At 64.9% G+C, this 88,128-nt stretch carries 58 protein-coding genes and 1 other RNA gene (1 of these 59 cut by a window edge); 29 read left to right on the forward strand and 30 right to left on the reverse strand.

Features of this window, described 5'->3' with window-relative positions; translation table 11 throughout:
- A protein-coding gene (locus VGV60_06565; protein ID HEV8700918.1) for a fused MFS/spermidine synthase crosses the window boundary here: on the forward strand, positions 1 to 2,280 show its 3' portion. 1,329 nt of this gene lie to the left of the window's left edge; 2,280 of the gene's 3,609 nt are visible here — the last part of the coding sequence; its start codon lies beyond the left edge, outside the window; its stop codon occupies positions 2,278 to 2,280.
- A gap of 208 nt (positions 2,281 to 2,488) precedes the next feature.
- On the opposite strand, the gene VGV60_06570 is transcribed toward VGV60_06565, so the two are convergent.
- The 5 genes from VGV60_06570 to VGV60_06590 form a co-directional block, all read right to left on the reverse strand.
- Positions 2,489 to 2,950, reverse strand: coding sequence for a hypothetical protein (locus tag VGV60_06570; protein ID HEV8700919.1), 462 nt, complete (start codon positions 2,948 to 2,950; stop codon positions 2,489 to 2,491).
- A 93-nt stretch (positions 2,951 to 3,043) separates the two neighbouring features.
- Complete coding sequence (locus VGV60_06575; GenBank protein HEV8700920.1) at positions 3,044 to 3,868, reverse strand: tetratricopeptide repeat protein; 825 nt, start codon at positions 3,866 to 3,868, stop codon at positions 3,044 to 3,046.
- An 18-nt stretch (positions 3,869 to 3,886) separates the two neighbouring features.
- Positions 3,887 to 4,756, reverse strand: a complete 870-nt coding sequence (locus VGV60_06580) for a Ku protein (protein ID HEV8700921.1) — start codon at positions 4,754 to 4,756, stop codon at positions 3,887 to 3,889.
- Between the two features lie 13 nt (positions 4,757 to 4,769).
- Complete coding sequence (gene ligD, locus VGV60_06585) at positions 4,770 to 7,544, reverse strand: non-homologous end-joining DNA ligase (protein ID HEV8700922.1); 2,775 nt, start codon at positions 7,542 to 7,544, stop codon at positions 4,770 to 4,772.
- An 82-nt stretch (positions 7,545 to 7,626) separates the two neighbouring features.
- Positions 7,627 to 10,791 (reverse strand): thrombospondin type 3 repeat-containing protein, encoded by a 3,165-nt coding sequence (locus VGV60_06590; protein ID HEV8700923.1) that lies wholly within the window; start codon positions 10,789 to 10,791, stop codon positions 7,627 to 7,629.
- A 113-nt stretch (positions 10,792 to 10,904) separates the two neighbouring features.
- Here VGV60_06590 and VGV60_06595 point away from each other — a divergent pair, with 113 nt between their 5' ends.
- From VGV60_06595 to VGV60_06615, 5 genes are all read left to right on the forward strand, one after another.
- Positions 10,905 to 11,609, forward strand: coding sequence for a DUF72 domain-containing protein (locus VGV60_06595; GenBank protein ID HEV8700924.1), 705 nt, complete (start codon positions 10,905 to 10,907; stop codon positions 11,607 to 11,609).
- Positions 11,606 to 15,064: a TM0106 family RecB-like putative nuclease gene (locus VGV60_06600; GenBank protein ID HEV8700925.1), complete on the forward strand. Its 3,459-nt coding sequence runs from the start codon at positions 11,606 to 11,608 to the stop codon at positions 15,062 to 15,064. The genes VGV60_06595 and VGV60_06600 overlap by 4 nt, the downstream gene beginning before the upstream one ends.
- Positions 15,064 to 15,621: a PARP-type zinc finger-containing protein gene (locus tag VGV60_06605; protein ID HEV8700926.1), complete on the forward strand. Its 558-nt coding sequence runs from the start codon at positions 15,064 to 15,066 to the stop codon at positions 15,619 to 15,621. The genes VGV60_06600 and VGV60_06605 overlap by 1 nt, the downstream gene beginning before the upstream one ends.
- A 20-nt stretch (positions 15,622 to 15,641) precedes the next feature.
- A complete protein-coding gene (locus VGV60_06610; GenBank protein HEV8700927.1) occupies positions 15,642 to 15,770 on the forward strand; it encodes a hypothetical protein in 129 nt (42 codons plus the stop codon).
- 73 nt (positions 15,771 to 15,843) lie between these two features.
- Positions 15,844 to 16,284 carry a dihydrofolate reductase family protein gene (locus VGV60_06615; protein HEV8700928.1) on the forward strand — a complete coding sequence of 147 codons (441 nt, stop codon included), beginning with the start codon at positions 15,844 to 15,846 and terminating at the stop codon, positions 16,282 to 16,284.
- 76 nt (positions 16,285 to 16,360) lie between these two features.
- Here VGV60_06615 and VGV60_06620 read toward each other — a convergent pair whose 3' ends face one another.
- Both VGV60_06620 and VGV60_06625 read right to left on the reverse strand, forming a co-directional pair.
- The gene (locus VGV60_06620) at positions 16,361 to 16,516 is read right to left on the reverse strand and encodes a hypothetical protein (GenBank protein HEV8700929.1); all 156 of its coding nucleotides are present in this window, start codon (positions 16,514 to 16,516) and stop codon (positions 16,361 to 16,363) included.
- A gap of 412 nt (positions 16,517 to 16,928) precedes the next feature.
- The gene (locus tag VGV60_06625) at positions 16,929 to 20,930 is read right to left on the reverse strand and encodes a S8 family serine peptidase (GenBank protein HEV8700930.1); all 4,002 of its coding nucleotides are present in this window, start codon (positions 20,928 to 20,930) and stop codon (positions 16,929 to 16,931) included.
- Between the two features lie 185 nt (positions 20,931 to 21,115).
- Between VGV60_06625 and VGV60_06630 the strand changes: the two genes are divergently transcribed.
- On the forward strand, positions 21,116 to 24,262 hold the full coding sequence (locus tag VGV60_06630; protein HEV8700931.1) for a CHAT domain-containing tetratricopeptide repeat protein: 3,147 nt from the start codon (positions 21,116 to 21,118) through the stop codon (positions 24,260 to 24,262).
- A gap of 13 nt (positions 24,263 to 24,275) precedes the next feature.
- Here the strand turns inward: VGV60_06630 and VGV60_06635 are convergent, their stop codons facing one another.
- A complete protein-coding gene (locus VGV60_06635; GenBank protein ID HEV8700932.1) occupies positions 24,276 to 25,106 on the reverse strand; it encodes a zf-HC2 domain-containing protein in 831 nt (276 codons plus the stop codon).
- Positions 25,107 to 25,173: 67 nt separating this feature from the next.
- The gene (locus VGV60_06640) at positions 25,174 to 25,731 is read right to left on the reverse strand and encodes a sigma-70 family RNA polymerase sigma factor (GenBank protein HEV8700933.1); all 558 of its coding nucleotides are present in this window, start codon (positions 25,729 to 25,731) and stop codon (positions 25,174 to 25,176) included.
- A gap of 132 nt (positions 25,732 to 25,863) precedes the next feature.
- Between VGV60_06640 and VGV60_06645 the strand changes: the two genes are divergently transcribed.
- Positions 25,864 to 26,742: a hypothetical protein gene (locus tag VGV60_06645; protein ID HEV8700934.1), complete on the forward strand. Its 879-nt coding sequence runs from the start codon at positions 25,864 to 25,866 to the stop codon at positions 26,740 to 26,742.
- Between the two features lie 12 nt (positions 26,743 to 26,754).
- Here VGV60_06645 and VGV60_06650 read toward each other — a convergent pair whose 3' ends face one another.
- On the reverse strand, positions 26,755 to 27,642 hold the full coding sequence (locus VGV60_06650) for a VOC family protein (GenBank protein HEV8700935.1): 888 nt from the start codon (positions 27,640 to 27,642) through the stop codon (positions 26,755 to 26,757).
- A 401-nt stretch (positions 27,643 to 28,043) separates the two neighbouring features.
- Here VGV60_06650 and VGV60_06655 point away from each other — a divergent pair, with 401 nt between their 5' ends.
- From VGV60_06655 to VGV60_06675, 5 genes are all read left to right on the forward strand, one after another.
- On the forward strand, positions 28,044 to 28,556 hold the full coding sequence (locus tag VGV60_06655; GenBank protein HEV8700936.1) for a (2Fe-2S)-binding protein: 513 nt from the start codon (positions 28,044 to 28,046) through the stop codon (positions 28,554 to 28,556).
- Positions 28,557 to 28,561: 5 nt separating this feature from the next.
- Positions 28,562 to 30,775: a molybdopterin cofactor-binding domain-containing protein gene (locus VGV60_06660; protein HEV8700937.1), complete on the forward strand. Its 2,214-nt coding sequence runs from the start codon at positions 28,562 to 28,564 to the stop codon at positions 30,773 to 30,775.
- A 517-nt stretch (positions 30,776 to 31,292) separates the two neighbouring features.
- Entirely contained in the window at positions 31,293 to 31,460 is a 168-nt protein-coding gene (locus VGV60_06665) for a hypothetical protein (protein ID HEV8700938.1), read from the forward strand.
- 115 nt (positions 31,461 to 31,575) lie between these two features.
- Entirely contained in the window at positions 31,576 to 33,081 is a 1,506-nt protein-coding gene (locus tag VGV60_06670) for a VCBS repeat-containing protein (GenBank protein HEV8700939.1), read from the forward strand.
- 344 nt (positions 33,082 to 33,425) lie between these two features.
- On the forward strand, positions 33,426 to 36,113 hold the full coding sequence (locus tag VGV60_06675; protein HEV8700940.1) for a protein kinase: 2,688 nt from the start codon (positions 33,426 to 33,428) through the stop codon (positions 36,111 to 36,113).
- A gap of 189 nt (positions 36,114 to 36,302) precedes the next feature.
- Here VGV60_06675 and VGV60_06680 read toward each other — a convergent pair whose 3' ends face one another.
- The gene (locus VGV60_06680; GenBank protein HEV8700941.1) at positions 36,303 to 37,991 is read right to left on the reverse strand and encodes a tetratricopeptide repeat protein; all 1,689 of its coding nucleotides are present in this window, start codon (positions 37,989 to 37,991) and stop codon (positions 36,303 to 36,305) included.
- 1,273 nt (positions 37,992 to 39,264) lie between these two features.
- Here VGV60_06680 and VGV60_06685 point away from each other — a divergent pair.
- Positions 39,265 to 43,692 (forward strand): ELWxxDGT repeat protein, encoded by a 4,428-nt coding sequence (locus tag VGV60_06685; protein ID HEV8700942.1) that lies wholly within the window; start codon positions 39,265 to 39,267, stop codon positions 43,690 to 43,692.
- Positions 43,693 to 44,275: 583 nt separating this feature from the next.
- Here the strand turns inward: VGV60_06685 and VGV60_06690 are convergent.
- Both VGV60_06690 and VGV60_06695 read right to left on the reverse strand, forming a co-directional pair.
- Positions 44,276 to 44,956, reverse strand: a complete 681-nt coding sequence (locus tag VGV60_06690) for a site-specific integrase (protein ID HEV8700943.1) — start codon at positions 44,954 to 44,956, stop codon at positions 44,276 to 44,278.
- Between the two features lie 1,984 nt (positions 44,957 to 46,940).
- Positions 46,941 to 47,120 carry a hypothetical protein gene (locus VGV60_06695; GenBank protein HEV8700944.1) on the reverse strand — a complete coding sequence of 60 codons (180 nt, stop codon included), beginning with the start codon at positions 47,118 to 47,120 and terminating at the stop codon, positions 46,941 to 46,943.
- A 492-nt stretch (positions 47,121 to 47,612) separates the two neighbouring features.
- On the opposite strand from VGV60_06695, the gene VGV60_06700 reads away from it, so the two are divergent.
- The 7 genes from VGV60_06700 to VGV60_06730 all read left to right on the forward strand — a co-directional run bounded on the left by VGV60_06700 (position 47,613) and on the right by VGV60_06730 (position 54,067).
- Entirely contained in the window at positions 47,613 to 48,434 is an 822-nt protein-coding gene (locus tag VGV60_06700; GenBank protein ID HEV8700945.1) for a hypothetical protein, read from the forward strand.
- Between the two features lie 732 nt (positions 48,435 to 49,166).
- The gene (locus tag VGV60_06705) at positions 49,167 to 50,282 is read left to right on the forward strand and encodes a hypothetical protein (protein ID HEV8700946.1); all 1,116 of its coding nucleotides are present in this window, start codon (positions 49,167 to 49,169) and stop codon (positions 50,280 to 50,282) included.
- Positions 50,257 to 52,263: a hypothetical protein gene (locus VGV60_06710; GenBank protein ID HEV8700947.1), complete on the forward strand. Its 2,007-nt coding sequence runs from the start codon at positions 50,257 to 50,259 to the stop codon at positions 52,261 to 52,263. The genes VGV60_06705 and VGV60_06710 overlap by 26 nt, the downstream gene beginning before the upstream one ends.
- A 40-nt stretch (positions 52,264 to 52,303) precedes the next feature.
- Positions 52,304 to 52,486, forward strand: coding sequence for a hypothetical protein (locus VGV60_06715; protein HEV8700948.1), 183 nt, complete (start codon positions 52,304 to 52,306; stop codon positions 52,484 to 52,486).
- Positions 52,487 to 52,680: 194 nt separating this feature from the next.
- Positions 52,681 to 52,833, forward strand: a complete 153-nt coding sequence (locus tag VGV60_06720; protein HEV8700949.1) for a hypothetical protein — start codon at positions 52,681 to 52,683, stop codon at positions 52,831 to 52,833.
- A 79-nt stretch (positions 52,834 to 52,912) separates the two neighbouring features.
- Entirely contained in the window at positions 52,913 to 53,629 is a 717-nt protein-coding gene (gene radC / locus VGV60_06725; GenBank protein HEV8700950.1) for a DNA repair protein RadC, read from the forward strand.
- Between the two features lie 168 nt (positions 53,630 to 53,797).
- Positions 53,798 to 54,067 (forward strand): hypothetical protein, encoded by a 270-nt coding sequence (locus VGV60_06730; protein ID HEV8700951.1) that lies wholly within the window; start codon positions 53,798 to 53,800, stop codon positions 54,065 to 54,067.
- Between the two features lie 110 nt (positions 54,068 to 54,177).
- On the opposite strand, the gene VGV60_06735 is transcribed toward VGV60_06730, so the two are convergent.
- From VGV60_06735 to VGV60_06745, 3 genes are all read right to left on the reverse strand, one after another.
- Positions 54,178 to 57,234, reverse strand: coding sequence for an SIR2 family protein (locus tag VGV60_06735; GenBank protein HEV8700952.1), 3,057 nt, complete (start codon positions 57,232 to 57,234; stop codon positions 54,178 to 54,180).
- Positions 57,235 to 57,396: 162 nt separating this feature from the next.
- Positions 57,397 to 58,005 (reverse strand): recombinase family protein, encoded by a 609-nt coding sequence (locus tag VGV60_06740; protein ID HEV8700953.1) that lies wholly within the window; start codon positions 58,003 to 58,005, stop codon positions 57,397 to 57,399.
- A gap of 223 nt (positions 58,006 to 58,228) precedes the next feature.
- Complete coding sequence (locus VGV60_06745) at positions 58,229 to 61,477, reverse strand: exo-alpha-sialidase (GenBank protein HEV8700954.1); 3,249 nt, start codon at positions 61,475 to 61,477, stop codon at positions 58,229 to 58,231.
- A gap of 146 nt (positions 61,478 to 61,623) precedes the next feature.
- Here VGV60_06745 and VGV60_06750 point away from each other — a divergent pair, with 146 nt between their 5' ends.
- Positions 61,624 to 61,932 carry a tyrosine-type recombinase/integrase gene (locus VGV60_06750; protein HEV8700955.1) on the forward strand — a complete coding sequence of 103 codons (309 nt, stop codon included), beginning with the start codon at positions 61,624 to 61,626 and terminating at the stop codon, positions 61,930 to 61,932.
- 332 nt (positions 61,933 to 62,264) lie between these two features.
- Here VGV60_06750 and VGV60_06755 read toward each other — a convergent pair whose 3' ends face one another.
- The 4 genes from VGV60_06755 to VGV60_06770 form a co-directional block, all read right to left on the reverse strand.
- Positions 62,265 to 63,377, reverse strand: a complete 1,113-nt coding sequence (locus VGV60_06755; protein HEV8700956.1) for a phospholipase D family protein — start codon at positions 63,375 to 63,377, stop codon at positions 62,265 to 62,267.
- A 48-nt stretch (positions 63,378 to 63,425) separates the two neighbouring features.
- Positions 63,426 to 64,316 carry a site-specific DNA-methyltransferase gene (locus VGV60_06760; protein ID HEV8700957.1) on the reverse strand — a complete coding sequence of 297 codons (891 nt, stop codon included), beginning with the start codon at positions 64,314 to 64,316 and terminating at the stop codon, positions 63,426 to 63,428.
- A complete protein-coding gene (locus tag VGV60_06765; protein ID HEV8700958.1) occupies positions 64,313 to 66,424 on the reverse strand; it encodes an N-6 DNA methylase in 2,112 nt (703 codons plus the stop codon). The genes VGV60_06760 and VGV60_06765 overlap by 4 nt, the downstream gene beginning before the upstream one ends.
- Positions 66,425 to 66,499: 75 nt before the next feature.
- Entirely contained in the window at positions 66,500 to 66,667 is a 168-nt protein-coding gene (locus VGV60_06770) for a CopG family transcriptional regulator (GenBank protein HEV8700959.1), read from the reverse strand.
- 522 nt (positions 66,668 to 67,189) lie between these two features.
- On the opposite strand from VGV60_06770, the gene VGV60_06775 reads away from it, so the two are divergent.
- Positions 67,190 to 67,378: a hypothetical protein gene (locus VGV60_06775; protein HEV8700960.1), complete on the forward strand. Its 189-nt coding sequence runs from the start codon at positions 67,190 to 67,192 to the stop codon at positions 67,376 to 67,378.
- A gap of 672 nt (positions 67,379 to 68,050) precedes the next feature.
- Here the strand turns inward: VGV60_06775 and VGV60_06780 are convergent.
- The 6 genes from VGV60_06780 to VGV60_06805 all read right to left on the reverse strand — a co-directional run bounded on the left by VGV60_06780 (position 68,051) and on the right by VGV60_06805 (position 71,245).
- Positions 68,051 to 68,284, reverse strand: a complete 234-nt coding sequence (locus tag VGV60_06780) for a DUF2188 domain-containing protein (GenBank protein HEV8700961.1) — start codon at positions 68,282 to 68,284, stop codon at positions 68,051 to 68,053.
- A gap of 145 nt (positions 68,285 to 68,429) precedes the next feature.
- Entirely contained in the window at positions 68,430 to 69,128 is a 699-nt protein-coding gene (locus VGV60_06785; protein ID HEV8700962.1) for a hypothetical protein, read from the reverse strand.
- Positions 69,125 to 69,484: a helix-turn-helix transcriptional regulator gene (locus tag VGV60_06790; GenBank protein ID HEV8700963.1), complete on the reverse strand. Its 360-nt coding sequence runs from the start codon at positions 69,482 to 69,484 to the stop codon at positions 69,125 to 69,127. Before VGV60_06790 ends, VGV60_06785 begins: the two co-directional genes overlap by 4 nt.
- An 88-nt stretch (positions 69,485 to 69,572) precedes the next feature.
- Positions 69,573 to 69,764, reverse strand: a complete 192-nt coding sequence (locus VGV60_06795) for a hypothetical protein (GenBank protein HEV8700964.1) — start codon at positions 69,762 to 69,764, stop codon at positions 69,573 to 69,575.
- Between the two features lie 16 nt (positions 69,765 to 69,780).
- Entirely contained in the window at positions 69,781 to 70,206 is a 426-nt protein-coding gene (ssb, locus tag VGV60_06800; GenBank protein ID HEV8700965.1) for a single-stranded DNA-binding protein, read from the reverse strand.
- A 34-nt stretch (positions 70,207 to 70,240) separates the two neighbouring features.
- Entirely contained in the window at positions 70,241 to 71,245 is a 1,005-nt protein-coding gene (locus VGV60_06805) for a toprim domain-containing protein (GenBank protein ID HEV8700966.1), read from the reverse strand.
- Between the two features lie 847 nt (positions 71,246 to 72,092).
- Here VGV60_06805 and VGV60_06810 point away from each other — a divergent pair.
- Positions 72,093 to 73,670 carry a replication initiator protein A gene (locus tag VGV60_06810; GenBank protein HEV8700967.1) on the forward strand — a complete coding sequence of 526 codons (1,578 nt, stop codon included), beginning with the start codon at positions 72,093 to 72,095 and terminating at the stop codon, positions 73,668 to 73,670.
- Positions 73,671 to 73,992: 322 nt separating this feature from the next.
- Here VGV60_06810 and ssrA read toward each other — a convergent pair.
- The 3 genes from ssrA to VGV60_06825 all read right to left on the reverse strand — a co-directional run bounded on the left by ssrA (position 73,993) and on the right by VGV60_06825 (position 75,970).
- Positions 73,993 to 74,339, reverse strand: a transfer-messenger RNA (tmRNA) gene (gene ssrA / locus VGV60_06815).
- Between the two features lie 125 nt (positions 74,340 to 74,464).
- A complete protein-coding gene (locus VGV60_06820; protein HEV8700968.1) occupies positions 74,465 to 74,884 on the reverse strand; it encodes a hypothetical protein in 420 nt (139 codons plus the stop codon).
- 144 nt (positions 74,885 to 75,028) lie between these two features.
- Positions 75,029 to 75,970: a Kazal-type serine protease inhibitor domain-containing protein gene (locus VGV60_06825; GenBank protein ID HEV8700969.1), complete on the reverse strand. Its 942-nt coding sequence runs from the start codon at positions 75,968 to 75,970 to the stop codon at positions 75,029 to 75,031.
- A gap of 325 nt (positions 75,971 to 76,295) precedes the next feature.
- Between VGV60_06825 and VGV60_06830 the strand changes: the two genes are divergently transcribed.
- Entirely contained in the window at positions 76,296 to 77,720 is a 1,425-nt protein-coding gene (locus VGV60_06830) for an MASE1 domain-containing protein (protein HEV8700970.1), read from the forward strand.
- Positions 77,721 to 77,762: 42 nt separating this feature from the next.
- Here VGV60_06830 and tssI read toward each other — a convergent pair whose 3' ends face one another.
- Complete coding sequence (gene tssI, locus VGV60_06835; GenBank protein HEV8700971.1) at positions 77,763 to 79,307, reverse strand: type VI secretion system tip protein TssI/VgrG; 1,545 nt, start codon at positions 79,305 to 79,307, stop codon at positions 77,763 to 77,765.
- A gap of 509 nt (positions 79,308 to 79,816) precedes the next feature.
- Here tssI and VGV60_06840 point away from each other — a divergent pair.
- The 4 genes from VGV60_06840 (at position 79,817) to VGV60_06855 (ending at position 87,089) form a co-directional block, all read left to right on the forward strand.
- On the forward strand, positions 79,817 to 80,074 hold the full coding sequence (locus tag VGV60_06840) for a hypothetical protein (GenBank protein ID HEV8700972.1): 258 nt from the start codon (positions 79,817 to 79,819) through the stop codon (positions 80,072 to 80,074).
- A gap of 97 nt (positions 80,075 to 80,171) precedes the next feature.
- Positions 80,172 to 82,400: an MASE1 domain-containing protein gene (locus VGV60_06845; protein HEV8700973.1), complete on the forward strand. Its 2,229-nt coding sequence runs from the start codon at positions 80,172 to 80,174 to the stop codon at positions 82,398 to 82,400.
- Entirely contained in the window at positions 82,397 to 83,041 is a 645-nt protein-coding gene (locus VGV60_06850) for a response regulator transcription factor (GenBank protein ID HEV8700974.1), read from the forward strand. Before VGV60_06845 ends, VGV60_06850 begins: the two co-directional genes overlap by 4 nt.
- 460 nt (positions 83,042 to 83,501) lie before the next feature.
- Positions 83,502 to 87,089, forward strand: a complete 3,588-nt coding sequence (locus VGV60_06855; GenBank protein HEV8700975.1) for a chemotaxis protein CheB — start codon at positions 83,502 to 83,504, stop codon at positions 87,087 to 87,089.
- Positions 87,090 to 88,128 lie beyond the last annotated feature (1,039 nt).

An 88,128-nucleotide genomic window follows, 5' to 3' on the forward strand; every position in this document is an offset into this window, starting at 1 on the left:
GCGATCGTGGCGATGATCGTGTTCGTCGCGGCGCGGAGCGAGGCGGGGCCCGCGCTGCGTTTCGCCACGACACTGGCCCTGCTTGTCTTTGCCGCGAACGTGATGATCCTTGCGCCGCGCTGGCGTCCCGACATCCTGTCGAGCGGCGTGTTTCGTTACGCCAAGGAGTACCTTGGCCTGGATCGCGCCGCTTTTCGCCAGAAGGCTCGCACGCACGCCGGCGATATCCTGATGTTCGAAGAGGGCCTCACGTGCACCGTCCAGGTCATCCGCACGACGCCGCTGCTCGCGCTGCAGATCAACGGCAAGCCCGACGCATCGGTGCCGTCCGGCCTGACCGATCCGTATGCGCGGACGATTCCCGCGGTTCTCGGGGATCTGCCGACGCAAGTGCTTATGGCTCACCTTCCTCTTATGCTCGCGAAAACATCCGACCGCGTGTTGGTAGTCGGCCTGGGAAGCGGAGTGACGCTCGGTTCGGTGCTGAAGCACCCCGTACGGCACGTCGAGTGCATCGAGATCGAGGACGCGGTCGTGCGGGCGAGCCGTTTCTTCGATGCCCAAAGCGGATCGCCCCTTCTCGATCCACGGGTGCATCTCGTGCTGAACGATGCGAGGACCAGACTGGCGCTTCCGGGACCGGCTTTCGACGTCATCATTTCGGAACCCTCGAATCCGTGGACCGCCGGATCCGCATCGCTTTTTACCACCGATTTCTTCTCCATCGCTCGACGGCGGCTGAGCCCCGGAGGTGTGTTCGGCCAGTGGGTGCAGCTCTACGAGCTGGACGCCAAGGACCTCCTGACCCTGCTCCGCAGCTTCATCGCCGTTTTCCCGCACGCGCAGTTGTTTCGCGTAGGCGGCGACGCCATCATTCTCGGTAGCGACCGATCCTTTTCACTCGACATGCGCCGGATACTCGTACGCGCCGGATCCGCGGTGCGCGCCGATCTCGCACGCGTCGGCGTCGACGGCCCCGAAGACATCGTGGCCCGTTGGTGGAACGGCGGCGAAGCGCTTCGCCGCGCAATACCGTCGGGCGATCTCAACACGGACGACAACATGCTGATTGAGTTCGTGGCGCCTCTGCGGGTGCTGGCGCGCGGGGTATCGGGCGCGAGCCTCGCCGACCCGGGGGCGCTGTTCCCGGACGGCGCGCACGCACTGGCCGAACACCTCCTCCTGGGCGATGCGGACAACAGGGAGCGTGCCGCCGTCTGGGCACGCATCGCCGCGGCACGTCTGGCGCTGCGCGACACCGACACGGCCCTCGCGTTCGCCGAGCGCTCGTTGGACGTCGAGGACACGGCCGCGGGGTGGCGCGTTTACGGCGACGCTTTGCGTGCCGCCGGACGGCCGGACGAGGCCCTGAACCGCTGGGAGGTCGCGGCGCGTCTGTATCCCACCGATGCGGGCCTGCAACGCGCTCTGGCGAACCTTTTCGAAGAGCGCGCGGACTGGCCGGCTCTGCGGCATCGCGCCGTTGAGCTGGCGAGGCTCGATCCATCGGACCGTCACGCCCAATATCTTTTTGGGAAGGCCCTGCACCATCTCGGCGATAATCGTGGAGCATTGGAGGCGTTGAAGCCGCTTTGCGGATCCGCCGAGTCTTCGGGGACGAATCCGCCGGTCGATCCCTGCTCCGGCGATGATCCTGCCAATCCGGATCTCGGTCTGCTGTTCGGCTCGGTGTCGATCGGAAACGCCCTGTACGACCAGGCGGTCGACTCGCTTCGATCCTACTTGCGCAACAAACCGTCAGACAAAGAGGCACGCGCTCTGCTCGTGGACGCTCTTCGCAGGCTGGGCCGCCTCGACGAGGCCGAGGTCGAGTCCCGGCGACTCGTGCCCGACGCCTCGGAGAGGGCCACGGCCGCGCTTCTGGCCGGGAAGGAAGCCTGGCGGGCCGGCGATCTCGCTCAGACCCGCGACCGCGTCGAGGAGGCGTGGCAATTCAACCCCGAGGACGACTCGGTCGCCTTCACACTGGCCCGGATTCGGGCACGGTCCGGGGACGTCGATGGCGCGATCGCCGCCGTCGAGCAGTTCCTCACGATGCAGGCGGACCATCCATGGGCCGTCGGCTATCTCGGCCAGTTGCTCGAGGAGACCGGCCACGTCGACGCGGCGCGGCTGATGGCGACACGCTATCGGAGTCTGATGGGTGACGATTGGCAGCCCGTCGACCGCGACGCCGCTCCGTTGCCGCAGCGTGTGCCAAGTCTCGGCGTTTCTCGACCGCAATCCGATCCCCCGCCCGCTTCCCTCTCCCAGCGTTGACCCCAGCCCGTTCAATTTCGTTATCAAGATTCGGGCGAGCTCGAGGAGGCATTCGAATCCTTCGAGACCACTCTGGCCCACGAGCGAACGGGTCCGACTCATGGTCCTCCCAGGTGATCCGGCATGGAGGGCGCAATCCTCGAGCGCTCCCGCCGGGCAGCAGCCCCTGGTGCCGGAGTTCACCGCGCGCTGCGGGCGCGGCCGCGAATCAGCGGGAGAGGGGAAGGTTGACTCGGAAGGGGTAGCGATATTCCCGGACCCCGCCGCCCGACGCGAACTCTCTGAGGACGAGCCGGTGGTCGCCGGGTTCCGTGAAGCGGGAGGCCGGAATGCCGACCCTCCCGCCTCCCAGGTCGTCCAGAAGAAGCGGCCCGCGCTCGACCCTCATCAGCACATCGTCGGCGGGCCCCCGGACCTCGACCTCGTAGATGGCGCCCGGACTGGGCGGCACCAGGAAGGAGAGCCTCACTTCCTGCAGCCCGGCGGATGGAGAAGGCGCGGGGATGATGACGACTCCCCGAGCGGAGCCCGACCCGAGATCCAGATCGAGGACCCCCGATCCTGACGGGAGGCTGCCGGGCCTCGGGTGATCGGCACCCGTCCGAAAACACAAGTAACCCACGGTGCCGGCCGCAATGAGGACGGCGGTCGCCAGAGACACGACCATCACGGGAGGACGGGGCTTCCCGTGCGGGGAGGATGGGGCAGGTTCCGCCGGACCCGGCGCTCCGGGATCCGGGTCGAGGCAGGTCGTGGTCGTCAGCTACTCCGACTTGGACGTCGCGGTCAGCCTGAGATACGTCGCCATGTGCTGGATGGCGTCCTTCGGTCTGCCAAGTCGCTCACACAGCAGGGCAAGGTTGAAATGACAGTCCGCAAAGCGCGGATTCTCCCGCAGCGCCGCCCGATACGCCTCCATCGCTTCGTTCTTCCGCCCCAAGTCGCCGAGAAGGACGCCCAGGTCGTAGAGCAGCACCGGGTCGCTGCCGTTCAGCTGAATGGCGTCGCGATAGACGCCCTCGGCCCTGTCGAAACGCCCCATCTCGTGGAGCAGACATCCCAGATTGATGCAGGCCTTGAGGAGCCCGGGGTCCAGCACCATGGCGCGCTCGTACGCCTGGACGGCGGCCTCCGGGTCCTGCGTCTCCAGGGCGACTCCCCGGTCGAACCAGTCTTGTGCGCCCGTCGGCGCCTCCGCGCCCTGCCGCTCGAGGACGCTCAGGGAGCCTCCGGCAGCGTCGCCCTCGAAGCCGAGCAGGTACTGCCCCGACTCGGCCCGCCAGCGGCGGGCCCCTTCCCTGACCACGACGCCATCGGCCTCCGCTGAGATGTTCAATCCGGAAAGAGGCATGGAATCGGGAAGGCGGCGCCGCAGCTCCTTCACCGAACGCGTGATGCGTTTGAGCGGGACTTTGGCCGCGGCGAGCGCCTGGGCCGTGCGAAGGACGATCAGATCCTGGAACGAGAACCGCCAGGCGTTGCGCGGCCCGCGCGCGGGTGACACGAACCCGGCCTCGACGAGCGATCGGATCCTGCTGCGCGGGAGGTGAACGAGCCTCTCGACGTCGCGCGCGCTGTACGGGTGCATGACGGGCCGGGCCCTCCCCTACTTCTTGGCGGTCTTCTTCGCGGGAGCCTCGCTCTCCTGGGCGCGCTTGGGCGGCTTGCGTTCCTCGGCCTGGGGCTGCCGCGCCTTCGCGGAGGCCTTCTTCTCCAGGCTGGCGCGCAGCGCCTCCATGAGGTCGATGACCTGCGCGCCGCCCTCGGGCGCCTCGGCCATGGTGATCTCCTGCCCCTCTACCTTCTTCTGGATCGCCGCCTCGATGCGCGTGCGCACCTCGTCGACGTACGGGGCGGGGTCGAAGGCCTCGGACGACTGCTGCTCGATCAGCTGCTGCGCCAGCTTGAGCTCGGCGTCCTTCACCTCGCCCTTGGGAATCTCGATCTCCTGGAGCGACCTCACCTCGCCGGCGTAAAGCAGCTGCTGCATGACCAGGCCGTCCGCCACCGGGCGGATCATCACGATGTACTGCTTGCCGCGCGCCCCCCAGCGTCCGATGGCGCAGCGCTTCGACTCGCGCAGCGCCCTGGCGAAGAGCGCGTACGGCTTCGCCCCGCCCTTGTCGGGCGCGAGGTAATAGGCCTTGTCGAAGTGCACCGGGTCGATCGAGGCGATCGGGACGAACTCGGCGATCTCGGCGCTGTGCGTCCCCGCCTCCTCCACGGCCTTCAGCTCCTCGGGAGAGAACATCACGTACTGGTCCTTGGCGAACTCGTACCCCTTCACCATGTCCTCGCGCGGGACCACCACCTCTTCCTTGGCGCAGAGGTACTGCTGCTTCAGCCGCGACCCGCATCCCTTGTGCAGGAGATTGAAAGAGATCGCGTGGCTCGCCTCCGTGGCGGAGAAGAGCTTCACCGGAATCGAAACGAGTCCAAAGGAGACGGTCAGCGACGCGATGGCCCGTGGTGCCATTCTTCCCTCCGGCTCAAGTCGTGCGGTTCAGCAGACGCTCCAGATCCTGCTTGCTCTTCAGCGCGTCCCGCCAGCGATCGCCGGTTTCCGCCAGGCGCTCGGCGGCGTTGGCGATCCGGAAGTCGAGCGGGTGCGCGCCCGCGAGCTCGTCCCACGTCAGCGGCATCGACACCGGGGCGCCGGCGGCGCCGCGTGGCGAATAGGCCACGTTCAGCGTCTTGCCGCGGACGTTCATATTGTAGTCCAGGAAGATCTTCCCGGTGCGCTTCGGCACGCTCCACTCCATCGTGATGTCCTTCGGGTGCTTGCGCATCAGGTGCCGCCCGACCAGCTCGCAGACCTCGCGGGCCTTGTCGAACCCGAGCGTGCGCCGGATCGGCACGAAGACGTGCAGCCCCGTCTTCCCCGAGGTCTTGACGATCGCCTCGAGCGACATGCTCTGAAGCAGCTCGCGCAGCCTGAACGCCACTTCCTTCCCCTTCTCGAACGCCGCCGTGTTCAGCTCCGGCTCGTCGCCGGGCGCTTCCTTGCCTGAATATATGTAGGGGTCGAGGTCGAAAACAAGGTAGTCGGGACAGTCCAGCACCGAGGCCTCCAGGGCCTCGAGCGACGAGGCGTATTCGGTGCCCCGGCCCTGGGCGTCCGGCCCCGGCCTGGCGCGCGAATGCCAGACGTGGAATTCGAGCGTCCCCAGCTGGGCCAGCCACAGGAGCGTCGGCAGGTTGTTGCACAGGAGATAGTCGTGCTTCTCGTCCTTGTGCTCGGAGAAGACGGTGATCGTCTCGACGAACTCCGGCCGCTCCTGGTCCCAGTGCTTCTGGAAGAAGCGGTGCCCCTGGATCCCCTCCGGCATGCGGATCATGGTCAGCGGGCGGTCTGCGAGGTGCCTCAGGATGTGCGGCGACACCTGCGCCAGATAGCGCAGCAGGTCGCGCTTGGTCATCGCCGGCTGCTGCAGCGCCTGATCGGCGGGCCAGTAGACCTTGTCGAGATGCGTGAGGCGGATGCGGTGCGGCCCGACGACGAGCGGGAAGTCCTTCCTGCTGCTCGCGAGCTGCGCCACGATCCGGTCGATCTCGTCCGTCGCCCCCTCGCCCGCTGCCTTGGACCCTGCGGGACCCGCCTGCGCCCCGGAGGCCGCAGCCCCCGACACCCGGGCCCCTCGCACGTCCCGCGCTTTCACGTCCTTCGCCTTCAGGTCGTCGCGCAGGCGCAGGAAGACCGGCGCGCGCAGGTGGCCGTCCTTGGTCCATGAGTGGAACTTGACCTCGGCCACCACCTTCGGCTCCACCCAGGTGGTCGGCTTCGGCAGGTCGGGCTTTTCGTCGAACGGGCAGGTCTTCCGCTCGAGCGGCTCGAGCCTGGCCTTCACCTGTGCCACGGAGCGCTCGTCGAAGCCCGATCCGACGTGCGACGCGAAGCGGAGTTTCTTCTTGTCCCAGTACCCGACGAGGATCGCCCCGAGCGACGCGCGCGATCCCTTCCCGCGCGTGTAGCCTCCGATGACGAAGTCCGCGCTGCGCGTCGGCTTCACCTTCAGCCACGACCCCGAGCGCCTGCCCGCCTCGTAGCGGCTCTCCTTGCGCTTGCCGATGACCCCTTCGAAGCCGCTCTGAAGCGCCGCTTCGTGCAGGGCGATGCCGTCGTCGGAGGCGTGCACCAGCTGCACGCGCGGCGTGGGCAGGAGACACTGCGAGAGATAGCGCCGCCGATCGCGGTACGGCGCCTTGCGCAGGTCGACGCCGGCGAAATAGAGCAGATCGAAGCAAAACAGCACGACCGGCACGCTCTGCTCCGCCGCCTTCAGCTCGGCCGCGGTCTTCAGCTGGGCGCGGTTCTGCAGCGCGTTGAAGGAGGGCCTGCCGGCGGCATCGAACGCCACGATCTCGCCGTCCAGGATCATGCGCCCCGCCGCCTGCTTCACCAGCTCTTCGACCAGTCCCGGAAATGTCGGCGCCAGCTCCAGCCCGCGGCGCGAGCGCAGCCTCACCTCCTTGCCGTCGAGGAAGGCGAGCACCCGGTAGCCGTCGAGCTTCGGCTCCCACATCCAGTCGGGATGGCTGAACGCCGCCTCGCCGATCTCGGCGTGCATCGGCTCGAGCTTCTCAGGCATCGGCTCGATGTCGCCCATGGGAACGAGCCGGGTCGCCGGAATGCGGTGCGCCGGCACGACCTTCATCTCTTCGACCGCGGCGCCCGAGAGCACCGAGCGGTTCCGTTCCGTGACGTCGCCGGCAGCCGAGCCGGCCGTCGTGGCGAACCTGTCCCTGTGCTTGATCAGCAGCCAGTTCTTCGGGTCCTTGGTGCGCACCAGCGCGAACGAGCCCTTCACCTTCTCACCGCGCAGGGTGACGCTCAGCTTCCCCTTCCCGATCCCTTCCCTCGTGCGCTTCTCCGCCTGCTCACGGGCGTCGAACCAGGTCCCCCCCTCGTCCGGCGAGTAGACGCCGCAGTCCCAGACGATCACCTCTCCCGCCCCGTACTGGCCGGGGGGTATGATCCCCTCGAACGACGCATAATCGTAGGGATGATCCTCGACCTGGACCGCGAGGCGCTTCTCACCCGGGTCGAGCGACGGCCCCTTGGGGCAGGCCCAGGATTTCAGGACGCCGTCGCACTCGAGCCGCACGTCATAATGAAGCTGCCGGGCCGCATGCTTCTGGATCACGAAGAGGAGCGGCCCGCTCCGCTGGGCCACCGCAGGCGGCGGCTCGGGCGTGGCGTCGAAAGCCCGCTTGGAGGCGTACTCGTCGAGCGGCGAGGTCCCGGGAGTGGAGGGCGGCTTCACGCATGCGAATGCTAGCAGGAACGAGCGGCCATTCCTACAAGGAGTGGGGGGGGCCTTCTCCGCACACGCGGCTTCGCGAGCGTCAGGGTGTGCAGTCCTTCTCCGCCGGCCCGAAGGCCTCTATCCTCCCGTCCAGGTGGAGCATCTCGATGAACACATCGCGGCCGCTCTTGTGTTTCGGCACGAACGACAGGTAGAGATGCCCGTTCCCCGTGATGCATTCCTCGCACGGGATCACGCCGGTGTTCAACTGGATGCGATCCCCCTGGTTGTCGATGGTCACGACGTTGAAGCCTTCGAGATCTGTCTCGAAATTGGTCCTCCAGGTCACCGTTCCCGACCCTCTGCCGTAAGGGCTCGTGAAAGTGATGCACGCCGCGACGACCTTTTCGGTGCACTCGGTCACGCCCGGAAGAGTGGGGCAGGGGTCGCATGCGTCCCCCGCGCCATCCTGATCCGTATCGAGCTGATCGGGGTTCGCCACCAAGGGGCAGTTGTCGTGGAGATCGTCGACTCCGTCTCCGTCTGCGTCGACGACGCAGGAGGCCTCCACGCAGGTGCAGTAGAGACCGCCGGTCTTCAGCGCGGCGAGACCGGACCCGCCCCAGATCAGCACGCCGGAGCCGGTGAACACCGCCGAGTGGCTGGAGCGGGCTTCCGGCGCAAGCGCCGTGGTCGTCGGTTGCCAGGAGTCGGTGTCGGGGTCGTAGCGCCCCCCGGTGTTCGTCTTGAGAGGATTCTGCAGGACCCCGCCCCAGACGACCATCCCCGCGTTCGTCCATGAGGCCGTGTGACTGTATCGGGGAATCGGTGCTCCGACGGTCGAGGTCGGCTGCCATGTATCGGTGAGTGAATCGTACTGCCCACCCGTGCTCAGGGGAGGGAACCCAAGCGCGCCGTCTCCGGTGCCGCCCCAGACGATCATCCTGTCCCCCGTCCAGACGGCGGAGTGGAGGATCCGACTGGCCGGTGCGTTGACCGTGGAGGTCGCACTCCAGGTGTTCAGTACTGGGTCGTAGAGTCCCCCCGTATCCGTATACCCGGTAGAATTTGGATTGCCTCCCCAGACAATCATCTCCGTGCCGGTCCAGACCGCCGTGTGAAGGTATCGAGCGCTCGGAGCACCGGCGGTCGACATCGGCAACCAGACGTCGGTGTTAGGATCGTACTGGGCACCCGTGCTGACGGGGAACAGGCTGGCATCCTGGCCGCCCCAGATCATCATCCGCGATCCCGTCCAGACGGCCGAATGGTAGCCGCGGCCGATCGGAGCGCCCGTGGTGGACGTCGGGGCCCAGCTATCGGAGACCGGATCGTAACGACCGCCCAGATTGGATGCGAAGGTGGTACCCGAGATCCCGCCCCAGACGATCATTCGGCTTCCCGTCCAGACGCTCGTCGTCCCGCCGTAGGTCGGAGGGGCATTGGTGGTCGAAGTCGGCGTCCAGGCGTCGACGACCGGGTCGTATCGTCCGCCGGTTGTATCTCCCGACTGAACGCCGCCGTAGACGATCAGCAGACTGCCGGTCCAGACTGCCACGTGGCCGCTTCTCGCAGCCGGAACGAATCGCGCGGACGTCGGCGTCCACGAGTCGGCCGCCGGGTCGTACCTTCCTCCATCAACCGAATCCCCTCCCCACACGATCATCTGCTGTCCGGTCCAGACGGCGGCGTGATAGTTGCGCGGCGTGGGGGCGCTGGTGTTCGATGTGTCGGACCAGCTGTCGGCGATCGGATCGTATCGACCGCCGGTGCCCAGCCTGTTCGTCCCGTCCCAGCCGCCCCAGACCACCATCTGGCCACCGGTCCACACGGCGGTGTGCTGCGCCCGGCCCGCGGGCGCGCCGGAGATACTCATGAGAGTCCAAGTGTCACTCTGCGGATCGTAGCGTCCGCCCGTATCGGCGTACTGAAACGTGCTGGAATCGAATCCGCCCCAGACGATCATCTCGCTGCCGGTCCAGACGGCGCTGTGGAAGGACCGGCGCGGCGTCGGGGCGTTGAGGGTCGATGTCGGGGTCCAGGCATCGCTGACGGGGTCGTAGCGGCCACCGGTGTTGGTGCCGGCGCCGCCCCAAACGATCATGGAGGAGCCGGTCCAGACCGCGGTGTGCTCGCTCCGGATCGTCGGGGCGCCGATCATCGATGTGGGGGTCCACGTGTCGGTGCTCGGGTTGTAGCGCGCCCCGTTGTTGTAATACGTCGTGGTAATGTTCTGGCAGCTGAATCCGCTGAGGATCACCGAGTATCCGCCCCAGATGATCATCTCGCTGCCGGTCCAGACAGCCGTGTGGTCGTGCCGGCGGGACGGTGCGCCGAGGCCGGAGATCGGCGCCCAGGTGTCCGCGACCGGGTCGTACCGCGCGCCATCCCCCAGCTCGCAGGTAGGACAACCGCAGGTGCCTGTCGTCGCTCCTCCCCAGACGATCATCGCGCCGCCGGTCCAGACCGCCGTGTGCCCGGTGCGGGCGTGAGGCGCCCCCTGGGTCGTCGTCGGAAGCCAGATATCGGTCGTCGGGTCGTAGCGGGATCCTGTGGCCACACCCGACCCCCCGCCGCCGCCCCAGACGATCATCTGGCTGCCTGTCCAGACCGCCGCGGGGCGCGTCCGCGGGTCCGGCGTCGAGTTCGCCAGCGAGCCGTTGGCCCAGGAATCGTCCGAAAGACATGTCGTCCCGACGGAGTCGGGCTGCGGCATCGCGAGCGCGCACGATTCCGCCGTGGTGCCCACGGATCGATCATCGAGCTGATCGGCGACACCGCTCCACCACTCGTCCCAGCCTGGCTTCCTGTCGGCGCGCGCATCGCGGAAGCGTCGATCCTGCTCGTAGAGGCCCCGCGACAAACGCTCCACGAGCGTCGCGCGGGCCACCGTCTCCTGGAACAGCACAGGATTGGAGCCGAGCGCGGCGTAGATCTCGCCGAGGCGGCCGGGCAGCCGGCTGTCACGGGCGATGCGCTCCGCTTCGTCGTGCAGCATCTCCGCCGTCACGGGCGTGTTCCAGAACCTCTCGAGGGCGAGCGACAGCTTGAGAGTTCGTCTCACTTTGGACTCGAGCAGGACGTCGGGCACTGCCTCGGCGAAGGGGCGGCTCGCGCCGATCTGGTGCGAGTAGTAGACGCTCTCCACGATGCGTTGCGCGGCGAGGCGCTCGGCGAAGGTCAAATCGGCCCTGCGGGGGACGGCCGATACCGTTGACAGCGCGACGAGGATGGTCAGGCAGACCACGAGGCGGCGAGTCTTCATTCAAGGCCTCCCTTCGGATGGAGCGCGGTCTCGCCTTATCCTTTATATGTCCCGCCTCCGGGGACCTGTCAACCTGAAATGCAAGGCGAAAGGAGCGGCGGTATGCTATCCACGTGGAAATCCTCACAGGAACGAGCGGGTACTCCTACAAGGAGTGGGTCGGTCCCTTCTATCCGGAGAAGACGCCGGCGTCCGCCATGCTGCGCTTCTACGCCGAGCGCCTCCCCACCGTCGAGATCAACAACACCTTCTACCGGATGCCGGACCCGACTCTCCTCGAACGCTGGGCCCAGGAGGTGCCCAAGACGTTCGCCTTCACGCTCAAGGCGCCGCAGCGCATCACCCACATGAAGCGCCTGAAGGGGGTCGAATCCGACGTGGCCGAGTTCACCCGGCGCGCCGCCGTCCTCGGCGACCGGCTCGGCATGCTCCTCTTCCAGCTGCCGCCGTCCCTGAGGAAGGACCTTCCCCGCTTGCGCGATCTTCTCGGCGCGCTGCCGCCCGAGAGGCGAGTCGCGGTGGAGTTCCGTCACGATTCCTGGCAGGACGACGAGGTCTACGAGACACTGCGCGCGCGCGGCGCGGCACTCTGCGTCACCGACAACGACGAGGACGGCGCGTCTCCGTTCGTCTGCACCTCGGATTACGCGTACCTGCGCCTGAGGCGGACCCAGTACACCGAAGGCGACCTGCGCGCCTGGGCCGACCGCCTGAGGGCGCAGCCCCTGGCCCGCGCCTACGTCTATTTCAAGCACGAGGACGAAGCCCTCGCCCCGCGGTTCGCTCAACAGCTCGACGAGCTGTGGTCCGGGCGATGAGACAGGCCGGCGACTCTCTGCGGCTCAGCGCCACCGATCTGGCGAATCATCTCGCCTGCCATCACCTGAGCCAGCTCAACCTGGCGGCGGCCCGCGGTGAGCGGCGACCGCCGGACTGGTTCTCTCCCGACGCCGCGATCCTTCGCCAGCGCGGGGACGAGCACGAGCAGGCCTTCCTGCGCCACCTCGAAGGGCAGGGCCTGCGGATCGCCAGGCCGGCCGAGGCCGGGGCCCCGGCAGCCGACGGGTCCGACGAGGACAAGGCCTTCGAGCGGACGCTCTCGGCGATGCGCGAGGGGGCCGACGTGATCGTGCAGGCGACGCTCCTCGACGGGCGCTGGTTTGGACGGGCCGACGTGCTGCGCAAAGTGCCGCGCGCGAGCCGTCTCGGGGGCTGGTCCTACGAAGTCTGGGACACGAAGCTGGCCCTCGAGACCAAGGGGGGCTCGGTCCTCCAGATCTGCCTCTACTCGGACCTGCTCGAGATCATCCAGGGCGTGCGGCCGGAGAAGATGTACATCGTGCCGCCGCGCGACGACTTCAAGCCCGATGAGTATCGCGTCGACGACTTCATGGCCTATTACCGCCTGGTGCGCCGACGCCTCGAGGCCGCGGTCCGCCCGGCCCTGTCGATCTCGACCTACCCCGATCCTGTGCCCCACTGCGACATCTGCCGCTGGTGGCCGGTCTGCGACGCCCAGCGGCGCAAGGACGACCACCTGGGTTTCGTGGCCGGGATCAGCAGGCTGCAGACCCGCGAGCTCCAGGTGCGCCGTGTGACGACGCTCGAGGCGCTGGCCTCGGAGCCCCTGCCGCTCGCCTGGAAGCCGACCCGGGGGGCGGTCGAATCATACGCGCGGGTGCGCGAGCAGGCCCGCGTGCAGCGCGACGGGCGGAACGCCGGCCGGGCGCTGTACGAGCTCCTGCCGCTCCAGCCTGGACGGGGGCTCGAGCGGCTCCCCGCCCCCTCGCCGGGGGACGTCTTCTTCGACCTCGAAGGGGATCCCTTCGTCGGCCAGTCGGGGCGCGAGTACCTGTTCGGCTGGGCCGTCGAGGACCGCCCGGGAAACCCGGAGTACCGTTGTCTCTGGGCGCTCGATCCGGCCGCGGAGCGCCTGGCGTTCGAGACGTTCATCGACTTCGTCATGGAACGCTGGGCGCGGCATCCGGATCTCCACATCCACCACTTCGCGCCCTACGAGCCGGCGGCGATCAAGCGCCTGATGGGGCGCTACGCGACGCGCGAGAACGAGGTCGACCGGATGCTGCGCGCCGGGCTGTTCGTCGATCTCCACGCGGTCGTCAGGCAGGCGCTCCGGGCGAGCGTCGAGGAGTACTCGATCAAGAAGCTCGAGGCGCTCTACGGCTTCGAGCGCGCGGCCGCTCTCGACGACGCCGGCGTGAACCTGCGCATCGTACAGCGCGCCCTCGAGCTGGAAGAGCCGGACGCGGTCGGCGACGGCGTCCGGAAGGTCGTCGCCACCTACAACCGCGACGACTGCCTGTCCGCCCTGCGCCTGGACCGCTGGCTCGAGGAGGTGCGGGCCGGCCTGGAGGCGAAGGGGACGCCCATCCCGCGGCCCCCGATCGGCGAGGGCCTGCCGAGCGACGCGGTCGCCGACCGGGATCAAAAGGTCCGCGAGGTCATGGGCTCGCTCCTCGAAGGCGTGCCGCTCGAGCGTGCCGGGCGCTCCGACGAGCAGCAGGCGCGGTGGCTCCTGGCCTACATGCTCGAGTGGCACCGGCGCGAGGACAAGGCGACCTGGTGGGAGTTCTTCCGCCTGCGCGAGCTGTCCGACGAGGCCCTGCTCGACGAGAAGGCGGCGATCTCGGGGCTCGAGTACGTCGGGCGCGTCGTGGGCGAGGGTGGAGCGGCGAACCGGTACCGCTTCCCGCTGCAGGAGACCAGCATCCGCGAGGGGGACACCCTGAAGGTCCCGCTCCCGCACGATCAGGAGTTCGGCGAGGTCGTCGCGATCGACCTGGCGGCCCGGACCATCGACGTCAAGAAGCGCGGCGCCGCGGCCCACCTGCATCCGGCCAGCGTCTTTGCTCATGAATACGTCCGCACGCACGAGCAGGCCGCCTCCCTGCTCCGCCTCGGCCGGTGGATCCTCGAGAACGGCATCGACGCCACCGGCCCGCATCGCGCCGCGCGCGATCTCCTGCTGGGGCGCCCGCCGCGGATCGTCGGCCATGCGGGCGGTTCCCTGCGCCGCGCGGACGAGACCGGCATCGGCGCGGCGCGCCGGCTCGTCGCGAGGCTCGGGCACGGCACGCTCGCGATTCAGGGGCCTCCCGGGACCGGCAAGACGTACACGGGGGCCCGGATGATCTGCGATCTCGTGCGGGCCGGAAAGAAGGTCGGCGTCTGCGCCACGAGCCACAAGGTGATCCGCAACCTGCTCGACGAGGTCGTTCGGGCCGGGAAGGAGGCAGGCGTCTCGCCGCGCTGCTATCACAAGGTGCCGCAGATGACCCGTGGACCCGCCGGCGACATCGCCGAGGTCACCGACAACGCCCGCGCCCTGCGCGCCGTGAGCACGGGCGCAGCCCGGGCGCTCGGCGGGACCGCCTGGCTCTGGTCGCGCGAGGAGTTCTTCGAGACCGTGGACATCCTGTTCGTCGACGAGGCCGGCCAGATGTCCCTCGCCAACGTCCTGGCGATCGCCCAGTGCGCCGGCTCCCTGGTCCTGCTGGGCGATCCCCGCCAGCTCGACCAGCCGCTCCAGGGCACTCACCCCGAAGGAACCGACGTCTCCGCCCTCGAGCACCTGCTCCAGGGCAAGAAGACGATCTCCGAGGACCGCGGCCTCTTCCTCGAAGAGACCTGGCGCCTGCACCCCTCGATCTGCGCCCTCACGTCGGAGCTGTTCTACGACGGCCGCCTGAAGCCGCACGCGGGCCTCGAGCGCCAGTCCATCCTGGGCCCGGTGCCGATCGCCGGCGCCGGCCTCTGGTTCCTTCCCGTCGCGCACGACGGCAACCAGAGCTCGAGCCCCGAGGAGGTGACCGCCGTCGCCGCGCTCGTCGAGCGCCTGACCGCCCGCGACGTGCGCTGGCGGAAGCAGGACGGGACCGAGCATCCCCTGCGGCTCGAGGACATCCTGGTCATCGCCCCTTACAATGCCCAGGTCGCCGACCTGAGCGCCCGCCTGCCGCGGGACGCGCGGGTCGGCACCGTCGACCGGTTCCAGGGGCAGGAGGCGCCGGTGGTCATCTATTCCATGACGACGTCGACCCCCGCCGACGCCCCGCGCGGCATGGAGTTCCTCTACAGCCTCAACCGCTTCAACGTCGCCACGTCCCGCGCCCGCTGCGCCTGTGTCGTCGCCGGAAACCCGCGGTTGTTCGAGCCCGAGTGCAAGACTCCTAAGGAGATGCAGCTCGCCAACGCCTGCTGCCGCTATCTCGAGCTGGCGCAGGAGCTGAAGGGCGAGGAGGTCCGCCGCTGATGCCCCATCTCTTCGAGCCTGCCCCGACCGGTCGCGCCAAGTGCCGCGGCTGCGGACGGCCCATCGCAAAGGGGGAGCTGCGCTTCGGCGAGCGGATCCCGAACCCCTTCGCCGAGGGGGAGACCACGCTCTGGTTCCATCCCCTCTGCGCCGCCTACAAGCGACCGGAGGCGCTGCTCGACACCGTCCTTCAGTCGCCCGGAAGCGTGCCCGATCCTGAAGCGCTCGAGCGCGCGGCCCACAGTGTCTCGGCCCACCGCCGCCTCCCCCGCATCGACGGCGCCGAGCGCGCCCCGACCAGCCAGGCCAGGTGCCGCAACTGCCACGAGCCGATCCCCCGCGGCGCCTGGCGCATCCGCCTCGTGTTCTACGAGGAAGGCCGCTTCAATCCCGCCGGCTTCGTGCATCTCTCCTGCCGCGCGGCCTACTTCGAGGGGGCCGACATCCTGGCTCCCCTGCTTCACTTCAGCCCGGACCTGAGCGACGAGGACCGCGCGGAGCTGGCGCGCGCAGGCGGCGATGCGGCCGGCCCGCCCGCGCCGGGCCGTCAGCCCTGATGGAGGGCAGTCATTGACGGATGCTCAATCTGAATGGGAAGCGTTCTCTCGCTAAAGCGACGTTCAAGCAGTCGATCGCGAAGGACCCGACCGACGTCTGGAACACCGTCACCATGGCCGGATCGTGTCTTGGCGTGATGCCGGACTGACGCCTCCACCCGGCTTCGCCGAAACGGCTTCAGATTTCAGAGTCCCGCCCGAGTCATCGCCAACGGAGGAATCATGAGAAAGCTCAAGCTTCAGATGCAGATCACCGTGGACGGTTTTGTCGCGGGCCCGGAAGGGCAGCTGGACTGGATGACCTGGGACATGGACGAGAAGCTCGTGGGCTTCATCAACCATCTGACCGACACCAGCGACACCATCCTGCTCGGCCGGAAGATGACCGAGGGGTTCGTCAAGTACTGGGAGGGGGTGGTCGCCAAGCCGTCCAGCCCCGAGTATGCCTTCGGCCGGAAGATGGTCGACATGCCCAAGATCGTCTTCAGCAAGACGCTGACCCGTGTCGAGGGGCGTAACGTGCGTGTCGAGGGCGGCCCCCTGCCCCAGGCGGTCAGGCGGCTCAAGGAGCAGGCGGGCAAGGACATCGTCGTCTATGGCGGGGCGACCTTTCGTCTCCTCCCTGATCGTCTCGTTGGTCGTGTCGCGCCCGATTGTCGTTGACCGTCAGCACGGCTCGTCCTCGCAGGATTCGTTTCCGCCGCGCCGCCGGCGCCCGCGTTTCCCGCCAACGTCCAAGTCAACAACGACGCGCCCGATCGGCATCGAAGAGATTCCGCGCCAGCCGATCGACCAGCGCCGGCCGGGCGAGGCACTCCTGGATCCGGAAGGAGTCGTTACCCAGGGCGGCGCATACCTCCCTCAGGCGCTCCGAAATCATCGTCCGCCGTGCCATGCGCCCCATTTCCTGCAGCATGTCGGCGGTGACCCGGTTGTTCCAGAACCGATCCAGGGCCGGTCTTCTTCAGGTAATCGCGGACCTTCCTCTGGAGGAGATCGCGCGCCTCCTCGAATCGGCGCGTCTCGGCGATCTGGTGCGCAAAGTAGCGCGTTCGATCGCCCCCTGGGCTTCGATGCGATCGGCGATGGTGAGATCGCGAGCCGCGGCATCGGACGCCGCGAAGGACACGGCGCCCCACAGAGCGAAGGTCGATGCAGGCAGACGGCCATATCCCAACTCCATGGGTCGAAGGAGGCGGGCCCGGCGGGGCCCGAAGGTCGATGGGATCAAACTCCCTCACGATCCGCCCCGCGCAACCACAATTCGCCCTCTTTCGCCGGCGACGCCGCCCGGCCGCGGTTCCGGCTCAGGGCACGGTCTTGATGGCCAGCCTGTCGACCTTCAGCGTGTCGAGGCTGCTGCCCGAGTTGCTCGGATTGCTGTCGCGCACCTGGATGTAGATCCGTCCGCTCAGGGCCCCGGATCCGAACACCGGCTGCAGCACTTGATCCGAGCCGACCTGCGTGACCGTCGATCCCGGAATGGCCGGGCTGTAGGTCACGTTGTCGGTCGAATAATAGAAGAGGAAATCGTCGTCCCCTGCCGCCAGTTTCTGAGCCTCGATAGAGAGCTTGTGGGCGTAGCCGGCCGGCACGTTGTCGAAGATCCAGGTGTGAACGAGCCTGGACATGTTGCTGACCTTCGCCTCCTTCAGAGTCTGCCAGGCATCGTCCGAAACCTGGGTCAGGACGTACGACCCGGTCACGGTGCCGGTGCCGAGGATCTGCCCGGAGGTCGTCACGTCCGGAGGCGCCACCCGGCACGATTCGCGATCGTCCAGGTCCGCGAGCCCGTTGCAGTTGTTGTCCTTGCCGTCGGAGCAGTTGGCGTTGCCCGGCGGCCCTTCGGTCAGACCCGGGCTTTCCTGCCCGTCGGCATCGTCGCAGTCCACCACCGGGCAGTAGCGGTTGAAGCATCCCGAGCAGCTCGCCGTGTAGCCGTCGTGGTCCGCGTCGGCGCAATTCGTCAGGGAAGCCGGCGTCAGGAACAGGCGGTCGATGGAGACCGTGTCGGCCTGGTTGTCTCCGGCCTGGTCCTCGATCTTGATGCAGAGGAACGGGCTGCTGTTGGTCACCGTCCCCACCGAAGCGGTCTGCAGCGTGTCCAGGTCGGATCCGACCTTGCTGACGGACACCGGCGTGCTGGTGTAGGTCTCGGTCGTGCCGCAGGCGGCGCTGTTGGCATAGCCGATCGAGAAGACCTCCGACGTGTTGTTCTTGAATCCTTCGAAGTTCACGGTGTATTCCAGATTGTTCACGCCGGGGAAGGTGTAGATCACCTTCATCCGCTTGCTGCTCTTCGAGCCCCCCTCGGTCAGCGTCTGGTAGACGTTGTTGGGAGAGGAGGTCGCGTCGATGTTGCTCAACGGCCCGCTGACCAGTGTCTGCAGGAACGGGGCATAGGCCGTGGGGTTGACGGCGCAATCCAGATCGATGAGGCCGTCGCAGTCGTTGTCGATCTGATCGCGGCACGCCGGCAGGTTCGTGACGTCCTCCGGAGCCGGAATGGACGGGTTGAGGTCCTGGCAGTCCAGAGGGCAGGAGCCGAGGTCCTGGCAGTCGGGGTTGCAGAGCACGCCGTCGCCGTCCGCGTCGCAGTCGACGCAGTTCTTGATCCCGTCGCCATCGAGGTCGGGGAACCCTTCGTCCACGCTGCCGTCGCAGTCTTCGTCCTTCCCGTTGCACAGCTCGGCGGCGCCGTGGTGGATCGTCGGATCGAAGGGCGCGCAGTCGAGATCGTCCGGGTCGCCGTCGTCGTCGTCATCGTTGTCCTCGTCGGCGCAGTTGATCACCAGGGCGAAGGGTTGACGCATCGGGTTGGAGTCTCCGAAGCCGATGTGTGTGCCGGTGACCTCGACGTTCCAGGTGCCAAGCGTCAGGGGCCCGAGGACGATGACCCCTTCGACGTTGTTGCGAGCGTCCGGCTGGAGGTTCGGGTCGGTCTCCGGGTCGGCCACCGAATGAGCCAACCCGGGGCTGGCGGTCCGGGAAAAGACGTTGCCCCAATAGACCGTACCCTGGGGCGATCGGACGACCAGGTCGAGATTGTTGACCAGCGTCGGGGCCGTGAGCTGGGTGACGTCGGGGTTGCAATTGATTTCAAGGCCGGGCTCCGGGTCGGTCCAGACGAGCGTGGCCTCGAGCGGTCCGCACGTCGGCGTGACGTTGAACGCATAGCCCATCGTCACGTGGTCCGTCACGCCGACCCTCTCGTCGTGCACCTCCAGGAGCTGCGCCTCGCCCTGGAACTTGAGCGATTGATCCAGATTGATCCGTCCCCAGCCCTGCTGGTTGTTGGGGAAGAAGGTCTCGCCGTTCTCGTAGGCCCCCGCGCCGGTCATCTCCACCGCTCCGTTGATCAGGGTCGCCTTGACCAACGCGCCCGAGGGGGTCAGCACGCCGCCCGGGTAGTAGCCGCCCATGTAGTACTCCCGGACGAGGGCGGCGGCCCCCGCGGCCACGGGGGTGGCCATGCTGGTGCCGGTGAGCCGGCGGTAGCCTCCGCAATGATCGTGCTGCGGGAGGCAGGCCAGCAACGGACACGGATGCTGGGCGTCACAGGTGCCGCCGCTGACCTCGCAGCCGTCAATATTGCACGTCTCACGGCAGTCCTGGGAGGTGTCGCAGTCTCTGCCGATGATCTCGCACCTCCCGAATCTCGGGGGGTCACAGCCTGCGGCCGACCAGAGGGATCGTCCCGGCGCCATGACGTCCGGCTTGATCCGGCCGTCGCAGGTCGGTCCGCGCGAGCTGAAGTGGCGGGTTCCGGAGATCGGATCGGTCGCGAAGTCGTTCGCATCCTCCCCGTTTCCCGACGCACCGACGGTCAGGCTGTTCTTGGCGGAGGCCTGCGGTCCGATGGAGTAATCCGCGTCGAAGTAGCCGCGATTGCCGGCCGCGAAGAGCACGAGGAGATCCGGGTTGTCCCACATGGAGTCGTCGATCTCGCGGGATTTGGTCGTGTAGCTCGGATCCGTGAATGCGCCCCAGCTGTTGGTGTGGATGAAGGAGGCCGGCGCGGGCGGCGTCACGGGAAGGCAAGCCGGCTCGCCGAGGTCCTGCGTCCGCAGGCTCGGGTCCACGGCCGTGAGGAAAAGATCATGAAGGTCGCTGGGAGGGTGGATCCCGATGCTGAATCGCGACAGATCCTGGACCTGGAGCTGCGCCCGGTAGGCGATTCCGTCATGAGGGCCGGGGGTTTCGATCGGATCCGATTCCATGATCCCGTTGCCGTCGAACACACCCCAGGTCGCATCGTCGCCGGCCGCCGTGCCCGCGACGTGCGTGCCATGCTGGATCGGCTCCGGAGTATCGGGCGGAGCATTAGGGTCGTCCGGGTCGGGATTCTCGTGACAGTCCCCCCCCGCGTCCCCCGGCACGTAATAGGCCGTCACCTTGCGATGGCCCGCGCCGGGTGGCTCGTGGGTGCCATCCCCGAGAAAATCGACGAAGGCGTCGTGGTCCCAGTCGATCCCGGAGTCGCCGACCGTGATCGTCTGGCCGAGGCCAGAGAGCCCGCGCAGGTGCTCGGTCCTCTGCTTGGTCGGGATATCGTTGCTCTGTACGACCCAGGCCGCCCGGTCGTTCGCGAAAGAGACGGGCAGTTCCCGCTCGATCCAGATCACCCCCGCTTGTTGCGCCAGGCGATGGAGCAGGCCGCGGGGCACCTTGCCCCCCACCGTGCCACCCTCGTGCCGGGGCTCGGTCACCTCGGTGGCGTCATTGCCCTTCAGGAATCTGGCGACGTCCTGCGCCTTGCCCCGCCCCAGGACGCGCAGACGCACCGGCAGAACCAGCGTCGAGTCCACCTTCTCCGGTCGTTTTCCGACCGCGCGGTCTTCGGGACTCTGGACCTCCTCGGACATCCTGTTGATCACCTGATCGAACTCGACCGCCAGATTAGGCGAGAGCTTGAACGCCGGCTCCAGGAGCCCGGCCCAGCGGACCGAGGCGAGCTCCCTGGCGTCGTCGACCTGGAGCGCGTTCGCCTCCACGAGATAGGCATCGACGGGGATGTACCCGAGCACGCGGATGCCCAGGCCTTCCAGTTCCTGCCTCATCGAGCCTGTGATCGACGTCTTGAACTGGACGATGTAGGCGATCCGCTCCTGCGGCGACGGCGGCGCGTAACGCAGCCCCGCCGGCAGGTCGGGCAGGCCGATCAGAGGATCGAAGCGGTAGGTGTTGACGTAGATGAGCTTGGACGACTGGCTCGCGCGTGAGGCCTTTGGCGTCTTCGCCCCTGTTTCGAAGGACGGGAGCAGCAGCGCTGCGGCGATGATCAGCATCGGCGCGATACGTGTTCGCATCGTCGACCTCCCCCTTGCGGACCGTCTCGTTGATGGACTGGCGGTTGTCACGAATCCTTCTGATCCTTCGGTTTCGCCTCGTCCTGGTTCCGGAAAATATTTGCCGAGATCCTCGCGAAGCCTGCGGCCTTGTTCAGGCGAGCGTTGTACTATTGTCCTGATCTCACACAACGGTGGAGTCGAGATTGCATCCACGCGGGCTGGTCGTCGCATTCCTGCTGCCGGCGCTCACCCTGACCGCCGGCCTGTCTCGAGGCGCGGAGGACGACTCCCTCGAGACGATGCGACGGCTGGTGGCCGACGGCGCCTACGCGCAGGGCGAGACGCTGGCGCGCCGGTACATCGAGCAGGAGCAGCAGGCCGGACGCGGAGAGACGACGAACGTCGCGGAAGCGATGCTGGTGATGGTCGAGGCTCTCTGGAGAGGCGGCAAGGAGCGGGCCCCCGGAACGCGCGAGGCGGCCGAGCGCAGCGTCGAGCTCTGCCGCAGGATCTACGGCGTGGAGCACCCGAAATACGCCACGAGTCTCACCGCCCTCGCCATCGTGCTCAGGCGAAACGACGACGTGGAAGGAGCCAAGGCTCTTTCGTACCGCGTCCTGGCGCTCCGGGAGAAGATCTTCGGTCCCCGCAGCATCGAGGTCGCGCAGACGCTCAGCAATCTGGCCGCTCCGGAAGGCATGTCGGGGAACTTCTCCGCGGCTAAGGCGGCGCTGGAGCGCGCCTCCTCCATCTGCGAGGAGCTGGGTGCGCGGGACGAATTCTTCAGCAATGTGCTCTACAACCTCGGGTTCCTGAACGAGCAGCTCGGAGATTACGCGACCTCCACGGAGGATTTCGAGCGATCTCTCGAGATCCGCAGGCAGATCCTGCCCCCCGGCCATCCCTCGATCGCCGTCGCGCTGTTCGGCCTCGGGATGGCGCTCACCCGCCTGGGCGAGTTCGACGCGGCGCGCGCCTCCTGCGAGCAGGCGCTGGCGATGCAGGAGAAGACCCTGGGGCCGGATCACCCCGAGTTCGCCGAAAGCCTCGACCGGCTGGCAGTCGTCCTGGCGAGCACGGGACGCCCCGCGGACGCGCGTCCTCTCCAGGAGCGGGCGCTGGCGATCCTGGAACGGGCCCTCGGAAGCGACCACAGTCGAGTCTCGCAGGTGCGCGGCGATCTGGCCTCCCTGCTCGCCGGCATGGGAGAGGGCGCGGAAGCGAAGCGGCTCATGGAGATCACCGTCGCGAACCAGGAGCGCGTGCTCGGTCCCGACCACGCCGACCTGGGACGGAGTCTGAACCGGCTCGCCGATGTGGAATTGCAGCTCGGCGATCTCGCCGCCGCGCAGCGGCACCTGGCTCGCGCCCGGGCCATCCTCGAAGCGATCTATGGCAAGGCACACCCGGACGTGGCCACGAGCCTCGACGGGCTCGCCCGCCTGCGTCGCCTGCAGGGAGAGTACGCGCCCGCGGAGAGCCTGTTCCTGCAGGCCCTCGACATCCGGCGCTCCAGGCTCGGAGCCTCGCATCCTCTGATGGCCGAGGATCTGAGCGGGCTGGCCAGGGTCCAATGGGCCCAGGGCAAAGCCCAAACCGCCTTCGAGAATTCGCTCCAGGCCGAGGCGATCCTGCGATCCCAGTTCGGCCGCGCCCTCGGCGGCCTGTCAGAGCGGGAGGCTCTGGACTACGAGAAGGTGCGCAGCTCGGGCCTCGATACGGTGCTGTCGATCCTGGCTTCGAAGCGGGCCCGCGATCTGCCGGACAACGCGGTCGAGCGCGCGTGGATGGCCGTGGTTCGATCCCGCGCCCTGGTGCTGGACCGAATGGCGAGCATGCATCGGACGGCGGGGGGACAGGACGATCCCGTGGTGGCCGCTCTGCTGCGCGATCTCGTGGCGGCGACGCACCGGCTCGCCGCGCTCGTCGTGCGAGGTCCCGATCCCGCTCGTCCGGACCGTTATCTCCCGGAGCTGACGCGGGCCGGCGAGGAGAAGGAGGATCTCGAGAGGCGGCTCGCGGACAAGAACGCGTCGTTCAGGAGGCGCCTGGAGCAGGGCGATGCGACGTTCGCAGCGCTCAAACGATCGCTTCCGCGGACGACGGCGCTCGTCGCCTACGTGCTGTACAAGCGGAGCGAACCGGGCAAGAACCCGCCCGCGGCCGTGCCGGCTTACCTGGCCTTCATCCTCGGGCCCAGAATCGAGCATCCGCTTTCCATCCCCATCGGCGGCGCCGCGGAGATCGATCGGCTCGTCGAGGATTGGAGACAGGTATCGACTTCGCCCTCCGCTTCCCTGGCGCTGGACAGGGAACGGCATGAAAGGGAATTGCGGGAGATCGGCGGTCGTCTGCGCTCGCGCCTGTGGGGCCCCGTGGCCAGGGCCCTGCAAGACTGCGCTCAGGTCCTCGTCGTGCCCGACGGGGCCGTCAACCTTCTCAATCTCGCGACCCTCCCGGCCGGCCCGGATCGGTTTCTCGTCGACGACGGCCCGCGATTTCACTACCTCTCGGCGGAGCGCGATCTGCCGGACCTCGGACAGGCGCAATCGGCCCGCGGGAGCGGCATCCTCCTGGTCGGAGGCCCGGACTTCGACAGGGGGCACGAGACGCCTGCGCCGACCGGAGTCGTCCGCTACCGGGGCGGCGCCGCGTCCTGCAGCGACTTCGGGACCATGCGATTCGATCCTCTGCCCGCTTCGATCAAGGAGGTCGACGAGATCCGGTCGCTGCTCGCGGCAGAAGCGTCGGGCTCCAATCCGGCCATGTCGGACGTGATCGCGCTGACGGCCGCCGAAGCCAGCGAAGCGGCGGTCAAGAGCGTCGCACCCGGACACCGCATATTGCATCTCGCGACTCACGGCTTTTTCGTGGACGATCGGTGCCCTTCTTCCCTGCGCTCCGGCTCCGCCGTGGACGGGCCGCTCCTGCTCTCAGGCCTGGCGCTGGCCGGAGCCAACCGCCGACGAGAGGCATCTCCCGAATCCGAAGACGGCATTCTGACCTCCGAGGAGATCGCGGCCCTCGACCTCGGGGGGGTCGACTGGGTCGTCCTGTCGGCGTGCGAGAGCGGCATCGGGCGTATCCAGAGCGGAGAAGGAGTGCTCGGGCTCCGACGCGCCTTTCAGGTCGCCGGAGTCAGGACGCTCATCACCAGCCTCTGGAAAGTCGAGGACGACGTCACCAAGGAGTGGATGCGGCATCTGTACGAGCGGCGGCTGGGCGGCCTGTCGACCTCCGAGGCCGTGCGCGACGCCAGCGTCGCAGTCCTGAACGCCCGGCGCGCGAAAGGGCTGAGCACGGACCCCTTCTTCTGGGGCGCGTTTGTCGCTGCAGGAGACTGGCGGTGACCGATGCCTTGATCTATCTGGGTTCCGTCAGGACAAGGGCGGAGCGATAGGACGATTCCTCGGGGCTTTCGGCCGGCGCGAGCCTGAATTCGTACCGACCGGGCGTCAACGAAGCGTTGGGCACGAGCAGCGTCACGAGCTCCGCGCCCTCCCCCAGGTGCCTGCGCACGTCGGCCGCGCTCATGATCCTGGACCACACCGCTCCCGCGCCCTCCCGTCGAATCTCATATCGAAACAGCCTCTCGGGCGGCGCGCTGTCCGGGATGGACGCCGGGCAGGCGACGACCAGGAACGTCCGGCCCGGATCGAGCGCATACGTCACCGACGTCTCCTCCCCCCTGAGAGCGCGCGGCAGGACGAGGAGGGGCCCGGCCGACGCTTCCGCAGGGCCAGGCGGGGTCTCCAACGACGGTCGAGATGGCCCCGGCGCTCTCCCCGCGCCGATCCATGCCGAGAGCCCGGCGCCGACCGCGAGCCCGGCCGCCGTGGCGAGAGCGATCGAGGCCCAGCGCGTAAGCGGGGCGGTCGTGTCCGCCTGCCTCCTCCACGCTCCGACGTGGAGCGAGCAGGATGCGCAGACATCGAGGTGACGCGCCACGCCTTCCATTCCGGAAGCCTTGCCTGCCCGGGCGTACCGCCGGAGAGTCGATTCCGAGGGATGCGGCTCGAACAGGGCCTCTCCCCCCTCGCGCAACGCCCTCGCGAGCGGCATGAAGGTCTCGAGCATCTCCCGACAATCCTGACAGCCGCCGAGATGCTCTTCGACCCTCCGGCCGGCGTCCGGTTCGAGCCGTGAAGCGGCGTAGGCCGCAAGCTCGAGCTGGATCTCCTCATGACTGCTCATGCTTCTCGCCTCTCGCTCTATATTCGGGCCGCCTCCGGTCCAGTTCCCTTTCGCGGCGACGCCCACGTCATGGGCGTCCCCGATGCCGCTTTCGTAGCGGGCTCGAGAGAATGCTCCGATGCGCGCCCTCCAGGCACCGGAAGAGGCGGGACTTGACCGTCCCGACCGGCACACCAAGCCCCTGCGCTATTTCCTCATAACTGCGCGCCTCGAAAAAATAGAGGCGGAACAGCTCGCGGCAGTCCTCCGAAGCGGAGTCCAGCACCAGGCGCGCGAGCTGGCGGTCGATCACCGCCGCCTCCGGGTTGACTGCGGTTTCATCCGCCGCTGCGCCGGGGTTCGCGGATGGCCGCTGCTGCGCCCTCCGGTCGAGACTCTGCAGGCACACGAAGCGCGCGACCCCCTGCACGTAGACCCGGAAATCGCGGGCCGCGTCGAACCGCTCGAGTCGAAGACTCTCCACCACGCGCGCCAGACTCTCCTGCATCAGGTCGGACCATTCTCCCCGAAGGGACCAGAAGCGCGACGACGTCAGCGTGGCCGCTATCCACCGGATCGCCTGCTCCAGCGCCTCGGGGTCGTTCTTCAACAGTCGTCCGGCGAGGCTTTGATCGGGGTAGGGCACGTGGCGGCTCCCGCTTCAGGCGCGAGTATCGGCGATCAAGCCTTTCTCAGGCAATCGAAGAAGGGGCCCCGATAGATGCCAGGAGCGGCGGCACCTGCTATCATGGTTCCATTGTTGGCGTGAGGGAACTCCATGATGGCCGAACGGCGCCTTCCCCACCCCTGGCCCGCCCTCATGATCCTTGTCTGCGCCGCGCTCCTTGCGTCTCCGACCGCCGCGGCCAACTGGAAGTTTCGCGCCTACGAACATGCCCGGATCGAAGTGAACGGGAATGCGCAGACGGACGGTAGGCTTCTGGCGACCGATGCTCCCGGCATCTATCTCGTGGAGCTTCCCTTCGATTCGAAGTACGTCCTGGTCGACGTTCGGTCGCGATCGGCGATCCTCCTGATGCGGAGCGAGGTGAAGCGGGTCAAGAGCGAAGATCGGGGCAACGTCATCCTGATCGACCAGCGCTCGGCGCTCGCCACGCCGTCGTACGCGCTCCGCTCGGAAGGGCGGGCTTTCGATTTCCAGACCGACATCTCCTCCGTGCACGTGGATCTGACGGACCCGAAATCCGAGACGGAGGGTGGCGGTGCGGCGAAGACGGAGGTGGCGCCGGCCAAGCCGGTCCCTGAAACGCCGGCATCCCCGAGCCCGGGGATCGCGACGGAGCCTCCGGGCTCAGGGACACCGCCGGTCGCCGACAGTGCCGCGGCGCGCGCCTGCGTGCGACTCGAAACGATCCCGTCGGCGCTCACACCCGGCTGCACGAAGTCGGTCTACGTCCGGAACACGTGCGACAGACCGGTCGTCGCGGTGGTTGGCCAGACCCAGCGTCTGATGAGCGGCCCGCTTTCCGACAGGGTCTCCGTCCCGGTTCCCCCACGAGGGGAAACCTGGGTCGCCTGCGCCTGGTGGAGCGGCGCCATGGCTCCGGCCACGCACGATCTGATCGGCACCGGATTCGTGGAGCCTCCCCCGCACCATGGACACGGCGGCCACCGCCGCGACGGGAAAGGTCCCTGAGCAGTTGCCCTCTCAGTTCCCCCGGAACGCCTTCTCCAGGGCCGCGAGGTCGAATTTCTTCATCTTGAGGAACGCTTCGGTCACGCGGGCCATGGCCTTCTTGTCCTTGGACCTCATCATGTCGTCCATGGCGTTCGGGACGATCTGCCAGGAGACGCCGAACTTGTCCTTCAGCCAGCCGCACTGCTCCGCCTTGGGATGGGCGGAGAGTTTGCCCCAGTAGTAGTCCATCTCCTTCTGGGTCTCGCAGTGCACCATGAACGAGATCGCTTCGTTGAAGGTGAAGGGGTGGGGACGGGCGCTGTCCATGGCGGCGAACTCCCCCCCTTCGAGCGTGAAGGCGGCGTGCTTGATCGTCCCCTCCCGGTCGGGCCCGTCCCCCTTGGCGTGGCGGAGGATGTCCCCCACCCGGGCGTCGTGGAAGACCGACATGTAGAACTGGATGGCTTCCTCGGCCTTGCCGCAGACGCCCCCGACGAACATGAGGGTGGGCGTGATCTTCTGCCTGATCGGCCGGTCCCCCATGAACATGATCTGCCACGACAGCCCGTACCTGTCATGCAGCCAGCCGTACCGCTCGCTGAACGGGTAGCGGCCCAGCTCCATCAGCACCGAGCCCCCCTTCTCGAGCGACTTCCACAGCTCGTCGGCCTCCCCCGTGGTGCGGCAGGCGACGTGAAACGACACGGCGGGAGTGAACTTGAACAGCGGCCCCGCCGACAGGAGGGTGAACTCCTGGCCCGCGAGATCGACCGTGACGATGTCCACGGCGCCCGAAGGAGTGCCCTCGAGCGTCGTCGTGTCCTTGACCTTGGAATTCTTGAACAGCGAGGTGTAGAGCTTGCCGGCTTCCCTGGCTTCCTTGTCGAACCACAGATGGGTCGTGATCCTCGGCTTCATGGTCGTGTGTCCCTCCTCATTCACGATACCCGTTCGCGCGCGCATCGACCACCGTCCCCGGATGGCGACCGGATCGCGGCGAGCCCTCGAAGCGGGGAAGGGCCGGCTTGATATCCACGACCGGCGGCCGCGCCTAGTGCAGCCAGGTGATGATGACGGTGTCGTCGCCCACCTCGAGCCCCTCGAGGCAGGATGCCGCGGCGGGGCCCGCTTCGAGCCAGACGTCAGGCGCGCCTGCTGGGCGGAGAGCGGCGCGCAGGCCCGCTGAGCCGCCCGGTCGACCCGGGCGATCTCGGCGAAGACAACGCCAGGTCGGGCCGGGTCCGGTCGAATCTCTTGTCTCCCGCGAAATCCCGTGCTAGTCTCCATTCTCATCCGGGGAGCGCCCTGCCAGCGCCCCGATGCGGCAGCATGGGTCGGAGCCGACCCCGAGCCTTCGTAGAACCGGACCCCTCGTGCCCATCAAGCTGACCGTGAACGGCAAGGCCACAACCGTCGACGCGCCGGCGGACATGCCGCTTCTGTGGGTCCTGCGCGACATCCTCGATCTGAAAGGCACGAAGTACGGGTGCGGCATGTCGGTCTGCGGCATGTGCACGGTGCACGTCGACGGCGAAGCGACGCGCTCGTGCGTCACGACTGTCGCGAGCGTCGAGGGGAAGCGGATCACGACGATCGAGGGTCTGTCGCGCGACGGGTCGCATCCGCTGCAGAAGGCCTGGATGGATCTGGACGTGGCCCAGTGCGGCTACTGCCAGGCCGGCCAGATCATGTCGGCCGCGGCCCTGCTGTCCAAGACAAAGAAGCCTTCGGATGCGCAGATCCACGAGGCGATGGACGGGACCCTCTGCCGCTGCGGGACCTACATGCGCATCCGCGAGGCGATTCGCAAGGCGGCCTCCGCCAAGGGTTGAGTCCGATGAAAACCGTGAGCATCGATCGTCGCGCCTTCCTTCGCGTCAGCGCCCTCGCCGGCGGCGGGATGCTGATCGGCCTGTCGTTCGAGCCGGGCGCGCGCGCCCAGGCGCAGCCCGCTGCGGGCCAGCCTCCTCTGAACGCGTTCATCCGCATCGCGGCCGACGGGACCGTGACCATCCTGGCGAAGAATCCCGAGGTCGGGCAGGACGTCAAGACCCTCCTGCCGATGCTGATCGCCGACGAGCTGGACGTCGACTGGAAGACGGTGCGGGTCGAACAGGCCGATCTCGACGAGGCCAGGTACGGCGAGCAGTTCGCCGGCGGCAGCCTGGCCGTGCCGGAGCAGTGGCTCCCGATGCGACAGGTCGGCGCGGGGGCCAGACAGATGCTCATCGCGGCGGCGGCCGGCGGGTGGAAGGTGCCGGAGTCGGAGTGCTCGACCGCCTCGGGGCGCGTGCACCATCGGTCGACGAAGCGCTCGATCGGCTACGGCGAGCTGGCCGCCAGAGCCGCCACGCTCACGCCCCCCGATCCGAAGACGCTCAGGCTCAAGGATCCGAAGGATTACACGATCATCGGCAAGCCGATCCCCGGCGTCGACAATCTCGCCATCGTGACCGGCAAGCCGCTCTTCGGGATCGACGTCACGGTGCCGGGCATGCTCTACGCCGCCTACGAAAAATGTCCGGTCTACGGCGGCAAGGTCGTGTCGGCCAATCTCGAAGCGATCAAGGCCCTGCCGGGGGTGAGACGCGTTTTCGTCGTCGAGGGTGGAACGGAGCTCGCCGGTCTACTCGGCGGGGTCGCCATCGTCGCCGACAACTGGTGGGCGGCCCAGAGCGCGCGAGGCAAGCTCGAGGTGAAGTGGGACGAAGGTGCGACCTCCTCCCAGAGCAGCGAGGGATTCGCGCGCCGCGCGGAGGAGCTCGCCAAGCAGCCGCCCGCGCGCACGCTGCGCAGCGACGGCGACGCGGAGGCGGCGCTCAAGTCCGCCGCCCGGGTCCTGGAGGCGTCGTACACGTATCCCTTCCTCGCGCACGCCTCCGCCGAGGTCATGAACTGCACGGCGCGCTTCGCCGACGGCAAGATGGAGATCTGGGCCCCCAGCCAGACGCCGCAGTCCGGCCGTGAGCTGGTCGCGAAAACGCTCGGCATCCCGGAGCGGGACATCACGATCCACCTGACGCGCATCGGCGCCTGCTTCGGCCGCCGCCTGAACAACGACTACATGGTCGAGGCCGCCTGGATCGCGCGGGAGTCGAAAGCACCCGTCAAGCTGGTGTGGACCCGGGAGGACGACATCCGGCATGACTTCTACCGCCCGGGCGGGTTCCATTACCTGAAGGGCGGGGTCGATGCCGCCGGCAGGATCGTCGCCTGGCGCGATCATTTCATCAGCTTCGGCGAAGGCGAGCGCTTCGTGCGCGGCGCGAGCATGTCGGAGAGTGACTTCCCGGCGCGCTTCGTGCCGAACTACGCGCTGCATGCCTCGGTCATGCCGCTGGGAGTGCCCACCGGCGCGCTGCGCGCTCCGAAGGACAACGCCGTCTGCTTCGTCGTGCAGTCGTTCATCGACGAGCTGGCGCACGCGGCGGGAAAGGACCCGCTACGGTTCCGGCTGGCGATGCTCGACGGTCCGGCTCTTCCGCCGGCGGCGGACGGAGAGCCCCTCGCGCGCTTCGACGCGAAACGGATGCGCGGCGTCTACGACCTCGCGGCCGCGAAGTCCGGCTGGGGCTCGCGCGCGCTGCCGAAGGGAACCGCCCTGGGCGTCGGCGGTCACTTCTGCCACTACGGTTATTGCGCCGCCGTGGCCGAGGTCCGGGTCGACGCCCACAACGCCGTGAGCGTGAACAAGGTCTGGACCGCCACCGACGTCGGGCGCCCGATCATCAATCCCAGCGGCGCGGCCCAGCAGGTGCAGGGCTCGGTGATCGACGGCCTGGGCCATCTGATGAACCTGGAGATCACCTTCGAGCGCGGGCGCGCCGTGCAGAGCAACCTGCACGAATACACCCCGCTGCGCATCTCGGAAGCGCCCGCCGCCATCGAGACGCACTTCCTGCAGACCGACAACCCCCCGACGGGACTCGGCGAGCCCGCTCTGCCTCCGGTCCTTCCCGCGGTCGCCAACGCCATCTTCACCGCCACGGGCAAGCGCGTCCGGGCCCTGCCGCTCTCGAAGCTGGGCTACACGTGGGCCGCGAAGGCCTGAGTCTCCCGCTCGTCGTTTCGCCGGCTGGCGCCCCGGGGGCGCGGCCTTCCGGCTTGACCGCCCACCCGTCCCCGGCCGTAGGATAGGACCCGAAGCCTTCACGTCGAGGAGCGAGATCCTTTGCCGCGGCGCGGGGAGGTCCGCCGCGCCCGGCCCTGCGCGCGGCGGGGCGGCTCCTCCGGAGGCTTGCCGCGAGGATCGCCGATGGGACAGGCTCCGAAGCGCGCGTTCCGCCTGGCGACGGCCTGCGTCGCGCTGGCGGCGCTCGCCGAGGATCGCGACGGGAGCCTCTGGATCGGGACGTACGGCGGCGGCCTCACCCGCATGCGGGACGGGGCCTTCACGGCGCTCACGGCGAAAGAGGGACTTCCGAGCGACATCGTGCGGACGCTCTACGCCGACCGGTCGGGGGCGCTCTGGGTCGGCACCGACGGCAGCGGGCTGGCCCGGGTCGAGGGAGGAAACGGCGTGAACGATTGTGAAACTTTGTCAACGCGCCCGCGTCGGGGCGCGGTCCGTGAACGGCGTCCGGATCGACAGCACGACGCTCGGGTACACTCAGGTGATCGAATACGGCATCGTCGACGGGCCGAATCGCTTCGAGGTCGTCGCCGTCGACGAGGCGGGCAACCGGTCCGCGCCGGTCTCGGCCACCTTCGATCTGTTCGGCTGCATCACGCCCTGAGAGATCGCAGCAGGGCGACGATGGGGGCGTTCCCGGCGGCCTGCATCCGGCAGGCCGGCGGGAGTATGCTGACGGGCGGCCGTCCGTTGAGAGCGTCATGATGAGCCTACGGGACTTGCTTCGTCGCCTCTGGTTCGCGATCCCGATCGCGGTCATCGCCTCCGCCGGCGTCGCGATCTCCGCCGTGCCGCCGACCTTTTCGACCAAGCGGCTCATCAATTCCATCATCAACGGACTGCTGCCGTTCGACGTCCGCACGGAAGACATCGACCGGGACGGGGACCTGGACATCTACACCGCCAATTACAGCGGGCGGATCTCCTGGTTCGAGAACGACGGTCGGCGTCCGCCCGGTCCCTGGGTCGAGCACATCCTCACCGAGTTCGCCGACGGCGCCGAGGCGGCCGTCGCCTGCCGCGTGGACGGGGATGCCGACATCGATTTCCTGTCGGCGGCGTTCAACAGGGACGAGATCGCCTGGTACGAGAACGGCGGCGACGGCCGGACCTGGACCCCGATGCCGATCACCCTCGATGTGCGCCTGGCGGTGGACGTGTGGGCCGCGGACCTGGACGGCGACGGCGACAACGACGCCATCTCCGCCTCCGGTTTCGACAGCCAGGTCGTCTGGTTCGAGAACGCGGGCGCTTTCGGCAACTTCTGGACGCCCCATGTCATATCGGCCGCGGCCGGCGAATCGGTCGAGGCGGCGGACATCGACCAGGACGGCGACCTCGACGTCGTCGCCGGCCTTCTCTGGTTCGACAGCGACGGAGGCTCCCCGCCCACCTTCACGCGGCGTGTCATCCCCACCCTTCCGGTCTCGGCGAACGCCATCGCCGTCCTGGACGTGGACCGCGACGGCGACCCGGACGTCCTCTCGGCGGGCCAGGAGAGCGACCAGATCGCCTGGCACGAGAATGACGGCAGTCTCCCGCCCCACTGGACCACGCACCTCGTTTCGACGACGGCCGATTTCGCCACGGGGGTCTATGCGGCGGACCTCGACGGCGATGCCGACGTGGACATCCTGTCCGCTTCGTTCTTCGACAACACGATCGCGTGGTACGAAAACGACGGCGGCTCGCCTCCGTCGTGGACCGAGCGCGCCATCTCCACGTCTGCCATGGGGGCCCGCTCGGTCTTCGCGGCGGATCTGGACGTCGACGGGGACATGGACGTCCTCTCGGCCAGCCAGAGCGACGCGAAGGTCGTCTGGCACGTGAACGATGCCGACTACCCCGACGCGGACCGCGACGGCATGCGCGACGAGCTCGACTGCGCTCCCGCCGACGGGACGGCGTTCGCGGTCCCGCGCGAGGTCGGCGGCGTGCGCTTCCGTTCCGGCACGCTTCTCGAATGGAACAGCGCCGTCGCCGGGTCGGGCAGCGGCGCCCGTCACGAGGTTATGCGGGGGGCGCTGTCGCAGCTGCCTACGGGTTCGGGCTCCGCGGAAACCTGCCTCGCGAGCGACGCGCCGGCGAGGGCCCTGACCGACGAAACGATCCCCGCGACTGGAACAGGCTTCTACTACCTCGTCAGGGCGTCGAACGCCTGCGGGACCGGCACCTTCGGCTCAGGCTCGTCGGGCGTTCCCCGGGATACAGGGGTGTGCCGGTGAGCCGGCGCTCCTCCGTCGTCTGCCGACCGCGCCGGCTCTGGCCATCGTCGGCGTGGTCGCGGAGGCGGATGGGAGCAAGTCATAGAACGTGACAGGTGGTGGAGGCGGCGGGGACAGTTCCCGCGTCCAAGATCTCGCCCTTTGTTCTCAGTAGGTCAAGTGGCGGAGGCGGCGGGAGTCGAACCCGCGCCACCTCAGAACGCTTAACTGGCTGATGGCGCACGACTTTTCGTCGCAGCCGGCTGACAGCTGGCTCCCAACGCGTTTGTCCTTCACGCCCTGCTCGATTCTATCTACCAGCCAATCCGTCAACCCGTCCTTTGTTCTATAATCCGCCGAACTCAATGCCCCTGTCGCCCGGAACCAAGCTCGGCCCATACGAAATAGCAGCGCCGCTCGGTGCCGGCGGCATGGGAGAGGTTTACAAAGCGCGCGACCCGCGGCTCGACCGCACGGTCGCCGTCAAGATACTTCCCACGCACCTTTCCGGCGATCCGCTGCTGCGCCAGCGTTTCGAGCGCGAAGCCAAAGCGGTCTCCAGCCTGAACCACCCGCACATCTGCACGCTGCACGACGTCGGCAGCCAGGATGGTACGGACTACCTGGTGATGGAATTCCTCGAGGGCGAAACGCTTGAGGTGCGCCTGGAGAGGGGCCCGCTGCCCCTGGCGCAGGTGCTGAAGTACGGCATCCAGATTGCCGACGCGCTCGACAAGGCGCACCGCCAAGGTGTGGTGCACCGCGACCTGAAGCCCGGCAACATCATGCTGACTACCGCCGGCGCCAAGCTGCTTGACTTCGGCCTGGCCAAGGCCGGCGCGCCGATCGCGCCCGGCTCGAACCTCACGGTCGCGCCGACCAGGACTTCGCCCGTCACGCAGCACGGCATGATTGTCGGCACCTTCCAGTACATGTCGCCGGAACAGGTGGAGGGCCGCGACGTGGATGCGCGCAGCGACCTCTTCGCTTTCGGCGCTACGCTTTACGAGATGGTCACCGCGCGCCGCGCCTTTCCGGGCAAGAGTTCGCTCAGCGTGGCCTCGGCCATCCTGGAGAGGGATCCCGAGCCGATCAGCACGCTGGCGCCGATGACGCCCCCCGCGCTCGACCGCACCATACGCAAGTGCCTGGCCAAGGACCCGGAGGATCGCTGGCAGACGGCGCGCGATTTGCTGCTCGAATTGAAGTGGATTGAAGAGGCGGGCTCCCAGGCCGGCGTTCCGGCGGTGGTCTCGACGCGTCGCAGAATCGCGGAGCGCGCGTGGATGGTCGGCGTCGCGGCCCTCCTGCCGGCCACGGCCGCGCTGGGCGTCCTCTACTACCGCAGCGTTTCGGTGGAACCCCAGGTCGTGCGGGCTTTCATTCCAGCGCCGGAGAAGGGCAATTTTCGTTTCAGCGGCGGGGGAAATCAGGGTCCGGTGACTATTTCACCCGACGGGCGCATGCTTGCTTTCTCCGCGCAAGGCGCCGACGGCATCCAGTTGCTCTACGTCCGACCTGTCGATTCGACCACGGCGCAGCCGCTGGCCGGCACGGCAGGCGCCGGGATGCCTTTCTGGTCTCCCGACAGCCGCAGCATCGGCTTTTTCGCGGACGGAAAACTGAAGCGAATCGAAGCCAGTGGCGGTCCGGCGCTGACCCTCTGCGAAGTGGGCGTCGTCGGGCGCGGCGGCACGTGGAACCGCGAGGGCGTGATCGTTTTCGCTCCGACTCCCAACGGCCCCCTTTACAAGGTTCGGGACACCGGCGGCCAATCCACGCCCGTCACTCACGTGGATACGGCCCGCGGTGAAACCTCCCATCGCTGGCCGCAGTTCCTGCCCGATGGAAGGCATTTCCTTTTCTTTGCGCGACTCGGCGCTCTGGGCACTTCGAACGAGAACAACGGCATTCATGTTGGCTCTTTGGATGGACACCCCCCGAAGTTTCTGTTTGGCACGCAGACCAACGCGGCCTATGCATCGGGCTACATGCTCTTCCTGCGCGGAAACACACTGATGGCCCAGCCTTTCCATCTGGAAAGGCTCGACCTGGTTGGAGAAGCCGTGCCCCTTGCCGAGCAGATTCAGGAAGAACCCTCCAGCGCCATCGGAGTGTTCTCCGCCTCACAAACCGGAGTGCTGGCCTATCAGACTGGCGGAGAAATGGTCGGGTCCAATTTGTTTTGGCGCGACCGTGCAGGGAAGCAGACCGGCGCGCTGGGTGACCCGGCCGGTTACATGGACCTCAGCATATCGCGCGACCGGCGGAAGGTCGCCGTGAGCATGGTGGACCCGAGCGCGGGCCCGCCGGATATCTGGATTTACGAAGTGTCACGGGGCTTGCGGTCACGCTTCACTTTCGATCCGGCCGTGGATCGTTGGCCCATCTGGTCGCCGGACAGCACGCGCGTCGCTTTCAGTTCCAACCGCAGGGGGCAATTCAACCTGTACATCAAGTCGTACGCGGGCTCCGGGATCGAGGAATCACTCCTGGAAGATGACCGCGATAAGATTCTCACCGACTGGTCTTCCGACGGCCGTTATGTCCTGTATGAGACCCGGGGTGACCCCAAAACCCAGTCCGACGTGTGGGCCCTGCCATTATCCGGCGACCGCAAGCCGATCCCTGTGCTCCAGACTCCGTTCCGCGAGCTCGAGGCCGTCTTTTCCCCCGATGGGCGCTGGATCGCCTACACCTCGGATGAGTCGGGACGGGGCGAGGTGTATGTCACTTCCTTCCCCGGGCCGGGACGAAAGTGGCAGGTTTCCACCAGCGGCGGCGTTCTGCCCCGCTGGTCCGGCACCGGGAGAGAGGTTTTCTTTGATGGTCCGGGCGAACGCATCATGGCGGCTGCGGTGAGCGTCCGCGGTGATACGTTCGAGGTGGGAGGCACGCAACAGCTCTTTGAGATTCGCTCGCAGCGACCGGGAAACGTCTTCGACGTCACACCGGACGGCCAGCGGTTTCTGGTGAACACCGCCACACAGGCGCAAAACTCCGTGCCCATGACTCTGGTGGTGAATTGGCCCGCTGAACTGAAGAAGAAGTAGCAGTCCTGCTGTCCCCTTGCCATGGAGCTGGACGCTCACGGCGACTTCCCAGGCTGCATCACGCGCCTGGCGAACGACTGGCGCGGCAGCGGATGGATATCGATGGCGGGCGACTCGTCTCCTGCGCCGCGCGGCTGGTTGAGGCGGCGGGAGCCCAGCCCGTGCGGCCGCAAGCGCTTCCGCGGGTTTCTACCGGCTCGTGACGCGCGAGGAGTCCGCCTGGAGGAACGCCTTCGCGCGGGCCATCTCCGGCCGCTGGCCGTCTCCGTCCTTGGCGAGATCCAGCAACCGACGATAGTGCTCGCGCGCCGTCTCCGCCTTGCCGGCACGCTCGGCCGCGAGCGCGGCGCCGGCCGTCGCACGATAGCGGCCCGGATTGATCTGCAGCGACCGCTCGAAGGCGGCCAGCGCGTCATCCGGCCGCTTCAGCTCCAGATACAGATCGCCCAGCAGCTCGCGGATCGGAACGATCGCGCCGGGACTGACCGGGTGCTTGCCAAGCGCGTCCTCCTCATCGGCCGCATAGCGAAGAAGGGCGATCGCCTCGTCGTGACGGCTCTCCGACCATGCGATCCAGCCGGCCACGGCAAGCATCTGCAGCTCCAACTGCCTGCGGAAGAAGGTGGCGCTGGGGTGGCTGCTGGCGTCGCGAAGCTCCTTCATTTTCGCCATCGCCTGGCGGGCGCCGGGCGCGTCAGCGGTGCGCACTCTCCCGAGCGCGCGGGCGAACTCGACGTGCGCGGCATCGAAGGGGAACTTCTCCACGAGAGCCTGGCGCGGCGGAGCCAGGGAGACGGCTTCCTGCCAGGCCTGACGCTCGACGACCAGACGCGCCGGGATCGCCCCGGCGGCGTAGGCCACCGCGAAGTCCACCTCAGGGTACGTCCTGGCGATCTTCGCCAGCCGGTCCGCCACCTCTCGAGCCTTGGCGTCCTGGGCCGTCTGCAGATACCCGTACGCCAGGTAGTCGAGGGCGTGCAGCTCGTTGTAGTTCGCCGCGTCGGGATGGTATTTGCGGGAATACTCCCTGGCGGCCTGGGAGGACGCCAGGTTGGCGTCGATCGACTTCTGCCACATGCCGAGGCGCGTGTAGATGTGCGACGGCATGTGAAGCGCGTGCGGGACCCACGGGGCGAGGCTGGCGTACTGATCGGCGGCCGCGAGGCCTTTCGGAGCCAGCGACGGATAGTCGTACGCATGAATCAGGTAGTGCACCAGGCCCGGGTGGTTCGGGTTCTTCTTCCAGAGCGGCTCCAGGATCCCGGCGGCCTTCAACTGGATCGGGAGGTCCTCCTCCTTCGGACTCGACAGGATCAGCGACAGGGCGTAGAAGGCCGCCGCTTCGACGTCGGCCGGGTATTTGGCGTGGACCTTCTCCATCGCCTGCGAAAAAGCGGCCCGCCTGGTGCGGTAATCCGTCGGCCCGTGGCAGCTCTGTCCAGCCGGACCCGTGGCGGTCTCCTTCGCGGCATCATAAAAAGCGGCCAGGGCCCCGATGTAGTCGCGCTCCCGCTCGCTGACGGTCCCGGCGGCTTGGGCCTTCGAGATCGCCTCGAGCCCCGCCTTGAGCTCGTCGTCGGTCGGAGGCGCCCAGATCGGGTGGTAATACGTCATGGCCACCCCCCAGTGCGCCATGGCGCAGGAAGGGTCCAGCGTGGCCGCCGACGTGAACACGCGCCGCGCTTCCTCATAGAAGAACGAGTGCAGCAGCGCCACACCGCGCAGGAACTCGGGCTGCGCCTTCGCGCTGCACGAGGTCGGGAATTCGACGGTGCCGACCTTGCTCAGGTCGCCCAGGACGGGCGACTCGGCCGCCAGGGAGTCGAGAGCCCTGGGCGCAAGCACCAGCAGGATTGGGATCAGGATTGATCGTCTCATCGTCGCAGACTCTCCACAGGGCAATCCTCGGAACGGGTGATCCTCACCGCGAGGCGGTTGCCGTATCCCGCAAGGCTAGCAGAACGGATGAGGGGCTGCAAAGTAATCAGCGATTCACATAAGGCGCGCCACCAACGCGATCGCGTACGCCGCGGACGGGTCAGCCAGTGGTCCGGCGCGTGCCGGGAGCTTGGTGTCCATCCGCTTGGCGTCACTCGACGAGATTGGCCAAGCCCCGACTGCCCGAAGAAATAATTGGTGGAGGCGGCGGGAGTCGAACCCGCGCCGCCCCAAAACGCTAACTGGCTGATGGCGCGCGACTTTTCGTCGTAACTGGCTGGAAATTCGTTGCCTTGTTGTCAATTCGTTGTGCTCTGGAGTGCTCTGCTGTGCTCTGGAGTGCTCCCCAGTCTTGGAGATATGTTGGAGACGGCCGACAGGAGCTATTGCCAGCCACACGGGGACTGGTCGCGCGATCCAGCTCGCTGGGCTCGGTGCTGAAGGCGGCAACGCGAAGACGTGGCAACAGCGGGAATTCACCTTGGCCGCGCCGGGCAGCCGCGGACGGACCGCCTCCTGGCGGTCAGTCGTCACCAGCATGCGGTCTCGCGGGCTCAGCAGGCCCCGCCCACCCCGATTCAGGACGTGCGTGTAGATCGCCGTGTCGACGTCTTGTGCTCTGGAGTCCTCCCGAGTCTTGGAGATATGTTGGAGACGGAGTTGGCACCTCTGGTCTCAAACAACAGGGTCTCCCGATAGCCCGGGACGGTCCACCTTCGTCCGGAGCGACGACCTCGGCGCGGCCCGGGCGCTGTTGCGCCGTCGCAGGGCGGCGCCCGGACGGGTCGGCCTGTTTCCATCCAAACCAAAGCCTTTCCGCCTCACCGAAAACCGGTTGCGGGGCCATTCTTTTCGCGGTATATGGCTGCTCAAGCTGCGGTTTGAGGAAACACGGCGCGCACTCGGTCGAGGAGGGGGCAACCTCGGGCGGTTCCAGGGGCGTGGGTTCGTAGAGCCTGGAGTGCAGCCGGCGTCCATCACAAAAACTCCATCCGCGAGACCGACGCCTCGCATGTGGGGAGCCATCGCGCCCAGAGGAGGATCGGTCATGTCGTCCGTCTCTTGGCTCCATCGTCATCGATACGCGCTGGTTGTCTCGCTAGCAGTTGCCCTGGCCGGGAGCCGCATCTACCTGGGCGGGGCCGTCGGGACGGACGCGGCAACCTCTCCCGCGATCTCTGCGACGCCGAGCAGGTTCGGGTCGGGTCAGACCGTGAAGGTCAAAGGGTCGGGGTTCGATCCGAGCGTCAGCGTCGTCGTCTGGTTCGACGCCAACGGAAACGGCACGAAGGAGTCGGGCGAGGCCGGGACGACGGTCGCGACCGACTCGGCCGGGAGCTTCGCCGGGGCCTCCATCGACGTGTTCGGCTCCCCCGGCTCTTACCCCATCCGCGCGAGCAGCCCGGGCTCGTCGACCGTGCGGGCAACGATCAGCATCGGCAGCTGCTGGGTCCAGGATGAGGGCTGCACGATCAATGGAGCCCAATACATCTGTCTCCTCGGGGACTCGCCGAGTGACATGATCTCGGACTGCAAGGCGATCGACTCCAACTACTCCGACACGACGAAGTTTCCGAATGGCTGGGACCTGTCGAACGTGGGGCCGCGGTTCGCGGGCGCTGGCGTTCTTGCCGCGGCGGCCGTCAGCGTCAATCCGGTTCCGCTGTCGGGTTGTATCGCGATGACGAACGCGATCTCGGTCGCGACAGGCCTGCCATACAACAACATCGTCCCGGACCAGTTCTACGCGTTGGAGCCCACGCATGGATTACTGAGCACCGCCTGCGGCGTTCCGGCCCTGGGCATCCCACCCTTCGATCTGCCCCTCTACCTCACGCACGCCGCCATCGAGGCGGCGCTACCAGGCCATCACGGGCTCCCGGACCCCGCCCTGGACGACGCCGCCGTCATCGAGGCGGTCGTCGCGGGGATCCAGGCCGCCGCCGCGACCGCCGAGCTCCAGCTTCCGGGATCTGGCGTGACTCTGCTAATCGCCGCCCAACAGGCCCTGGCCGCAGCCGCTGTGGACGGCGCCATCGCCTGCGGCTTCGTGAACTACTACTGCAACGGCAGCGACATAACCGGAAACATCATCGCCCACAGCAATCTGCAGAAGCAGCTGCTGCCCTTCAAGTTCGGGGGCTCCACGCGTTGGGGGGACATCATCGGCTGGGCCAGACCCGCGTGCCGCAGCAACGTGATCCCGCCAGAAGGCGAGGTCGGTGAGTGCTCGACGCCCGACACCCTCCCCAATCCCGGCTCCGCGGGTGACCTCAACATTCTCGCGGACGAGATTTGTGCGACCGGTCCGATCGTCGGGCTCAGCATCGGCTATGACGGTGACCTGAGCTTCGACATCAACGACAACCCCGATCCGGAGCTGGGCCCCGGTCCCGCCATCGAGAGTCTGACCAACTACCACAACTTCCAGCCGGGCCCTGGTGGGTCGGAGCCTCCGAGTGGACTCGACATCGAGATCCCGCTGGCGGATCGCGGGCTCTTCCTGCCGACGCTCGAGAAGCTTCGGATAGGGACAACGGTGGAGGTCTGCGGTCGATGGGTCGCGGACATGCACCAGTCCTGGAACGAGCTCCATCCGGTCACGTCGATCACGATCCTCGACGAAACGCCGCCGGTCATCGCGCCGACGGTCGCGCTGGTGAAGGACATCAACCCCGTCGGCGGCAGCTCGGTCTTCGGGGCCGGTGTCAACGTGAACGGGGTGCTGTTCGTCGCGGCCAATGACGGGGTCCATGGGCTCGAGCTGTGGAAGAGCGACGGGACGGCGGGGGGCACGGTGCTGGTGAAGGACATCTACCCCTCCGGCGACTCGCTTCCCCAAGGGCTCGAGGGCACGAACGTCAACGGGACGCTGTTCTTCCGGGCCGCCGACGGGGTCCACGGGTTCGAGCTGTGGAAGAGTGACGGCACGGCGGCGGGCACGGTTCTCGTGAAGGACATCAACCCCGGCGCCGGCACGGCGTTCCCGCAGAACATGACAAACGTCAACGGTGTGCTGTTCTTCACGGCCGATGACGGCCTCCAGGGGCGCGAGCTGTGGATGAGCGACGGCACGGCGGCGGGCACCCTTATCGTGGAGGACATCAACCTTGGCGCCGGCAGTTCGCTTACCCAGGGGCCCGCGCTGCTCACGAACGTCAACGGGAGGCTGTTCTTCCCGGCCGATGACGGGGTCCAGGGGCGCGAGCTGTGGACGAGCGACGGGACGGAGGTGGGTACCCAGCTCGTGGCGGACTTCACCCCCGTCCCCGGCTGGTCCTCGATTCCCTACGAGCTGACGAACGTCAACGGGACGCTGTACTTCGGGCTGGTCAATTGGATTCTTGATGGAGTGTACCACCTGAACGTGTTCGATCTCTTTACCTTGAGGGGGCTGGTCAAGGACATCAACCCCCCCAACATCGTCGGAGGCGCGCTTGTCGGCGGCCTGACAAATGTGAGCGGAACGCTGTTCTTCACGGCGGATGACGGGGTCCACGGGCGCGAGCTGTGGCGGAGCAACGGGTCGGAGGGTAGCACTCAGCTGGTGAAGGACATCCAGCCCCCGACCGGGGCTAGCCCCAGCAGACTGACGAACGTGAACGGGACGCTGTTCTTCGTGGTCAGTGACGGGACTCAGGCCGGGGGTCACGGGGCCGAGCTGTGGAAAAGTGACGGCACGGAGGAGGGCACCGTGCTCGTGAAGGACATCTATCCCGGCCCCAGCAGCTCGAATCCCGGCATCCTCACGAACGTGAACGGGACGCTTTTCTTCCAGGCCACGGACGGGATCCACGGGCTCGAGCTGTGGATGAGCGATGGGTCGGAGGCGGGCACCGTGCTCGTGGCGGACATCAATCCCGGCGCCGGCGACTCGAATCCGAGCAACCTGACGAACGTGAACGGGACGCTCTTCTTCCAGGCCACGGACGGGATCCACGGGACTGAGCTGTGGGCAACGCGATCTCGAGTCGTCCAGGCCGAGTCGGCGACGGGCGCCGGTCCAGTGCGCTTCGAGACGAGCGCGGGCGCCTTGATCAACCTCCAGGCCGTGAGCGAAAGCAGCCTGCCCACAGCCGGCAAACCGGCGGGCGTGACCTTCCCGTTCGGCTTCTTCGGGTGGACGATCGGCGACCTGACGCCGGGTCAGATGGTAACGATTCGCATGGACTTTCCGTCCGCGGTGCCGTTGCCGCCTCAGTACTGGAAGGTGGACAACAACGGGGTGTGGGCGAACCTGTGTCTGCAAGTGCCGTGCGTCGTCAAGGGCAGCAAGACCCTCGAGCTCACCATGACCGACGGCGGCGTGGGCGATCTCGACGGTACGGCGAATGGCACGATCCGCGACCCGGGTGGGCCGGGATCGGCGGGCGGATCCGAGCCGATCCCGGTGGCGAACGCCGGGCCGGACCAGACCGTGGACGAGGGCACTGTCGTCACGCTGGACGGCTCGGCGAGCACGGGGTCCGGCCTGAGCTTCGCCTGGTCACAAATCGCAGGCCCCGCGGTCTTGCTCTCCAGCGCGACGAGCCCGACGCCAGGCTTCACGGCACCCCTCCTGCCGGGCGGACTCGGCGCCAATCAGACTCTCACCTTCCATCTCACCGTCAGCAGCGGCGGGGTCTCCAGTACCGACACCGTGGACATCAGCGTGCGGAACGCCAATCACCCCCCGGTGGCCGACGCAGGGGCCGACCAGAACGTCAGCGAGGAGAGCCCGGTCACGCTGAGCGCCGTCAACAGCTTCGATCCCGACGGAGACCCCCTCGTCGCCTACCAGTGGACACAGACAGGCGGGCCGGCCGTGGTTCTGGACGACGCAGCGACGACCCAGGCCACGTCCACCGCGCCTCTGCTGCCCGGCGGCGTGGGCGGCGGCGCGGTCCTGACCTTCCAGGTCACGGTCTCGGACGGCCAGCTCACGAGCACGGACGAGGTTGTGGTGACGGTCGAGCAGGTGAACCACCCCCCGATCGCGAACGCCGGGGCCGATCAGACGAAGGAGGAAGGCAGCCCCGTGACGCTGAACGGCGCCGAGAGCAGCGACCCGGACGGGGACCCGCTGACGTACGCGTGGAGCCAGGTGAGCGGACCGCCCGTCACCCTCTCGAACCCCGGGAGTCCGACGCCGAGCTTCACGGCCCCCGCGGTGGGGCCTGACGGGGCGACGGTCGTCCTCGAGCTCGTCGTGAGTGACGGGATGGCCACGGGCGGTCCGCACCAAGTCCGCATCAACGTGCTGAACGTCAACGACTCACCGGCCTGCAACCTGGCGCAGCCGAGCCGGGCGCTTCTCTGGCCGCCGAACCACAAGCTGCTGCCCGTCGAGATCCTCGGGGTGACGGACACGAGCAACGGTCAGGTGGCGATCACCATCACCGGGGTGACGCAGGACGAGCCTGTGAACGACCTCGGCGACGGTGACACGAGCCCGGACGCCGTGCTTCAGGGCAGCACGGTCCTGCTCCGGGCGGAGCGGGCCGGTGACGGAGACGGCCGGGTCTACGAGGTGTCCTTCATGATCAGCGATGGGCAGGGAGGGAGCTGCACCGGATCGGTCCGCGTCGGCGTGCCCCGCAGGATGAAGGCGGAGACGGGCGCGATCGACGACGGCCAGCTCTACGACGCCACCCAACCGTGAGCAGCCATATCTGAGCGCGGGCAAGCTTCTGCCGGCCCGGGAGGCGTCGCGGCACCTCCAGGCGTCTCGCCGGTTGCCGGGGAGCAGGTCCGGGCTTGCGCATGATGTGCCGTCACATCCCAGCGAGCAGTCGGATGGCCTCATCCTCGTCGGGCGGACAGCCCATAGGAAGTTCAGTGCGACCAGGCAAGGCTGGTCGAAGCGGATAGGAGGAGGCGATGCCTCCGTGAAACATCTTGAGTTGTCCAGCGGATGCAAATCCCTCCCGGTAAGGGGTGAGCCCGCATGGGCTGGTCGCGAGCCTGGCGACGGCACCGGCAACGGGTTCGGCGATGCGTAGGCACGCGAGTCGGTGGGCCATGGGTAGGTAGCCAGGAAGACTATGTCATTCCGGTGGGCCCAGGGCGTTGAATTGCCTGAACGCGACCGCGGCCATTACGTGGCGCCGGCTTTTCCTCTACTACCCCGGTCGACGGCAGCTACCCGCCGCGCTCTCGGCGCTCATCGAGGCACTGCGATTGAGGTAAGGGAGTCACCTCCGCCAGGCACCAGGCATATACACGTCCCCATGGAGACGGCGAGGTCAGTTCCCGCGTCCAAGATCTCGCCCCTTGTTATCAGCAAATTGAGTGGTGGAGGCGGCGGGAGTCGAACCCGCGGCCAAACCTACTAAACCCCTGTTTCCGTTACGACTTGCTTTGGCACCGGTTTCGCGTTGTGCTCCTGTTGTGCTGGCGACCTTCAGGGAACGCCCAACGACCTCTGTCATCTCAACGAGCCGATCCTTCCGAGCCCGCCCATAGACGTTCATAGTCAGGTTTGCGGTCGAATGCCGCGCCAGGACCTGGGCTTCCTTTGCCGAGGCGCCGGCTTCGAGAATCAAGCTGACAAACGCCGTACGGAAGGCATGAAAATCGATCTTCCCCTCGGAGGACCACTTCGCAATGCCGGCCCACTTTAGATCTTGGTCCAGGTCACGCCCAGGATGGCTCGGAACGAAGGCAAGTGCCTCTTCCGGTCCCTTGTCCTTCACAGCCTCGTGAAGCTGCTTTACGAGCCAGCTTGGCAGGGGCTGAAACCCCGCCTTCCGGTTCTTCGTCCACGAAGCCTCGAGATGAACGCCACACAGGGCAGGGTCGAGATTACGGACTCTGAGGGCGCGCAGCTCGCCGGCACGCAACCCGGAAGCGCACGCCAATTGATAGGCGCGACGTCGGTGCGGAGCACAGGAGCGCAGAAGGCGAGCTATCTCATCGCCGGTCATTGCCCGTCTCCTAGTCCGCGGCGACGTATCGAAAGCCGCGAGGCCCCCGAGCGGGTCACTCTCCAAGTAGCCGCGAGAAACCGACCAGTCGCAGAACGCGGCCAAGGCTTCCGCACGGTTCTGGACGGTCTTGCCGGACTTGCCGTCCGACTCCAACTCACGAAGCGCTTTCTCTACCTCAGGCAGAGACCCCGGCAGGTCCCCGAGAGTCTCTAAACCGAGCGTGTCCTTCCACCACTTCAGATGCGCCTTGCGCATCCGCGCGTGAGTCACGCCCCAAGCATGTCCAGCGCGACCGCCCTGCGATCGACCCCAGGCCAGGTACTCTGAAATCACCCCCGCGACAGCCCTCGGGAGGTCAGAGGGCTTGGGCGCCGGCTTCCATCCATTGCGAATCGCGTCCTGCTCAGTTTGCACGTGGAGCGCGAGCTTCTCTGTACCCGAGCGACTCGTTGTTCCCAGAGCCGTTCTCCTGCGTCCATCATGGGCCGTGTACTGGAATCGAAACCGAGGATGGGGCTTCCCGTTCCTGTCCTTCGTCTGAAACACGTATGGCATGGCGTCTCTCCGTTTCCCTTCCCCTAACTGTTATCGGTCATGATAACCGGTTCTCCGTATCATGAAGCGACCTAGCAGCACGCTGCGCATCGCGGGCCAGCCGGTCCGCACGTGCCTCGAACCATGCGAGCACGCGGCCTACCTGCCAGGTCGAACGGCCGGCGAACCGGACCGGAGGCGGGAGTTCATGGCGAGCGACCATTCTTCGAACTGTCCGCTTGCTAACGCAGAGCGCCGCAGATAACGCCCGCTCGTCCACCAAGGCCCGGTCGGGGAGTTCAGCGAGGGTGGTTACGACCACGCCTACCGACCTCGGCACGCACCCGGCGGTCCGAGGATTGACATCCCTCAGCGGCTCCGTCGGCACCATTTCCGACGACCCCGCTGTGTCTGGTTCGTCCGCTTCTGGCAGAGAGGAGTCCGACTGCTTCATGGCATTTTTATAAACGATTCCGGCGCCATTGGACACTGCATTTGGAGTGTAAGGCGGGTCTCATGCTTGCACCATTGCCCGGCTTGATGCCCGGGGAAGGCCGTTTCATACGGGTACGACTGAAGCACAGGTCACGGACGTGACCGTGCGAAGGCTACAAAAAGCCCTTCATACCAAGATATGAAGGGTCACCGGCTCTTCGCTTCGCCAGAAATGGCTCAGCTCAGCCTAATTGCGGCGGTTGTGTCGGACGCTACGCGCCGCCACCCCGATTTTCTTCCCTCGGTGCGGCTGACACCGCACTGGACCTCGGGCTTCGACCGCCCCTTGTAGAGCACGGGGCAGGTCTCGTCCTTCGCCCCCGAATGGGGCTACGGATTCGAAAATCGGGGTGTCGGCGCTGCTCGCTTTCGCTCGCCGCTGCCGGACACAACCGCCGCAAAAACTAATTCATCCCGCGCGGAGGCGGGCCGGGGTCAATTTGCCTTACGGCGAGATCGCCGGCGAAAGCCTCTGTCGCGGGAGTTATAAAGCACTAGCATGGAGCATGAATCCAAACCGAGGCGCCTTCCAAGATACAAGCGCGACCCGGACCAGTTCGGTCGGTTCGAACTGACCGAACGCGACCAAGCGATACTTCGATTGGTCCATAGCTATCGCTTCGTCACTAGCGACCACATCATCGCACTCATCCCCGGCTCAAAGCGGCAGATCGCTAAACGCTTGCAGGGCATGTTCCATCATGGTCTGGTGGCCCGGCTTCTCCCCCAACTTCGCGTTCGGGGAGGAGTCCCAGAAACGGGCCTCGGGTCGCCAAAGGTTACCTACGCCCTGGACTCCGCAGGAGTGCAGGCGCTCTGTCGTGCAGATGGCCTATCGCCGCACGACGTGAATTGGGATCCAAGTCAGAACGCTACCATGCACTGGTTCATGGAGCACCGACTCATGGTATCTACGTTCAGGGCCACACTGGAGCTCGCCCTGGAGCAGCACTCACACCTCGAGCATCTCGGCTGGGCAGACGAGGAGGCGCTTCGGGACTCCGTCAGAGTCCGGTACCCTGACGGTGAGGAGAGAGTCCACCGCGTCGCTCCGGACGGATATTTCGCGGTTGACGACGCTGGGGTACGCCGAAACTTTTTTCTCGAAGCTGACCGTGGTACCGAGGAGCATCCTCGCATCCTCGCCAAGCTCCTGTCTTACTGGTGGTACTTTGGCGATACTTCACCCTACAATCAAAAGTACGACAACCCTAGAAACCGGCTCGTGCTTTTCGTCTGCACTTCCGAAAGGCGGATGGCTGCCATCCGAAAGACCCTCGCACGGGTAGACGACAGGCAGCGCGGCCTACGCCAGTTTTGGTTTACGACGGCGAGCCAGTACGATCTCGCACGGCCGGCAGCTATCCTCGAGCCCATCTGGCACGTAGGACCTCGTACGGCCAATAACAGCACGCGAGGCGCCGAGGATTCTCCTAGACGCCTCTTCGACATAGAAGAACGTAGAGCCCGCTGACATCTCAGCGGGCTCTGTTCATCATGTACCTGCCTTACGCCGACCGATCCATCGTTCCGGGCGTATAGTATTCGCCAAGAGCGAGGTCTAGCCACCTCGCTCCTGGCCCGTCGAAGTTCTGACGGCGCGTCACCATGAAGAGGAGGCTACATGGAGACACGCCCCAAAACTCGAAAGCGTGAGGATTGCGAACATTGCGGCAATCCTCTTCCGCCTGGACAAAAACAATTCTGTCCAGATACGTCTTGCGCAGTTGATGCCCGCAACAAGAGACGCAGGGAAGACCCTGTTAAGCAGGCGAATAACAGGGAGGACCAACGCCGTCACCGGGCGCAGAACCCCGGCTGGGTCGCGGTAAAGCGTCACGCGGATGGGATGCTTCACCGCATCAACTCCAGCAAGCCGCCTGAGGACCGGTGGGCAGCTCGACTGTCGCGCGCGCCTTTCTTAGAACACGTCAAACGGCTCTACGGATTCCCGGATCATGAGTCCCCCCTTGTTCTCGGGAAACTCCATCTCAACGGTAAGGTGGCGGCGCTTGCACAGCTCGTCTTTCGTGCTGACCAGGTTATTCCGGAAACCAAAAGGGAATTCGACGCGATCTACCTGCCCAAACCGGGCGCGGACTTTCATGGGGACATCACGCCCCGGCGCGGTGAAGGTCGCACCGTGTACGACAGCGTCGATCCGCGAGGGTGGTTCCCGATCTCTACGAAGTGGCCGGGCCGGAAGGAACTTGAATACTGCATCGATCGAATCGCATGCTGTTTGCCTGTCGATGAAAGACGCGGCTGGGTCATTCAAGTCAGGACCCTTCCTGGCACCAACAAGCTAGGGGAACAACGACTTCGTCTCGCGGTTACGGCCCATAAGCAACTGGCGGCGTACCGACATTACCTGCCCGTGCCGGCGCAGGGAGCCAAAACCGGAAAGGTCACCCCCTTATCAAAGCGCAGGGTTCGACATGGTTGACCGCTTACCATGGTGCGCACGCCCCCGAACCAATGGGAATCCCGAGGGGGGAGTGAACGACAAAGGGACTGTGACCACCTACGACGTTGAGCGTGAGGCGCTCAGCTCCGGATAGGTGTGAAGTGCAGTCCCAAGGATAGGCCGTGATTGCTTTTGGAAGCCCACAGCACGATCGTGGGTGGTTGGGCACGCGACGGGGCTTGAGTTAAGGCCATTTCATCTCGGCCATCAGGGATGGCGAGGTGCCCTCAGAACGTCGTGTGAGAAGTTTCATCGTGGTGAGTTGGTAAAGCGGACTGTACCTGTTCGCCTCGCGCTCACCGCTTGGAGCATCTCATGCGGCGCTTTTCTATTCCTACCCACACCGACGCATCGCGCACCCCCGTGCGCGGTCCGCCTTGATTGCGGATGTTCGCGTTCCGGTGCGTGTCCACCACAAAGGAAAACCGGACGGAGAGTTCTAGGCTCCCGCGTCCGGCGGTGACGCACCAAACCCTTAAGCCCATCAGCCAAGGAGGAATTTGGTGTTGGTCGTCGTCTTCATCATCAGGCAGCGGGCCTCAGGAATCAATAGGGATTGTCAAGGCCTGGCGCCCGTCCGTCTGCGTGCCACCCTCCAACTGAATCCGGCGCACCCGCATCCGCCGCTCGCGGCCGGCCTGCTGTGGCGCTCCCTTCTCTTCAGATGCGATTCCCCGCGCCCGTTCGCGAACGGGCTTCCAGGAGAGTGAAATGGACGAGAATCTCGACTTCGTAGCTTTGTTGGTGTCGGCCTGCATCGTCACCGCACTTGCACTCGCGCTATGGGAACTCTGGCGGCGCCTCAAAGTCACAGCTACCCCGCCTGCGACAGGGACTCCAGAGCACCGAACGCTCGCGCTGGCGGCTGACGGGCGGGAGGTGTTTACCCCAGAACCGCTGCTTGTCGGCCGGGTGTACAGAGTCCAGGTGACGGGCGTTTACAGCTTCAAGCGCGGAGAAGTCAGTCGCTGCGCGGACGCGTTTCATGCCACTGACGAACACGGCAATTTCGTCGATCATCACAACAGACTCTTTCTTGGCAATCAGCAGCTGGCCCATGTACCACACATCGTGGAGATGGCCGACCGCGACGCGCATGCGTACTGCTTCTTGATCGATGGGAACGGCGAGAAGTTTGCAATTGCGTTGCGCTCTCTCGGGACCTGTCCGTCGGGCACGCTGCGCGTCGAGGTCGTCCTGCTCGATCCCGCAGAGAGAACCGTGGCGCTCCAGCGTGAAGAAGAAGCACACCGGGCCGCTATAAACAAGATCAAGCAACAGATTGCACAGCTGCGGGTGTCGTCCGAAGTCAATCGGAACTGGGGCGACCCGGCGTTCGTGGCGGACGTCTCGAAAAGCCGCGCTGCATCTCTGATTGCAGACCAGCATGGCATCCGCCAGCACTTCATCGCGCTCCACGAGAGCAACCCGCAACTCGTTGGGTACATGCGGGAGCACGAGCCGGACCTTTGGGCCCGGCTGACCGGCCCGCTGGAGGCCTTCCTCGCAGCAGAGCGCCGAGACGCAAAACCCACGAAAGCCGGCGTCGAGTCTGGGCCGAAAGAGAAGAAGCCGAGACCCACGGCCGAGCAGGTTCGCGCGCGCATCGTTCGCCGTCTGACGGTGGCGAGCGATGACCAGAAGGCCGCGCTTAAGAGCGTCCTGACGGCATGGGAAGACAAGGCCGCCATTCTCCGCGGGTTCGGGCTCGAAGAGGAGGAAGTCGCGGAGGCCCTCGGCACGAAGGCCGAGGCGCTTAATGACGTGCTCAGCGAGCTCGCCGAAAGGAAAGGAGGGTCCCATGCGACACCGCAACAGTTGGCGTAACCCCCCTGGTGCAAGCGGTCGGGTTCGGAGCCGCGGCGTCTTCATTGGCACCTTAGCGGAGACGGGCGCGCCGCTGAGGCTCAATCCGGATCTCTTTTCCACGCACCTGGAGATTGTCGGGTCTCCCGGCACGGGCAAGACGCGAGAGCAAATGTGGCTCTTTTCACAGGTTGCGCGGGTTCCCAAGGCGACTGTGATCGCCATCAACCCGAAGGGCTCTTCGGGTGAAGAGCTTCGAGACTGGGTGATAGGTCACGGCCTCGCCAAACGTCTCATTTGGTTCGATCCGGGGGAGGAGGGAGACCACGTACTGGGCTGGAACCCGCTCCAGCCCAACGGCTTGCCTATTGCGACCCACGCGAAGGCGACCCGCGAGGCCATTCGCGCGTCGTGGGGGCAGTCGGACTTCGACCAGACGGCACAGCTGGCCAGGTTTCTCTACTTGGCGCTAGCCGTCACGCGGGAGCTTGAACTCACTCTCGTGGAGGCGCTGGCGGTCCTCGATCCAGGATCGCCTCTTCGTCGGGAGATCCTGCCGCAGCTGCGGGACCCATTCGTGCGAGCTTCGCTCACGCGCCTTGACTCGTATCCCTTGGCGCTGCAAGAGCAGCTTGTCGCGAGCACGGTGGCGCGCCTCGAGTCTTTTGTTTTGGATCCTGCCATACGTTTTATTTTGGCCCGTCGCAGCAACTGCCTGCGCATAGCCGATGTCGTAGACCAGGGTCGTATCATGGTGGTCAACATGCCAGTCTACGCCCCACTGCGCGCCGACGATGTGAGGCTCCTCGGCCGCCTCCTGATCAACGACATCCTGAGCTACGTGTTCTCACGCCCCAAGGAGGCACGCACCCCCGTCTACCTGCTGATTGACGAGGTGCAAATGCTTGCCACTGAAGATCTTGCGGTGGCCTGCGAAGCCGGCCGCGAGCTAAATTTGAACTGCATTTTGGGACACCAATACCCTGAGCAGCTCCGCACCGAGGCATCGGACAGGCTCTACCACGCCGTCATGAACTGCTGCCGGACGAAGATGGTGTTCGGAGGGCTATCGACGGAGCAACTCGACACGATCACCCGCGAAGTCACGATCGAGCAGTACGACCCGAAGGCGGTCAAGGATGAGCTGTATGCCTTAGAGATTGAGCCCGTCGAAGCCGTGCGCGTGGTGCGCACCTTCAGCAGCACAGAGTCAACAAGCCGCGGCCACAGCCATGGTCGCGGCGAGGCCACGTCTGACGGCGTCACACGCGGCGGGTTCAGGGCTTACGGGAAAACGAAAGGTCGGTCGGAGAGTGAGTCTCAGATGACATCAAGTGCGCACGCCGCCGGCTACCAGGCGGTCATGGGCACGGGCCAGGTCGTGATGCCGGACGGCCAGATCGTATCGACGAACTCACACGATGGTTCGGGTGTCTCGTCCGCATCGATTGCTGGGTCTGCAACCGCGCGCGGTAGCGCCACGAGCGAGAGCGAATCCGTTCAGCACGGACGGTCGGTGGCGCAGACAAAGGTCTCTCAGGTCAGCACGAACGAGAGCGAGAGCGAGGCCGAGAGCACAAGCTCTGGCTCTGCGTTCTCGATCATCCCTTGGAACGCCTGCATCAAACGGCTGCGCGTCGCGTCGCGAACGTTCTGGACGGAGGCAGAATACCTGACGGAGCAGCTTAAGAAGATTAAGGGGCTTCCCAAGGCGCACTTTCTCCTCAAAACCCCATCGAGCCCTGCTGTTGTTGTACGTGCGCCCTATGTGCCGACGCCGGTCATTGGGAAGATTAGGCGGCAACAAGCGCTTGCCCTAGTCTACGCGCAGCCGTTCTACGCTCGGCGCGATGAGATCTCGGCGGATGAGCAGAGGTCGCTTCCGAAGAGTGCATCGACCGAAGCAGTCGTCATCCGCAAGGCGGAATCGGTCACCGGGGTCCGCCTCCGCCCGCCCTTTAAGAAGACAGTGGGAATCCTGCGAGCGAAAACAACGCGCTAGAATGCCCTATGGCACGAGATCTCGACGGAGGTAAAGGTAGATGACTTGGCCATTCAGCAGGGAATGGCGTGTCAGGCGCCATCTCGAGAAGCACCAGCGAGAGAGAAGAGAGCTCGAGGACCGGGTCCGGGAGCTAGAACAAATCAAGCTCTCGGCCCGGGAGCAACTGAAGGAGCTCGAGGACGACCTGAAGCTCTGGAACACCGTCCAGCTCCACAAGTAGCGGGCAGGCACAGGGCTCTCTCCGTCTCAGCGACGCACGGCTTGACCGCTTCGTCTGCCTTGGTATAGTCCAGCCACCGCCCTGCTCACCGAAAAAGAGCGGCCGCCTAGGCCGCTCCGGTGGGCGAATAGGGCGCGCCGGCGGCCTTTTCCGGCCGCGGCCCTTCGTACCTTCCCCCCAACAGGAGCGAACCCATGACCCCATCCGAGGCGCTCATCTACCTGAGCGCTCTCCTCGACGACACCCTCGACCACAACGATCCCGTTGACGCCAAGCGCATCGAGGCTGTCGAGCTCGCAATCGAGATCGTGAAGAAGGAGGACGTCCGCTCGAAGGCCGCCAGGTAGGTCCGCTCGTTACACTTTCTCGCCGCTCTTTCCAGCTGTTCCCATTTTTCCCCGTTCCTTACAACCCATAGGAGGACGTATGCCCGCACTTGATGAGGGCAAAGCTGCGGCTAGCTTGCAGCCAACGCCCACCAACAATCAGGCCCCCGCCACGGTGCGCCTGCGCGAAAAAGCTATACGGTCCGGCACCAGCTCTCTCACCAACGTCGAACTCCTCGCCCTGCTGCTTGGAAGCGGCTCCGCTCGACACAACGCTCTTGCAGTTGCGGAGCAGCTCGTCGAGCAGTACGGAGCCGAGAAGTTACCGGACCTTCCCGTCACAACCTGGCAGAGCGTCCGCGGCATGGGAGGCGCGAACGCCTGCCGTATGGCGGCCGCGTTCGAACTCGGCCGACGTCTCATGACCTCGCCGAACGCCGACGAGCCGCGCGTCAGTTCTCCGGCCGAAGCCTACGCCCTTGTGCGCGACTTGAAGAAAGCACGGAAGGAGCACTTGGTCGCCCTTTACCTCGACGCTCAGAACCGGCTCATTACCCGTGAGACCGTTTCAGTCGGCAGCCTCAATACCACCCGCACCCATCCCCGCGAGGTCCTGCAGCCTGCGATCGTTAATTCCGCGCTCGCGTTCATCCTGGTTCACAACCACCCAAGCGGGAGCCTCGACCCCAGTCGGGACGACGTTGAGTTCACCCGGACCATGGCTCGCGCCGGCGAGCTCATGGGCATCAACCTCTACGACCACATCATCGTGAGTCGGCGGGGTTTCGTGAGCCTCAAAGAGCGAGGTCTACTCTAGGCCGCCGCCTCGTCCTTTCAAGCGTACCAGCGAGCCTCGTCACCAGGTCAAGGTGTTCCCTTCGGGCGTCCACCTTGACAGGTGCCCCTTCCTCACTGGCCTTGCTGTCAGGGCCGCGGCGGCAGGTCGAACGTCACGGCTCTAACAAGCTGACGAAGGAGAAGTCCTATGACGTTCAAGTTCCAACTCGGGCGCACTGTTATAACCAGGAACGCCTTCGACCGGCTCTCGAACGACGACGTGCAGATTGCCTTGGCACGTCACGGAGCTGGGGACTGGGGCGATGTCGGCCCGGAGGACCGGCAAGAGAATGAGCTTTCGCTCCGCGAGGGGTTCCGCTTGCTCTCGGTCTACCAGTCGAAGGCAGGAGAAAAGTTTTGGGTCATCACCGAAGCGGACCGCTCGGTGACTACCATCCTCCTGCCGGAGGACTACTGAAACACAAAGCCTCGTGCACCCTGCACGAGGCTTTCTTCATGCCCCCTTCCCCGGATTCCGTGCGGCCGGTGCCACCCCCCGCACGGAGATACGGCCGCCGAGGGCGCTTCCTAGGCCTGTCGCAGCTCGACAGCAACCTGCCCCCGTGCGGAAAACGCCAGCTTGAATGTCACCCGCATGTCTTTGACCAGCAACAATCGACCGAATTTGGAGCCGTGACAGAAAATATCCGGATACCCAGGAGCCCTGAGAAAAGCATATCCTGGACCAACTTTCACGACTGTGCCTTCCAACCTCCAGGGATTTTGCCGTTCCTTCGGATCACCCGGCGCGAACTCCACGCGCGTGGACTCATCGAAGCTAAAGCCCGCGGTTTTCGCGGCCGCGAAGATCTGATTTGCTTCTGAGAAGTCACCATTAACGAACAGCATCCCACCTAGGGTCGCTACGTATCGTGGGTCTCTCTTTCCGTAGAGTTCCCCCAACCTAATCACTGCGATCGCCTTTGAATAGGGATCACCGAGATCCACCAAACATTGCGCATACTCAACCCCAGCCCGGAACTCGTTCGGATCGCTCTCAACCGCACCCCGCAGTATACTTGCTGCCTTCTCCAGCTCACCGCCTCGCCGATAGGCTCTTCCCAATAAATACCGTGCGATCGGACTTCCCGGGCTCGCAAGGACAGCCTTCTCAAGCGCAGCAATAGTCTCCGGTCGCTTACCCAACCATTTTTCGATCTCTGACGACATGATCCACAGACCGGAACGTTCTCTCGCCTGTCTCAACCCTGTACTAATAATCCCCTCAGCTCTGCTGACGTATTCAGACTGTTCTTCTCCTTGAGTGCGTTTAGCCCATCCCAGGTATAGGCCCGCCAAACCCTGATAGGAATACGCATCCTTGGGATCGGCGCTGAGCGCTTGCCGGTAGGCCTCTTCGCTTTGCGCCATCCGCTTTCGCCCTATCTCGGCACTCGCTGCGCTTAACGCTAGCTGTTGTAATACCGAACCCTTCGTGTGATACAGGACTCGTACGCCGGGCGCCACATCGATGGCGTGTTCAATTTGCGCGAGCGCAAGCTCTAATTTGTCCATCCTGAGGAGCATTCGCGCATAGTGCTGCAACACATACGGGTTTTCTGGATTCTTTCTGCAAGCAGCCTCGAAGAATCTAATCCGTCCGTCAAGCGACGCGATGCTATCCACTTGTCTGTCGCTTCGGATAAACGACTCGAACGCGCGCACATCCGTGTAATATGTAAGGTTCAGCTTGTTCAACACCGATAAGATGATTGTCTCTTTGTCCGAATCAGCTACGCACCGGTTCCAGACGATCTCAGCGATAACTTGATGACGCGTACGAGCCCCATAGACACCACTCGACTCGTCAAGGCAGTCCCAATGAATCACACCCTCAGTTGCATCCTTTGTCGCCGCATGCAGTGATGCGATATCCACGTCGAGAACCCCGCTGAGAACGCCGTCCCTTAGATACGTTCTAACGGACGAGCCACAGCTTACAGCTGCGTACAGTCGACGGGCCGACTCATTCTCTAGGCTTCTATACTCGTCTTCAATTATCGCATCGAATCCCCGATTCTCCGTGGCTTCGCGCATTACGACCAAGAGCTGTTTACCGTGTTTCTCCTTTATCGCCGCAACCTGGAGGTCGTGATCCAACGGCTCCAGTGCCTTAAGAGCGTCCTCGCGTCCCAAGAACTCTAATAGCCGCTCGATCTCAGCATCACTGAGTTCTTTAACTGAATACTCTTTCGCGCGAAGCCTGCTGTGGACCTGTCGCCACTCGTTCAATCTTTCCCCCAATACTAAGAGGGCCGGCCTTCCTAACTCGCGAAGTCGCTGCAGAACCGTCCTGATTTCAGTGCTGTGGTCGGCGGCGTTATCAATGAAATAGAAGGTCCTGGCCTGATCGAGGGAGCCAGCGTATTCCACATCCCCTTCTAACATGGGGGTGCCCCTTCGATGCATGAAGACCGCACCTGCTCTGTCAGCCGCCAATTTGGCAGCCAGCGTCATGAGAACTGTTGAGACTCCGTATCCTGCTGAGCCTAGTAGAATTATGCTCCCCGCGCTCGGGGTGGTAGCAGTTGCAAAGTCTATTAGATCATCGTAAACCGACTCTTCGACATCTCTCTCGAACGTAAGATGCCTCGCGACGAGTCCCCAATTTGGCAAATCTCCCGATAGAAATGCTTTGATGTTTGGGGCCTCTTGAAACTGGGCCTGATTGACGTAGGTCCACGAATTCAATAGCCGCATCGTCGCCGCGGGGTTCGCGTCGAAGGCCGACACCAGGTCTGATGGGACGCTGGACTTGAGCGCGTCAAGCCGGCTCGGATCAATCTTCAGCGCTTTCAGGGTGTCGCTCGCCCCTTGCGCGAAATCCGCAAGGGAGCTTGCGATAGTCTCAATTCCATGCGATCGGAGGATTTCCTCGTCGAGTGGATCGGTGTCGAGTGCAACTCGGTACGAGGGTGGGGGTGATGATGGTGAAAACTCTGAACGGAGTTCAGAGTGGACCATTCGCCAATCTAGGTCCTCGTGTGCGTAGCCGACGTAGAGGATCGTTGACGTAGCAAACTCTTTTCTAAGCGTTTCAAAAAGCATTCGGCGTGGTTCGCGAAACGCTACGTAGTCCTCTTCCGTGATTAGGATCCGCGCTTTTTCCGTTCCGAACAGAGTTCCGTGTAGGTGATAGACGGGAACCTGGAAGCGAGGATCGTAGGGAACGAAAGCGGCAGTGCTGGAGATTGTTACTGGGGTCTGTTGTGGTTCGCCGCTTAGCTCGTAGGTTCTCTGGATCAGAGAGTCATAGTTTGTCGTGAAAACCGCCTTCCACCGCAAGGAAAATAGCCACTTCAGATGATCGTCAGGCTCCAATCCGGTCAAACGTTTTCCTAGATATGCCTCTAATTCTCTTCGTCCACGTCGGAGCTCTACGATCTGCGCGATTTTGGGCAGGCTGGGTGTTTCAGTCGCCTCGATGCCAAACTGTATCGCAAGGTCCTTCGCAAGCTGCCTTCCTAACGGAGCCGGCTCCCCGTTCTTGTCCCTCGCACACGCGCCAACCCCAGAACCCACAAAGAGGACGCACTGCCCGGATTCGAGGGCGTTTCGTAGCCCTAGGGGAACCAACTCATCCATCGATGGGTTCCTCAACAACCAGTGACTGAGATGCACACAGCGTCGAATGGCCGAAGGCTACCACACCTAGGCAGGTGCTGATCGGTTGCGGTCGGGAGGTGGCGGCCAACATGTGGTCCTCGACTTGCGGGCAATGGTGGCCAGGGGTGGGCATGTCCTACCTCAGGATTCGCCGAGGATCCTCATCCCCCGATAGATCGAACTGCGGCTCACGCCGAGCTGTCTTGCGATGGCGGCCTTCTTCTTCCCCGCAGTGAGAAGGTCCTGCACGGCCGCCGGTTTCTCCTTCGTCAGCCTGTGCCTCTGCCCGCGCTTCTTTCCGCCCCACCGCTTTCCCTTCGCGCGGGCCTGAGCGATGCCGGCGCGGATGCGTTCGGAGATGACCTCGCGCTCATACTCGGCAAAGCCGGCGATGATGGTCCGCATGAGCCGGCCCGTGGCCGTGCTGGTGTCCAGCCCGTCCCGCAGTGACACAAACCTGACGCCGGCCTCACCCAGGCCATCGAGAAAAGTGATTGTCTGGCCGGCTGTTCTGCCCAACCGATCTAGGCGCCACACGACCAAGGTCTCAATCCTTCCTCCCCGAACATCCTCCTCTAGCTTCCGCATTCCTGGCCGCTCCAGCGTGGAGCCCGTGAACCGGTCGCGGTACCACAGGACCGTCCTGCCTCGACCGTGGGCGCGGAGCCACGCACGAAGGTCCGGCTCCTGGGATCTCACGTCCTGGCCAGTGGTCGAGACTCGCAGATAGACGGCAATCGCCTTCTTCATGCCGTTAGTGTAGCAAATCAACTAATGATGAAATAAAACACGCACACCAATGGTCGGGATCCTGGGAAAGGTAAGCGGGTCAAGACTTGCCGGGCTTACCCAGACTGTTGAAATGGTGCGGGGGGGGGTGCCCCTTCCATCATGGAAGCCACATCAAAGGTCAACGCCTGACCGGAGGACGGAAACACAAGAAGCTTCACCGCCCCTTGCAGTATTCACACTTCTAGGGGCAGGCACTACTCAGCCGTTCAGTCCCGTCACTCTGGTATCCGTACGTCCCATTCCCCAGGGCGTTGCGGCCGCGAACGAGATACCAGAACCCTTGTCCACTCTGCGGGAGAGTGGGATCATCGTTTGTGACGGTTGATATGCCGGCAGCAACGCAAGTAGGAGTCGAGCCGGCGACGGGTAGCGAGTACAGATCGCCCCGAATCACGTCGTGCACCGTCGCGATGCCCGCCTGCGTCGTCGCCGAACCCCACGCCAGTGCTGTCGCCGAGGAAAACAGGAGGCCGCTTACTTCCGCGGGGACCGCGATAAGCGTGGGATCCTGTGGGGCCGAATCGCACGCATCGCCAGCGCCGTCATTGTCGGAATCTACCTGGTCGGGGTTGTGGACAGACGGACAATTGTCCTGACTTTCGCAATAGCCATCGCCATCGATGTCGTTCTGAGCGTCCCAAGGGCATGGGTCCACGTTCGCGCAGAGTCCGTCGTGATCCAAATCATTCTCTGGATCGTTCGGGCAAGCGTCACAGGCATCCCCGACTCCGTCGCCATCCGCATCGCTCTGCGCGACGTTACTCGTCGTTGGACAATTGTCGCAAACGTCGTGGATGGTGTCACCGTCCGCGTCGCTCGAAAAGGAGGTGCCCAGCCCGATCCGTGAGAGGAGCAGCAGGGCGCCCCCGTCAGCACCCAACCCGAGCACCTCGAGCAGCGCATCACCGGTGGTCGGCGATCCCGACGGGATCGAGGTTACTGAGTCCACCGAGCCGCTACCATCGGCGGTCGCCGTAGCAAAATCGACCTCATAAGTGCCGTCGTCAGCGACCAACCGAATAATGAGTCCTGCTCCGGCGCCATAGCCTTTGCCTAGTAACCGCACCGCCTGACCGGGAACGTAGAATCCATGGCTGTCGCATGGCGGCGCAACCGCGGGCTCGACCCTGAGATCTCCAAGGGACGGGAGCACTGTCAGGGAGCCCGCGGCGACGCGTGCTCCTGTCCCCATCGGATTTGGGTTCGCCGGCAGACCAGTCGGTAGTATGGGCCAGCCAGGAGTTGCTAATCGATTCTGAATATACGAGAGCAATCTCTTCGCATACTGATTCTGTCCGAAGGAATTCGGATGGAACGACCCGGAATGATTAGGAATCCAAACGGGGTTCCAACCATTGAGCCACTCAAGGGGCGCACATACTTCGTGTCCGCTGAAGCGAGTGGTCACATCGATAAAATGAACGCCCTGAGCTGCGGCCACCGACTGAAGTGTAACGTTCAGGTTGTCGGCAGCGTTGTTGAGGAACGTCCGCTCGGCGCTGTCGAACAACAGGCCTTCCGGTTGTAGGCAATCCCCAGCCGCAAACAAGTGAGGATAGTCGAGCACGAATACTGCTGCGTCTGGGGCAAACTGCTTGATCTCCTCGTAGATGATCGCGACGCGCGGTGCTGTAATCAGTGAAATCCGATCAGCAAGGATCTTGTTCAGTGGCCTCGTATCGGCCGGCGCGAAAGGAACGAAGGAACTTGAATCGCAACGCCGGGTGGTCCCACAGAGGGTCAGAACCTCGTCAAACCCCACATCGTTGCCACCAATGGTAATCGTGACCATGTCGGTGTTCTCGTTGACGATGTAGGTGTTTGGATCGGCATCGTACACTCGGTCGAGCTGCGGTGGTTCGCCAGGGGCACTGTCTGGAGAAATGCCCCCATGCGCGACGTTATACGTTCGCGCGCCGCTGCAGGCGAGGAACTCCTCGTCACCGAGGGCGACTCCAGGAAACTTGAACTGGAAACCGTAGGCCCTTGTAGAGCGGTGGCACTCGTTGACGCCCTTGTTCGCCGTGCCAGGAAGGTAGCCAGGAACCCCCTCTCCCGACGAGTACGAATCCCCAAGGGCTGCATAGAGGATGCCACTGCGCGACATGAGGACGTCGAAGTCAGGGCCGAACCTACCGCTTGAGTACCAAACCGCCATCCAGTTGCCCGCGCCATCCGTAGTGACTTTAGGATAGGAGTCGTCATAGGGGTCTGTCGCGGCGTCGGTGTTCAGAGCCTGTGGCGGAGTCCAGGTCGCACCGTTGTTGGTGCTGCGCGAGACGATGATGTCCATGCTAGACCCGAACCTACCCCATGAGTCCCACACCGTCACCCAGTTGCCCGCCCCATCCGTCGTGACTTGAGGAAAGCGGTCGTCGCCGTATTCCGGATCTGTCGCGGCGTCGGTGTTCAGAGCCTGTGGCGGAGTCCAGGTCGCACCGTTGTTGGTGCTGCGCGAGACGATGATGTCGGCGTCACCGCCGAACCCACCCCTTGAGGACCACACCGCCACCCAGTTGCCCGCGCCATCCGTCGTGACTTGAGGCTCAGAGTCAACGGCGCTGTCCGTCGCGGCGTCGGTGTTCAGAGTCTGTGGCGGAGTCCAGGTCGCGCCGTTGTTGGTGCTGCGCGACATGATGATGTCGGCATCAGTGCCGAACCTACCAGCCGAGTACCACACCGCCACCCAGTTGCCCGCGCCATCCGTCGTGACTTGAGGGAAGTAATCGAACGCGCTATCCGTCGCGGCGTCAGTGTTCAGGGCCTGTGCCGGAGTCCAAAATGCACCATTGTTCGTGCTGCGCGAGACGATGATATCGACAGTAGTGCCGAACCTATATCCGAACCACACCGCGACCCAATTGCCCGCGCCATCCGTCGCGACTTGAGGCGAGTAGTCATCATTGGATTCTGTCGCGGCGTCGGTGTTCAGAGCCTGTGGCGGAGTCCAGGTCGCGCCGTTGTTGGTGCTGCGCGAGACGATGATGTCGGCGTCACCGCCGAACCTGCCCCTTGAGGACCACACCGCCATCCAGTTGCCCGCGCCATCCGTCGTAACTTGAGGCTCGGCGTCAACGGCGTTGTCCGTCGCGGCGTCGGTGTTCAGAGCCTGTGGCGGAGTCCAGGTCGCGCCGTTGTTGGTGCTGCGCGAGACGATGATGTCGGCGTCAGCGCCGAACCTACCCCCCGAGTACCACACCGCTACCCAGTTACCCGCGCCATCCGTCGCGACTTGAGGAAGGTAGTCGATGGCGCTGTCTGTCGCGGCGTCGGTGTTCAAAGGCTGCGGTGGGGTTTGGTCCCCCCCGAAGTAGCCAAGCAAGTTGCTTTCGGCAGAGAACGCCGCCCAAACGACCAAAACCAGCCATAGATCCCTCAGCTTCACCGGCGCACCGGACCGCGTTGCAAAGCGTCGCTGCCTTTTGCTCATCGTGCCTTCCTTTATTGCCTGGGAGGGAATTTTGTTCTAGTTGGACCAATGATCCCCCAATCACTGCTGGGACGTCAAGAATCTTTGGTAGCCACCTACCTAGTTCTGCTCCACGCGGTCAGCCAGAAGGAGCTCTCATTACGGCATTGCGCGGCTCTTCTGGGGCGACGCCCCTCTTCCGGACGATGGGCGAGAAGCGGCAGCTCACCGCCGAGCGGATCACCCGGAACGACATCCTCCGGATGGTCAAGCACCGGGCCTTGGCCGCGGGGCTACCCGACACGACTTCCTGCCATACCTTCCGAGCAACCGGAATCACCGCCTTCCTCGAGAACGGCGGCACCATCGAGAACGCGCAGTTGATCGCCGCCCATGAGTCCCGCAGGACGACCGAGCTTTACGACCGGAGCTCGGACGAGATCACCCTGGACGAGGTCGAGCGGATCGCGATCTGACCTGGCCGTCCCACGTCAGCCAAAGATGAAAAGGTACACTTATCTCGGAGCAAGCCTCTTGAAAACAATGGCTTTTACAAACCCTAAGTGGGAGTGGGTTGAAATGAGACATTCTTGCCGTCAGCGAGACGCTACGACGTGACCGGCGGGCCCCAGCTTGCGACCGCTTCTTCGACGGCGCCTATTGGAGGCGCAGCCATCTGTCTTAACTCGCCGGCGGCAGGCGTTTCGCAGCACGCGACGCGCCCGCCTGTGAGTGCCTGCTTCTCGTCGAAAAGCTCGCAGCTATTGTGGCTCTGGTACGCCCCGAAACTGTTTAGGCTGAACCATACTCAGATAAACCGCCACCAAGTGGCTCTCTCGGCATCACTGATCGTCATCTGTGTCGTCCCGTTACCCCTACCCTCCTCAAGGCTCGCCATAATCTGGTTGCCCTGCGGGGACCCCATATCGTACGTTTCATACATGATACCTTCTGGCGTTCGCTCAAATCGGGCCACCGGCTGGGTGAACTCTCTCATCTCCGGGATTTCCATCTTCATCGTATTCCGACCGCCTCTGGCGGAGGCTTCTATGATGGCGTGTCCTTGTCCGGAGTGTCTGCTCCGAACCTCCGCGGCGCCTTTGAAAAACGTGTCCACAACCCGGAAAGGTATCTGTGTCTGCGTCGGGCGGTCGGTTACATGCGCTTTCCTCAGCCGCATCAGAAGAACGGTCCCCGATGGAACAGTGATTTCTGCCGCTGGCCGGGCAGGCCGCCGGGCTCGCTCACGTGCGGCAACTGCGCGCCCGGCTTCTACCGCTGCGCGAGCCGGGGCCCCAAATCGCCGTGACCCGAACAACGGGGGGCCTTCGCGGCCAGGCCCTCGTTCTCTCTCCCGCTGGATTTGAGCTCGTACCACTGCTTCGTCTGGCACATACCCTTCCCTTCGCAATCGCGCAAGAAACTCCTGATCCAGCCGTGCCGCGAGTCTACCGGCCGTGTCCTTCCAGGACGATAGTGCGTCGAGCGTCTGGGCCACGACTGGCTCGTCCACGCCCATGTCTACCTGCAAGCCCGCCTCCACATTCACGTACAGGCCATACTCAGTGAGGTTGTTCGACCCCACGATCAAACGTGCTTCCTCCTCATTTCGGAAGAGGTACAGCTTCGGATGGAAAATGCTGCCTGCTTCGTTGTGGTAGACGAAGGTCTCGGACCGTCCATACTGCTCCAGAGCCAGCAGAGCCTCTAGACCTTCTCGCGTCGTGTTGCGGAGATCAATCCCTACGATGAACGATGCCTCGCCGCCCTGCCTCAAGAAATTCGCAAGCGGTTCGGTAAGATACGCCATCCCAGAGGCGCGCACCCAAGCTACAGCTATGTCGATCTTGTCCCAGAACGGATCTACGTGACGGATCAGCTCGTTTCCAAAGCGGACTGCTAACGGCTGATTGTAGAGCAAGGCGTCTCTCTCTTATTGCGGCCGCGTTCTTGTCGGGACGGTGACGAACTAGAGCGCATCTCCGTTCACCACACGGTCCATCCCCGCGACAAGGTCGCGGTACACCTTTACTTTTGGACCCTTCGTTTTCGACAATGCCGGTTTGGCGAAAATCAGAACGTACTCGTGCACGTTCTTGAACAGGAAATTTGGGGGATAAGGATAGCTCCCGAATATCGGGCGCTGCGCTCCATAGGAACCCCACTTTCCGCCAGTACCGTTCTTCGACCAGATAATTTCATTGACCATCACAAATCCGATCTCACGCAGAAGGACCGCGAAGTCGGTCGCCAAGGGAAACGTCAGCAGGCCATGATCCGTATGCTGGTTCACATTGGCGGTGACAACGCACATCTTTCGACCCGGCATCAGAACACGAAAACATTCCTCGAAAACCGGACGTACGCTCTCGAGAAAAGAGCTGTAGCTCTCGATCTTGCCGAGGTTACTCTGTGAATGACCGTAATCCGCCTTATTCCAGTACGGCGGGCTGGTGACGACCAGGGCGATGCTGTTGTCTCGGACGAAGCCAAGCTTCCGGCTGTCACCGCAGACAGCTTCCAGCGCCTCGAACGCCGGCGAATGGCCGTTGCTGAGATTCTTGCATTCCTTCTTGATGGTGCGCACGTACTTCGCGTTCTGGTCCACGCACAGAGCGCGCCGTCCCAACGGGATCACCGCCCGCGCCGTCGTGCCCGTTCCGGCAAACGGATCAAGTACCGTTTCACCGTAGAAGCTGAAGAGCTTCGCCAAGCGAAGAGGGATTTCCTCGGGGAACACCGCCGGATGGTCATCCCGGCTCGTGTTTGCGATCATCCAGACGGTCTTGGTGTATTCCCTCCACTCGTCCTTTGTGACCTTGCTCTTTTCCTTAATAGACTTGGCTACGCTTTGCGTCATACCTCTTCATCCCCCTCGGCATCCGTCATCGCTTGGTCTCTCAATTCGGCCGCCACGGTTCGCGCTGTAAATTGCTGAAGCTCGTCCACGAATGCCTTCTCCAAGCCCGCAATGACCGCGAGCGTCTCATCAGCCTGGCGCCTAATGTCGTCATGACCATTCGGCGAATACGCGAGGGACGTCCGCCCCCGGTTCAGGCTAATGACGGGCTTCGTTCTTATCGCAGACCAAAGCGCTGCGCCGCTTTCCGAAAGAGACCGCGCCACCTCCTTGCGAAACGCTTCAACACCAAACGGAAAATCAGTGATGAAGCGCCTCGACACATGAAACCCATCGCCGTGCGTGTGCCACCACCAGTACGCGAGATGACTAGAGAGTATGGCGAACACGGCGAGAGCGTCCCTCTCCGAAGCGCACCTGACCGCGTGCAGGGCATTCTCCGAAAGTGTCTCCTTACCAGAAATGTGGTCTCTCCGCGGCTTCAGGAATACGTTGAGAAAATTGTAGGCAGTAGGCCCCACGAAGACGGTGCGCTTGTCCGCATCTGGTGTCCCAGCCAGACCCACTCGCTCGATCACCTGCGCCACTTGCTCCAGACGCTCCCACCGATTACCAAGCGCTTGCATTGCCCTTGCTTGAAGAGCCCCTTCGATTTTCGGGATCCCAGCCCGTATGTCACCTTCCACCGTCGTAAAGGTCAGACTGTGGAACATCGCCGCCCGGCTGTCGCCGCGCCATTTTCTCAGTGGACCCGTGGATACAACTGGGCACGTGTCCGAAGGCGTCCTCGACCACAGCACGATGGTGTTACGAGTTTTTACGTCTTCGCCAAAGAGCGCGTGCGGCTCCCTATCGAAGAACGCGAACCGCCATCGCCCGCGCGTTTTCGCAATCAACTCTCGCGCGGTAGTAAATTGCGGCCCAACATTGCAGGCCAACGAAAGCGGGACTACGAGCGCCCCTGAGCAGCTCTCCCGATCGCCCAGACGTATCATCTGCTCCACGAACGCCAAGAAGATTTCAGCGCCAGGCTGTGGCTTGGCAGCGATTGTTTCGTATGTGCGGGCGAGTTCCGATAAGTCCCGTCGCAGCCCCAGATCCGCGTATGGCGGATTCCCCAGGATGACGGTTGGCCTGCCCTTCAACGTGGGGAACAAGCTGGCAAGTGGAGTGCGGATACCAGCCCCTCCGCTTTCCCCTAGGACGTTCCCCTCGGCATCGATGCGCAGCGTATCAATGCAGGTAAGATTCTCGCGCAACTGACGCCACACCTTCCCCGGCGATGTCCCGTTCCCTTCCGAGCAAGGCCAGCAATCTGAGAATAGAACGAAAGCTGCCGCATCGAGCGGCCACGGGTCGATGTCAGCTCCGAAAAGACACTCTGACGCCAGCCGAAGCACGCCCTTCTCGGGATGGCGTCGCCTCATTTCCTCCAGCGCCGCCCGAAGAAAGACGCCGGTCCCGCAGGCAGGGTCGAATATTCTTGGAAGAATCCCGGGGGCGGCTTCAGCCAAGCAAGCCGAAGCCATGTATTCCGCGACATCGGCGGGCGTATAAAAGACGCCCGCCTCGCGCTTGCGCTTTCGTGCCAAGTGCGTCGCAGGATCGCGCCTCACGCTGAGTCTGCTGCCAGGTCCGTGAGGATCGAGGATGTATGGCAACAACTGAAGGTACGCCGAAGCATTTGCCTCGCCCCGCAAGGCAGCTGCAGCCTTATCGATTCCATGCTCCGAGGCCAGCCCCGTCAACCTCTCCCGCGTAGAATCTCCCCAAAACCACTGCTCAGCTTCCGTCAGTGAGGCCGAGGTGGCAATCCCTTTCACCGCGACTCCGGCCACCCACATCGCGACAATCGCCCACGCGGTCATCTCTGCATCTGTCCGCCCTGAATCTCTCTCAAGCCGCCCCCGCAGCGGCGACAGAAGAGCCGCTCGGGCTTCTGAACAATCCGTTCGCTCAAGCGACTCTGAGAGGGCGGCGACGGCCTCCCGAATCGGCCTCCCGTAGGTTTCGACGGTCGTTGAAAGAACGTGCCCCCGCCGCGGAATCGCCAATCGTAACACCTCGCACTGGACCGGATCCCACACAGGGCGCAGCCTTTCAAGCACGCCTACTTGCTCCCGGGTTCCAACCGTCGCTGCCGTCAATGGCAGCCTCTTTTCGGTTTCGTGGACGGTCGCACGCTAGTCTCCCCCCCGGGACAGCGGCGCCCGATCCGCGACGTACTTCTCCGCTGCGTCACGCACAACCCAAGCGATCGAAACCTTCTTCTCTCGCGCGATTTCTTCAAGCGTGCGGTAGAGCTCAGGCGGGAAACTCACTGAGGCCCGCAGGGCGGTTGGGGGGTTCATCCTCCGTCTCTTCTCTCTTTTCACAGGCACCTAGTGGGCCTCCGAATCATTTTCTGCACCACCTTACACCAACTTGGTGCTCCGTGGCTAGCAGGAAAATGAGACTCTCGCTTCCCGGTCAGACGAGTCCACCTCGCACGTTCCACCCGTATGAAAATCGCAAGTCGGGAAGCTGCGCTTCCCCTCCACCCACCAGGGCGCCAGCCTCACGGGAGAGAGGTCGCCGTCTCGTTCTTCGCATCGTACCAGTGGCACCCCCCGCTATAAAGGGTCGCCCTGCCCGCTGCGAGACCGACCTTGCGCGCCGGCGGTCGCGACTGTGCCTTCGGCACAGCAAGCGTCGTCGCCCCTGCGAGGCTCCGATCGTCGCGATCGCGTCGCCGGTCTCTTGCTTCCCGGTCAGTCGAATCCACCGCGCACGTTCCACCCTTGACAGCGGGTGCCCCCCACTGGCCTCGCTCAGGCACCGAGACGGCGGTCGAACGCCTCGGTTCTAAAAAACTAACCAGAAAGGAAAAACATATGGCGTCATACAACGAGGAACTCTACAAGCGCGCCTACCAACAGTTCAACGGCCTGGTGGACGTTGAAGAGGTCTACCACTTCGTGAAGACGGTTGCGCTTGAGAGCTTCAAGAACGGCCTTGCCGCGGGCAAAGCAAAGAGCGCCTCTCGGGCGAGAAGCGCTCAGACGACTACTCGTTCAGAGTAGCAAGTCCGTGGAATCGGTCAAGCCCCCCACCCGGGGGGCTTTTCCGTGTTCGGCTGGCGCCCGATCCCCCACCCAAGTTGCGGGCGGCGCGCCCCCGCCCGCTCTTGCGACCACATTCTCACGCTTGCAATGATAAGCCCCAGAGACTTCCTGGGGCTCATCCTTGTCTGCCAAGCGTTGCTTCTAAGTCTGATCCGCGACTGGCGCCGTCCGTCCATGCGTCTTGCATGCCTCGATGCCATTCTCCATCGCTTGCCTCGAGGGATAGGTCTCGCCAGTGGCCAACACTTCGTTGTTCGCCCCACGCAGTACGAAGTAATACTGACCATTTGACGCTGTGCGCCGGTCATACCGATGGTCCCAGCGCGAGTTCTCGCGCGCGGACTCGATACCGTTCTGCGCCGATGCCTTCGCGGGGAAGGTCTCGGAGGTTAGCAGAACTTCGTTATTGTTTCCCTGCAACGTCCAGTAGAACGCCTTCCGGTCATCGGTCCGCTTCAATTCATAACGAGCAGGCATTGCTTTCTCCTCTGGACGCACATCGCGCGTCCGAAAAAGGAACCGCATTCATTCCATCAGCACCAGGTCGAGCCCTTATACTTCCCCGGGGCCTCTGCCCTGTTCACTTCGCGCAGCATTACCGCCAAGATCGCGAGCATCCCGTCCAGTCTGTTAGTGTCTTGTATCCTTCGGTGGATTTGGGTCCGGGCCGTACGAATCCTTGTCGCGAATCTTCCCGTGTTGGTTGTGAATCACAACCTCTCCGCCTGTCCGCTCCGCGATCTCTCGAGCTCGGTCGATTGCGTCGCGCTGCGTATCGTGGATGGAACTGACCCGCTCCGCGTGCGGTTTCTTGACTACCCAATCGGCACCGCGGCGAACAACATGCCTTTCCTTCTCGCTCATCTAGGCACCTCTTTGAGAAATGGACCCATGAATGGACCCGGCCTGCTTGAACAAAAACTCCCCTCCACGGCAGCAACCTCCGTCAACCGTCAAGGAGAGTGACACTGTAAGCATACGGTGACGCATACGGCAGCAAAAAAAATCATCACAAGGTCCCCTGGCCGCTCTCTGGATAGAGCAGGTCCATTCGGATTCTCACGACCGCAGGGTTAACGTCGAACACCTCAGCGAGATCCCGCACCGCATCACCTCGCAGTGTCTCCGGCAACGACATCAGGCCCAGTCGTCCCTTCGGCGCTACAAACTTTTCGATCGCCATCGCAACGAGCTTCTTCGGCAGCAGGAGGGCCGACATCGCGCGGTTTGCCTGGAACTCGTGCCACTCGTATCGAGGCTTCGCGCCGTTCCCGTCTTCGAGCTCACCTTCCCGGCACATCACGCGTGGCGCCCCAGTGTCGTTGAAGTCTCCGAACAACAGCGGCTCATCAATCCCCAGAGCAAACAGATGCCCGTGTAACAGGATGTGCCCGGCCTCGTGGGCCATGGTCGTCCTGGCACGGCGAGATCCAACGAGGGAACCATCTTCCAGTGCCCTCGAGATTATTACCTGCTCTGCGCCGCGTTCCCCGAAGAGAGTCACACCAAGCACCCTGGAACCCAGGTCCTCATACTCCGGCGTGATGTTGAACCGCTTCTCTATGAACCAATCCACTCGTATGGGCTTTGGTGACGATGGCATCAGCCCGACGCTTTCCAGTTCCGTCGAGGTGATTCTCTCGAACTGCACCTCCTTGTAATAAGGTCGCTCTGGAAAGCGCCCGCCGGAAGCGCGATAGTTCCTCACGAACCCCCGCCCCTCTTCCTCGACGCCAACTGCTTGAGTAGTTTGGCGAGCTCGTCGCCGCTCACGTCTTGATCAACTACGCGCCGCAGCGCGGCCGCGAGCTTTGGATCTCGCTCGCCACGCCGCTTCAACTCCTCGACAGGTGGTCGCGGATCGAGAGTCCGAAGCTCCTCGACAGTCACCTCCAGAACCTGCGCCATTTTCTCCATGATCGTCTCCGACGGGTACCTGCGCCCCAACTCAATATCCGAGAGGTAAGGGGCCGTGATACCGCCGAGCCGTTGGGCAAACTCTCGCAGCGACAGCTCCTTCTCCTGTCGCAGCTCCCGAATCCGCTGCCCGAAGGTCTTCGTCACAGCCTAAGCATACCATGTACGAACCGTTCCCGAACAAAAAAAGAGGCCACCAGACCTATTGGGTCGGTGGCCTTGCCGTCTTCGGGCTTCAAAGATCGTTTAGCTTAAGCGCGTGCTGAAGCACTCGCCGTCGCTCCTTCTGCGACAAGTGCGTGATCGCCCCCAGGGCCTTCAGGGCATTCCCCCGCACGTCGTCTTTCGTGAACGTGACCTCGCGGGGTTTCCGCAGTTTTAGTCGCTTGCGGTCCTTCGGTGACAGGTCCTCGAGCTTGACCGCCACGCTTCACCTCCTGAAGTCAGAGCGGACTGTCATCCTCTGCCGGCCCCTCGTGCACGAGCGGTTCCGCCGGCGCCGCGGGTATCTCGCCGCCAGCCGGCACCTTCCTATCCTCGGGCCGACCCAGCAGCTGAATGCGTTGCGCGATAACCTCGGTGACGAACCGCTGCTCCTTCTCCTTGCCCAGGTACCCCCTGGTCTGAAGGTGCCCCTCGACGTAGAGCTGGCTACCCTTCCTCACGTACTCGCCGATGACCTCGGCCGTGCGCCCGAATGCCACGACACGGTGCCAGTCGGTGCGTTCCTCTGTCTTGCCCTTCTCGTCCGTCCAGCGCCTGGACGTTGCCAGGTTGACGTTGACCACGGATTTCCCGTTCGTGGTCTTTCGAACCTCTGGGTCGTGCCCCAAGTTGCCCAGGAGCGTCACTCTGTTCACGCTAGCCATGATCCTCTCCTCCATTTGTGTGGTCCGTTACTTGTTAACCTAGTAGCCCTTTCAGCCTTTCATCCGAAAGGCTGTCGGGTTGCTCGCCGACTTCGAGATGGACCTCCTTCAGAAACAGCTTGCGCCGCAGTCGCCCGTACACCTTGCGAAGCCCCTCGTACCCGGCGTCATCTCCGTCGAACATCAAAGCCAGACTGTCAGTCGCCGCAACCAGGAGCTCTTCCTGGTACTCACTCATGGTTGAGCCCATCAGCGCCACGACGTTCGGGAAGCCGGCCTGGTGCACCTTCATGGCGTCGAAGAACCCCTCCACCACGATGAGCCCGGATCCTGTGTTTTTGGTTGCGCGGTTCAGGTTCCAGACCACGCGTGCCTTCTGGAAGCCGTAGGGCAGCTTCCACTTTCCCTCCTCCTTCGCCAGCGTGTCGTCGATCGCGCGCCCGGCGTAGGCGACGAGCTCGTTTCTCTCGTTGTGAATAGCGATTGCAACGCGACCCTTCATCAGGCCCCGCGTGCAGAAGCCGACGTCGAACGTCTGAATCGTTTCCTTGGAGATCCCTCGTTCCTTCAGGTATGGATGCTCCCGGGCGAGAGTTTTCAGCGAGTGGTCCAACGGCGGATTGATTTCGAGGCTCGGCTCAGTCCGAGGAACCCGATCAACCCGTTTCAGTGCCGGTGACGCTTGTGCGGACTCCGTAGGCTGTCTCGAGCCATTCGCCTTCTTGTTGTTGTCCCGCACGAACTGGAGTGCGAACCACTCTGCCAGTTTTTCGCCGGCGTCCCGAACGCCACACTCCTCCACCTTGGAGACGAGGTCGAGGATGTTCCCGCCTCCGCAGCGGCTGAAGCAGTTGAAGACGTTCTTCTCGACGTTCACGTGGAACGAATTGGGGTTCTTGCCACCATGGATGGGACAAGCGCCGACGAGCTTCCCGTGGCCCTTGTCCTTCAGGCCATCCAGGTAGCCGTATTTCGCCAGCACGTCACGGATGGAGACCTGGGCTTTCAGTTCTCGAAAATCGATCCACTTGGCGGGCATGCGAAGCCCTCCTTGCGCGATGGTGTTCGAGCGCGCAGAAGCATCTGCCTGTAGGTTAAGGGGAAGTTAAGGAACCTGCACTCAGTTACTCAGAGTAAGGCAGGCTTGTCAATGCTCGGTGGCCCTGTAGGATGAAACCGCCGGCGAGCTCCCCTTCTATAGCCCACATACCCGAGGCAGAGGGTGATGGACCGAAGCAGCTGGTCTCAGGGGCAGAGAGCCAATTGCCGGAGTTCGGCACGCCCCAGTCGCCGATCGCCGCGAAGGGGTCCCCTCGCCGGCCTACTGTCCCTTGGGATCCACAGGAGGAACGGAACATGGTATAATTACTGTAAAGTATAGATATAAAAAGACTTAAATATGCAGACCCATCGAAGGCCCCCTAGCCATCCACCCCGACACGGACGGCTGGGTCGCGGGCCAGAGCACCAACTCCAGTATTTCGAAACAACCTGTGAAATCGAGGGCTATCCGGGCACCCTCACCGTGTCCTTGCCTCGGCATCCTGACGACGTCACGCCCGAGGACGTGATTCAATTCCTACTAATGGTCAGCGGTACGCTCGCAAGACAAATGAGTCTGGGTGGCCTTGTTACCGGGGCTGTTGATAAGTCGTGGAGCCTATACAGGAAAATGGTGGAACCTGCGCAGGCACGCGTGGAACCTGTGCAGGAACCGGTGGACGCTATGCAGGAAGTGGTGGAGCCTGTGCAGGGCCGAGTTTCGCACACAGGCGAAACATCCACCTATTCGTGAGGTTTCGCGGGATCCCCCCCCGACGCTAGTACTAACTAAATCATTTCTAATTCACACACTAGGGCGCCAGCGGCCCGTGTGTCCCATGCTAATGACTGGAGCTCCCTCAACAACAACCGCACCGCACACCTCTAGCCTGACAGAGGCGGCTTACACTCGGGAATACATCGGCTTCGCGGAATTTCCGATCGTCACAACGTCCATCAAGCGCCCCCGCCACACGACAATCGAATGCACAGAGGTCATCGGCACCAGCCAGGCTGGACTGCCGATAGTTCGCACCTGGCAGGTCGTTGGCTCTCTGGAATACGGTTTGCCTCGACTACCTGACTTGGATGTCTTCGTCGGGATACTCAAGGTCCTCGAGCGTTACCATTACAAGAGCCGAATCGTTCCATGCACCCTCGGGGATATCTGCGAGATCGCCGGTCTCGCGCGCGGAGGGAAAACCTACCAACGCATCCGTGAAGCATTCCTTCGATTCCAGACGACCAGCTATATCGCGAAGAACCACTTCCTCGACCCCAAGACAGGGGAGCGCGTTCTCTCTGAAGGATGGAACATCATCACGGATCACCGCATCCTGTTCGGGGCGGCACGTAGGGAGGGTGGCGACGGTCTGCCGCGGTCCTACTTCGCGGTGAGCGACGCGTTCCTCAACAGACTCAGTGAGGGGCAGTTTAAGCGTCTTGACCTGAGATTCTGGCGCGAGCTAGGACTCGGACTCGAAAAACCCCTGTTCCACTACCTGGACAAGAATCTCTATCGCAAGGACAAGCACGAAATCGGTCTCATCAAACTTAGTCAGCGAATCGGAACAACCGGCACGTACGACATCGCTCAACTCAAACGACTCTGCGCCAGGGCGCTTGCCCGCTTGGTAGAGAAAGGGTTTCTCAGAGCGTTCAAGTTCGAAAGGGCGAAGTCACCTCTCGACAGGTGGAAGCTCGTCGTCTACGTTGGCCCGAGGGCTCGCGGACATGTACCGGTTCATTCTGTGGATCCAGCATATCAACCAACTCCTGAACCCTCGTCTCCGATCACTAGGGAGAGCGATTCAGCGGTACCAAAACTTCTGCCGGGACTTGGCCCCGAGCCCCGGGTCATTTCAGAAGCCAGTGTCACTGACCTTGTCCTGTACTTCCGGGAGAGGTTTCATGGGACTACCCAAGGAAGCATCGACGAGCGGGAGAGGATGTCCGCCCGCAAACTCTTGGAGCGCTGCGGAGGCGACGTTCAGCGCGCTATGTCCTGCATCCGCTGGACGCGCGAGAGGGCGGCTTGGATAGACAACTTCGCCGGCCTGCTCACCAATAATTACCCGGACAGGGCCCTGGCGGAGTTGACAGCAGCATCCGCGAGAGAGGCTGCCGACGTCGAAACCAAAAGGCTGACCCAACTCAGGGACCGTTACGATGCATGGCACCGGCAACTCATCGACAAGCGATTTCAGGCGTTGCCGGTGGAGGAGAGGGACCTGCTGCTCAGCCGAGCGCTTGCCGAGCTCCGCGAAGGACCTGAAGGAGAGGGTTTTTGCAAATCACCCGAGCAGATCCAGTATCGCATCGCTGAGAAGAGGGTGCGCGGCCAGTTGGGCCGGGACCTTCCTTCGCTCGAGGAATGGAAGCCCGACGTTGCAGTGGAGGAGTCCCAGATAGGCACTCCCTAGTCTTTGTCCTCGCGCCTACTAGAGGCAGCCGCCCACACGAGCGCGAGGATGGCTTCTCGGATCGCCCTTGGCAAGCGAGGCCAGGCACGCATGACAGAGTCTAGGCTTTCGTCATCCACCTCCGGACATTTGGGGTCCGGATTCCCCATCTCGCGTTGTGTTCCTGTTGTGCTGCAGGCGAGTCCGGGCTTCGACCCGTTGAGTTCACCCGGCGTCCGGGTTGCGCCCTCGGTATCGCTTTCAACTTCTTGAGCCGGTCCGGGTTGCGACCAATCGAGACCGAGATGTGCTCGGTCTGGTCCGTCCTTTGAAAAATGAGAATTGGTGGAGGCGGCGGGAGTCGAACCCGCGTCCGAAACAGATTGGCGTGGGACGTCTACGTGCGTAGCCACCTCGGCTGCTCTCGCCGGCCGCCACCCGAGGTGGCAAAGAAGCGGCCAGCCAGCCCGGTCATTTTCGCCTCAGGGCTTCGGGCGGACCCCGGGGCTATCCCGCTGTGCGTCGCCCATCCAGGCCCCCGCGGGAAAAAGGACCCGGTGGACGGGCTGCGTTAAGCAGCCAGCGCTAACGGTGAGTTGGCGCTTGCTTTTGGTTCCACCTGTTTAGCGAGGAGTGGGCCTCGGCACGCTTTCCCAGCCTCAACAGTCCCGTCGAAACCGTTTCGCCCCCACTTGATTCGGTGTGTTGAGCCTGGTCGCCCGAAGAATATAGCACCTGCCCTCGCAGGCGGTCAAGGAAACGCCTGCCTCCCAAGGAGTTGACTGGCGATTCCCGTCGCGCGGACTGGCCCGGGCTCAGGCCGCTTTCGCGTCCTGGTTGACCAGCGCCACGACGACGCCGATGAGGAGCATGCCGATGACGTCGTAGACGATCTGCTTGACGACCATCGTCTCGGGCCACGGCTGCACGGCGTAATAGATGAGATACATCGGGATGCACATCATGATGGCGACCGCCGCCCCGAAGCGCAACCCCTGACCGATGGCCGGCTTCCCCGCCTCGCGCCCCTTTCTATAGATCCAGGTCAGCCCGAAGGCCATGCAGACGTGGGCGAGGATCATGTAGCCGAAGTGTCCCTGCGCGTCCGCCTCGGTCCGCATGAGGTTGGGAAGCTGGGCGTAGTCACCGTGCAGCAGGACGCGGTGCACCACGAAGCCGACGAGCATCGAGACGACGAACATCACCACCACCGAGATCCAGAACCGACCCCCCATTGGGCCCCTCCTTGGGATGGCGTGAAGCGCGGCCGCGGCAGGCGGCGAATCCTTTTACCCCAGCGCTCCCCGAAGCGCAAGACCCGAACGGGCCGGCCCCCGATGGGGCGGTCCGGTCGGGTCGAATGAGTCGGTCCGTTCTCGCTAGAAGCGGAGGCTGCGCGTCGTCGTCGAGCGGCAAGCCCCTTTGTAGGCGACCGCCACGTGGGCGCAGCGCGCGTAGCATTCGTTGGTGTAGGTCTTCCCATCCGTGCCGCAGACGGGATCGACAATCAAAAGGCAGGCGCACGGGGCGCAGAAGCTGGCGCAGCCGCACGCATTCGTGCACACGCCCGCCGGCTGGCACACGGCCCCAACGGGGCATTGGGCGTCCTCTCTGCAAACGGGCCGGCACTCGCCGGCGTAGAGCACCGTGACCCCGTGGCACGCGGCGTCCGCCGCCCCGCAACCGTAGGTGTGGCCGTCGGAGCCGCACACCGGGTCGTACGTGAAGCAGTAGAGCTCACAAGGCGGCTGGCACGCGTTGTCGCGGCAGACCGACCCAACCGGGCAGTCCGCGTTGCACCTGCACTGCCGGGTGCACTCGCCCGTATGGGCGATCTCGACCCCGGAGCAGCGCGCCGTGCATGCATTCGGGTAGGTCTTTCCGTCCACGCCGCACACGGGGTCGTACACGTCCGGACAGACGCAGGGCGTGCAGTTCTCCGCGACGCAGGCGTCGAGGGCGGCGCGGGCGCGCTCGCTGCACAGGATCGGATCGTTCCCGGCGGCCACGCAATTCCTGTAGATCTCCTCGGACTTGGCGCCGCAGCGCTCCTCGCACGTCGGCCCGGGAACGCAGTTCTCTTCGATGCAGACGGTCAGGACGACCTTGGTCCTCTCGGCGCAGGCGTCACGCGGATGGCCGGCCTCGACACAGAGCCGGAAGAATTCATCGGCCTTCGCCTTGCAGCGATCCTCGCACGTGGGATCCGGCCGGCAGTTCTCCGCCACGCAGGCATCCAGCGCGGTGCGCGCCCGGATGGCGCAGGCTTCGGGGTCTCCGCCCGCCGCCATGCAGGCGCGGAAGATCTCCTCGGCGTGCATGCGACAACGATCGTCGCATGTCGGATCGGGTGGACATGTAAGAGCGTCCGATTGAGCGACAGCGCAGGGCGCCCAGGCCGTCAGGACGATGGCGCCGGCGAGGACAAGTTGCGAAAGAGAGATGCGCATGGTCACCTCCTCGGACGATGGGTTATGCGAATTCTGGATGCATCTTACTCCAGTTATCCCCCGGGTTGAAATCCTGGTTCTACCCCCCTGCCCGGACATTGCAAATCCGGCCCCCGGAGCCCAAATTGTGAGTGTGATGGCGGCGTCCGGAGGGGGGGGCCGAGGGGGCCCGCTTGCGCTTCCGGGAGGTTCGTGCATGCCCGCATGGCCGCCTTTCAGCACCCTGACGCGAAAAGACGCCCTCGGGATGGGGTTGCTCGCCACGGCGTACGTCGTCGGCGGCAAGCTCGGCCTGCAGCTGGCCTCGGTGCACCCGAGCGCGACGGCGGTGTGGCCTCCGACCGGCATCGCACTCGCGGGCCTCCTGCTCCTCGGGATCCGAGTGTGGCCCGTCGTCTTCGTCTCCGCCTTCCTGGTGAACGTCACGACGGCCGGCACCGTGGCGACCTGCCTGGGAATCGCGGCCGGCAACACGCTCGAAGCCGTCGTGGGCGCGTGGCTGGTCGACCGGTTCGCCAGCGGCCGGCGCGCCTTCAACCGCACGCCGAACATCTTCCGTTTCGCGCTCTTCGCCGCGATGGCCGGCACGACGGTGAGCGCAACCATCGGCGTCACCAGCCTCATTCTCGGTCGCATTGCGCTGAGGCCCGACTTCTCGTCGATCTGGATGACCTGGTGGCTGGGCGATGCCGCCGGTGCCCTGATTTTCGCTCCGGCGATTCTTCTGTGGGCGCAGGACCCGATCGTGCGCTGGTCAAGAAACCAGGCGATCGAGGCGCTCGCCCTGCTCGTCGGTCTGTTGATCGCCGCCCAGGCGGTCTTCGGGGGGGTCCTGCCTGGAAACTCGAGTCACTATCCGGTCGATTTTCTCTGCATCCCGATCTTCGCCTGGGCGGCGTTCCGCTTCGGACGGCGAGGGGCGGCGATTGCAATCCTGCTCGTCTCGGCCGTCGCCATCCGGGGGACTCTCCAGGGGCACGGACCGTTCGCGGCATTCGGTGTCAACCCGGCGCTCCTTCTGCTGCAAGCGTTCCTCGCCGTGACCGCGCTGACGACCCAGATTCTGGCGACGGAGGTCGCCGAACGCCGCCTGGTGGAAGACCGCCTGCGGCAGCTGGCGAAGACCGATCCCCTTACGGGGCTCACGAACTACCGTCAGCTGGCGTCGGTGCTGGATGCGGAGATTCGCCGAACAGGGCGCAGCAAGCGACCCTTCGCGGTGCTGTTCTTCGACCTGGACGGCCTGAAGGGGATCAATGACCGGCACGGTCACCTGGTCGGCAGCCGGGCGCTCATCCGCATGGCCGAGGCGATTCGGGCCTCCTGCCGGGCGCTCGATACGGCGGCGCGCTACGGGGGGGACGAATTCGCGGTGGTCCTGCCCGAGGCCTCGGAGGAGGCCGGGCGTCAGGTGGCGCACCGGGTCTGCGAACGTCTCGCGTCCGACGGTCAGAGCCCGCCGATCACCGCCAGTGTCGGCATCGCCGTCTATCCGCGGGACGGGGAGACGCAGGAAGCGCTCCTCGGCGCCGCCGACCGGCTCCTGTATCGGGCCAAGGCCGACGGGAGTCGGGGGGTGGCACCGTCCCCCCGGCGAGCGGGCCGTCGTCGTCGAGCCTGAAAACCCAGCGACGATTCGAGGTGACGAACGTCGTCCTGACCCTCAGGGAGCTGGTCTGACGGGCTCCGCGTTGTAGACCCTGCCAAGAACGAGCGGCCGATCAGGGTCTCCGTCCTCGAACGACACCACAACCTCCCAGCCGACCCGCGGGATGACGATGGACCCCGTGTCCGCGTGGGGCTGGGCGACCCGGATCCAGCAGGAACTGTCAGCGTCCTTCTGCCCCTGCCGGTCCCAGTGGAACTGCACTTTCACGCGGCCGTACTTGTCGGTGTAGATCTCTTCGCCCGGGGGCCCGACGATGATCGCGGTCTGGGGCCCCGGGATCACCGGGATCGGGGTCGTCCGGGCGTGGCGGTATGGGAGTCCCGACGGGATGCAGGTGAACGAGTTGTGGTATTCCGCCCCGCCACTCGACGTCACGACCCGCGCGGCGTGCTGGACGGAAGTCAAGACGTACTTGCCGGCGGCTGTCGGGTGGCGTGACAGGGTGAAGGCATGGCCGGACGCCAGCCCCGGGGCCGTCGCGACCCCCCCGATGACGAGGCTCCGGGCGGCCTCCTCCTGCATGCGGATCTCGGCGGTTCTCTGGGCCGCTTCGAAAAGCTTCTGGAGATCCTCCGGCCGCTCCCCTCCGGACGGGCCGATCCCGTCGAACCGATCGGCATAGCCGCCGGGGTAGTCGTAGATCTCGAGCTGATCGTTCCCCGCGACGTTGAGGCGGTGGACGACTTGCCCCGCCTGCACGCTGTCCTGGATGGTGGCGATCCCCTCGAGGGTCCGGCCCGGCGTCTCGAAGTGATGGTCCCAGAGGGTGACCTTGCCGGACCGGATCTCCTGGGACTTCTCCCACGCGTAGATCGAATTCGGCCGCGCCGGGAAGGTCAGGGTGCCCCGGAACGGGACAGGGTCGGACAGGTCGGGATGCCCCTCGGGTGTGTTGGCGATGACCATCGTGTGACCGTCCGCGCCGTGTTTGAAGAAGTAGTACATCCCCTCGTCCTCCATCAGGCGGCTGATGAAGTCCCAGTCGGTCTCCCGGTACTGGACGGCATAATTGCGCGCCGGGAAGGCCCCCTGCAGGCGCATCTCGAATGCCAGGCCGGGGATTCCGCCGAGGACGCGAGCGAGGATTTGCGGGACGGAAAGCTCCTGGAAGATCCGGCTCTGCTGGCGCCGGGTCAGCAGCCAGGCCCGGGGGACGATTTCCGCCTGATACCGCCGGACGTCCCCCACGTCCCCCGAGCTAAACCGGCTGCAGATGCCGTGGAAATGGCGCGTCTCGCCGGTGGGGAGCGTGACGGTCACGCGGAACTCCTTGCCCAGGACGGCCTCGAAGGGGATCTCCTGGCCGCCCGGGGCGTACATGTCGAGCTTGAACGAAAACAGCTCGGAGATCGCCTCGGTGCCCGAGAAGGTGTCGAGCCGGAGGACGTCGCCGCCCAAAGGGGTTGTGACAGACAGGCGCGACGGCCCTTCGACGACCAGCGCTTCCTGCCGTGAGTTCGGGAGGTCTCGCGCGACCAGCGCGCCTGCCCCCAGTATCAAGATGACCGCCGAAACGATGACCTTTTTGTAACCCGTCACATGCTCCTCCTTCCGCGACGATTCCTCTGGCTCCGGATCTCCCGGAGCCGGGACCGCGCGGGCTTCTGCACATCGCGATGCACTGAGTGGCAGGTCGGGAATATGCCTCGGTGAACCGGCCGGATCAACCGGGAAAACAGCCCTCCCGGCGGATCAGAGGCAGGGCCTCTCGCAACGCTTCGCGCTGATGCTCCTCCCCTTGTTCGGATCGTAATCGAACGAGATCTTCCCCGCGTAGTTCAGGTAGTCGTCGAACGCCGGTGGAATCGGCCCTTCAAGGCCACCCTTCGCGAAGCCCAGCCCAGTCCGCGATTGAGGCTTGGCTCGAGGATCCGGGCACTCTGTGCCCGGGAAGGTACGATGACCGGATTCGCAATGCAATGACTCTCGCAGGGCGGACCCTGCGGGTGCAAAAACACCTGACGCCGTGCCATTTTGCGGCACATTTCGAGGGCACCCGTGGTCCCCCGGCGCCCGCCGCTCGATCGGTGACCCTCACGAGAGCCGCTTTGCGTAAGGAGCCTTCGACCGGGACTTATAATCTCTACCGCGGATCGATCGGTCCCGGACTCGGCGCCCCGCCCGGGAACTTCGGCGACTGCCTTCAATCGCCGGTCACCGGGACGACGAGCTCGGACCACGCTGCGCCGGCCGTCGGCCGCGTCTGGTTCTATCTCGTGACCGCCTCGAACCTGCTCGACGAGGAAGGGACGAAAGGCCGCTCGAGCGACGGGACACCGCGACCGAACCCTGCACCCTGCCCATAGGAGTGTGTCCGAGCATTCGGCCGGGGGAATCATCGGGGGCTTGCCACGTCGGTTGCATGAGTGGTACATGAGGGGTCAATATCCACAGGGACCCTTCATGGATACCGACGAGCTGACCCGTTCGAAGGAAGGGGTCTTCCGGACCCCGACGAAGCTCCACGAACTGTCCTACCTGGCCGGGGTTGGAACGCTCGCCGCGGTCTATCTCATCACCGCAAGGCTCGGTCTGTTGATGGACGCGGTCAGCGGATTCGCCACGACCGTCTGGCCTCCCACCGGAATCTCCCTGGTCGCTCTCCTCCTGTTCGGCCAGCGCCTGTGGCCGGGCGTTGCGGTCGGGGCGTTCCTGGTCAACGCGTCCGCAGGAGCCCCCCTCCCGGCGGCCCTCGGGATGGCGGCGGGGAACACGCTCGAAGCCGTTCTGGGTGTCTACCTTCTGCGGCGATTCACCGGGTTCCGCGGGTCGCTCGACCAGACTTGGGTCGTGGTCAGGTTCGTGGTCCTCGCGGCCGGCCTCAGCACGATGGTGAGCGCCACGATCGGCGTGGCCAGCGGCTGGCTGGGAGGCGTCATCCCCTCGATCAGCGCCGGCAAGGCCTGGTTGACCTGGTGGCTGGGGGACGCCATGGCGGACCTGATTCTGGCACCGCTGTTGTTCGTCTGGGCCGAGCGGCCCCGCCTCGCTGTCTCGGCCTGGCGGGTCGCGGAAGCGGGCGCCCTGGCGGCTTCGCTCGTGACGGTCAGTCTGCTCATTTTCGGCCCGCTGTTCACGTCCGTTCAGGCCAGCTTCCTGCAGCCGTACCTTCTCTTCCCTTTCCTGATCTGGGCGGCGCTGCGTTTCTCACAGCGCGGAACGGTCACGGCCACCTTCCTGGTGTCGGCCATGGCGATCTGGAGGACGGCGGCGGGGTTCGGTCCGTTCGCGAAGGGAACGGTCAACGAAAGCCTCCTCCTCCTGCAGGCGTTCATGGGGGTCGTCGCGGTGACGATGCTGCTGCTGGCCGCCGGCATCACCGAGAGGAAACGGGCCCAGATCCGGGTGAAGACGAACTACACGGTAGCTCGTGCCCTGGCGGAGGCTCCCTCCCCGGAGAAGGTCTTTCCTTTTATTCTCGGGGCGATTGGCGAGAACCTCGAATGGGATTGCGGCAATCTATGGACCGTGGATGCGCACACGGAGACCCTGCGTCACTCCGCGGAGTGGCATCGACCCGGGAGCCGTTTCGGGGAGTTCGGCCGTATCGCAGAGTTCCTGACGTTCCGACCCGGCGTCGGCATGGCCGGCCGCGTGTGGAGCGACGCTCGCCCACTCTGGATCACGAATCTGTCCACGGCGGAGAACGTCGTACGTGGCGAGCTCGCTGCCCATCTCGGCCTGCGCTCGGCCATCGGCTTTCCGATCGTTCTCGGAAGGGCCGTCTACGGTGTCATGACGTTATTCAGTCGAGAGGTCCGGGAGCCCGACGACACGCAGCTCCAGATGATGGCCACCCTCGCCAACCAGATCGGCGAGGTCGTCCAGCGCCAGAGGGCGGAAGACGGGCTGAGGCTCGCACACGCCGAGCTGGAGGCCAGGATCGCGCGCCGAACGGCGCAGCTGTCCGAGGCGAATCGGGCCCTTCAAGAGGAGATTGCCGAACGGAACCAGGCGGAGGATTCGCTGCGACGGCTCTCGACCCGCCTCCTGCGAGTCCAGGACGAGGAGCGGCAGCGCCTGGCGCGCGATCTGCACGACAGCACCGCCCAGAGCCTGGCCGCCCTGTCCATGAATCTTGCCGTCGCGCGCGGCTGCCGCGGCGCGCTCGACCGGAGGGCGAAGGACGCCCTGGATGAGTGCGACGCCCTGGCGGACCGCTGCTCGCGAGAGATCCGCTCGCTGTCGTATATCCTGCACCCGCCGATGCTGCAGGAGATTGGACTGCCCGCGGCCCTTCGCTGGTGCGCGGAGGGTTTTGCGCGACGCAGCGGCATCGCGGTCGAGGTCGAGCTGCCGGACCATCTGGATCGTCTGCCCATGGAAGTGGAGAACGCCCTGTTCCGCATCGTCCAGGAATGCCTCACGAACGTCCAACGACATTCGGGAAGCCCGACGGCCCGGATTCAGCTCGTCCGAACCCCGCGGTCGGTCGCATTGGAGGTGCAGGATCGGGGGCGTGGATTGCCGCCGGGCGTCCTGAACCGACGGGAAGCGGTCGAGTCCCTCGGCGTGGGCCTGCTGGGAATGCGCGAACGAGTCCGGCAGCTGGGAGGCCAGCTCCGCATCGAGACCAGCGGACAGGGCGCGACGGTCCATGTGGAGATCAACCTCGGGCCGGAGGCCACATGACCGCCCTGCGCATCCTCGTCGCAGATGATCACGAGATCGTTCGGCGTGGCGTGCGCGTCCTGCTGGAGGCCCGTCCCGGGTGGCGGATCTGCGATGAGGCGGTCGAAGGACGGGAGGCGGTCGAAAAGGCCGGCCGGCTGAAACCGGACATCGTCATTCTCGACATCGGCATGCCCGTCCTGAACGGACTCGAGGCCGCGCGCCAGATCCGGAAGAGCTCTCCGCAGTGCGAGGTGCTCATCCTGACCATGCACGAATCGGAGCAGGTGGTGCGCGAGATGCTGAGCGCCGGCGCCCGGGGCTATGTCCTGAAATCCGATGCCGGCCGCGACCTGGTGAGCGCGGTGGAGGCTCTCAGCCGACACGAGACCTTCTTCACATCCAGCGTGGCGGAATTTGTACTGCAATCCTATCTGGACGCGCGCGGAGGGGAGCAAGACGCTTCCGCGGTGACCCCGAGGGAGCGGGAGGTGATCCAGCTGCTGGCGGAAGGCAGGAGCAACAAAGAGGTCGCCACCGCTCTCGGAATCAGCGTCCGGACCGCTGAAACACACCGCACCAACATCATGCGCAAGCTGGATTGCCACTCCTTCAGCGACCTGGTGCGCTACGCCATCCGCAACAACATCATCACGCCCTAGGAGTTGGTGCGGCTCGAACAGCGCGGGCCTCCTCCCTCATCTCGACCGGCCCGCCCGACGTGAGCTCGCGCCGATCGCCACCGGTGGGGGCGGGCTGATGGGCGCGCGCCAGCAGCGGGGCCTCGAAGAGAAGGGCGGGGATGAGACACGCTTGACCGACAAACTGTTTCATGACGGTATCTCCGACGAGTGACCTGGTCCCCCAGTATTTAATCTACGGAGATGTGCCAGGGAGTGCTGTTCTAAGGTCCCGTCAGGAGGAGACGGCGCGGAGTGCGAGGCGCATCGGTCGCGGACTCCGGAAAGCAAACCGCGCAGCCGAGGTCAGCTGCGCCGCCCGGAACACACCAGCGGAACACCTCGGCCTTGACGGCGGTGCAGTCGCCGATATAACGTGGTGGTTCATCACGAGCATGCAATGACAAGCGCGACTCCTCACCGGAACCGGAAGGAGCGGCTTGTGGCTCCGGGATTGGCGCCGCGAGCGGCGCGTCGGGCTTTTCCCATCGTTGGCATCGGGGCCTCCGCCGGGGGCCTGGAGGCCTTCTCCCAGCTCCTCAAGCATCTCCCTACAAACACCGGCATGGCGTTCGTGTTCGTCCAGCACCTGGACCCGTCGCACAAAAGCCTGCTCGGCGAGCTGCTCGCCAAGGCCGTCGCGATGCCGGTCATCCAGGTGACTGACTCCACGACCGCCCAGCCCAACCGGGTCTACGTGATCCCGCCCAACATGGACATGACGATCACGGATGGGGTCCTGCGACTCGGTCCCAGGATCGAGAAGCGCGGGCTGCATATGCCGATCGACGCTTTTCTGCGCTCCCTGGCGTGTGACCAGAAGAACCGGGCGATCGGCGTGATCCTCTCGGGGACGGCCTCCGACGGCACCGCCGGCATGAAGGCCATCAAGGCGGAGGGGGGGATCACCTTCGCGCAGAGCGAGGATTCAGCCCGGCACGGCGGCATGCCGCACAGCGCCATCGCGGCCGGAGTCGTCGACTTCGTCCTGCCGCCGAAGGATATTGCCCGGAAGCTGGCGGGGGTGGCGCGTCATCTGCCCGTGCTCGCGCAAGCGCCGCGGGACGAGGGAACGCTCGCAGAAGGCCCGGAGGCGCTCAGCCGCATCTTCGCCGCCCTGCGGCACGCGTCCGGCGTCGATTTCTCCCATTACAAGCAGAACACCATCAAGCGGCGGATCAAGAGACGCATGGTGCTCCAGGGGCTGGAGCGCCTGGACGACTATTGCAGCCGCCTCGACGAAACGCCCGGCGAGGTCGAAGCGCTCTACGAGGATCTGCTCATCGACGTGACCGCTTTCTTCCGGGATCCGGAGTCTTTTGAGGCCCTGAAGAGCCGCGCCTTCCATCACATCCTCAAGTCGCAGCCGTCGGGTGGACCCGTGCGGGTCTGGGTTCCGGGATGCTCGACCGGGGAGGAGGCCTATTCCCTTGCCATCAGCCTGATCGACTTCTTTGGCGAGAAGTCTGCCAATGTGACGATACAGATCTTCGCAACCGACGTGAGTGATTCGGCGATCGAGACCGCCCGCGCCGGCGTCTACCGCGAGAGCCACCTGCTGGACCTCACGCCCGAGCGTCGGCGTCGCTACTTCACCAAGGTCGATGCTGGCTACCAGGTCAGCAAGACCGTCCGCGACGTGTGCGTGTTCGCGAAGCAGAATCTCGTGAAGGATCCGCCCTTCTCCCGCCTCGACTTGATCAGCTGCCGCAACGTGCTCATCTACCTCGAATCGACCCTGCAGCGGCAGATCATGCCGATCTTCCATTACGCCCTCAAGCCGCAGGGGTTCCTCTGGCTCGGCAAGGCCGAGACGATCGGCGGTTTTCTGGATCTGTTCACGCCGGTCGATCGCAAGCACCACATCTACGCCCGGAAAGCGATCGCGACCCGCTTGAATCTCAACTTCATCGGCAAGGACTGCGCCGGCGCCACTGTCGAGCCGGGCAGGCGGGTCCCGGAGACCGACCCAAGCGTCGACGTGCTCCAGGAAGTCGACCGGGTGGTCCTCTCCCGGTACGCACCGGCGAGCGTCGTGGTCGACGACCACATGGAGATCCTGCAGTTCCGCGGACGGACTGGGGCCTACCTGGAGCCCGCGACCGGCCGGGCCAGCCTCAACCTGCTGCGCATGGCGCGCGAAGGCCTGACGATCGACCTGCGCGCCGGAATCCACAAGGCGAGAACGCGCGGCGAGCCGGTCCGCAGGGAGGGGCTCGTGCTCGACGTGGACGGCCAGTCGACGACGATCGACCTCACGGTCATCCCGCTCAAGATAGGACCTACGGCGAAGCCTTTCTTCCTCGTCACGTTCGAAGAGGGGGCGGTCCGGGGCCGGGGCAAGGGGAAGGGCCGGAAGGCTCCCCGCAAGGAGGCGGCGGGACGCCATGGGGACGCCGAGCAACTGAGGCGGGAGTTGACGGCGGCCCGCGACTACCTGCAGGCGACCATCGAGGAGCGGGAGGCGACCAACGAGGAGCTGCAAGCCGCCAACGAGGAGATTCTTTCGGCCAACGAGGAGCTCCAGAGCACAAACGAGGAGCTGGAGACCTCGAAGGAGGAGCTGCAGTCGACCAACGAGGAGCTCAACACGGTCAACGACGAGCTGCAGAACCGCAACGCCGAGATGAGTCAGACGAACAACGATCTGATCAACGTGCTCGACAGCGTCGACATTCCCATCGTGATCCTGGATCCGGACCTGCGGATCCGCCGCTTCACGCCGATGGCGGAGAAGCTCTTGAACCTGATTCCCTCCGATCAGGGGCGGCGCATCACCCACATCAAACCGAACATCAGCGTCCCCGAACTGGAGCGCCTGCTGGTGGAGGTCATCGAAACGGTCACCAGCCGGGAGCTCGCGTTGCAGGACGACGAGGGGCGATGGTACTCCATGCGCATCCGCCCCTACAAGACGAGCGACAACAGGATCGACGGCGCCGTGCTGGCATTTCTGGATATAGACGAGCTGAAGTGCAGCCTGCAGAAGCTACAGGCATCCGAGAGCCTCGCCCAGGCGATCGTCGGGACGGTCCGGGACGGACTCCTGGTCCTCGACGCGGAGCTCCAGATCAAACGGGCCAACCGAAGCTTCTGCGAGATGTTCCACGTGACTTCCGCGGAGACGGAGAACAGCCGCCTGCAGGATCTGGGGCGAGGGCATTGGAATATCCCGAGCGTCCTCCAGGAGCTCAGGACCGCGCTCGCCGACCGGACCCAGATCATCGATCTCGAGGTGAGCGCCGAATTCCCCGTCATCGGACCCAAGACGATGCTGCTCTCCGCCCGGTGTCTCGAATCCGGGGGCGCGCCGCCGGACCTGCTCCTTCTCGCCATTCACGACGCCACCCAGACCAAGCAGGCGGAGCAGGCTGTGTTGGAGATGTCGGGACGTCTGCTGGGCCTGCGGGACGAAGAGCGACGGCGCATCGCCCTGGACCTGCACGACAACACCGCGCAGAGCCTGGCCGCCCTGGGGATGAATCTCACTTTGGTCGATCAACTCTGCGAGCGCTTGCCGCCCAAGGCACGCGAGGCCCTGGACGAGTGCCGTTCCCTGGCGCAGGGGTGCGCGCACGAGCTGCATGATCTCGCGGCGCTCCTCCACCCGCCACTGCTCGACGAACTCGGTCTGTTTTCGGTGGTGCAGGGGTACGCGGAGGCCTTTACGCGCCGCACGGGTATCCAGGTGGTCCTCGAGGGCTCCCTCGAACATGGGCTCCTGCCGCGGGACACGCAGACGGCCCTGTTTCGCGTCGTGCAGGAATCCCTGACCAACGTCCAACGACATTCCGGCAGCACCACCGCCTGGATCCGTTTCGCATGCACCCCCTCCGGGCTGGAGTTGGTGGTCCGGGACAAGGGCTGCGGGATTTCGGGCTTCAAGTACGGCGCCGCGACCGTGCCGAGGATCGGCATTCTCGGCATGCGCGAAAGAGTGAAACAGATCAGGGGCCATTTCGAGATCGCTTCAGACAGCGGCGGCACCACGGTCAGTGTGCGCGTCCCTCTCCCCGCCCACGGCTCTTGACCGCTCGGATGTGGCTAAGGGCGGCTCGCCGCCACGCGTTCCAGGAGCCGGCGCTCCTCCTCGTCGGGCCTTGAGCACGCCCGCCTCGCGTCCGCCCGCGTGAATCTCCGCCCGCAGCACGGACGAGGCAGAGGCCGAACCCTCCTCCCTTGAATCGGCGGCCGGGGCCGCGCCCCGCGGCTCGCCAGAGGGACTAGGGGCCTGGAGGTCTGGACCCCCGACCCGCCCTACGCAGTATCCATGCTCCAAATACCAGATCCTACGGATAGGCAACCGCCTCCCGATCGGGTACCAGTGGCTCGCCAAGTCGGCAACCTGAAGGGACACCGACATGACCCGACACGGTGACTCGTCTCATCAATTCCTGAATCCGGATCGACAACCCGCCGAAGTGGCCCCGCGTCAATTCACCTCTCGCTGCGAGGTCAGGCTGGCTTTCGCGATACTCGTGGATGCCGTGGCGTGTCTCGCCGAGCGGGGTGACGACGGGCGATTTCCTCCTCGCCTCTTTCGCTGGGAGGCGGAGCAATGGATCGAGAGCAGGGATCCGGGATCCTTGTTCTCATTCGAGAATGTCTGTCTGATTCTGCTCCTCGACCCCGAGGACATCCGGCTGCGGATCCGCCGCTGGCGTACGCGGAGCCGTCGTCGATCCATCCGGCCATCCCCGTCCTCACTGCGCGTCGGGCACCGCATTCTCTTTGATCCGGCGCGAGTGCGGCCAGGAACGGCCTCCCCCAGCTGGCCCAGGAGCCGGTCAGAACGAGGCTGCGCCATGGGGGGCTGAAAGACTCGCGGCACGCGAGGGGCACCTCCACACCCACTCCGCCTCTCGCCCCGCCAGCACGAAAGGCCCGGGCCCCGGACCCACCCAACTACCGGCGCCCGGGTTTTTTTTCATAGTGGTGCGGAGCTTGTTGCGGTCGGGGCCGGACGGGGCGTTCGTGGGGTGGCCGGAGCCGGTCACTGCGATCGCACACCTCGAGGCATAAGTCCTTCCGATCGCCCAGTTGCGCGCCTTATCCACTGGGCACGCGGT

It is taken from the genome of Candidatus Polarisedimenticolia bacterium (genome assembly GCA_036001465.1).
Taxonomy (GTDB): domain Bacteria; phylum Acidobacteriota; class Polarisedimenticolia; order Gp22-AA2; family Gp22-AA2; genus Gp22-AA3.

Coding starts and splice junctions, on each gene's coding strand:
- VGV60_06710 (HEV8700947.1), top strand. CDS start 50,257: ATGCGACACCGCAACAGTTGGCGTAACCCCCCTGGTGCAAGCGGTCGG.
- VGV60_06705 (HEV8700946.1), top strand. CDS start 49,167: ATGGACGAGAATCTCGACTTCGTAGCTTTGTTGGTGTCGGCCTGCATC.
- VGV60_06645 (HEV8700934.1), top strand. CDS start 25,864: ATGATGGCCGAACGGCGCCTTCCCCACCCCTGGCCCGCCCTCATGATC.
- VGV60_06770 (HEV8700959.1), bottom strand. CDS start 66,667: ATGAACCCCCCAACCGCCCTGCGGGCCTCAGTGAGTTTCCCGCCTGAG.
- VGV60_06740 (HEV8700953.1), bottom strand. CDS start 58,005: ATGAAGAAGGCGATTGCCGTCTATCTGCGAGTCTCGACCACTGGCCAG.
- VGV60_06625 (HEV8700930.1), bottom strand. CDS start 20,930: ATGCGAACACGTATCGCGCCGATGCTGATCATCGCCGCAGCGCTGCTG.
- VGV60_06615 (HEV8700928.1), top strand. CDS start 15,844: ATGAGAAAGCTCAAGCTTCAGATGCAGATCACCGTGGACGGTTTTGTC.
- radC (HEV8700950.1), top strand. CDS start 52,913: ATGCCCGCACTTGATGAGGGCAAAGCTGCGGCTAGCTTGCAGCCAACG.
- VGV60_06825 (HEV8700969.1), bottom strand. CDS start 75,970: ATGCACGCCGAGGAGATCTTCCGCGCCTGCATGGCGGCGGGCGGAGAC.
- VGV60_06830 (HEV8700970.1), top strand. CDS start 76,296: ATGCCCGCATGGCCGCCTTTCAGCACCCTGACGCGAAAAGACGCCCTC.
- VGV60_06760 (HEV8700957.1), bottom strand. CDS start 64,316: ATGACGCAAAGCGTAGCCAAGTCTATTAAGGAAAAGAGCAAGGTCACA.
- VGV60_06610 (HEV8700927.1), top strand. CDS start 15,642: ATGCTCAATCTGAATGGGAAGCGTTCTCTCGCTAAAGCGACGTTCAAG.
- VGV60_06735 (HEV8700952.1), bottom strand. CDS start 57,234: ATGGATGAGTTGGTTCCCCTAGGGCTACGAAACGCCCTCGAATCCGGG.
- VGV60_06805 (HEV8700966.1), bottom strand. CDS start 71,245: ATGCCCGCCAAGTGGATCGATTTTCGAGAACTGAAAGCCCAGGTCTCC.
- VGV60_06590 (HEV8700923.1), bottom strand. CDS start 10,791: ATGAAGACTCGCCGCCTCGTGGTCTGCCTGACCATCCTCGTCGCGCTG.
- VGV60_06810 (HEV8700967.1), top strand. CDS start 72,093: ATGACTGGAGCTCCCTCAACAACAACCGCACCGCACACCTCTAGCCTG.
- VGV60_06580 (HEV8700921.1), bottom strand. CDS start 4,756: ATGGCACCACGGGCCATCGCGTCGCTGACCGTCTCCTTTGGACTCGTT.
- VGV60_06775 (HEV8700960.1), top strand. CDS start 67,190: ATGGCGTCATACAACGAGGAACTCTACAAGCGCGCCTACCAACAGTTC.
- VGV60_06575 (HEV8700920.1), bottom strand. CDS start 3,868: ATGCACCCGTACAGCGCGCGCGACGTCGAGAGGCTCGTTCACCTCCCG.
- VGV60_06700 (HEV8700945.1), top strand. CDS start 47,613: ATGGAGACACGCCCCAAAACTCGAAAGCGTGAGGATTGCGAACATTGC.
- VGV60_06715 (HEV8700948.1), top strand. CDS start 52,304: ATGACTTGGCCATTCAGCAGGGAATGGCGTGTCAGGCGCCATCTCGAG.
- VGV60_06680 (HEV8700941.1), bottom strand. CDS start 37,991: ATGAGACGATCAATCCTGATCCCAATCCTGCTGGTGCTTGCGCCCAGG.
- VGV60_06745 (HEV8700954.1), bottom strand. CDS start 61,477: ATGAGCAAAAGGCAGCGACGCTTTGCAACGCGGTCCGGTGCGCCGGTG.
- VGV60_06695 (HEV8700944.1), bottom strand. CDS start 47,120: ATGCTCCTCGGTACCACGGTCAGCTTCGAGAAAAAAGTTTCGGCGTAC.
- VGV60_06620 (HEV8700929.1), bottom strand. CDS start 16,516: ATGGCACGGCGGACGATGATTTCGGAGCGCCTGAGGGAGGTATGCGCC.
- VGV60_06635 (HEV8700932.1), bottom strand. CDS start 25,106: ATGAGCAGTCATGAGGAGATCCAGCTCGAGCTTGCGGCCTACGCCGCT.
- VGV60_06660 (HEV8700937.1), top strand. CDS start 28,562: ATGAAAACCGTGAGCATCGATCGTCGCGCCTTCCTTCGCGTCAGCGCC.
- VGV60_06850 (HEV8700974.1), top strand. CDS start 82,397: ATGACCGCCCTGCGCATCCTCGTCGCAGATGATCACGAGATCGTTCGG.
- VGV60_06845 (HEV8700973.1), top strand. CDS start 80,172: ATGGATACCGACGAGCTGACCCGTTCGAAGGAAGGGGTCTTCCGGACC.
- VGV60_06820 (HEV8700968.1), bottom strand. CDS start 74,884: ATGGGGGGTCGGTTCTGGATCTCGGTGGTGGTGATGTTCGTCGTCTCG.
- ssb (HEV8700965.1), bottom strand. CDS start 70,206: ATGGCTAGCGTGAACAGAGTGACGCTCCTGGGCAACTTGGGGCACGAC.
- VGV60_06655 (HEV8700936.1), top strand. CDS start 28,044: ATGCGGCAGCATGGGTCGGAGCCGACCCCGAGCCTTCGTAGAACCGGA.
- VGV60_06730 (HEV8700951.1), top strand. CDS start 53,798: ATGACGTTCAAGTTCCAACTCGGGCGCACTGTTATAACCAGGAACGCC.
- VGV60_06605 (HEV8700926.1), top strand. CDS start 15,064: ATGCCCCATCTCTTCGAGCCTGCCCCGACCGGTCGCGCCAAGTGCCGC.
- VGV60_06675 (HEV8700940.1), top strand. CDS start 33,426: ATGCCCCTGTCGCCCGGAACCAAGCTCGGCCCATACGAAATAGCAGCG.
- VGV60_06720 (HEV8700949.1), top strand. CDS start 52,681: ATGACCCCATCCGAGGCGCTCATCTACCTGAGCGCTCTCCTCGACGAC.
- VGV60_06780 (HEV8700961.1), bottom strand. CDS start 68,284: ATGAGCGAGAAGGAAAGGCATGTTGTTCGCCGCGGTGCCGATTGGGTA.
- VGV60_06690 (HEV8700943.1), bottom strand. CDS start 44,956: ATGACCGGCGATGAGATAGCTCGCCTTCTGCGCTCCTGTGCTCCGCAC.
- VGV60_06650 (HEV8700935.1), bottom strand. CDS start 27,642: ATGAAGCCGAGGATCACGACCCATCTGTGGTTCGACAAGGAAGCCAGG.
- VGV60_06600 (HEV8700925.1), top strand. CDS start 11,606: ATGAGACAGGCCGGCGACTCTCTGCGGCTCAGCGCCACCGATCTGGCG.